At 57.9% G+C, this 114,256-nt stretch carries 104 protein-coding genes and 4 pseudogenes (1 of these 108 cut by a window edge); 59 read left to right on the top strand and 49 right to left on the bottom strand.

The features are described from left to right. Window positions 1-2,447, top strand: partial view of a type I Zorya anti-phage system protein ZorD gene (zorD, locus tag PMI01S_RS02710; protein ID WP_084317913.1) — the 3' portion only. 805 nt of this gene lie to the left of the window's left edge; only the last 2,447 of its 3,252 coding nucleotides appear in the window; the start codon falls outside the window, past its left edge; the stop codon is at window positions 2,445-2,447. A gap of 39 nt (window positions 2,448-2,486) precedes the next feature. Here zorD and PMI01S_RS02705 read toward each other — a convergent pair whose 3' ends face one another. The 4 genes from PMI01S_RS02705 to PMI01S_RS02690 form a co-directional block, all read right to left on the bottom strand. Beyond that, entirely contained in the window at window positions 2,487-4,406 is a 1,920-nt protein-coding gene (locus PMI01S_RS02705; protein ID WP_084317912.1) for a DNA recombination protein RmuC, read from the bottom strand. 302 nt (window positions 4,407-4,708) lie between these two features. Continuing rightward, window positions 4,709-6,952: a DEAD/DEAH box helicase gene (locus PMI01S_RS02700; RefSeq protein WP_084317911.1), complete on the bottom strand. Its 2,244-nt coding sequence runs from the start codon at window positions 6,950-6,952 to the stop codon at window positions 4,709-4,711. Then, complete coding sequence (locus PMI01S_RS02695; protein ID WP_084317910.1) at window positions 6,927-8,222, bottom strand: ATP-binding protein; 1,296 nt, start codon at window positions 8,220-8,222, stop codon at window positions 6,927-6,929. The genes PMI01S_RS02700 and PMI01S_RS02695 overlap by 26 nt, the downstream gene beginning before the upstream one ends. Next, window positions 8,219-10,642 carry a tellurite resistance TerB family protein gene (locus PMI01S_RS02690; protein WP_084317909.1) on the bottom strand — a complete coding sequence of 808 codons (2,424 nt, stop codon included), beginning with the start codon at window positions 10,640-10,642 and terminating at the stop codon, window positions 8,219-8,221. Before PMI01S_RS02690 ends, PMI01S_RS02695 begins: the two co-directional genes overlap by 4 nt. 806 nt (window positions 10,643-11,448) lie before the next feature. On the opposite strand from PMI01S_RS02690, the gene PMI01S_RS02685 reads away from it, so the two are divergent. From PMI01S_RS02685 to PMI01S_RS02675, 3 genes are read left to right on the top strand one after another with little or no spacing between them, the layout of a single operon-like run. Then, complete coding sequence (locus tag PMI01S_RS02685; protein WP_084317908.1) at window positions 11,449-13,638, top strand: sugar kinase; 2,190 nt, start codon at window positions 11,449-11,451, stop codon at window positions 13,636-13,638. Next, complete coding sequence (locus tag PMI01S_RS02680; RefSeq protein WP_235864407.1) at window positions 13,580-15,595, top strand: hypothetical protein; 2,016 nt, start codon at window positions 13,580-13,582, stop codon at window positions 15,593-15,595. The genes PMI01S_RS02685 and PMI01S_RS02680 overlap by 59 nt, the downstream gene beginning before the upstream one ends. A 51-nt stretch (window positions 15,596-15,646) precedes the next feature. Continuing rightward, window positions 15,647-16,501, top strand: coding sequence for a hypothetical protein (locus PMI01S_RS02675; RefSeq protein WP_084317907.1), 855 nt, complete (start codon window positions 15,647-15,649; stop codon window positions 16,499-16,501). Window positions 16,502-16,604: 103 nt separating this feature from the next. On the opposite strand, the gene PMI01S_RS02670 is transcribed toward PMI01S_RS02675, so the two are convergent. After that, window positions 16,605-17,516 carry a helix-turn-helix transcriptional regulator gene (locus PMI01S_RS02670; RefSeq protein WP_084317906.1) on the bottom strand — a complete coding sequence of 304 codons (912 nt, stop codon included), beginning with the start codon at window positions 17,514-17,516 and terminating at the stop codon, window positions 16,605-16,607. A gap of 374 nt (window positions 17,517-17,890) precedes the next feature. Between PMI01S_RS02670 and PMI01S_RS31620 the strand changes: the two genes are divergently transcribed. The 6 genes from PMI01S_RS31620 to PMI01S_RS02645 all read left to right on the top strand — a co-directional run bounded on the left by PMI01S_RS31620 (window position 17,891) and on the right by PMI01S_RS02645 (window position 25,149). Next, window positions 17,891-18,037 (top strand): hypothetical protein, encoded by a 147-nt coding sequence (locus PMI01S_RS31620; RefSeq protein WP_162947744.1) that lies wholly within the window; start codon window positions 17,891-17,893, stop codon window positions 18,035-18,037. Between the two features lie 75 nt (window positions 18,038-18,112). Then, entirely contained in the window at window positions 18,113-18,829 is a 717-nt protein-coding gene (locus tag PMI01S_RS02665) for a toll/interleukin-1 receptor domain-containing protein (protein WP_084317905.1), read from the top strand. A gap of 546 nt (window positions 18,830-19,375) precedes the next feature. Beyond that, entirely contained in the window at window positions 19,376-20,248 is an 873-nt protein-coding gene (locus PMI01S_RS02660) for a hypothetical protein (protein WP_084317904.1), read from the top strand. After that, a complete protein-coding gene (locus PMI01S_RS02655) occupies window positions 20,248-23,199 on the top strand; it encodes a coiled-coil domain-containing protein (RefSeq protein ID WP_084317903.1) in 2,952 nt (983 codons plus the stop codon). The genes PMI01S_RS02660 and PMI01S_RS02655 overlap by 1 nt, the downstream gene beginning before the upstream one ends. Then, on the top strand, window positions 23,196-24,602 hold the full coding sequence (locus PMI01S_RS02650; protein ID WP_084317902.1) for a hypothetical protein: 1,407 nt from the start codon (window positions 23,196-23,198) through the stop codon (window positions 24,600-24,602). Before PMI01S_RS02655 ends, PMI01S_RS02650 begins: the two co-directional genes overlap by 4 nt. Further along, the gene (locus tag PMI01S_RS02645) at window positions 24,586-25,149 is read left to right on the top strand and encodes a condensin complex protein MksE (protein ID WP_024678242.1); all 564 of its coding nucleotides are present in this window, start codon (window positions 24,586-24,588) and stop codon (window positions 25,147-25,149) included. Before PMI01S_RS02650 ends, PMI01S_RS02645 begins: the two co-directional genes overlap by 17 nt. 43 nt (window positions 25,150-25,192) lie before the next feature. Here PMI01S_RS02645 and tnpB read toward each other — a convergent pair whose 3' ends face one another. The 9 genes from tnpB to PMI01S_RS02600 all read right to left on the bottom strand — a co-directional run bounded on the left by tnpB (window position 25,193) and on the right by PMI01S_RS02600 (window position 35,641). After that, window positions 25,193-25,414 (bottom strand): IS66 family insertion sequence element accessory protein TnpB, encoded by a 222-nt coding sequence (gene tnpB, locus PMI01S_RS32310; protein ID WP_139273005.1) that lies wholly within the window; start codon window positions 25,412-25,414, stop codon window positions 25,193-25,195. Between the two features lie 77 nt (window positions 25,415-25,491). Continuing rightward, complete coding sequence (gene tnpA, locus PMI01S_RS02635; protein WP_084317901.1) at window positions 25,492-25,809, bottom strand: IS66-like element accessory protein TnpA; 318 nt, start codon at window positions 25,807-25,809, stop codon at window positions 25,492-25,494. A gap of 220 nt (window positions 25,810-26,029) precedes the next feature. After that, window positions 26,030-28,600: an AAA family ATPase gene (locus PMI01S_RS02630; protein WP_084317900.1), complete on the bottom strand. Its 2,571-nt coding sequence runs from the start codon at window positions 28,598-28,600 to the stop codon at window positions 26,030-26,032. Between the two features lie 365 nt (window positions 28,601-28,965). Then, the gene (locus PMI01S_RS02625; protein WP_084317899.1) at window positions 28,966-30,420 is read right to left on the bottom strand and encodes a tyrosine-type recombinase/integrase; all 1,455 of its coding nucleotides are present in this window, start codon (window positions 30,418-30,420) and stop codon (window positions 28,966-28,968) included. A 402-nt stretch (window positions 30,421-30,822) separates the two neighbouring features. Then, the gene (locus tag PMI01S_RS02620; protein WP_084317898.1) at window positions 30,823-31,524 is read right to left on the bottom strand and encodes a VIT1/CCC1 transporter family protein; all 702 of its coding nucleotides are present in this window, start codon (window positions 31,522-31,524) and stop codon (window positions 30,823-30,825) included. A 69-nt stretch (window positions 31,525-31,593) separates the two neighbouring features. Further along, entirely contained in the window at window positions 31,594-32,565 is a 972-nt protein-coding gene (locus PMI01S_RS02615; protein ID WP_235864408.1) for an FAD:protein FMN transferase, read from the bottom strand. Beyond that, entirely contained in the window at window positions 32,549-34,729 is a 2,181-nt protein-coding gene (locus tag PMI01S_RS02610; RefSeq protein WP_084317897.1) for a PepSY domain-containing protein, read from the bottom strand. Before PMI01S_RS02610 ends, PMI01S_RS02615 begins: the two co-directional genes overlap by 17 nt. Window positions 34,730-34,754: 25 nt before the next feature. After that, window positions 34,755-35,225, bottom strand: a complete 471-nt coding sequence (locus PMI01S_RS02605; protein WP_084317896.1) for a DUF2271 domain-containing protein — start codon at window positions 35,223-35,225, stop codon at window positions 34,755-34,757. A 92-nt stretch (window positions 35,226-35,317) separates the two neighbouring features. Next, window positions 35,318-35,641: a PepSY domain-containing protein gene (locus PMI01S_RS02600; protein WP_084317895.1), complete on the bottom strand. Its 324-nt coding sequence runs from the start codon at window positions 35,639-35,641 to the stop codon at window positions 35,318-35,320. A 132-nt stretch (window positions 35,642-35,773) separates the two neighbouring features. On the opposite strand from PMI01S_RS02600, the gene PMI01S_RS02595 reads away from it, so the two are divergent. Together PMI01S_RS02595 and PMI01S_RS02590 are read left to right on the top strand one after the other, a co-directional pair. Further along, a complete protein-coding gene (locus tag PMI01S_RS02595) occupies window positions 35,774-36,433 on the top strand; it encodes a response regulator transcription factor (RefSeq protein ID WP_084317894.1) in 660 nt (219 codons plus the stop codon). Continuing rightward, window positions 36,430-37,758: a sensor histidine kinase gene (locus tag PMI01S_RS02590; protein ID WP_084317893.1), complete on the top strand. Its 1,329-nt coding sequence runs from the start codon at window positions 36,430-36,432 to the stop codon at window positions 37,756-37,758. The genes PMI01S_RS02595 and PMI01S_RS02590 overlap by 4 nt, the downstream gene beginning before the upstream one ends. Before the next feature lie 125 nt (window positions 37,759-37,883). Here PMI01S_RS02590 and PMI01S_RS02585 read toward each other — a convergent pair whose 3' ends face one another. Continuing rightward, entirely contained in the window at window positions 37,884-38,963 is a 1,080-nt protein-coding gene (locus tag PMI01S_RS02585) for an ArsO family NAD(P)H-dependent flavin-containing monooxygenase (RefSeq protein WP_084317892.1), read from the bottom strand. 338 nt (window positions 38,964-39,301) lie between these two features. On the opposite strand from PMI01S_RS02585, the gene PMI01S_RS02580 reads away from it, so the two are divergent. The 11 genes and pseudogenes from PMI01S_RS02580 to arsJ all read left to right on the top strand — a co-directional run bounded on the left by PMI01S_RS02580 (window position 39,302) and on the right by arsJ (window position 46,907). Then, window positions 39,302-39,799: a MarR family winged helix-turn-helix transcriptional regulator gene (locus tag PMI01S_RS02580; protein ID WP_084317891.1), complete on the top strand. Its 498-nt coding sequence runs from the start codon at window positions 39,302-39,304 to the stop codon at window positions 39,797-39,799. Window positions 39,800-39,864: 65 nt separating this feature from the next. Next, window positions 39,865-40,368: an arsinothricin resistance N-acetyltransferase ArsN1 family A gene (locus tag PMI01S_RS02575; RefSeq protein WP_084317890.1), complete on the top strand. Its 504-nt coding sequence runs from the start codon at window positions 39,865-39,867 to the stop codon at window positions 40,366-40,368. A gap of 14 nt (window positions 40,369-40,382) precedes the next feature. Beyond that, on the top strand, window positions 40,383-41,738 hold the full coding sequence (locus PMI01S_RS02570) for an FAD-dependent oxidoreductase (protein WP_084317889.1): 1,356 nt from the start codon (window positions 40,383-40,385) through the stop codon (window positions 41,736-41,738). Window positions 41,739-42,066: 328 nt separating this feature from the next. Beyond that, window positions 42,067-42,480 (top strand): arsenate reductase ArsC, encoded by a 414-nt coding sequence (locus PMI01S_RS02565; protein WP_084317888.1) that lies wholly within the window; start codon window positions 42,067-42,069, stop codon window positions 42,478-42,480. 8 nt (window positions 42,481-42,488) lie between these two features. Next, window positions 42,489-42,845, top strand: a complete 357-nt coding sequence (locus PMI01S_RS02560) for a metalloregulator ArsR/SmtB family transcription factor (protein WP_084317887.1) — start codon at window positions 42,489-42,491, stop codon at window positions 42,843-42,845. A 42-nt stretch (window positions 42,846-42,887) separates the two neighbouring features. Then, a complete protein-coding gene (locus PMI01S_RS02555) occupies window positions 42,888-43,358 on the top strand; it encodes an arsenate reductase ArsC (protein WP_084317886.1) in 471 nt (156 codons plus the stop codon). Window positions 43,359-43,532: 174 nt separating this feature from the next. Then, a pseudogene (locus PMI01S_RS02550) lies at window positions 43,533-43,706 on the top strand (arsenical-resistance protein); the annotation flags it as partial. Next, window positions 43,699-44,415 (top strand): arsenical resistance protein ArsH, encoded by a 717-nt coding sequence (gene arsH / locus PMI01S_RS02545; protein ID WP_084317885.1) that lies wholly within the window; start codon window positions 43,699-43,701, stop codon window positions 44,413-44,415. The pseudogene PMI01S_RS02550 and the gene arsH, both read left to right, overlap by 8 nt. Window positions 44,416-44,439: 24 nt before the next feature. After that, window positions 44,440-44,649: pseudogene (locus PMI01S_RS02540) on the top strand (protein-tyrosine phosphatase family protein); the annotation flags it as partial. Between the two features lie 23 nt (window positions 44,650-44,672). Further along, window positions 44,673-45,677, top strand: coding sequence for an ArsJ-associated glyceraldehyde-3-phosphate dehydrogenase (locus tag PMI01S_RS02535; RefSeq protein ID WP_084317883.1), 1,005 nt, complete (start codon window positions 44,673-44,675; stop codon window positions 45,675-45,677). A 9-nt stretch (window positions 45,678-45,686) separates the two neighbouring features. Then, complete coding sequence (gene arsJ, locus PMI01S_RS02530; RefSeq protein ID WP_084317882.1) at window positions 45,687-46,907, top strand: organoarsenical effux MFS transporter ArsJ; 1,221 nt, start codon at window positions 45,687-45,689, stop codon at window positions 46,905-46,907. Between the two features lie 132 nt (window positions 46,908-47,039). Here the strand turns inward: arsJ and PMI01S_RS02525 are convergent, their stop codons facing one another. Continuing rightward, window positions 47,040-47,936: a helix-turn-helix transcriptional regulator gene (locus PMI01S_RS02525; RefSeq protein WP_084317881.1), complete on the bottom strand. Its 897-nt coding sequence runs from the start codon at window positions 47,934-47,936 to the stop codon at window positions 47,040-47,042. Window positions 47,937-48,089: 153 nt separating this feature from the next. Between PMI01S_RS02525 and PMI01S_RS02520 the strand changes: the two genes are divergently transcribed. From PMI01S_RS02520 to PMI01S_RS32300, 4 genes are all read left to right on the top strand, one after another. Next, complete coding sequence (locus PMI01S_RS02520) at window positions 48,090-48,809, top strand: cysteine hydrolase family protein (RefSeq protein WP_084317880.1); 720 nt, start codon at window positions 48,090-48,092, stop codon at window positions 48,807-48,809. A gap of 670 nt (window positions 48,810-49,479) precedes the next feature. Continuing rightward, the gene (locus PMI01S_RS31935; protein ID WP_139273007.1) at window positions 49,480-49,611 is read left to right on the top strand and encodes a transposase; all 132 of its coding nucleotides are present in this window, start codon (window positions 49,480-49,482) and stop codon (window positions 49,609-49,611) included. Window positions 49,612-49,873: 262 nt separating this feature from the next. After that, on the top strand, window positions 49,874-50,332 hold the full coding sequence (locus PMI01S_RS02505) for a hemerythrin domain-containing protein (RefSeq protein WP_084317878.1): 459 nt from the start codon (window positions 49,874-49,876) through the stop codon (window positions 50,330-50,332). 132 nt (window positions 50,333-50,464) lie between these two features. After that, a complete protein-coding gene (locus tag PMI01S_RS32300; protein ID WP_159439526.1) occupies window positions 50,465-50,557 on the top strand; it encodes a hypothetical protein in 93 nt (30 codons plus the stop codon). Here PMI01S_RS32300 and PMI01S_RS31930 read toward each other — a convergent pair. From PMI01S_RS31930 to PMI01S_RS02470, 7 genes and pseudogenes are all read right to left on the bottom strand, one after another. After that, window positions 50,558-50,659: pseudogene (locus PMI01S_RS31930) on the bottom strand (MBL fold metallo-hydrolase); the annotation flags it as partial. 86 nt (window positions 50,660-50,745) lie between these two features. After that, window positions 50,746-51,165, bottom strand: a complete 420-nt coding sequence (locus PMI01S_RS02490) for a DUF6691 family protein (RefSeq protein ID WP_084317876.1) — start codon at window positions 51,163-51,165, stop codon at window positions 50,746-50,748. Window positions 51,166-51,167: 2 nt separating this feature from the next. Next, entirely contained in the window at window positions 51,168-51,602 is a 435-nt protein-coding gene (locus PMI01S_RS02485; RefSeq protein WP_084317875.1) for a YeeE/YedE family protein, read from the bottom strand. Then, window positions 51,599-51,913, bottom strand: a complete 315-nt coding sequence (locus tag PMI01S_RS02480) for an ArsR/SmtB family transcription factor (protein WP_084317874.1) — start codon at window positions 51,911-51,913, stop codon at window positions 51,599-51,601. The genes PMI01S_RS02485 and PMI01S_RS02480 overlap by 4 nt, the downstream gene beginning before the upstream one ends. A gap of 215 nt (window positions 51,914-52,128) precedes the next feature. Continuing rightward, window positions 52,129-52,230, bottom strand: a pseudogene (locus tag PMI01S_RS30845) (OprD family outer membrane porin); the annotation flags it as partial. 31 nt (window positions 52,231-52,261) lie between these two features. Further along, window positions 52,262-52,738, bottom strand: coding sequence for a MarR family winged helix-turn-helix transcriptional regulator (locus tag PMI01S_RS02475; RefSeq protein WP_084317873.1), 477 nt, complete (start codon window positions 52,736-52,738; stop codon window positions 52,262-52,264). 110 nt (window positions 52,739-52,848) lie between these two features. Beyond that, window positions 52,849-54,192 (bottom strand): spinster family MFS transporter, encoded by a 1,344-nt coding sequence (locus PMI01S_RS02470; RefSeq protein ID WP_084317872.1) that lies wholly within the window; start codon window positions 54,190-54,192, stop codon window positions 52,849-52,851. A gap of 325 nt (window positions 54,193-54,517) precedes the next feature. Between PMI01S_RS02470 and PMI01S_RS02465 the strand changes: the two genes are divergently transcribed. Next, window positions 54,518-55,498 (top strand): AraC-like ligand-binding domain-containing protein, encoded by a 981-nt coding sequence (locus PMI01S_RS02465; RefSeq protein ID WP_084317871.1) that lies wholly within the window; start codon window positions 54,518-54,520, stop codon window positions 55,496-55,498. Window positions 55,499-55,516: 18 nt separating this feature from the next. Here PMI01S_RS02465 and PMI01S_RS02460 read toward each other — a convergent pair whose 3' ends face one another. The 7 genes from PMI01S_RS02460 to PMI01S_RS02430 form a co-directional block, all read right to left on the bottom strand. Continuing rightward, window positions 55,517-57,088, bottom strand: coding sequence for a methyl-accepting chemotaxis protein (locus PMI01S_RS02460; RefSeq protein WP_235864409.1), 1,572 nt, complete (start codon window positions 57,086-57,088; stop codon window positions 55,517-55,519). A 15-nt stretch (window positions 57,089-57,103) separates the two neighbouring features. Further along, on the bottom strand, window positions 57,104-57,868 hold the full coding sequence (locus tag PMI01S_RS02455) for a class II aldolase/adducin family protein (RefSeq protein ID WP_084317870.1): 765 nt from the start codon (window positions 57,866-57,868) through the stop codon (window positions 57,104-57,106). 23 nt (window positions 57,869-57,891) lie between these two features. Next, window positions 57,892-58,878, bottom strand: coding sequence for a ketopantoate reductase family protein (locus PMI01S_RS02450; RefSeq protein ID WP_084317869.1), 987 nt, complete (start codon window positions 58,876-58,878; stop codon window positions 57,892-57,894). A gap of 178 nt (window positions 58,879-59,056) precedes the next feature. Next, window positions 59,057-59,851 carry an ABC transporter ATP-binding protein gene (locus tag PMI01S_RS02445; RefSeq protein WP_174602646.1) on the bottom strand — a complete coding sequence of 265 codons (795 nt, stop codon included), beginning with the start codon at window positions 59,849-59,851 and terminating at the stop codon, window positions 59,057-59,059. After that, a complete protein-coding gene (locus PMI01S_RS02440) occupies window positions 59,848-61,650 on the bottom strand; it encodes a branched-chain amino acid ABC transporter ATP-binding protein/permease (RefSeq protein WP_084317867.1) in 1,803 nt (600 codons plus the stop codon). Before PMI01S_RS02440 ends, PMI01S_RS02445 begins: the two co-directional genes overlap by 4 nt. Then, on the bottom strand, window positions 61,647-62,684 hold the full coding sequence (locus PMI01S_RS02435; RefSeq protein WP_084317866.1) for a branched-chain amino acid ABC transporter permease: 1,038 nt from the start codon (window positions 62,682-62,684) through the stop codon (window positions 61,647-61,649). Before PMI01S_RS02435 ends, PMI01S_RS02440 begins: the two co-directional genes overlap by 4 nt. Window positions 62,685-62,791: 107 nt before the next feature. Beyond that, entirely contained in the window at window positions 62,792-63,943 is a 1,152-nt protein-coding gene (locus PMI01S_RS02430) for an ABC transporter substrate-binding protein (RefSeq protein ID WP_084317865.1), read from the bottom strand. Window positions 63,944-64,731: 788 nt separating this feature from the next. Between PMI01S_RS02430 and PMI01S_RS02425 the strand changes: the two genes are divergently transcribed. From PMI01S_RS02425 to PMI01S_RS02360, 14 genes are all read left to right on the top strand, one after another. Further along, window positions 64,732-65,844, top strand: coding sequence for an amidase (locus PMI01S_RS02425; protein WP_084317864.1), 1,113 nt, complete (start codon window positions 64,732-64,734; stop codon window positions 65,842-65,844). Between the two features lie 26 nt (window positions 65,845-65,870). Then, a complete protein-coding gene (locus PMI01S_RS02420; protein WP_084317863.1) occupies window positions 65,871-67,043 on the top strand; it encodes an acyl-CoA dehydrogenase family protein in 1,173 nt (390 codons plus the stop codon). A 26-nt stretch (window positions 67,044-67,069) separates the two neighbouring features. Then, window positions 67,070-67,429, top strand: coding sequence for an IacB protein (locus tag PMI01S_RS02415; RefSeq protein WP_084317862.1), 360 nt, complete (start codon window positions 67,070-67,072; stop codon window positions 67,427-67,429). A 16-nt stretch (window positions 67,430-67,445) separates the two neighbouring features. Then, window positions 67,446-67,979 (top strand): nuclear transport factor 2 family protein, encoded by a 534-nt coding sequence (locus PMI01S_RS02410; protein WP_084317861.1) that lies wholly within the window; start codon window positions 67,446-67,448, stop codon window positions 67,977-67,979. Between the two features lie 53 nt (window positions 67,980-68,032). After that, window positions 68,033-69,307, top strand: coding sequence for an aromatic ring-hydroxylating oxygenase subunit alpha (locus PMI01S_RS02405; RefSeq protein ID WP_084317860.1), 1,275 nt, complete (start codon window positions 68,033-68,035; stop codon window positions 69,305-69,307). Between the two features lie 15 nt (window positions 69,308-69,322). Continuing rightward, window positions 69,323-69,802 (top strand): aromatic-ring-hydroxylating dioxygenase subunit beta, encoded by a 480-nt coding sequence (locus tag PMI01S_RS02400; RefSeq protein ID WP_084317859.1) that lies wholly within the window; start codon window positions 69,323-69,325, stop codon window positions 69,800-69,802. A 10-nt stretch (window positions 69,803-69,812) separates the two neighbouring features. Further along, on the top strand, window positions 69,813-70,553 hold the full coding sequence (locus tag PMI01S_RS02395) for an SDR family NAD(P)-dependent oxidoreductase (RefSeq protein ID WP_084317858.1): 741 nt from the start codon (window positions 69,813-69,815) through the stop codon (window positions 70,551-70,553). A gap of 79 nt (window positions 70,554-70,632) precedes the next feature. Beyond that, window positions 70,633-71,592: a PDR/VanB family oxidoreductase gene (locus PMI01S_RS02390; RefSeq protein WP_084317857.1), complete on the top strand. Its 960-nt coding sequence runs from the start codon at window positions 70,633-70,635 to the stop codon at window positions 71,590-71,592. A 19-nt stretch (window positions 71,593-71,611) separates the two neighbouring features. Next, complete coding sequence (locus PMI01S_RS02385) at window positions 71,612-72,112, top strand: flavin reductase (protein ID WP_084317856.1); 501 nt, start codon at window positions 71,612-71,614, stop codon at window positions 72,110-72,112. A 227-nt stretch (window positions 72,113-72,339) separates the two neighbouring features. Beyond that, window positions 72,340-73,617 (top strand): OprD family porin, encoded by a 1,278-nt coding sequence (locus tag PMI01S_RS02380; protein ID WP_084317855.1) that lies wholly within the window; start codon window positions 72,340-72,342, stop codon window positions 73,615-73,617. Window positions 73,618-73,757: 140 nt separating this feature from the next. After that, a complete protein-coding gene (locus PMI01S_RS02375) occupies window positions 73,758-74,939 on the top strand; it encodes an alpha-hydroxy acid oxidase (RefSeq protein WP_084317854.1) in 1,182 nt (393 codons plus the stop codon). Window positions 74,940-75,061: 122 nt separating this feature from the next. Further along, a complete protein-coding gene (locus tag PMI01S_RS02370) occupies window positions 75,062-76,168 on the top strand; it encodes an NAD/NADP-dependent octopine/nopaline dehydrogenase family protein (protein WP_084317853.1) in 1,107 nt (368 codons plus the stop codon). Further along, the gene (locus PMI01S_RS02365; RefSeq protein WP_084317852.1) at window positions 76,165-77,163 is read left to right on the top strand and encodes a 3-hydroxybutyryl-CoA dehydrogenase; all 999 of its coding nucleotides are present in this window, start codon (window positions 76,165-76,167) and stop codon (window positions 77,161-77,163) included. Before PMI01S_RS02370 ends, PMI01S_RS02365 begins: the two co-directional genes overlap by 4 nt. 135 nt (window positions 77,164-77,298) lie before the next feature. Then, window positions 77,299-77,922: an NIPSNAP family protein gene (locus PMI01S_RS02360; RefSeq protein WP_084317851.1), complete on the top strand. Its 624-nt coding sequence runs from the start codon at window positions 77,299-77,301 to the stop codon at window positions 77,920-77,922. A 162-nt stretch (window positions 77,923-78,084) separates the two neighbouring features. Here PMI01S_RS02360 and PMI01S_RS02355 read toward each other — a convergent pair whose 3' ends face one another. From PMI01S_RS02355 to antA, 8 genes are all read right to left on the bottom strand, one after another. Next, on the bottom strand, window positions 78,085-78,771 hold the full coding sequence (locus PMI01S_RS02355; protein ID WP_084317850.1) for an ABC transporter ATP-binding protein: 687 nt from the start codon (window positions 78,769-78,771) through the stop codon (window positions 78,085-78,087). Beyond that, window positions 78,764-79,513: an ABC transporter ATP-binding protein gene (locus PMI01S_RS02350; RefSeq protein WP_084317849.1), complete on the bottom strand. Its 750-nt coding sequence runs from the start codon at window positions 79,511-79,513 to the stop codon at window positions 78,764-78,766. Before PMI01S_RS02350 ends, PMI01S_RS02355 begins: the two co-directional genes overlap by 8 nt. Continuing rightward, the gene (locus PMI01S_RS02345) at window positions 79,510-80,535 is read right to left on the bottom strand and encodes a branched-chain amino acid ABC transporter permease (protein ID WP_084317848.1); all 1,026 of its coding nucleotides are present in this window, start codon (window positions 80,533-80,535) and stop codon (window positions 79,510-79,512) included. The genes PMI01S_RS02350 and PMI01S_RS02345 overlap by 4 nt, the downstream gene beginning before the upstream one ends. A 10-nt stretch (window positions 80,536-80,545) precedes the next feature. Further along, window positions 80,546-81,457, bottom strand: coding sequence for a branched-chain amino acid ABC transporter permease (locus tag PMI01S_RS02340; protein WP_084317847.1), 912 nt, complete (start codon window positions 81,455-81,457; stop codon window positions 80,546-80,548). Window positions 81,458-81,521: 64 nt separating this feature from the next. Beyond that, complete coding sequence (locus PMI01S_RS02335; protein ID WP_084317846.1) at window positions 81,522-82,682, bottom strand: ABC transporter substrate-binding protein; 1,161 nt, start codon at window positions 82,680-82,682, stop codon at window positions 81,522-81,524. Window positions 82,683-82,789: 107 nt separating this feature from the next. Beyond that, window positions 82,790-83,815 (bottom strand): anthranilate 1,2-dioxygenase electron transfer component AntC, encoded by a 1,026-nt coding sequence (gene antC, locus PMI01S_RS02330; RefSeq protein ID WP_084317845.1) that lies wholly within the window; start codon window positions 83,813-83,815, stop codon window positions 82,790-82,792. A gap of 18 nt (window positions 83,816-83,833) precedes the next feature. Next, a complete protein-coding gene (antB, locus tag PMI01S_RS02325; RefSeq protein ID WP_084317844.1) occupies window positions 83,834-84,325 on the bottom strand; it encodes an anthranilate 1,2-dioxygenase small subunit in 492 nt (163 codons plus the stop codon). A 2-nt stretch (window positions 84,326-84,327) separates the two neighbouring features. After that, window positions 84,328-85,731 carry an anthranilate 1,2-dioxygenase large subunit gene (gene antA / locus PMI01S_RS02320; protein WP_084317843.1) on the bottom strand — a complete coding sequence of 468 codons (1,404 nt, stop codon included), beginning with the start codon at window positions 85,729-85,731 and terminating at the stop codon, window positions 84,328-84,330. A 412-nt stretch (window positions 85,732-86,143) separates the two neighbouring features. Between antA and PMI01S_RS02315 the strand changes: the two genes are divergently transcribed. From PMI01S_RS02315 to PMI01S_RS02305, 3 genes are all read left to right on the top strand, one after another. Continuing rightward, on the top strand, window positions 86,144-87,400 hold the full coding sequence (locus PMI01S_RS02315) for an OprD family porin (protein WP_084317842.1): 1,257 nt from the start codon (window positions 86,144-86,146) through the stop codon (window positions 87,398-87,400). A gap of 363 nt (window positions 87,401-87,763) precedes the next feature. Next, window positions 87,764-88,777, top strand: coding sequence for an AraC family transcriptional regulator (locus PMI01S_RS02310; RefSeq protein ID WP_174602645.1), 1,014 nt, complete (start codon window positions 87,764-87,766; stop codon window positions 88,775-88,777). Window positions 88,778-88,804: 27 nt separating this feature from the next. Next, complete coding sequence (locus tag PMI01S_RS02305; protein ID WP_084317840.1) at window positions 88,805-89,839, top strand: AraC family transcriptional regulator; 1,035 nt, start codon at window positions 88,805-88,807, stop codon at window positions 89,837-89,839. A 77-nt stretch (window positions 89,840-89,916) separates the two neighbouring features. On the opposite strand, the gene PMI01S_RS02300 is transcribed toward PMI01S_RS02305, so the two are convergent. The 7 genes from PMI01S_RS02300 to PMI01S_RS02265 form a co-directional block, all read right to left on the bottom strand. Then, window positions 89,917-91,152, bottom strand: a complete 1,236-nt coding sequence (locus PMI01S_RS02300; protein WP_084317839.1) for a dienelactone hydrolase family protein — start codon at window positions 91,150-91,152, stop codon at window positions 89,917-89,919. A gap of 63 nt (window positions 91,153-91,215) precedes the next feature. Next, complete coding sequence (locus PMI01S_RS02295) at window positions 91,216-92,028, bottom strand: SDR family oxidoreductase (RefSeq protein ID WP_084317838.1); 813 nt, start codon at window positions 92,026-92,028, stop codon at window positions 91,216-91,218. Next, window positions 92,025-92,618: a cysteine hydrolase family protein gene (locus tag PMI01S_RS02290; protein ID WP_084317837.1), complete on the bottom strand. Its 594-nt coding sequence runs from the start codon at window positions 92,616-92,618 to the stop codon at window positions 92,025-92,027. The genes PMI01S_RS02295 and PMI01S_RS02290 overlap by 4 nt, the downstream gene beginning before the upstream one ends. Beyond that, window positions 92,618-93,151: an aromatic-ring-hydroxylating dioxygenase subunit beta gene (locus tag PMI01S_RS02285; RefSeq protein WP_084317836.1), complete on the bottom strand. Its 534-nt coding sequence runs from the start codon at window positions 93,149-93,151 to the stop codon at window positions 92,618-92,620. The genes PMI01S_RS02290 and PMI01S_RS02285 overlap by 1 nt, the downstream gene beginning before the upstream one ends. Next, the gene (locus tag PMI01S_RS02280; RefSeq protein WP_084317835.1) at window positions 93,141-94,472 is read right to left on the bottom strand and encodes an aromatic ring-hydroxylating dioxygenase subunit alpha; all 1,332 of its coding nucleotides are present in this window, start codon (window positions 94,470-94,472) and stop codon (window positions 93,141-93,143) included. The genes PMI01S_RS02285 and PMI01S_RS02280 overlap by 11 nt, the downstream gene beginning before the upstream one ends. 50 nt (window positions 94,473-94,522) lie before the next feature. Beyond that, window positions 94,523-95,467, bottom strand: a complete 945-nt coding sequence (locus PMI01S_RS02275; RefSeq protein ID WP_084317834.1) for a PDR/VanB family oxidoreductase — start codon at window positions 95,465-95,467, stop codon at window positions 94,523-94,525. A gap of 474 nt (window positions 95,468-95,941) precedes the next feature. Continuing rightward, window positions 95,942-96,793, bottom strand: a complete 852-nt coding sequence (locus tag PMI01S_RS02265; RefSeq protein WP_084317833.1) for a helix-turn-helix domain-containing protein — start codon at window positions 96,791-96,793, stop codon at window positions 95,942-95,944. A gap of 122 nt (window positions 96,794-96,915) precedes the next feature. On the opposite strand from PMI01S_RS02265, the gene PMI01S_RS02260 reads away from it, so the two are divergent. Beyond that, a complete protein-coding gene (locus PMI01S_RS02260) occupies window positions 96,916-98,337 on the top strand; it encodes an NAD(P)/FAD-dependent oxidoreductase (protein ID WP_307640061.1) in 1,422 nt (473 codons plus the stop codon). An 18-nt stretch (window positions 98,338-98,355) separates the two neighbouring features. Then, window positions 98,356-98,715: a cupin domain-containing protein gene (locus PMI01S_RS02255; RefSeq protein WP_235864411.1), complete on the top strand. Its 360-nt coding sequence runs from the start codon at window positions 98,356-98,358 to the stop codon at window positions 98,713-98,715. Between the two features lie 89 nt (window positions 98,716-98,804). Here PMI01S_RS02255 and PMI01S_RS02250 read toward each other — a convergent pair whose 3' ends face one another. Both PMI01S_RS02250 and PMI01S_RS02245 read right to left on the bottom strand, forming a co-directional pair. Next, complete coding sequence (locus PMI01S_RS02250; protein ID WP_084317830.1) at window positions 98,805-100,106, bottom strand: nucleotide disphospho-sugar-binding domain-containing protein; 1,302 nt, start codon at window positions 100,104-100,106, stop codon at window positions 98,805-98,807. Window positions 100,107-100,202: 96 nt separating this feature from the next. Then, window positions 100,203-101,135, bottom strand: a complete 933-nt coding sequence (locus tag PMI01S_RS02245) for a GntR family transcriptional regulator (protein WP_084317829.1) — start codon at window positions 101,133-101,135, stop codon at window positions 100,203-100,205. 194 nt (window positions 101,136-101,329) lie between these two features. On the opposite strand from PMI01S_RS02245, the gene PMI01S_RS02240 reads away from it, so the two are divergent. From PMI01S_RS02240 to PMI01S_RS02190, 11 genes are all read left to right on the top strand, one after another. Next, the gene (locus PMI01S_RS02240) at window positions 101,330-102,385 is read left to right on the top strand and encodes a polyamine ABC transporter substrate-binding protein (RefSeq protein ID WP_084317828.1); all 1,056 of its coding nucleotides are present in this window, start codon (window positions 101,330-101,332) and stop codon (window positions 102,383-102,385) included. A 97-nt stretch (window positions 102,386-102,482) separates the two neighbouring features. Beyond that, entirely contained in the window at window positions 102,483-103,343 is an 861-nt protein-coding gene (locus PMI01S_RS02235) for an ABC transporter permease (protein ID WP_084317827.1), read from the top strand. Next, window positions 103,340-104,146, top strand: coding sequence for an ABC transporter permease (locus PMI01S_RS02230; protein ID WP_084317826.1), 807 nt, complete (start codon window positions 103,340-103,342; stop codon window positions 104,144-104,146). The genes PMI01S_RS02235 and PMI01S_RS02230 overlap by 4 nt, the downstream gene beginning before the upstream one ends. Further along, window positions 104,139-105,218, top strand: coding sequence for an ABC transporter ATP-binding protein (locus PMI01S_RS02225; protein WP_084317825.1), 1,080 nt, complete (start codon window positions 104,139-104,141; stop codon window positions 105,216-105,218). Before PMI01S_RS02230 ends, PMI01S_RS02225 begins: the two co-directional genes overlap by 8 nt. A 34-nt stretch (window positions 105,219-105,252) precedes the next feature. Then, a complete protein-coding gene (locus PMI01S_RS02220; RefSeq protein ID WP_084317824.1) occupies window positions 105,253-106,536 on the top strand; it encodes a nucleotide disphospho-sugar-binding domain-containing protein in 1,284 nt (427 codons plus the stop codon). Next, window positions 106,529-106,897 carry a cupin domain-containing protein gene (locus tag PMI01S_RS02215; RefSeq protein ID WP_084317823.1) on the top strand — a complete coding sequence of 123 codons (369 nt, stop codon included), beginning with the start codon at window positions 106,529-106,531 and terminating at the stop codon, window positions 106,895-106,897. The genes PMI01S_RS02220 and PMI01S_RS02215 overlap by 8 nt, the downstream gene beginning before the upstream one ends. Window positions 106,898-107,124: 227 nt before the next feature. Continuing rightward, window positions 107,125-107,469, top strand: a complete 345-nt coding sequence (locus tag PMI01S_RS02210; protein ID WP_084317822.1) for a cupin domain-containing protein — start codon at window positions 107,125-107,127, stop codon at window positions 107,467-107,469. Between the two features lie 5 nt (window positions 107,470-107,474). Continuing rightward, window positions 107,475-108,548, top strand: coding sequence for an aminoglycoside phosphotransferase family protein (locus PMI01S_RS02205; protein ID WP_084318048.1), 1,074 nt, complete (start codon window positions 107,475-107,477; stop codon window positions 108,546-108,548). Next, on the top strand, window positions 108,529-110,037 hold the full coding sequence (locus tag PMI01S_RS02200) for an aldehyde dehydrogenase family protein (protein WP_084317821.1): 1,509 nt from the start codon (window positions 108,529-108,531) through the stop codon (window positions 110,035-110,037). The genes PMI01S_RS02205 and PMI01S_RS02200 overlap by 20 nt, the downstream gene beginning before the upstream one ends. Window positions 110,038-110,055: 18 nt before the next feature. Continuing rightward, window positions 110,056-111,003, top strand: a complete 948-nt coding sequence (locus tag PMI01S_RS02195) for an NTP transferase domain-containing protein (protein WP_084317820.1) — start codon at window positions 110,056-110,058, stop codon at window positions 111,001-111,003. A gap of 11 nt (window positions 111,004-111,014) precedes the next feature. Then, window positions 111,015-112,493, top strand: coding sequence for an aldehyde dehydrogenase family protein (locus PMI01S_RS02190; protein WP_084318047.1), 1,479 nt, complete (start codon window positions 111,015-111,017; stop codon window positions 112,491-112,493). Window positions 112,494-112,558: 65 nt separating this feature from the next. On the opposite strand, the gene PMI01S_RS02185 is transcribed toward PMI01S_RS02190, so the two are convergent. Together PMI01S_RS02185 and PMI01S_RS02180 are read right to left on the bottom strand one after the other, a co-directional pair. Further along, complete coding sequence (locus PMI01S_RS02185) at window positions 112,559-113,326, bottom strand: metallophosphoesterase (protein ID WP_084317819.1); 768 nt, start codon at window positions 113,324-113,326, stop codon at window positions 112,559-112,561. A gap of 250 nt (window positions 113,327-113,576) precedes the next feature. Beyond that, window positions 113,577-113,783: a hypothetical protein gene (locus PMI01S_RS02180; RefSeq protein WP_084317818.1), complete on the bottom strand. Its 207-nt coding sequence runs from the start codon at window positions 113,781-113,783 to the stop codon at window positions 113,577-113,579. 235 nt (window positions 113,784-114,018) lie between these two features. On the opposite strand from PMI01S_RS02180, the gene PMI01S_RS02175 reads away from it, so the two are divergent. Next, window positions 114,019-114,213: a hypothetical protein gene (locus tag PMI01S_RS02175; RefSeq protein WP_084317817.1), complete on the top strand. Its 195-nt coding sequence runs from the start codon at window positions 114,019-114,021 to the stop codon at window positions 114,211-114,213. Window positions 114,214-114,256 lie beyond the last annotated feature (43 nt).

Here is a 114,256-nt window from a genome sequence, read left to right as displayed (position 1 = left end):
TGCTCGATTATGTGCGTTCACTGCACGGACGCCGGGTGGCGGGCGACCATGCGCTTTCATTTATCCGGAACCCCTATAGTGCCTTGGGTGATAGTGCCAGTCAGGTGCTAGACGCTGATACCTATGAAAGCGACCTGGCGAACGCTGGTATCTTCTTTCACCGTTTTCATCTTGAACCCGAGCTCAACGACGATACCGGTCTGCGCATTCAGCGCATTAACCTGACCCTTGAGCCCATTTCACCAACGCCGCAAGCATCGATAGAGCTGCCGTTCAACGAAGCCCATGAGTTTGCTCCCTTCGTGCATGAGCTTCAGTTGAAGCTGGCTGCAGGCATGCCGGCGGGCTTCTGGCAGGGTTACGAGCTTGAATTAAGCGACTTCGATTTACGCCAATTGGCAGGCATCAGTGAGTTGCTTAGACGCTGGCAGAACGAAGCGGCTGGCGCGGAGTTCGACGCAGTGTTGGATTTGTCGCTGTATGGCGATCGTGTCACTGGCATCGGCGAAGCAGAGCGCATCACGTCACCTTTTCTGGTCAAGGAGGCGACAGAAAACTGGTTGCCTAAAGACCTCGCGGATTTAGGCATCGACGCCGAAATCCTCGGGCGCTGGGATCCGTCGGATCGGGCTCAGTTTGATGAGTTCGAGCAACGGCTGGACGAGGCTCGCGCGGCAGGTGATGAGACGGTGCTGATGCCACTCTCCGACACGCCGCTTTCCATCTCGGCGGCAGAGCAGCTATTTGATGCCTGGTCCAAAAAGATATCCATACCCGAGACCCGGATTTCGAGTCTTGACGAAAAAGTAGGCCGTGCGGTACTCCAAATAGGTCATAACATCGACGAGCCAACGTACGTTCAAGTACGTCAGCAAGCCCTACGAGCAGCACTCGATGCTCGGCCTGAGCTGCCGAGCCTGCTAAGACCCGACGTCATCTTGAGAGAACATCAGTTACAGGGCGTTGCATGGCTTCAACATCTCTTCCGGCTTTCGCCAACAGACGTCTCAGGTTGCTTGCTCGCCGATGACATGGGCCTGGGCAAAACCATACAACTGCTGACGTTTCTGGTCTGGTATCTGGAGCAATATCCTCAAGACAAGCCGACCTTGATCGTTGCGCCGGTTTCATTGCTCGATAACTGGGAGCGAGAGCTGCACCGGTTCTTCTTTGCTGACGCACTCCCAGTCCTGAAGCTCTACGGCTCGACTTTGAGCGCGGTGAAGTTCAAGAAAGACGAGATTCCCGCCGACTTGAAGGCGAAGGGTATCAAGAACCTGCTTCGCCCGGGCTGGGTTGGCGGTGCACGTATCGTACTGACCACCTATGAAACGCTTCGTGACCAAGAGTTTTCCCTAGCTCGCCAGCAATGGTCGATCGTCGTGTGCGACGAAGCTCAGAAACTGAAGAACCCTGCCGCTCTGGTGACTCAGGCAATCAAGGCTGTTCCGGCTCGATTCCGGGTCGCTTGCACCGGGACGCCAGTGGAAAACTCCCTGATTGATCTTTGGTGCCTGTTCGACTTCATCCAGCCAGGCTTCCTTGGCGGGTTGAACCAGTTTGGTCGGGAGTACCAGCGACCCATCGAAGCTGCACTTGAGCGAGACACCGTTGCCTTGGAACGCTTGCGTGAGCTGATTGAGCCGCAAACCCTGCGCCGCACCAAACAAGACATCGCCAAAGACCTGCCCGCGAAAATCGAAGACAAGGGTTGCCGTTCACTGTCGATGCACACCCTACAGCGAAATCTTTACCTCTCGGAAATTTCTGCCTATAGCCAGAAGCAACAGATCGAAGAACAGCTTGATCAGAAAACCTCCGGAATGCTCGGCCTGCTGCACAAGCTCAAACTCATCTGTGCTCACCCCTATAGTGTTCAGCCGGACAAACGCCTGCGTGACAACTCGCCGAAACTGCGCTGGCTGATCGATACCCTGGAGTCCATCAAAAAGGCCGGGAAGGGTGACAAAGTCATTCTCTTTACCGAACTGCGTGATATCCAGCGTGAACTTCAACACGCTATTCAGGAGCATTTCGGATTCCGCGCCACCGTGATCAACGGCGACACAAGCACCAGCAGCCAGAGCGCGAACAGCCGACAAAAACTGATCGACCAGTTCCAGGCTCAGGCGGGGTTCTCTGTGATCATCCTCTCGACTATTGCCGTTGGCTTTGGTGTCAACGTTCAGGCTGCCAACCACGTCATCCACTTCACCCGATGCTGGAACCCGGCCAAAGAAGATCAAGCCACCGACCGTGCGTATCGGATCGGGCAGGAGAAGGATGTTTACGTGTATTACCCAACAGTGCGCGATGCAGCGATGCCGACGTTTGAAGCGACGCTGGATGAGCTGTTGAGCAAGAGACGGGCGTTGGCGAGGGATATGTTGAGCGGCTCCGGGGATATTCAAGCCAGTGACTTTGAACGAGTGCTCGGGGTCAGTTGAGGCAAAATGAGCGGCAAGGGCCGCCGCTCACTGTTCAGATCAGGTATTGGCCGCACTTTCCACTGGCAGTGTAGCCAACTCGCTTTCCATCTCTTCATCATCTCCCACCGCTGAAGCGGGTAGACGCTTGGACACTGTAACGCCTAAGGCGACGAACTTGTCCACGGTTTTGGTCAGGCTTCCGTGATCTCCTTTCAGTGTATTGACGCTTTCTGTGAAGCTTTTCTGCACCGTTGCGATCTGATTGCCGAGCTTGTCCATTTTTTCCACAAAGATTCGCAACTTGTCGTAGACCTTGCTCGCCATCGTGGCAAGTTGCAGCGTGCTGCTGTTTTGACGTTGGATACTCCACAGATTCGATACGACCCTTAATACCGGGAGCAAGGTGGTGGCGGTAATTATCGCAATACGTTTTTCATAGGCTGCCTGGAATACCCCCGGACTGTGCTCAGCCGCTACTAGGTACGCGGGCTCAACCGGCATGAATAAAAACACAAAGTCGGGAGAGTTGATTCCGTTAAGGTCGGTGTATTTCTTATCGGACAACCCGTTGATGTGGTTCTTCAACGCCAAAACGTGAGCGGACAGGGCTTTGGTGCGATCTTCGTCGGTTTCGGCGGCGACGTACTCCGTATAGGCCACCAGCGACATTTTGCTGTCAATGATGATGTGTTTGCCTTCAGGTAAATTGACCACGAAGTCTGGTCGATTGTTTCCTGCATCGTCGTCCTTGAAGTTCGCCTCGCGGTGGTACTCGAACCCTTTGCGCAGTCCTGCTTGCTCGAGCAGCATTTCTACCTTTTGCTCGCCCCAGGTGCCTTGAAGTTTTTTGTCGCCTTTGAGCGCCTTGGTAAGGTTTGACGCCTCGGTTGTGATTTGGACGTTCAACTCCATCAGCTTGACCAGCTCGCTTTTCATCGAGCTTTGGCCTTGGACGGTATCGGAGTGAACCTGATCCACCCGCTGACGGAATGATTCGAGCTGGTCCTTGAACGGTTTTAGCAGAGTGTCCAGCCCTTGGCGGCTTTGTTCCGAGAAGCTCTGCTGTTTGCTGTCGAAAATCTGATTTGCAAGGTTCTGAAACTCCTGCTTGAGTTGGACCTTGTTATCTTCCAACAGCTGCAGTTTCTCTGCAGCTGAGTGCTGGTCGCGCTGGTGGCGCATATTTATTTCGGCAAGACTCTGCTTCGCAAGGCTGAGTTCATCTCGCGTATCGGCTAGTTCTTTGTCTCGTTGGGCCAATGTGTTGCGCAGCGTGTCCAATTGGTCCTTTTGTTCTGCTGCCTGCCCCAATTGTTCGCGCTGCTTTTTGAATTCTTCCTGGGCATTGTCGAGACGACTTTGGAGGTCCTTATTGGCGGTTTTTACTTCCATTAGCTGATGCGCTTGTTCCGCGCTTTGACCTAGATGCTCACCTTGTTTTTGCAGTTGTAGTTGAGCTGCGTCAAAACGCGCTTGCTGCTGCGTCAGCGCCTGCTTCAACTCATCCAACTGCCGAGTCTGCTCCTGGCCTTGGCCAAGCTCTTGTTTTAATTCGCCGAGCTGTAGCCGGAGTAGGTTCGTTTCCACACTGTGTTTTTCAATGAGAGCGGCGGCCTCTGCGAGTTGCTGCGCTTTATCGAGCGTGCGTTGCTTCTCGGCCTCCAGCGAAGTCTTGAACTCGCTGAGCTGAATGCTGAGCTGCTTCTCGATTTCTCGATGGTTCACCAATGCTTCACTGGCCAGTTTCAGCTCATTTTGATGTTCCGATTGCTCATGGAGCATTTGCTGCTCACGTTGCCGAGAAAGCGCAACATCGTTCAGCAATTGCTGGTGTTCAGCTTGATGACTGGATTGTATTTCGGAGAATTGTTGAGCCAGCTTGCCTGCCGCGATACGGCTATTGATCCAGAAACCGATCCCCAGAAACAGCAAGCTGAAGAGTCCGATCAGGGCCGGAATGAGATATTGTTGTGCCATCGGTACGTCCTTTTATCGCTGGGGTGGATTGCAAAATGATGGCACGGAGCTGGTCGACTGAGAACTGTTAAATATCGACCTAGTTTTCATCGAAGGTAAGCTTCTCGGAGATTTCGATGTTTAAGTGTTAGCCGGTGGGCCACGATACTCGATTAAAAACAAATCATTCCGTGCCGGCCGGTAAATAGGCCCAGGTTAAGCAAAGCGGAGCCGGCGGTGATTACTCATCATCAGCCCAGCGGGGAAGCATCGCAGTGTTTTCTGCGTCTAGTATCGGATCAATGCAGCGCAGTTTCTTCCGCTTATTTTTCCACGGAATGACTCTGTGCAAAAAGAATTGCGGTCGAGATATCGAGCGATATGGAAGCAAACGACTTCATCAGCAAGGAATGCGGCAGTGCCCAATCCCACTTTTCGCGCAGCATGTTTTCCACTTCCGAAAGTATCGAATCTAGATCAGCAGCATCCAGGCTTCCGACTTCCTTCAGTGCCATTTGGGTTCGACCGATGTCGGCGTCAACCTCAATGGCAAGGCCTGCGTTATCACAAGAAAGGCCGACATGATTGAGTAACAAGCGCAGTGCATCGTTGGCATGATCACCTAGCCAGCTCATCAGATAACACTTACCGCCCGACTCAACTATGTAGCGCTTACCAAGTCCCAGCGAAACAAATGTCTTTCGAGCCTCGTCGAGAAGCTCTTGAGCCCCTTGATCAATAAAGGGGCAGGGGAGTGTGTCTGCCAAGACGGCTCGCATTTCTTGGCGTACGTTGTCATGCACCATCGCACCCAGGCCATCGAACTGAGGAGGGGCGCCACCGCGTGCTGCTGAAACGATGATGACTTTGGCCTGGAGATCAACATCACGAACCTGCCACCTCCGACCTCCGAAAATAATGCGCTGATCCTTGGTCAGTGGACGGCTTACCGGCACAGATCCCAGTGCCCTACCATCGCATACAAGGCGAAATTCTTCGTCGCTGGTGAATGCGCTGTAGAACTCATAGTGGTTGATCAATCGCTCTCCAACCGTCCCAGGGAGAAGCAATCCTGAGCTGTCCTGAACAATGAGCTCGTGCTCGCCGAGCGCCTTGAGCAACTTCACAAAGTCTGGTTTCTCAACTTTTGGAAATGCTCCCTCAGCAATCAAGCTTTTCCAGAGATCTGCAGCAGATGCACCGCCGCACTGGGCAATCACTGAAAGACATTGTTGAACGAGGGTGGACGCGTGAATGCCTTGAGCCCTGGGAGGTTCAAACCACCCCTTGGCCAGCAGTCGAATCATGGCAATGGTTTGAACCAAGCCTTGGCGCAGTTGATCCGAGAGGCTCGATCCATCTTTGAGTGGCGATTCCTTGCAGTAAACGCGCAGCGTTGCTTTTTCTCCTGGGCGCCTTCCCGATCGCCCTAGACGTTGTCGCAGACTCGCCACCGATGGTGGGGCACCAATCTGCACGACTGTTTTGATGCTGCCGATGTCTATGCCGAGCTCAAGCGTCGTGGTGCAAATCGCGGATGCTGCTTGAGTCCCTGCCTTGAGAGCATGCTCTGCTTGCTCACGTAAGTCCTTCGAAAGGCTACCGTGATGAGGCCAGAATTCGTTAGGCACGCCGTCTTTCTCGCAGCGCCGTCGCAGTTGATCTGCGTACCATTCAACCTGAGACCGGCTGTTTGGGAAAATCAGGTTGTTACTGCCGCGTAACACCTTGTAAAGATGATCAGCGATCGCGAAGTCTGGGCTTGCCTCGTTCTCTGTCTCGTCTTCATTTTCCGCCTGGTCAGAGAGCTTTACGGGCTTCTTCTTGAGCTCGCTCATGGGTGGCTGAATGTAACCACGAACTTGCACCTGGAGAGTCTGGTTGGAGCTTTTTGATTCAATGACGGTAACGCCATCGGCATTTCCCGGACGCAAAAACTCCGACGCCATCTTCATATCGCCGAGGGTGGCTGAGAGCCCGACTCTAGGGAGACGGTGGCAGGCAACAAGTTCTACCCGATGCATTAGCGACTGAAGTTGCTTGCCTCGTTCGCTACCGATGAACGCATGCAGCTCATCCACGACGATATAACGCAGGTGCTGGAACACCCCGCCAAGACTTGAACCGCGGTTGACGAACAGGGCTTCAAGGGATTCAGGAGTGATCAGAAGCACCCCCTCAGGGGACTTCAAAAAGCGATGCTTTTTGCTTGAGGAGATGTCCCCGTGCCAAGCCACTACGGGAATCTCAAGCTGCTCACAAAGACGGCTTAACCTGTCCCACTGGTCGTTGATCAGGGCCTTGAGCGGGCTGATATACAGCACCGAACCGGGTGGATCATCACGATTCAGCAAATTGGTGAGTATGGGAAGAAAAGCAGCCTCGGTTTTGCCTGCCGCTGTTGCTGCGGCGATGATGACATCCTGATCGGCGTCCACCAGAACAGGTACCGCCCATTCCTGGGCGTCGCGCAAGGAAGTCCAGCCTTCCGCCCAAACCCATCGCTGGATTCGGTACTCAAGTTGATCGAAACCCGATGACTCAGAGTGTGAAGGTGGCAAGTTCATCGTCCGCATCGACTTTGGTATCGTCTTCGCCGCCTGAGTCCCTGGCGACCTCGACGGCTCCAAGCAGCATTCGCCAATCGGCGCCCGGGTTTTGCTCCAAGATGGCGAGCAGGTTGATGAACGCTGTGATCGTGGTACGTGGCGTGCGGAAGTAAGCTTCTCCCAGGCGCTGATTACAATGCGCCATGAACAAGGGGAGCGCTTCGTCAGGTAGTAAGTATTTTTCGACATCCCCGCCAGCGTATACGTGACGAAGCTTCTGAAGCAGCACGTAGAAGTCTTCCGGGGTCAGGCTGGTCAGGCGAATGACCGGCCCCGACAGATCCACCAATCCTGATTTTGCAAACGAGTTCTCGGCCAATCGAGATTGCAGGGCAGGGTAGCTGAATAGCCCCCGACGAGTGTCCATCAAAAACTCAGGAGTGCCACCTAAAACGAAACCAAGCCCTTCGGACGATCCCTGCAGAGAGTCGTTGAGAATACGGAGGATCTGTTCGTAATTGGCATTACGAGCTTGGGTATTGGCCAGTTTGTAGAGGTTGACCAGTTCGTCGAGGCAGATCATCAGACCGCCAAAACCTGCAAGTCTGACGAATCTCGACAGGAGCTTGAGCTGATCGTAGACGGAGGCATCATCAATGATGGTTCGTACACCCAAGGCTGCTCGGGCATCAGTCTTAGTGGTGAACTCTCCACGCAACCAACGGATGGCGTCGGCCTTGAGCTGCTCGTTGCCTTCTTCGAAACCTCGGCAATAGGCGGCAATCACCTCCGCAAAATCATACCCGTTGACCATCTCGGTCAGCTCGGCCAAGTGAGCACGAATAACAGTCTCGCTGTCCGTACCCGCCGCCTTGGCTTCGGTTTTGGCCTGAGAGATGAACTTCTCAACAATGCCTTGCATAGCCCCTCCGTCGGGCTTCGTACGAGTCGACATGTTTTTAGCCAACTCGGAGTAAAGCGAACGTGCTTGTCCACCCGTGGCATGTAATCTGCGATCTGGGTTCAAGTCGGCATGCATGGTGACAAGCTTGCGCTCCATGGCAATGGCTCGTACCAGGTTCAGAAAGAACGTCTTGCCCGCACCGTACTCGCCAATGACGACTCGAAATACAGATCCACTTTCAACCAGGCGATTGACGTCCTTAATCAGTGCATCTAGTTCGCCTACCCGGCCAACCTGAATCAGGTGTTGGCCCACGCGAGGAACGACGCCTGCGCGTAGCGACTGGATGACCGCATCGCGATCCTTGGCTCTGATAGTGCTCATAGGGCTAACTCTTCCAGAATGTCTGTATTGATCTCGACAGGGTCATCACCCTCAGTGACGGGCATGTCGAAACGTTCAAAAGCCATGTCGTTAATTTGTTCCAGGGCACCATCGAGCATCAGCTCCATGTCGCTGGCGGCAGCTTCAAGTTCGGAGCGGCTCCACTCAGGGCGTGAGATCAGCAACCGAAGGAATGCAGAGTGTTCCAAATCGAGACCATCAATGTCTGCACTCGATTCTTGTATTGATTCTGCCACATCGATCAACTGTTCCGGTTCGTCAACCTGGTCATCAGTGAAGACTTTGGCAAGGAGGGCGGAGACCTCTGCGGTTTCTCGTTGCAGTTCTGCAATGCGCTCGTGATCAAGCACGAACCCTTGATTCGCAGTGGCGGTGATCGGGGTACCAGGCTCGGAACGAGGAATGCCGGCTTTTGGTTTTACGGAGGCAATACTTGCTCCAGATGCAGCACCGTGGAGATCGCTGTACAGCATCTGACTGTCCAGCTGCAGGGCTTTGTAAACGCGCTCAAGAAGTTTCACTTCCAATGGGCTGACGATGCCATCAGCTTGCGCCAGATGGGCCAGAAAGCTGGCAATCGTGCGTTTGGCTTCGATCGTTAGTGGGTCGAGTTTTTTCTTCAGGCTGGCCAGCGTTGGTGGTTGCTGGATCTGGATTCGCAGGTGTGCTTTAAGGCGTTTGCGATGGGCCACACTCAGGTGATTCCAGGAGTCGATGTGTTGAGCAAGAAGCGTAACTTCCTCAGTGGAGGTATCACCATCGGCAGAAGCCACAGCACTAGCAAGGTCGAGCGTCACCGAAGCAGCATTGTAGGCTGCAGAAGCTCGCAGTGACCCGTCTTCTGGTTGAGTCACGAACAGCGCGATTTGATCTTCTGCTTTCGGTGTCTTACTGCCAGCCAGTACGTCGGGTTCAATACCGATGTGAAGCGATTCCAGCGCGCGGGCAAGTGCAAGTACTTTGTCGCGGGACAGGGCGCCGGCGCTCTTGAACCGGCCTGCGAGTTCGCCAAAGCTCATGACAATCAGGTCGTCGCCAATTCTGAATTGAAGCTCGTCCAATTCTGTACGGGCTGCCGTCGGCCAGAGAGCGACGGGAAGTTGCAAAAGACCTTCGAGAGCTTCTGCGCTATCAGGGTTGCGGCCCAAATATCGGCTGTAGGGTTCAAGCTCGGTAGTGCATAGCTCAACCAGCAACTGCAGGTTTTTTCGTGTACCTGACGTGGCCAGGACATCAGGAAGGTCACCCAAGCTAAGCGTGGGGGCCATTAAGACCGCGGAGGCCGGCCGATAGCTGGTTTTAAGTTTTGTCTTGTTCTGCGCCAGGACAAGACCCTTAGGATGGGCGCTTGTGTACTTAAGCTTGAACAGTCTCGAAAAGACATCCTTGCAGCGAGTCACGGGCGTGCGTTTGCTGATGTTGGGGTCAGCTAGCGCCCAGGCTAATGCCCAATCGGCATCAAGGGGGCGCTTGTTGGAAGCGAATTGCCCCAGGCCTACGCGCAGTGGCAGTGGCATCTCGTAGCTATACGCGACAACGTTGGGAGGTGGGCCAAGGTAAAGGTCTGGATCGATCTTGGTGTTGCTCAGGTAATCCAGAAAACCTTCCGCATATCCCCTGAACGACCTATTTTCCCCGTAGATACTCAATAGGCGCTGGACTTCTTCTACGATCAAAGGAAGCTCAGCCTTAACGCCCGGGTCACTCACTGCGTCAACGAGTGCTCGACGCTCTAGACCATAGAAATACAAAAATACGTAGCCGGTGTCTGCCAGTGGGTAACGACGGCCGCCCTCCAGCCATTGAAGGTATCCACGGCGAGCCTCTGACGTGATGGAGTGAAAACTAGGCCAATAGGACATCAGCCGTTCTTCTAGATCGACGTGTGTCTTTGCGATACGGAGTTTGGGGTTTATCAGTGAAGGTTCTTCGGCATCGTGCCGGCCACCTAGCACGCTGCCCATATAGAACATGCCACCCGGAATTAAAAAACCGGAAACGGTGACAGATTCACTCGCGGGCACCCAGCGAACATCAGGTTTTTGCGTGCTCGCATTTGGAATTTTGAAGGACTTTGAAGATGCTGAGCCGAGTTGGACAGTGTAAAAATCAGAGGTTTCCTCTGTGCCCATATGGCTCCCTGAAACCTCTCGTATAGAGAAAGTGAGGCCTGACCGTTGATGCTCTCGCAGACGTTCCGTCTCCGAAACGGCCACTGAAAATTTCTCGGCCTGTCGCCTTGAGCGACGAACCAGCAGCCAAAAAACCGCGGCAATGCAAGCAATAACACCAATGGCGATCCAAGCATTTTTCGGGATCGATGCGACTGCGCCGAAGGCCAGAGCGAAAATGATCAGGATGCCATTACCTGTGGAGTTTTTTACCTTCTTCCTTGCCATGAGTCGTTTCAACCTTGAAAAATGGGTGCTGGCGCAATGGCAGTATCCGATAATTGCCCTACGAGAACCATGGGGTGAGGAACGCTATTGATCGGAAAATTTCGCTTGCGCACGAATAGCTACAATCATCAGAAGTAGCTTTTCAGCAGTAAGCGCGCACGCTCCATTGGCCGATTGAGAGCGATGCGCATTTGAATGACTTTTTCAATGGATATCCCGGCAATTTGGCGCATTCGCTATACCTCAGTAGCGGAACCACTGGCCGAACGAGTCCATATTTGAGTTCAGCCAAATTGCGTACCTCTGCGAAAGTGGCTGAACAAGCAATAGCTTGATGACGTCCTCGCACTGGTCGCCGGAGCTGGCATACGGCGCCCTCGAAAAAGTCGTAGATTGTGTTGTAGCTTGCGCTGGCAAGTAGCCTGAGGGCCATCAAGCTGTGTTTTGGATCGGGTGCCTGAAACTGAGTCTTAAAAGTAAGAGCAGTCGCTGAATGCCCCTGAGGTTTAAGTATTCAAGCGGCCAGCCGATAGGTTCCTAAAGGGAAGTTGACTAACAGCGGTCACGTAGCCGCGCTAGGTGAACCCAGAGCAAAAGGGATTCGTGTGATGCAAGTCTGCAGTTTTTCGCCAGCGGTGACCTGGCCACCCTCGTGTACCCCCCCAGCATCCGTTCCCATACTCAGCACTCTACTGGTCATCTGTATTCAGAGTTCTCTTGGCCCTACCTGAGTCTCCAGTAAAAAGTGGCTTGCTTTCAGGGCCGCCAAGCGGCGGCAACATCGACGATCGAAAAAGGAAACGATAGTGACCCTGCAGTCCCCCGAAGTCCTGCTTGAAAGCCTGAACAATGCACTGCGCCACCTCCGCGGTGCCTGCACTGATCTGGGCAATGAAGAAATCGACGATAAGCTACTGGAAGTCATGCGCCGGCTTTTGCTTGCTCAGGTGCTAGGCGACACTTGGGTAGTTGCAGTTGGCGGCTCTCAAGGGGCGGGCAAGACGACGTTGATGGCATGTTTGTATGGCTTGCTCGAAGCCGAAGATAAATGGCTTGAGGGCAACGAGGGCCGGGGTGAGAAAATGCCTGTGTTGGTTCTGGAGCAGGAAGGCTTGCAACAGGTACAGGGTTTTGTGCGCCGTTTGTTGAAAGACGAGGGAGCTAGCAGTTTCACGCTTCAGGATGTTCCGGTCGAGGTCGCCGAATTTCATAGAGTAATCAGTGATCCCGCCACCGGTGATTTACTGCCCGTGGTACGTGTGCCGCGTCGGTATTTCAAGCGCGACAACCAAGCTTGGTTGCTACTGCCCGGTTATGAGAAACAGGACCGTGATAACCGTGCCTGGCAGGAACTGATGCGTCAGGCCATGGTGGCGGCAGGTGGCTGTATTGTGGTAACCGATAAAACTCGAATGGCTAATCAACAACAAGTCGAGATCGTCAAAGACATGCTTGACGGCGAACTGTCGGGTGTTCGGCCCTATGTGGCGATTACCAAAACTGAAGACAGCCGCGATGACTTAGCCGAGCGCCAGCAGCTACGCAACAGTGCGCAAACAATGTTTCAGGTATCGGCCGAGGCCGCTGAGCGTCACATCATCCTGACTGGTACCGACGACCCCGCATATATCGAGCACTGGATGCCTCACATGGAGCGCGCGATCAACGACCTAAACTTCACCGGTCAGGCCAACCGTCATTTGCAAATGAGCGATCTCTCCAATCTGGTCGGTAAGGACCTGACACGGGTGTTAAGCCTGATCCGTAGTAAGTCGCAATTGTATTTTAGCGCCGACGAAAGCACAGAAGGTGCGCAGGTGTTGCAAGCAGTACTGGAAGAGTTCGATGACGCAGCGCAGGACCTGCGGGATACTCATCTGAAACTGGTAAGTGAGTTGGTAAGCCAGGCGCTTTCAAAGGCCAGTGATGCGCTAGATAAGGTGTTGAAGGAAGAACACGAAGGTTTCGGCAACTGGATCTCCAACGTTTTCGATACCACCAGTGAAACCAAGATGAAAATGAGGGCCGTAGTAAAGCAGGCGTGGGAACACGGCGCCTCGCAACTTTTCACTCGATACTCGGAAGAGCTGGCGAAGCTGACAGGTAGTAAGTTGGGACGAGAAGATAAGGCTCCAGACGCCAACGGACCTCAACTGTTGCTGACACAGGAGCAGTCGCGCTCGCTGAAACAGGTTGGCTATATGCATCCTTCTGGACAGATGGTCACTTTTAAAGCGCTGACCCCTGACATCGCCAGCGATGTACGCCTGCTACTTGGTCACCGTTCACACGAGAACGTCAGCACTCTTCAGGCATCCAGTAAGTCGCTGAGCAAAAGCGTTAAAATAGTGCCTGCGATTGCACTCGAGTACACGCGTCTGGTCTACGCCTTGCCGGAGGTTATCCAGATCCACGATGTCGCGGTAACGACAGAGGCAGCGCAGGGAAGTAACCTCGTGGAGGACGGCGTCAAGAGCCTCAGCGCGGGTGTAGATCTCGGCAAAACGGCTATTAAATCGCTGGCGACGGTAATGGCGGTTGATGTCCTCAGTGATGGCAAAGCAGATATCCTGGCGACGATTATTGGTGATACTTCGTCGGAAGAAGCGAACCTACCTGCAGTGCCAATGACGCTTCACCCAGCCGCCGTCGCAGTCGCTGCAGCAGTTGCGGCAGGCTACTTGACTGCTGTGGCGGTGACACGGCTACGTACGTTTGAAAAGGCCGCTAGCGCGCAAGCACACTCCATGCTCCATAGCGTACATGACGCCCACGTCGGCCACTTGCGCAAACAGTTCGATGACACCATGGCTGTGGCGCGGGGCAGGATCGTTGAGGCACTGCGAACACGCTATAAAATGGATGAAGGTCTGATGCGCAAAGACCGTCTGGCCCGTGCTATGGCCGATGTGAAGTCGCTGACCAGTGACCTCCGTCATGATCTCGACGCTTCTGCCGCCGGCCTTCACGTGTTTGCTGATGGACGCGGGGTCTGAAATGACATCGAACCAGGCGGTAGAGTACTGGCACGCCTTACAGGTGCGACAGCCACAATGGGCTCTGCGTGCTTACGCGCGTCTGGTTCAGACATTGAGTCGGGACGTACAGCAGCGTCTGCAACTCAGAGAGACGGTGACTGAACCGTACGTGGTGGTTTTCGGTAAAACGCAAGTAGGTAAAACCACGCTGCTGCTGGACCTAATGGGGGTTGTACCGGCCCAAATGGGCAGAATCTCAAAGGTACTGCGCGGTGGGCGCGAGGCTGGTCAGTCGGCCACCGCAACAACCATGGAGTATTGCCGCTCGACTAGCGAACGCTGGGGATTGACCCGTAAGGGCGAGACTCGTTGGCTGGTTGAGGACAGAGATATGACCCTGGCCTTGGGTGCGCTGCGTACGGAGATGGAACGGGGCCAATTAAAAGCTGAAGTATCTCCCTGTGTCGTTCACCTTCCTGAGAGCTGCTTCTTGGGCGGTGCCCAAGGCTCTAGCGTGCGGATACTCGACCTGCCCGGTGATAACCCTGCCAATGAAGAGGAACAGCGACACGTTAACCTGATGGCCAAAACCTACTTGCCCTTTGCAGACCTGATCCTGTTGGTAGGCAAAGGCGATGACCTTGGTTTCTTGTGCCCCGGGGCGATCACGCTCCCGGGCATTGAAGACTGGCAATCCATGCCTTATCGATTTCGGGTTGTCACCACTTACTCGTACTTCTCGAGGTCAGTGAAAGACATACTGCGTAAAGAGCATGAAATCGATGCGGCTCAGGTGCGCCAGCGACTGATTGAGCAGGTTGAGCGGTTTGGTAAACTCAGCGAGCCTGCCCGTGAACCGCGGTTGTTCTTCCCGCTCGAGTTCGGTAACAGCTGGCATCAAGCGGAAAAGGATGACCCGCTGCTGCATTCGCGTATGGCGCCCATTATCACCGCCTTACGCAACGAATTGCTTGAGCAGATTACTAGCAGCACCACGCCCATGGGGCGCCTGAGAAGTACGCTCGATACCCATATCAGCGTGCGCTACATCCTGCATAAGAAAACTTGCGCTGTTGAAGAGACACTCCAGGCGCTTAAGTTGCGCAGAGTAGCCTTGACCACTGAGGTTCAGAATTGGGCGGTAATAGTTGAGGGATCGCACCGGCGCTTCAAAGACGTCTCCGAACTGTTGTCCAAAAAGCCTTATGAGCAGGCCGAGGCCGCTATAGCTCAGGCCACTCAGGCTTTGCTGGCTGATCCTAATGAGCGGTACAGGCCAAAGGAGGGGGGCGTAAAGGACGACCGGGAGACCCTTTACACGCTGATCAGGGAATACGCTCGTACATTAGGCGCTATTCGTCTTGACGTTCAGCCCGGCAATTGCCCGCTCCCATACTGGCGACAGGTTCGTAGACTTTTCGAGGAGCCCGAGCAGAAAAGTGTGGATGATATTCTGAGCGCCGAGTTCTGGTCGATACGCTGCGCACTCAGCGACTATTGGATAGACACCTACTGGTCATCTAGTAACTACCAAGAAGACCGCGCTCGCGTGCGCCGGGCCGGCACCGCAGCATTAACGAATCTGGCGGGCCTGTGGCGAGACCAATGGCTGAAGGCCCTTACGGGCACCCAGCGAGCAACGAGTCAAGAGCTCCAGCAGGTTAAGAACCAGGTGGCGCTGCATGAGGAAGAGACGCGGCTTGCCCAAGCCCGCCTTGGTGTGATTGAACAAAGTATCGTTGAGCAGGACGCAGAGCGCACTCGTATCACACTGGACTCCAAAGAGGACCTTGAACGCTGCGAACGCTTCATCTGCCTGCTTGAGCAAGAATATAGTGCCGCGCTGGATCAACAATACGCCGCTGCGCTTGCACAGAGTGACCCCAGCGACGCCTTGCTTGGGCTGTTTTCCTGCGTTGCTCTGAGTCAGCAGTACTACGAATTTCTAGCGTTCAACCAGCAGGCAGCGGGCTAAACAAAGCCTGCGAGGTATACGCGCTTAATCCAATGTTCTAGAGAATCCATTGTGAGTGATCAAATCCAGGAAAAAGAGAAAAGCCTAGCTGAATTGATGGTGAGAATTCTCAAGGAGCCGCTTAAGCCGCTGGGTGAGTCGGTTAAAGGTTTGGAGGGCGATCTTACCGACATCAAGGCAGAGATCGAACTGGTCGGTGTCCCCCTAGCTGATTGCCTAACGCAGAGTACCCTTGCAGCTAAACGTAGCAAGGACGCTGTTGAACTGCTGGGCACTTTACGCGATGAGCAGGCTGCATGGAGCCCTCAACTTCAGGCTCAACTCGCCGAGCACGCTCAGGCTGGGGCGCATTCCCTAGACGCAAGTCTGAGAGAAAGCCTCACGGCGCTCGCGCAAAGCGAGCACCGTGTGCTCAAGGCCTTAGCCGACGTGGGTGAGGCACAACGGAGCGCTACAGATCTAATCGCGGCGCTGCCCATGCAGCTCAGTGAGAGCCGGACAACGTTGGATAATGCCCTCGTACAATGGGCGTCAGGGTTGAATGCTATCAATTCCACTATGGCCTCTGGTTTGAAAGCAGCTGTAGCAGAGATTAGCCAGCGCTTGGAGCACCAACACCAGGCCACTCTTGCTGTGCATCAAGTCCTGTTCAATAGCATGAAAGACGCCTCACTACAGTCACAAGCGCAGTCAGACCAAAAACTGCAGGCCAGTAAGGTGCTGGTTGACACACTGTCCGACGGGCAGGCCAGAATCATCGGGGCGTTGAATCAGCATACTGGCGCCCTGACCGCCCGCCTTGATCAGAGCCAAGCCAAGCTACGTCAGCTGACGATCACTTTGGCCGTGTTTTTCGGATCGATGATGGCCTACGTGGGGTATGAGCTGCTGAGTCGGTTTAGCTGATGCCTTGAGGGGGAGCCATAAAATCTATGGTCGCCCCAGCACAATGAGCCCCAAGAACCCCTCTGTTACTGAGATCTGGTCAAGCATTCAAAGCGCAGCTCGTTCAACTGGCTCCAACTTTATCGCTCCCGCCCAAGTCTCCATTTGGGCTTCTGTATCCCGGCGCGAACATTGAGCTTTCTACCCCATAGAGAGCCAAGGGATCACTGAGCCATAGGCGGTATGCATTGTCTTCAATGCTGTGGTCGGGTGAGCAGTCCACGTGGTATTGCTGTAGGACGTACCCAGCCATCGCTGCGCGCACTCGAAGTCTGAGCACACCGCCAGGCATCTCGTAGTCGAGCATCACAATCTGCGCATAATTCTTATCAGGGTGCGGCACGAGCGGGAGATCCAGCATTCTATTCCACTGATCATCGTGCTTTTGGTTTTCGTCGTTCTTGGGTTTAGCCCCCCACTGAGTCTGAGCCGTACCGATTCGAGCCAAAACGAAGTCCACAAATTTCTGGCGTTTCCGATCGTACGCTCGGACGTGCCAGCGCAAGCCATCGCAGCTGACCGCGAACGGCACGATTTCCCGCTCAGACTCGCCCGACCCCGAGGTATAGCTGATTTTTACCACCTGGTTGAGGCTGATCGCGCGCGAGATCGGCGCCAAAACCTCTACCTTTGGCTTGCTGAGCAGCGAAATGGATTCGTTCAGAATGAGTGGCTTCTCTCCATCTAGACCGTATCCGTACCCTTGGGAAAGCGCCGTGAGCACGCGCTCAGGCGAGTGCACGATTAGAGGCGAGAACGTCTCGCGTATCGCATAATGCTTGGTCACAGTGTCCAGCTCAGTGTTCTCAGGAGCAATCTCCCGATACTGCGCGAAGTCGCGGGTGGCAGCCGCCGCGCCCACCCCGAAACGATCCATGAGATCAGTTCGTGAAACGGCCCCCGTGAAGTACAGGCGAAAATCTATGTACACCAGGCGCTCCCGTTGCGCTTGGCTGTATTCGCTCAAATCAATCATTTGCTCTCCGTCTTGCCTTCTTACCTGTCCTGCTGAATATCCAATATCTGATCGGGCGCATCTAGCAACAATGATAACACACGAGTGCTTGACGTCATCAAAATGATGATGATATGGTTTGTTTATGGTTGTGATACATATCTATCCATAGCACCTTAGGCGATTCAAAAAGGACGCTTGGATGGGATGTCAGAACGCCAGAAACAGAAAGGCCGGTCAAGGTACGAACTTGACCGGCCTTTGGGAAAAGACGTCTGAATTGGTTCCAGATGTCTCTCGCGCTTTGTGGAAAAAGCTTGTGGATGGTAGCCCCTATGGGCTCCCTCCGCAAGGGAGCGAGTTCTGTGTTCGAGCCACCTCATAGGAGACATTTTATGTCCCAGCTTGAGATGTTCGAAAAGCCCGAGGCGGAAGGCGAGGTCATTTATCGCATGACGATCACCACCAAATCGGGGAAGGTGATTCGACGTGCTAACGGCCAACCGTTCCGCATTGTCATTCGACCAAAAACGAGCAGTTGATTTAGTCGCTTAACAGAGCTCAGGGCACGTTTTGTGCCCTGGGGCTAGTCGCTCCCCATATAAAAGGATTACGACATGTCTAGATGTACAGCACCAGTACGTGGACATAACTCAGCGGCCGCTGCCGCTGCCTGTCCTGCATGCCGCTATCGCACCAGTTCCCGCAGTAGTTCTCGCTATGACGGTTATGGCTCGTCCTACTCCTCCTCGGTCGGCAATGGAGGTAGCCATGCTAACAGTGGCGGCGGTGGTGGTGGCGGGTCCAGCAGCAGTTCAAAGCCGCGCTGGTCGAGACCAGGTTCATCCGTATCGTACTCACCGGCCCAGGTGCAGTCCCTCACTCCAATTCGCGAAACCGTTGAGACGCGAGCAGCGGAGCAACCTGACCTTCGTGACGTCTTCCTGTGCCACGCATGGGACGATCGGCACGGACCTGCCAAAGAGCTGCACGAGTTGCTCGTGGCGGCTGGTGTCAAAGTTTGGTTTAGCGAGAGGGACCTAGGTCTCGGTGTTCCAATGATGCGCACAATCGACAAGGGCTTAGCGAATTCGCGAATTGGGCTTGTGCTGGTCACTCCCGCGTTGCTGACGCGCCTTCCCAAAGAGAGTGTTGCTGACAAAGAACTTTCGGCACTCCTGGCGGGTAACCAGCTCGTTCCCATTGTGCACAACACGACGTATGAAGCTCTCCGCAATGTAAGTCCCTTGCTCGCCTCCCGAAGCGGCTTGGACACTGCAGAAGATTCAATGGCGGTGGTTGCGGCAAAAATCGCCGAGCTGGTAGCGCTCTAGCTCTTTTGCTCACACAGTTTCGGCATTCAGATGCGGATGCTCGTACATTTTATCCTCTACGGTTTAACAGACCTGCCTTCGGCAGGGCTGTTAGCTCCGACTAAGAGACCGATTCGGGCCTATTGCTGCCTGTTGTCAAAAGCTGAAGGCAGTCTGAGGATGCCGTCAACGGTCGAGTTGCAGCAGCAATTTTTAGGCAGTCACCCAACGGTATTGTTTGGATACTTTTACCCGCGAAGGCGTTACACGAGACGGCTATCCATGGTGGAAAAGTAGTGCAGGCGATTCTCCATGGAGGGGGAGTGATTTCAATATGCCTTTATGGTGATGGTCCGAATGGAATTTCTAAGGAGGTGTGGGTTGATGGTAAAGGAATACGCTGAGTATGAAGTCCAACGGGCATTGCATCAGGTGTGTTCTGCGAATAACCCAAAGGATGCGTTGGAATGCTTTCAGAGAAATAGAGCTGCTCGGTGACTGGCGCATCATGTATGCGGCAGCTCAATCGGGTGGGCCGTTTAGCTCGGTAGCCGCGACGAGCGGTATATGCTTCAGCCAAGAAACCTTATGGTTTCACTTGTTTCGCAGAGCGCAAGGGATGCAATGTCGAGGATCTACACCTATCTGAACTCAATCAGCTCTGGTCAGCCGATCAACTTTGAGGCTTTTGCTAAGGAATTGAAGAAGCATGGCAAAGGTGCTGGCTATCTGTTCGATACGTTTTCAACGTCGAAAATTGGAAAGAGCAGCTATCAGGTGGCTGTCTTGCGTGAGGATCGCTTTGCGGAGCTGATTCGTGAACACGCTCCATCAGAAGTTGCGGGTCGTATTGGTGCTGCTTTGGACGGAAGTAGCCACGCAGCAGCAGTAAGCGGCTCGCTTTTGATAACACGAAGCATGGTCCATCCTCATCCAAGCGTAGTTCTTCTGAGCAAGCATGGATGGGAAGCACCTAACACTCTCCGGCCAGCGGCGTTGCTGGTGGAAAATCTCGAGAATTTCCTAGCTCTCAAACAGACCGTCGACATCCTGGCCGACTGTGGCGTAGCTGAGCAAAGTGAAAGTTTCGATGTCATTTTCAGCGCCGGTAATCAGATCACCAACAGACTGAATATGCCATTTCTCAGCCAATACCAGAGGCTGTACTGCCTTTTTGATGTCGACTTAGGTGGACTGACAATGTATCGAACCCTTCTCAAAGGGCTGCCAGACGGGCACCGGGTCGTGTTTGTGTACCCTGATGATATCGCACACCGGTTAAGCGCTTCCAAATACTCACTAAATCAGCAAACGAGACAAGATCTCCTTGAGTTCGTTGGTCTATCCAAGGAAACCAATGAGCTGATCGGACTTATGCGAGACAGCCAAAAAGCGCTAGAGCAGGAAACCTATTTGATGTCGACAACGACAAGGGACTGATGATGTTGAGCGATTCCTCTGCGTTCCAGGATGTATACAAATTCCACAGGCTGATTTTTGTTAACAGTGCTGCCTATGCCTACACCGTAATCCGCGTGGACAAGCACACCGCTTTGTGTGGCCAGAACAACCTCGGAAAGACCTCGATGCTGAATGCATTGAAGCTTTTTTTGCTGCCACACGAGAACTTCAAGAGCTGCGCTAAGAAATTCGCCTTCAAGGGGCCGGCCGGGACGTACTACTCGACTGATGCTAGCTACAGCTACTATTTCCCGGAAAACCACTCCTTCATCATCCTCGAAGCAGAGAACATGCACGGCCCGTTCTGTTTGGTCCTGCACCGAGGGAATCGACCATTCTCATACGGCCGTATGGCAGTACCTTGCATGTATGCCGATATCCAGCACATGTTTTGGGACCTTGAGTCGCCCATCAATGGAGGCATGGGGGCTCCGATAGAAGGCATCTCACTTTCTGGTGTGCTTTCGGATCTCCGAGCTCGGGGCGGGGAGGCAATGAACGACGGTGCTGTCATTCGCCAGCGGCTCTTCGGTCAACAGGCTCTTAATCGTGAGGAGGGCCGATTCTGCTTGCTGCCTCTTAGGAATGGCGGTACAGCACGCGAGATCGAAGCGTGGAAGATGCTAATCCACCTGGCCTTCGACATTGGGGCGAAGGACAGCCGCACTCTGCCGGATACTATTGCTACGATCATCGAGGGGGATAAGGACCGTAAGAATGCAGAGCTGAGTGTCAGCCTGAGCGAGATCCTCGATGACTATGAGAACCTGAAAAAAGAAGGCGATCGCCTGGCGGACATAGAAAGCGCGCGGAGGTCTTGGGAGAGCTTTGATAACCAGTTCCAACTGTTTGAGACGAAATCCGAACTGATCGTTCAGAGTATCGTCGATGTTGAGCATGCCTTGGCTGAAAGGCAGTCCAGCATTCTTGATGATGTTAAGGCAGCATCCGAGAGATATCAGGCTCTTGATGTGGCTCACTCAGCTAAGAGACAGCACCACGGTCTGGTCAAGGCTGAGTATCTGAAGCTGGCTGGAGCACTGAGTCTCCGGCATAAGGATCTGGACGGTGTCCAAAAGCAGCTATTCAAGGTCAGCGAGATTCTTCGGCGTTACCCTGGCACAACAGAGCATGAGGTCCGCGAGCTTTTATCCGATCTCTCCGCAGAGTTGACCGCAGAGATCGAGACCCTGACAAACAAGGTTCAGAGCGCTGAACAACTAGCCCAGGCGATCAGGAATAAGAACAGTCTTTTCCATCAGCGCGACCAACTCCGAAAAATTCTTGATGAACATGTGGAAACTGTTCTCGAGCAGGTCGATCGTCACAGTGCGTCGGTTCTGAGTAGCTTGAACTCTACGCTGTTCACCAAGTTGACTCCTCGACTCAACTCTGACCAGAAGCAAGCCATCAAAGAGTTTGGCTGCCTATTCCAGGAGCGAGGTTCTTTCATCAGCTTCCTGAGCCAGGAGACCTCATTTGGTTTCATGTCTTTCGACCCGACCAGAGCAAGGAAGCAGCACGAGCAAGACCTGATCAAACTGGATGACGATATCAAGGACTGTGATGACCTCATTCAGCGCCTAAACGATGACAGTAAGTTGACTGCTGAGCAGGCCAAGGAGAAAGCTAAGAAGCTGACCCGCGAGCGGATTGAAATTGATGAAGAGGTTCAACTACTCAGTCGGCATGGCTACATGCGCGAGCAGCAGAAAGCATTGGAACTTGAGGTGGGGGAACAGACGGTAGAGTTGGCCAAGCTACATGAGAGTGTGGCGGATGCCGCCGGCGAGCTGGAGGACCTAGCGGTACAGGTTGAGCGCGCAAAAGAAGTGCTCGCCAGGGTCAGGAAGGAAAACGAAGATCTGCGCAATTACCTTGAGCAGATCCGGAACGTAGCTGAGATCACTTTAGGATTCCTTTCGATCCGCGAAATGAAGCTGAAAGCTCGCGATACTTTCTTTCACCCTAGCCAGATCAAGGAGATTTCCCAGTTCGCTTCTGAGGTAGCCAAGAGCAGAGAAGCTCTGCAAGTGGCCTTGGATGAACTGCTGAAACGTAACTTGCTGGGCGAAGAGGGCAGAGACTTTGGCTACCATGCTTTCCATGACTTGAGTCGGATGCGTAGCTGTCGGAGAGCTTTCGCGGCGATGTTTGGCACCTTGGAAGGTGAGCAGCAGACCTACCAGGCCAAGGTCACCGCGCATAACTCGAATACCTCTATTCAAATCGACGAAATCAAACACGCCAGAAGGATGATCAAGGAGTTCGAGAAAGAGGTAGATGACCAGCTCTCGGAGTTCAGTGTGTCTGACCTCGAGGCGATCGAGATTTACTGCGTATTGAATCCCCATTTCGAAGAGCTGTTGGTCGATATTGACTCCATAAACCTCATGACAACCGGGCTCCACGAGAAGCGCTTGTATGAACGATTACGAGCTTTCTGTACCGAGTTCTTTGTTAACGGTGGCCGTCGGGGGACCACCCTGGATATGAGCCTACTGATTGATCGGGTTGGATATCGGTACCGCAAGCGTGGGCATGACAAGTACACCGAAGAGGATCAATCCAACGGTACTACGGCAATGATTAACTGCCGCCTGCTATCGATTCTTCTGCGTAGGCTGCTGGTTGCGAATACACAGATCTGTTTGCCATTGGTAATGGATGAGCTGTCGAATCTGAGCCACTTGAATCTGAAGGCTGCGCGTGGCATCGCTGAGTCAGAAGGGTTCGTGCTGTTCGGGGCAACGCCGGAGCCGACGTCTACTATCGCGAAAGTAATCGAAAACTACATCGACCTTTCGCATTTTCTCGCCACCGACAGGGCATACAGCCACTTACGTCGAGTGATCTACACAGGTGAAAGCGAGTCGCTGAGAACAAAGAAAGATCCCGCCGATGCTGTTGCGGAGATCACTGCCGGATGATCGTTGCAGCAGACAAAACGGTCATGCTCATGATCGAGCATAAGCACATTTTTCTTGATCTTATCGACATCATGGATGAAGGCTCGGCTGGCGAAGAAGTGTCAACTCGCCTGTACGAGTCCCAAGTGATGAAGCTGCTTGATTCGCTGGGAGACAGTAAGTCCGATCGGCAAAAAATTGAAGCGGCCTTCGACGTGCGTAACCTCGTCCGAGCAAGCCTGATATTGCACCATGACACCAAGCGAGGAGTCATTGCCTTCGCCCCGTTTTTGATCGAGTTATTTCGCCACTTTGATAGATCGCGTCTTCGACAGCTGAGTAGCGCCGATCTTGAGGCGCTGTGCGACAGCTTCAATGATAGTCTTGAAAAGCTTCGCGATTTGACAGTGATTGAGCAGGGGAACGACACGTTCGAGGATGAGCTTAAGCTACTCCGGGAACGCATCCGCTACGCTCAAGGGAAGATCAAGGAGAACGTGGACAGTCTTCAGGGGCAGACTCTTCGCCTGGCGGAGATCGTCGAAGTGATGAGCCTTGAGAACCTCGACGAGGTGAAGCAGGCTCGCGGTGCTTTGCAGGCGATCACCCGAATCTACGGTAGGCATGTTCTCCCCACATTGCAGTTCCTCAACGAGAGGGAACCTCTGAAGAAAGGCCTGCCGGCACTCACTGCCTTGCTGCGGATATCCGAGATGTTCCGCGATGCCAAGTTGCCAAAATTGGGTCAGCAGGTTCTCTATGCAGTGGCATCCATTCGCTCCTATCGCTACGACGTGGAGGTCATCAGCAAGTCTCTGCAGCGCTACGTGCATCAGAATGAACGTCAGCGTCGTGAGTACGACCAGGTTGAGAGTGTTTTCAACGATCTACTGGCTGCCTGTCGGGAGCTCCATGACGGGAAACTAAGGGGCAACCTCATCCCTAAAGATCATGAGGTACTGGAGCGTTTCTCTACCTTCAAAGGCATGAAGAGGCAGAGAGCCGATAGCAAGATTGAATGGCACAACGTAGACCATTGGCTTCACATTCAGGAGCATCTGCGGAGTAGCCTGGATTCACTTAAAAATACCCAAGTAACAACAACGTCTGTTGAGCCAGTGGGAGAGGACGTGCTCAAAGCCAGGCGTGCTTTAGACGTGCGCAGAAAACTAATTGGAAGGCTGATAGATGAGTGGCATGTTCAGGTTGGGCCTGACGCCCATGCGTCGCTTCACGCACATCTGGCCCAGCAGATCAGCGACTACGAAATTGCTGACCTAGTGGAAGGCGTGTCTTGGCTAAAGCACCGAGAGGACATTGTGCTAACCCCTCGATTCCAGTTAGGGGTGATTGAGGATGACAGGCAGAAGTTGACCTATTACAAATTGAGGATCGAGGAGCAGGGCAGTGAGACAACAGCTTAGCCAAGCCATCTACAAAGAGTTGATGTCGGGGAAGGTGATCAACAAAGACACCTACGAGAATGGTGAAATAAAACCCAACCCGCTCTTCGAAGAGATGCTCAATAACTACGATCAGAGCTACAAGCCCTTGTACTTGAACATCGGGTTTGAGTTGGTGATGCGGAATGGCTTTATCTACATCCGTTCAGTCGAGCGCGATGAGGAGTACAGCGAGGTGGTCAGGAAAATACAGGTTCTGCTGTTGATCCTTGCTCGCGGACTGCATGAACAGGGCTACCAGCTTGATATTCTGCGCGACGGGGAAGCTGGTGTGTCTGATGGGATCATGGAGGAGATCGGGAAGGGAGAAGACAAACAAGATGTCATGTCTGCCAGCAACATGAAAGGGGAGGCTCTTGCATCTGCAGTTAGGAAAAATCTCGAGCAGCGTGGGATCGCCTACAGGAATGCAAAAGGCAATCTGGTATTGACTCATGCTGGATTAGCGTTCTTTGACGACGTATTTAAGTACAGTAATGCTGAACCAGGTGCAGTTATGGTGGCTTGAGTTTCCGGCTTTATCAATTGGTAGATGGTTTCTTTACCCTCCATCACATCCTCGACATAGATACCACCAATGCCTGGAGCTGCTCAGAATTCAGCTCCATTAGGTCGCCATGCCGATTACTCGGCCAGGAAAACCTCCTCTGATGCAGACACCGTGCCGCCAACCAAACGCCTAGTCCGTCGTGCACCAACACCTTCATGCGATTGCCTCGGCGGTTGGCAAAGAGATAAGCACAGTGCGGCTGCGCCGCACCGAAGACAGCCACGACCCGGGCGAGCGCTTACTCGGTGCCGGAGCGAATATCCATCGGTTCGGTGGCCAGCCAAATTGCGTCGATGCGGATCACGAAGCAAGTCCACGGACAAAACTGACACATCCTTCGGGATCGGAAGATGGCCATTTCACCGTGATGGTGTGCTCGCCAAATGGCAGCTCGATGATCACCGATGACTCGGCCTGCCTTTTCGGGGCGACCTTTACCGGAACAAACGCCGACAGGGTTGCGGGTAGTTGATCTCGGAAAAGTGGTAGCCAGTTACGGATCACGTTGGCATTGATGCCATGACTGATGGCCACGCTGGAAATGGAGGCGCCGGGCTGCAGGCATTCCTGGACAACCTGGGCTTTGAACGACTTGGAGTAAGAGCTTCGTTGGCGCATTTAAGGGCTATCGCGTCCGCTTAAAAATAAGCGGACACCATCGCCCTTAATTTGGGAGATCGGTAGGCGTGTTCACCGTTCGCTTACACCTCAGCGCAAGGTGGGATGCCCGGATGGTTACCCCAAGTCGTCGTCAGCGAACGGTCAATCCGTTAATCGTGTTGATTGCGCCGCTCGCCAAGCGGCGCAATCAGATGATTGTTCTGCGTGGTTTCTGAGTTTAAGCTGCCTTTTTCCTTCGGCCTTCCAAGTCATCTCGCCACTGCTTGAGCGATTCAATGTCGGCTTTCAGTTCGGGCTCTTCTGGAGCTTGTACCGGCATCTCATCAGACTGGCTGTGCTCAAAGCAGCTGTATTTGGTCATCAACTCGTCAATTTTTTGAAGATCCTCACGGGTGATCCCGAGAAGGGCAGGCAGACGACCATCTGTGGAAATGCCGCGCCTATGGCGTACGACGATTTTAAACAGAAGGTCATCTTCAACCGACCTTTCGATTAATTTCCTGAAATCGCTACAGATACCTTGAGCTAAGGCATAGTAAGCAGTTGCACCTGAATCTTCGCCCGCTTTCTTGGCGTCCCTGACGCGAGTCAGCAGGATGTTGTTTGCGGTCTTCGTCGAGCTATTCCACACTGCTTGATCAGCAGGGTGTCCTGATGCTCCACCAAAGGACTCGATGCACATTTGCTGGAAGTTATCCTTCTTCCAAGAATCACCAACTTTCTTGGCAACGTCATCCATCGCTCCGTAAAGCGAAAGCCTGTGCGTAAAAATAAGGACCTGCCGTTCTTTAGCCAATTCAGCTAATCGGCATGCGACTTTCCATTCGAAATCATGATCTAGCGACGAGATTGGGTCATCGAAAATGAAAGGGGCGACACCTGGTTTGTCGGTAACGTCCGCAAGGAAAGCTGCAAGGGATATGATCCTACGCTCACCTTCGCTCAACACTTTGTCAGGCGAGTGATCACCATTTTTGAGAGCTTTGAGTTTGAGTTGATGAAGCACTCTACCCCGAGTGGTTCTGGTCTTTATCAACTCAACCTGAATTCGGGTGGCACCTAGAGCACGCAGCTCATCATTGAAGCGCTTGACGTATAACTCGGTAACCACGCTTTCGGAGATTTCGGTTGCCTTGTTAGAGATACGACGAGAGCTTGCACTAGTCTTCAGCTTGTCGAGCAGCTTGTGGTCCTTGAGCCTCTGTTGTTCCTTCCTGACTGCTTCACTTTGCTGCGAAACCCATTGGCTAGCCTCCAATGAGGTTTTATCAGCGACAGCTTTCGGCCTGTCGAACTGAAGCGCATCTTGATCGAATTGGTCTGCTTCCAAAGTCAGCTGCTGCGCGAATTGTTCAAGTACAAGGAGATTCGCGGCTACATCGGGGACCGTACCCGCCAAGCCTGACTGCTCGTGATCCAGCAGGGCTTTCCTCGATTCTCCGACACCTCTCCAAAAGCCCCACACTGCTGCCATCCACTCAGGCGTGGTCAAAGCTGCCGCAGTGCACTGCGTCTGTACCTCGGCCTCCGTCGGGCTGTTAGGAAGCATACGGAGAGTTTCGCTGTAAGTTTGCTCGGCAGACTTTGCATCTGTTTCCAGGCGGCTTTGTACAAACAGCTCGAAATCGTTGAGTCGATCTTGGGCTTTAGCCGATAGTTCTTGATGGCAGAGCACGCAGCGCCCGTCCACGGTAACTGGATAATGCTGGTCCGGATACGGCGTTTGGGAATATGCGCGAGCCGCCTCCCACATTGCTTTCCATGTCGGCGTACCGACGCCTTCTAAAATCGCTGATTTGGCCTGCGCGCCTTCGATCGCAATACGTCGTTTGTCACGGGCGTTTGATCGCTGAGTGCGGATAGTTTGGATCTGCTCAGCGCCGAACGCCGCCACGGCTATCTTGATGCCTTTGACGATATTGGTTACTTGGACGCAGGTGTCGCGTTTCTGTTTCGCAAGCGATGAGGGATCACTGGTCTTCAGTCGTTCATTGAGCGCTTCTAAACTACCTGCGTTCTCTGGAGTCCAGCGTAAAAGATTATCGACAGCTGATGGTGCCAGCGCGCTAAGGCCTTGATAGCTCTTGCCGGCGCTCGTGTCTTTGAGGGTAGCGGGGATAGCCGGGAGCTGGCTCACAAGCTGATCTTGTTCAGCCTGCAAGGTGTCCCTAACCGAATCAGTCGCATTGGCCAGCTTCTCGAACAAACCCATGATGGGCGGGCTGTACGTGGCCGCGCTTTCGCTTTTCAGGTAATGGAGCGCCTCTTCACTATCGAAGATGTCTATCTCCCGCAATTGTTCAATCGCGGGGTGGGTGATATGCCATTCAACGCTTTCCGATGACTGATCCAGTTCAAAGCTGAGGGTGCATTTGCTGGAAGCTGGAGCCGCTTGGAAAACGTTTGGTTTGAGATCACTGGCGCGAGCTTTGCCTGTCGCTTTTTTCAGAATCCTCGTGTAACAGGACTTGCCGGACCCATTATGCCCGTAGATAACCGTTAAATTGCCGGTACCAAAGTCTAAAGGCGCCCTGGGACCAAGGCTCTCAATTCCTGTGACGTCTGCAATACTTCGCAATCGGAGCACAGAGCCAGCTGGAGCGTGTGTTAGCTCATCGAATGTTCGATGTTTCGAGACGGCCTGCCCTGACGGCGTTTTTAACAGTGCGGCAATCTGGGAAATGTCATCCTGGGTGAGATCACCGTTTTTAAGCAGCCGATCAGCAGCCTCCTGAAGCCAGTCCGGCTGCTCAAGTAGCCAGATGCGTACCTGTCCCTGCGCGTCCATACGATTCCCTTCTGATTATAAGTCAGGAGACGCTAGCAGAGTGCCATTAGCTTAGCAATTTAGCGCGCACTTTTAAAATTGCAGTCTTCGCGCTGCGTCCATGATGTGCGGCTGGCTTACACTGTTGCTGCCGCACAAGTGGGAGTTCGTTTAACTACGCAAGGTGAATCGTCCCCGGTTTAGTAGACGCGTTGAGTGCCTGCTTTTGGCTCGTTGCCAGCGGCTGAATCGCCGCTACTTTTTTAGACGTGCGACTGGCAACTGCTGGCCGACTTTTGCCGGTCATGATGGGCAGAAATCGAGCCAAATAGCGCGCTCGGCGATGTCATACGAAACTATGATTACTCAGTACTGAAGATGCCGACTTATGAAGTCGGTAGCAATCCATTCTCGGTATAGGCTGGGAAAGAAATCATCGACTCGGCCGGAGGGTGCTCGTAGGCGGAGGACAACACAGCACTGAGTCGATCGCCCAGCAGATTCCAGGCACGTTTCTTCTCTTCGGCATAGTCGTGATGCAGGTAGTGGCGTCTCACCCTAGAACCGGCCAGCACATGGTTTTGGCAGCGATCGATGACGTCCAGGCTGACCCCCAAAGCCTGCATCATGGTTGCGCCCGTACGGCGCAGGTCGTGCGGCGTCCAGTCGCCGTTCTGGCCGTCGGCCAGGACCAGGGTATTGTCATGACGCCGTCTAGAGAGGGCCTTGCGGTTTTTGAAGCGAGCCTGGCGGTCACCGACCTGCTTGCTCACCACTTTCACGTCCACATGCCCTTCATCCTGCTTGTTGGGAAAACACCACTGTGAATCTCCCGTCAGGGTTTTGAGTTCCTGAAAGAAATGCAGGGCAAAGGGGGAGAGGAAGACATGGTGGTCCTGCTTCTTGCCCCGGGTGCCCTTGACGTTTTCACTGGGGAGGAACCAGGTCTGCTGGTCCAGATCGATATTTTTCCATTCGGCCTGCAGCAATTCACCAATCCGGCACAGCGTGCCCAGGCTAATCCAGAGCGCGAGCTGCGTTTCCTTCTTTAGCGGCCGAATGCCGTCGTATTTTTGTCCCGCGGGGAGGACGTCGTAATCGGCGGTCATTTGCTGGAAACGATTGTGCAGTTCCAACAGCTCCGCCGGGGAAAGGATGCGGCTTCTTTCTGCCTCGTAGTGAGCTGGGATCAGAGGGGAGATGTCGACCAGCTCAGTTGGATCACCCTCGATCAATAAGACCCGCCAAGGTTGGCGCTTTCTAGCCCAGCTAAACATCTGGGAAAGGTCGGCGAAGAAACTGATGGCTTGCCGGTGAGCGCCGCGGTTGACCACGGTGCGGATCAGCGCCCGAACATCGTGTTCGGAGACGCTGCTCACTGCGGTCTTGCCGAGTGCTGGCAAAAGGTCCTTGTTAAAGCGTCGTTGCAACTCGGCATTGCCATCTTTACGCGCGACGCCATCCAACAGCCAGGCCTTGGCCAGATCCTGGACGGTCAGCGTTTGCACCTTCGTCGTTTTTACTTGTTCGGCCTCTACGTTAGCCGCGGCGTATGCCTGTGCCTTGGCAGTTTTCTTGTGCTCGTTGGGATTGATTTGCTCATCAATGAGTGCCCGTGCCTGGTTGCGGGCCTTGCGAATGTCCGTCAGGGATTTGCGTGGCCAGGACCCGCAGGCGTATTCTTTGTTCTGGTCGCCCCACCGATAGCGATAGAAAAAGCTGACCGACACGCCGTCCTTACGCAGGGAAATTCGACCCGCGAGATTGCCATCTTCCCGGAGGATTCGGCCTGCATCGTTGGCGGTCAGCGACTCGAGTTCTTTGATGGTGATTTTTGCCATAAAATGGGTTCCCCCTACTTTTACCCCCACAAAAACGTCGGCTCTTGATGGACGTTACTGGACTCTTGTAGAGCAGAACACCGCTGGAGCTCAAGTAAATACTAGCTTGGAAAAATCCAGAGTAAAATTCTGGAAGCTTTCAAGAAGTATGAAAAAGGAGATGGGGTGCTAGGGGTAGAGTGTTCGAATCACTCCGTCCCGACCATATAATTCAAGGGGTTGCGAGATTTTATCTCGCGACCCCTTTTTATTTTAAAGCGTTTTTACCCCTACAAAACGGCTGGTTCTGGGTGGAATCTTAGGTCGCGCGTTGTTTCTGGAAAGGCTGTACAAGGGGGGCGCTGATTGGCAAGAACCAACAACCTCCGCCTCCCCCTTTGCGTTTCGAGAGGGTACGCCTTACTAAACCACCGCTCCGAAAAGCGATCCCACCATTGCCGTAATGCCCATAGCCAGCGCACCCCAGAATGTCACCCGCCAGGCCCCGGTGATGACCTTGGCTCCGCCGGCCTTGGCGGCGATGGCGCCTAGTGTCCCGAGAAACACCAAGGACATGCCTGATATCCAGGGCACCACGCTGTGCTCCGGCGCGACAAACGTCACCGCCAGCGGTAACGCGGCACCCACCACGAAACTGGCGGCGGAGGCGAGGGCAGCTTGCAAGGGTTTGGCGGTGAGGGTGGCGCTGATGCCCAGCTCGTCCCGGGCGTGAGAGCCCAGTGCGTCATGGGCCATCAATTGATCGGCCACTTGATGGGCCAGTTCGGGTGATACGCCGCGATGCATGTAGATGTTGGCGAGCTCGATGTGCTCGGCTTTCGGGTCGCTCGACAGTTCTGCCCGTTCGCGGGACAGATCGGCCCGCTCGGTATCGGCCTGGGAATGTACGGAGATGTACTCGCCAGCGGCCATGGACATGGCTCCGGCCATCAGGCCCGCCATTCCGGTGACCAGCAATGTGGCGTGGCTGGCATTGGCGGCCGCGACGCCCATCAACAGGCTGGCGGTAGAGACAATCCCGTCGTTGGCGCCCAGGACGGCGGCGCGCAGCCAGCCGATACGATCGCTTCGGTGTGCCTCGGTGTGCCTGTGCATGAATTTCATTGTTTAACAGGACTCCCTGTCATTCGGCGGTTCACGTCGGACGGGTTCCGAGCGGGCCGGCAATCGGTGTCAGCGAGTTTCAATTTGCGCCTGCAACTGGCCGCCGACAATGGATATTTCTTTGAATTGTTCACCCTCGCGCAGCACGAACAACGCGTCCATGCCGCGTTCCTGAGCCAGACGTGGGCCCTTGGTTTCGCCCAGGACCATCAACGCCGTGGCCCAGGCATCGGCGAGCATGCACGAGGCCGCCACCACGGTGACGGCGGCGAGCGGGTTGCACAGCGGCGCGCCGGTGGCCGGGTTCATGGTATGAGCATAGGACTGACCGGCCACGTCCACCCAATGTCGATAGTCCCCGGAGGTCGCGATAGCGGCATCGCCAAGTTCCATCACGCCCATGACTTCACGCACGCCCCGGTGGGGCTTTTCCAGGGCCACGACCCAGCATTGGCCGTCAGGTTTGACGCCCCTGGCGCGCATTTCGCCATCGATGCCGACCAGGTAGCGGGTGATGCCCAAACCCTCCAGGCAACGGGCCAGTTCATCCACGCCGAAACCTTTGGCGATGCCACTCAAGTCAAGGTTCAGCGGCACGCGCTTGCGCGCCTGATTGCGTTGCGGGTCAACCACCAATGCGGCGCTGGCCAACAGCCGTGCGCGCAGCGGCATCGTGCCGATCGCCTGCTCTGTGATTGTCTGTTCCCCGGGGCCGAACCCCCAGGCGTTCACCAGGTCTCCGACAGCGATGTCGAAGGCGCCGCCCGATTGATGACTGACGCGCAGTGCAGCAGACAGCACCGTGGCCAGTTCCTTGGGCACGGACACCCATTCCTGCTCAGGGGCGGCGTTGAGGCGGTTGATGTCCGAGTCGGGTTTCCAGGTGGACATTTGCTGGTCCACTCGGGCCACGGCGCGCGCCAGGCGATGGCCAACGTCGTCGGCATCGATCCCGGCCCCGGCATAAAACAGGGCGGTGTAGCGAGTGCCCATGGTTTCGCCGTTCAGGCTATAGCGCTGCAACTCAGTAGACGTCTTCACGGTAGCGTCCTTGTGCCTTGAGGGTCAGCACACTCAGGTTGAGAGGCGCCAACACTTCATCGAAGGCCTGCATCACGCCTTTGGCCATTTCGCGGCTGCCACACACCAGCACCTGGGCACCTTTTTCAATCAGTCGGCGCAAAGCCAAGGCATCGCCGATCAGCCGGTCCTGAACGTAGCAGCGGTCCTGAGCTTGAGAGAAGGCCGCGCGCAGTGCCGTGAGGCGACGGTCTGACAAGTATTGGTTGAGCTCCGGTTCATAGAGAAAGTCCGAGGTCGGGTTGCGCCCGCCCCAATACAAGTGCATCGGGTGCCTGGCCTTATTGTTGCGGATAAAACCGGCCAGAGGACCGATGCCGGTACCGGCGCCGATCAGGATCACCGGGTGTGCGCCTGACGCCGGACGAAATTGCGGGTTGGGCTGGATAAAAGCTTCGATCTGCGCGCCGATGTTCAGGCCATGAAGGAATTCCGAGCACATGCCACCGTTGTGTTTACGCACACAGATCTCCAGCACGCCGTCCTGGGAGCCGCTGGCCAGCGAGTAGAAACGCGGGATCGGGCTGCCGGGGGGCACAATCCCGACCAGGTCACCGGCCAGAAAACCCGGCAGCTCGCCGCAGGCTTTGAAGCGCAGGATGTGGGTCGGTGCATTCACCTGTTCGCCATAGGCAATCCGATCTGTCAGCTGCAATTGATGGGTACGCGGTTGCTGCGGGGTGTGAACCAGCACCAGATCCTGCCCCAATACTTCGCCCAACGCATGACCCCAGCGGGCAAACTCCTGAGAGGACTGGCGGTTGACGGTTTCCAACCCCAGCAATGGCGAGCCACCGGCCTGCAACATCGCGTCCTGCACCTGATGGGCGTACTGACAGAACTGCGCAAACTGACGGTCGCCCAGGCCCAGCACCGCAAAAGGCAGACCGGGCTTGAGGCCGGTTTTGGCCAGCCGCGCCAGGAACTGCGAAGCCGAGGCCGGCGCATCGCCGTCACCGTGGGTCGCGGTGAGGATGAACACCCGTTGGGCTTTGCGGTAATCACCCACCCAATCATTCATCGCCGCGCTGTGCACCTGATGACCACTCTGGTGCAAGGCGTCGTGCAAGGTTTTGGCAAAGCCCCAGGTGCTGTTATTTTCACTGCCCACCAGAATCACGCTGTCGGCGGAGTGGGCAGGGCTGTTGTGGCGGATATTCGGGCCAGCCTTGCGGCGGCGCCACCACAACAGAATGCCGGTCACGCTCATCAACGGCACGCAGAGGGCGCAGAGTCCAAGCGGCAGGCCCAGCCACCAGAGGCCTTCGCCGGTGTGCAACTGATAGATCCATTCGTAGAGGTTGTGCATCGAGTCGTGGGCTTGATAGGACAACAAGGCGCCGCTGGCCTGATCCACGTAGCCGTCGCCCTGGGCCGTGCGCAGGGAAAACACATCGTTCGGGTTGCCAGGGCTCGGGTAAACCAGCTCGCGCAGATCGTTGAGGTCGGTGGCCTGCAAGGCTTGCAGCGTCGCCACCGGCAAGGCCGGGCCGGCGCTGACGTGGGCGGGGAAGGCGGGCTCACTTTGACTGCCGTCGGTGATAAAGCCGAAAGTGGTGGCTGACATGTAGAGCCCGCTCAATGCCGACAGCAGCAGCCCGAGCAGTGTCAGTCGCCCGACTTCCGCATGCCAGCGCTGGCTGAAGGTGCCCCGCAACGGCCGCAGCAGGTTACGCCAGCCGCCCAGGCGCCGGGCCAGCAATAGCGTACCGGACACCGACAGCATCAGCATGAACAGCGCGCCGACACCCGCCACCCCATGGCCCGGCGTGCCAAGAAACAGCGAGCGATGCAGGTCTTTCACCCAGCGTGTGAACGAGGAGGGTTCGTGAGGTGCGAGGCCTTTGCCGGTCAGTGGGTCGACCTGTTCCGCCCCGGCCTGGCCGTTCTGGTTGTAGTAAACGATCACCGAACCGGACGCTGTGCGCTGGATCTGCTCCACGCCCGAAAAGTGGCTGGCAACGCGCCCGGCCAGTTGACCGACGTTCAGTTGTCCGGCAGGAGTGGACGTGCTGTGCAGGCGTTCCAGGGCCGGGTCGACAGACAGGATCGCGCCGCTGATGGCCAACAACATGACCAGCAGGGCGGCGATCAGGCCAGGTAGGGAATGGAACTGACGAAGCATGTTCAGCCTCCAGAAATGGCGGGTGCTACAGATCGTAAGTAAAGGACTCGACGTAGGTACTGCCGGTCGCCGGCTTGCCGGCGCCGTTGGATGTCAACGGCACGCTGACATCGGCACGAGCGTCGCGTTTGTCCTCGACGGCGCTGTCGATGCGGATCTGATACCCGGCATCAATCAGGGTGTCTGCCAGTTCGACGCTGACTTTGAGCGTGCGCCCACTGCCGACACTGGCGCCGCTGACCCCGTCAAACTCGCTCGGGTTCATTCCGCTGCCACGGGCCCAGTCGCCCAGGTGCTTGTAGTACTTGGCTTTCTTGCCGGCCACCCAAAGGGTTTTCTGGTATTGGCCGTTGGCGTCGGTGACATAGATCGCCAGATAGGCATCATTGCCGTTGTAGTCCTTGAGCTGTGTGGTCAAGGTCACTTCACGAGCCTGGGCCAGACCCGGCAGGGCAATGGCGCCGGCTAGGCAGGTGGCTGCGATGATCTTTTTCATGAGGGTGTCCTTTTGATCGTTAGGTCGAGAGCCTGGACCTGCTTGCTGACAGCAACCTGAAGCGCAGGGAAAACTCATCGACAGGTGAGGCGTCATTCGGTGAGCGGGCTGCCGAGGTAATCCCTGGCATCGCCGTCGTCGCGGAAATGGATCTCGAGTGTGCGCAAACGCAGCGAGGCCGGTGAGTAGCTGGCTTCGATGGCGTTGCCTTTTCGATCCAGCCCCTTGAGCTCGTAACAACCGTCGTCGACCTTGATGCGTTGTACGCTCCAGCCGTATTGCCGTTCGACCTGCTGACGCAAGGTTTCCCGCGGTTGCCAGTCGCTCACCGGGTCGCTGCAATCGTCATCGGCCAGGGCGTAACCACTGAGCAGCAGGCTCAACAGCGTGGCATTGGCAATAAAACCTGTTTTCATGATCTGTCTCCTGCCGAGGTCGGCGTCTGTGGCATACCCTAAGGTGCATTCCTGACAACCAGCTGAATCTTCAGATTCACGTCAGGTAAGGCAATTAAGGTGCTGCACGACAACCATCACAGGAGCTGCCAGATGCGGGTTTTATTGGTCGAGGACGCACCCGGGTTGGGGGAGGCGGTGCGCGAGCAGATCGCCGATGACGGCCACGCCGTCGATTGGGTGCAGCGCCTGGACCATGCGCGCAACAGCGTGCGCACCACGCCTTACGACCTGATCCTGCTGGACCTGATGCTCCCGGACGGTCGGGGGCTGGATTTTCTGCGTCAGCAACGTTCGGCAGGGGACGTGACCCCGGTGATTATCCTGACCGCTCAGGATCAGATTTCCGATCGTATCGCTGGCCTCAACGCGGGCGCCGACGACTACCTGGTCAAACCGTTCGACCTGTTCGAACTCTCGGCCCGTGTGGCGGCGGTGGCCCGGCGCTACAGCGGCAACCCCAATCCACAGATCAGACTCGGCGACTTGCAGGTCGACATGAGTGCCCGCACGGTGTTGCGGGCCGGTGCGACGGTGGACCTGACCGCGCGGGAGTGGGCGCTGTTCGAAGCGTTTGTGCAGCGCCCAAGCGCGCTGCTGTCCAAGTCGCAACTAGAAGAGCGGTTGTATGCCTTCGGTGCCGAAATCGAGAGCAACACCATCGAGGTCTACATCAGTCGGCTGCGTAAAAAACTCGGGCGCGACCTGATTGAAACCGTGCGGGGCATGGGCTACCGGTTGATGTCCGCATGAAGCCGTCGTCAAGCCTTCAAAAACGCCTCGGCCTGGGGCTGACGTTGGGCACGACCTTACTGTGGCTGGCGGCCACCGTTGGCGCCTGGCTGGTGGTGCAACATGAATTGAACGAGGCGTTCGACAGCGCGCTGGAAGAGACCGCGCAGCGCATCCTGCCCCTGGCCGTGCTGGAAATCAGCAACCGGGAAAACCCCAGTGAGGCACAACATGTCGCCACCCTGAAAATGCACAAGGAATACCTGACGTATCTGGTGCGCGATGCCAAGGGCGAGATCCTGATGCAGTCCCACGACGCCAACCCGAAGATCTTCAACCAACAACCGGCCGAAGGCTTTTCAACCACAAAAAAATACCGTTTGTACGGCGCCAGTGCGCTACGTGAAACAGTGTTTATCGAGATTGCCGAACCTCTGGAACACCGCCGTGAAGCGGCACGTGAAGCGTTGCTTGCCTTGTTGTTGCCATTATTGGCGCTGATTCCCATCAGTCTGTTAGGCACGTGGTTGTTTGTGCGCATCAGCTTGCGCAGTGTATTGGCCTATCGTCGTGCCGTGGAGACTCGTGGGGTGGGTGATCTGTCGCCGATCAGCGGGGCGCGATTGCCGGCGGAAATCGCACCACTGGCGGAGGCGGTCAATCATCTGCTGGAGCGCTTGCGCAAGGCTTTGGAGAGCGAACGCAGCTTTACTGCCAACAGTGCCCATGAACTGCGTACGCCACTGGCGGCGACCCTGGCGCAAATCCAGCGACTCCACCAAGAGGCGCCCGAGGGCCCGTTGCGAGTACGTGCGGCGAAAATCGAAAACGCGTTACGCGAGCTGGCGCGGCTCTCGGAAAAACTCATGCAACTGGCCAAGGCCGAAGGCGGTGGCCTGTTGTCCGAAACGCCTCAGGACCTCATTCCGTTGCTTGCCCATGTGGTTGATGAGTGGAACAACCGTAGTGGGCACCGGATCAAGTTGCAGCTGCCAAACCAGACCTGCGTGTACTCGACCATTGATCCGGACGCCTTTGGCATCCTGTTGCGCAACCTGATCGAAAATGCGCTGAAGTACGGGGCAGCGGATCAACCGATCGATGTCAGTCTCACCGAACAGGCACAGCTACGGGTGGTCAATAGCGGCCCGGCGGTGCCGCAGTCGGTATTGCAGCACCTGACAGAGCGCTTTGTGCGCGGTCACAGTGAAATCAGTGGTTCAGGGCTGGGGTTGGCGATTACCAAAACCATCGTGCAGGGGGTCAACGCGAGAATGAAATTGTTTTCCCCTGCAACAGGTCGAAAGGAGGGGTTCGAAGTGTGCGTCTGGTTACCGCTTGCCTAGTTCCAATCAAGTCGTCAGGCGCCACTTGGCTTTTTCTCAGCGTCGAGAATAACGAGCGAAAGTTGAGTTCGGCGCTTCCACAGGCTCATTTCATTCGTGTCCTCTACTCCTGGGGGGTAGGCGCACTAGTGCACGGACGGATCGCCAAGATAGGCGGCGATCTCATTGACTGTGCTGCGTGCTGTGCGTGTTACACCGATCAGCGTGGCGGAAGCCGAACCTGTCCACTCGCCATAGCCCACCAGCCATAGTCTTGGTTCCTGGATCGAGTGAGTGCCGTCGACCTTAACGCGACCTTCAGTGTCGATCACCCCCAACGTATCCAGATGCTGAAGTGCGGGCCTGAACCCGGTACACCAAATGACCGCGTCCACTGCAGATTCAGATCCATCGGCCCACATCACGCCATCGCGAGTGAAACGTTCAAATGGGCGTACAGACTTGAGAGCATCACGCTCACGGGCTTCTACAACGGGTGGCACCATGACGATGTCTCCCAACCCGCCGACCGGCTGGTCAATGACACGCCCCTCTTGCTGGGCCTTCAAGCGCTGAGTGGCGCGCTCGAACAGCACCCGTCCATCCACATCGTCAGGCAAAAAGACCGGTTCAGTGGCGGTTACCCAAGTGGTCTCGGCGACCTTGGATACTTCTGCCAGAATCTGCGCTCCTGAATTGCCACCACCCACCACCAAAACCTTCTTGCCAGCAAACGCTTGTGCATCGACATAGTTCGCGGAATGCAATTGCCGACCGGCGAATAACTCGACATCAGGGTAGTGAGGGATATACGGATTGCTCCAAGTGCCGGTAGCGCTGATTACAACCTTGGCATCCCAATACTTGCCGTCAGAACGTACTCGTAAGCCAGACTCTAAGCGTTCCACGGAAACGACCCGAACCGGGCGCTCCACCGGAAATTGGTAGCGCTGCTCATATTGGTTGAGATAGTCGATTACATGATTTCGTGTGGGATAGCCTTCTTGCGCGGGCGGCATCATCCAGCCGGGTATTGAACTCCAGGTGGCCGGAGAGAATAAGCGCAGCGAGTTCCAGCCATGCCGCCAGGCACCACCGGGCTCTTCCTCTGCGTCGAGGATGACGAACGAAAGTCGAGTTCGGCGCAGGAAATACGCTACCGCCAAGGCTGACTGACCTCCACCGATAATGACTACATCTCGTTGGTCGCTGGGTGAAGGAGTCATGGTGGAAACCTAAAGTCGATGCTGGGCGGTAGCCAGTATAGCGACCCAACTTTGAATCCAACTGATCTAGCTCATAGGTTGAGGAGGCTGATCGACATTGATTAAATGCTTCGAATGACTGCCGGCGAGGACGCTCCCGCTACCAGCAGTCCCCAGGACAGGCCGCCCACCACACGGGTGATGGGCCATCCTGTCTCTTTGGCTATCGGAGACGCAAGTACTGTTGTCACCTACAACAATCTGGAGCTTTCGTTTGACTGACGTCAACCGGAGGTCGGTGTTGACGATTCTTGGATGTCGGGATTATTGTTGCAGCTAACAACTAAATTGTGACGGTTATGGCAAAGGGTAAAAACGAGCAGTTAACTCAGGATTCTGAAGACTTGTACGAGGCGTTGAACCAGCTCGTTCGCGTCCATCAGTTCCGTGATCGAGATCGGATCTGCTGTTACGACGTATCGGTAACCCAGTGCTATGCGGTCGAAACACTGGTCAAAAGGGGAGCATTACGCCTTCAGCTCTTGGCGGAAGAAATGTTCTTGGACAAGAGCACGGCGAGTCGCGTGATCGATACCCTGGAACGCAAAGGGTATGTGTCCCGCGTTGAGGATGATGAGGATCGGCGAGCGGTGCGAATTCAGGCAACGGATGCTGGACGTGAGCTATACGCGAAAATCAGGGCTGATCTGATTGCCGAGGAGCGAGCGATGATCGAGAACCTCTCGGCCGAGGCCAGGCAGGGAGCGTTGAGTTTGCTCAGGCAGATTACGCGGGCCACAGAGATTCGCTGCGGGCTTGTGAGCGAGTGCTGCCCAGCCGTGAAGAACAAGGATTGAAAAGGGAAGAAGTTCCCTTTTTTTGCCAATAATGTTGTTACTACCAACGTAGTGGAGCTCCAATAATGCGAGTTCGTTTAGCTGGGCCCAGGGATGCCGTTTCAATAGCGGCCATCTACAACCAAGGGATCGAGGAACGTAGCTCTACGTTTGAAACGCACCCTCGAACTTCGGCAGATATGCTTGATCGCATCCGCTCAATGGAGCGTTATCCAGTGTTGGTCTTGGTCGATGAGGCGGATCAGGTTGTTGGATGGGCAGGACTCAGTAGTTATCGCGCTCGTGCCTGTTACGACGGTATTGCGGATTTTTCCATTTACCTGGACCGCAGTGTTCGCGGCCAGGGGCTCGGCAAGCTGTTGCTTCAATCGCTGCTGGAGGAAGCCGAAGCTCGCGGATTCTGGAAAGTCCTTTCACGCATTTTTACCTTCAATCACGCCAGCATTGCATTGTGCAAAGCCTGCGGTTTCCGCCAAGTGGGTGTGTATGAAAAACACGCCTGCCTGGAAGGACGCTGGCTCGACTGCGCGATTGTCGAGCATCTGTTTCCGAACAATCAGCCAGCCTGAAAAAGGAGTCGATCATGGAAAGCACTCGCCTACCAGTTGCCATCATTGGAGCGGGTCCGGTGGGCCTCGCCAGCGCTGCCCACCTGCTGGCCCGAGGGCTCACTCCGCTGATTCTGGAAGCGGGTCCGGAAGCTGGGGCGAGCATTGAAGAATGGGCGCATGTGAAGATGTTCTCTCCGTGGCAGTTCAATGTGGACAAGGAGGCGGCCAAACTTCTGCTGGCCGATGGTTGGACTCCACCACCGGAGAACGAGTACCCAACGGGTCGTGAACTGCTGGACCGGTTTGTTCGACCTCTCGCGGACCTCGAACAGATCAAGCGTCACTTGCAGCTTGATTCCCGTGTTCTGGCAGTCACCCGCGTCGGACAGGATGTGATGAAGACCCAAGGCAGATCGACAGCTCCTTTTTTGCTGCGTGTCGCAGGGCCATCGGGTGAACGGGATGTGTTGGCCAGCGCTGTCATTGATGCCTCGGGCACCTACCGGACACCAAACTGGATGGGTGCCCATGGCATCCCGGCCTTGGGCGAGATCGAACATGCAGCGCACATTGCGTACGGCATTCCGCAGGTGCTGGGTCGTGCCCGGAATCGTTATGCCAACAAAAGAGTGTTGGTGGTAGGTGGTGGTCACTCCGCGTTCAATACTCTCCAGGACCTGGTGCGCCTGACCCGAGAGGCGCCGCAAACCAAAGTGTTCTGGGTGATCCGAGGTAATTCCCTTGAGCGCATTCTGGGTGGTGGTGCAAATGATCAGTTGGAAGAGCGCGGAAAGCTCGGTCTGAAGATTCGCCAGTTGCTGAATGACGGCGTGATCGAGTTGTTCAAAAACGTCGCTATCGATCAGGTTGTTGGCGATGGCGAAGGACTGGCCGTGAAGGCGGGAGAGCAGTTACTTCCACCGGTGGACGAAATCATTGTGGCGACTGGATTTCGCCCTGACATGAGCCTTCTCGCCGAGCTGCGTATCGCACTTGATCCAGCGACCCAAAGCGCAGTGCAGCTGGCTCCAATGATTGACCCCAACGAGCACAGTTGCGGTACGGTCAGACCCCACGGCGCGATAGAGTTGGCCCATCCCGAGCAAGGCTTGTTCGTTGTGGGGATGAAGAGCTATGGCCGGGCGCCTACGTTCTTGTTGATGACGGGGTATGAGCAGGTTCGGTCTGTGGTTGCGGCATTGGCGGGCGATTGGGATGCCGCCAAAAGGGTGGATCTGGTCCTCCCGGAGACCGGCGTATGCAACTCGGATTTCGATGAAGCCGATGATCGCTCGAAGGCTTCTGCCAGTCAGGCGTCCTGTTGCGGCGCGGGAGGAGCAATCCCTGAGGTCGTACCTCGTAGCTCGCCGGGTTGTTGCAAACCCTAGTGCCCAACCACCGAACTCGTTCTAGACGACAGGGACGGGTTCGGAGGGGGCTTCCTGTTTCTTCTGCATGTCCAGGTCGTCCTTGAACCCAGGAGCGACCTATTTCTGCGTAAGTGACAGATTCATTACAAAAACCATATATGCACCGCCGGGGTTATCCGAAAAGACCCGGCAAGCGATTGACGTGGCTGGCGCCTAAATACAGAGCTTTCATTGAAGGTGGTCGGCGGAATCCAATCGTTTTGACGGATTAATCCGTCGTTGACTCTTTACCTCGTATACGGAAAAACATATATTCGCTAAGCCATATATCAGCCAAGGCTTCACAATGACCAGCAAAGCCCGTGTCCTGTTCGTCTGCACCGCCAACGCTGCTCGCTCCCAGTTGGCCCAAGCGTTGTTGAGACATACCGACTCAGAGCATTTTGAGGCATTCAGTGCCGGCACAACTCCGACTCAGGTAGATCCGCGTACCTTTGAGGCGCTCTCACACATCGGTGTGAGCGGCGAAGGGTTACGCAGCAAGTCGATAGACGAATTCCGTGGTGAGCGTTTCGATTACGTCATTGCCTTGTGTGATAAATCCGCAGCCGAATGCCTGTCTTTACCTGGATCAGGTGAAGCATTGGCCTGGAGTTTTGAGGACCCGGTGACCAGCACCAAACCCGATGCCTTCCGCCACACCCTCCACGAGATTCATGAGCGCATCAAAATGTTCGTCTTGGTCAAAAACAAACATTGAGAACCGATATGGCTGACCATCTGACACCGACCACTGTTTTCAAATGCCTGGCTGACGACACTCGGGTGCGCACGATGTTGCTCATCACCCGCGAAGGAGAGCTGTGTGTTTGCGAGCTGACCTGCGCATTGAACGAGAGTCAGCCCAAAATCTCCAGGCACCTCGCACAACTGCGAACTTGTGGCCTGTTGTCAGACCGTCGGCAAGGCCAATGGGTTTATTACCGGCTGCACCCGAATCTTCCTGACTGGGTTCATCAAGTGCTGACCACCGTGCTTCAAAGCAACAAGCACTGGTTGAGTCCCGATGCCAAACGGCTTGATGAAATGGGTGACCGTCCTGAACGTGCAGCCGTGTGCTGTTAACGCTGGATCGTCTGATTCCGCCTTCGACTACGAGATCGTTCGATGAAAATCTTGTTCCTCTGCACTGCCAACAGCTGTCGCAGCATCCTTTGTGAGGCAGCCTTCAATCACTTGGCACCGCAAGGCATGAAAGCCTGCAGCGCTGGCAGTCAGCCTAAAGGCGAGGTGCATCCACTGAGTCTCAAGACGTTGGAGAAAGCTGGTATTTCTACGGCCGGGCTGTTCAGTAAGTCCAGTGATGTCCATGTGAATCTGGCTCCCGATTTCGTCATCACGGTGTGCGACAAGGCGGCCGGTGAAGCTTGCCCGGTATTTTTTGGACCTGCCACCAAAGCCCACTGGGGGCTGGCTGATCCTTCGGAATACCGCGGGACTCAAGCCGCGATCGAGGCGGCTTTCGAAGCCACTTTGGAGCAGATCAAAACCCGTATTGAAGCCTTCCTTGCCTTACCGCTTTCCCAACTGGGCGCCGAACAGCTCAAGGCAGAGCTGGCCCTGATTGGTACGTTGTAATCACAGGAGCAATGATCATGAGTCAAAGCCGCTGACCCTGTGGATTTTTCTCGCCATGACCTTGGGCATTGGATTAGGGAGCCTGTTCGAAGGCTGGCCGCGGTGGCTCAACAGTCTTTCTGTGGGTACAGCCAACATCCCGATTGCTATCGGCTTGATCGTGATGATGTATCCGCCGTGGCTATTGCCACCTTCGGCCTGGCATCCCCGGTCGCCTTTGCCACGGTGATTGGTCCGCTGGTGGAAGTACCGGTACTGATTTCTCTGGTTGGTGTGACCCTTTGGTTGAAACGCCGCTGGTTTGATGAATCCAAGAGCGCCGTTGCGCAGGACAAAGACTATGTTTGATGATCATCTTCCCCAACTCGAAACCGAACTGGTTGATCTCCCATCGACTGACAAGCTCGGTATCGAAAAGACCTCGACCCATAAGCCGCGCATTTTGCTGTTGTACGGATCGACCCGGGAGCGCTCCTTCAGCCGTCTGCTGGTAGAGGAAGCCGCTCGACTGCTGGAACACTTCGGTGCCGAGACGCGGATTTTTAATCCGTCCGGTTTGCCGCTGCCAGATGATGCACCCGACGATCATCCACGCGTGAAGGCGCTGCGCGACTTGGTATTGTGGTCCGAGGGACAGGTCTGGTGCTCTCCAGAGCGTCACGGAAATATGAGTGCAGTGTTCAAGGCGCAGATCGATTGGGTGCCATTGGCGATGGGCGCGGTACGCCCGACCCAGGGCAAAACCCTCGCGGTCATGCAGGTGTGCGGCGGTTCCCAGTCATTCAACGTGGTCAATCAGCTGCGAGTGCTGGGACGTTGGATGCGCATGTTCACCATCCCCAATCAATCCTCCGTGCCGAAGGCCTATATGGAATTCGATGATAACGGCCGGATGAAACCTTCTCCTTTCTACGACCGCGTCGTTGATGTGATGGAAGAGTTGGTGAAATTCACGCTGCTGCTTCGCGACCGTCAGGACTATCTGGTGGATCGTTATTCCGAACGCAAGGAGTCGGCGGAAGAACTCATGAAACGTGTCAATCAGCGCTCCATCTGAGGATTTTTCACCGTGCAACAACATCAGCTGCCGATCGAAGGGAAAGCCATTGCCATCCATTGCAAGGGCGGCTCAGGGCGTACTGGTTTGGTCGCCGCTCAACTGTTGATCGAGAGCGGTGTGCCATTCAGCGATGCCCTCCGCGATGTTCAGTCGTTGCGACCACGCGCCATTCAACATCCCGCACATATCGAATACATCGGCCAGTTCGACACCCCGTCGAACTCCCACTGACAACAGACACAGAGCACAACAACATGACTATCAAAGTTGGCATCAATGGTTTCGGTCGGATCGGTCGCCTCGCTCTGCGAGCATCCTGGAACTGGCCAGAGTTTGAATTCGTGCAGATCAATGATCCAGCAGGTGATGCAGTAACCCATGCGCACCTGATCAACTTCGACTCTGTGCATGGTCGTTGGCACAACGAAGCCAGCGCAGAAGGCAATCAAGTGGTGATTGGCGGCAAGCGCATCAAGGTGACCGCGAACAAAGCGATTGCCGACACCGACTGGTCGGGTTGCGATCTGGTGATCGAGGCCAGCGGCAAGATGAAAACCGTGGCGGTGTTGCAGGCTTACCTGGATCAGGGCGTTAAGCGTGTAGTGGTCTGCGCCCCCGTGAAGGAAAAAGGCGCGTTGAACGTCGTCATGGGCGTCAACCATCAGTTGTTCAAACCGGCTGAACATCGCATCGTCACCGCGGCTTCTTGCACCACCAACTGTCTGGCGCCAGTGGTGAAAGTCATCCACGAAAAGCTGGGCATTCGTCACGGTTCGATCACCACCATCCACGACCTGACCAACACCCAAAGCATCCTCGATCAGCCGCACAAGGATCTGCGCCGTGCGCGTGCTTGCGGGATGAGTTTGATTCCGACCAGCACAGGCTCAGCCACTGCTATTGCTGAAATCTTCCCGGAACTGCGTGGACGCCTGAATGGTCACGCGGTACGCGTGCCGCTGGCCAACGCTTCGCTGACCGATTGTGTCTTCGAGGTCGAGCGGGCCACCACTGTTGAAGAAGTGAATCAGTTCCTCAAGGAAGCCTCAGAGAACGAGCTGAAAGACATCCTGGGTTTCGAGGAACGTCCACTGGTGTCCATCGACTACCGTACCGACCCGCGCTCATCGATTATCGACGCGCTGTCGACCATGGTCATTAATGGCACCCAGGTCAAACTCTATGCTTGGTACGACAATGAGTGGGGCTATGCCAACCGCACCGTCGAACTGGCCAAAATGGTCGGTCTGGCAGACTAGGGAGCGGTCATGAAAGCGTTGTCAGCCCTTGCGCCGGAAGTGCGGCAGTACCTGCTCGTCACGGGCAATTACTGGGCCTTCACCCTCACCGACGGCGCCTTGCGCATGTTGGTGGTGTTGCACTTTCACGCGTTGGGCTACAGCCCACTGCAAATCGCGGCATTATTTCTGTTCTACGAACTCTTTGGCGTGATCACTAACCTGGTGGGGGGCTACCTCGGCGCTCGGCTGGGTCTGAACCGAACCATGAACATCGGGTTGGGCCTCCAGGTCGCGGCACTGCTGATGCTGACGGTTCCGGTAGCCTGGCTAACCATCCCGTGGGTGATGGGCGCCCAGGCGCTGTCGGGGATTGCCAAAGACCTGAACAAGATGAGTGCCAAAAGCTCCATCAAGCTTCTGGTGCCAGGTGGGCAGCAAGGCAAGCTCTACCAGTGGGTGGCTATCCTCACCGGCTCGAAGAATGCACTCAAGGGTGTCGGCTTCTTTCTTGGCGGGGCCTTGTTGGCACTGATCGGATTCAAAGGCGCCTTGCTGGCCATGGCGGGAGTCCTGGCGCTGATCTGGATCAGCAGCTTGATCCTGTTGAAGAGGGACCTGGGCAAGGCCAAAGCCAAGCCAAAATTTCGCGACATCCTCTCCAAGAGTCGGGCGATCAATATCCTCTCAGCGGCCCGAATGTTCCTGTTCGGCGCCCGAGATGTCTGGTTTGTGGTGGCCTTGCCGGTGTACCTGAGCAGCGTGTTCGGCTGGGACTTCTGGGAGGTTGGCGGCTTCCTTGCAGCCTGGGTGATTGGCTACGGCATCGTGCAGTCCTTCGCGCCTAACATCACCGGAAAGAAACGTGGGCACGTACCGGATGGTCGTGCGGCATTTCTGTGGGCACTTGCACTGGCAGGGCTGCCTGCGGCCATTGCTCTTGGACTGAACACCGGGCTGTCACAACAGGTGGTATTGCTCGGAGGATTAATGGTCTTTGGCGCGTTGTTCGCAGTGAATTCGTCGCTGCACAGTTACTTGATCGTGTCCTATGCCAAGGAAGACGGCGTGTCGCTGGACGTAGGGTTCTATTACATGTCGAATGCCATGGGGCGGCTGATCGGCACGGTGCTTTCCGGTTGGGTTTATCAGGTGTTTGGGCTGGGCGCGTGCTTGTGGATATCGAGTGCATTCGTTCTGCTGGCAGCTTTGATTTCAATCGCATTGCCTCGTCATGCGTCTTGTGAATGACCGCTTCAGCCGATTGCTGCCTCTCACTCGGGGCGACAAACGACCTCACAGCAGGCATTGGCTGGCAGCGGTCAACGGATGAGATTTTCCCAAAACCAGCGCAAAAGCCCACACTCATTCGATATCGGTCGACTAAATATCGTAGGCCGTAGATTCTGCGTGGTTTTGTGCCGCTTGCACGTGTGCCGTCACTGATGGCTGTACTGCATTGGCGTCGCGTTTCAGCCACTCAGCAGGAGGGTAACCAATCACGTTCAGAAAGCTCTTTGAAAAAGACGCCTGGGAACTGTAGCCGACTGACTCAGCAATCACCTTGATCTGAACTCCCTCACGAAGCATGTCCTGCGCCACCTTCATCCTCCATGCGGTGACGTACCCCATTGGCGATATCCCCATAATCTGGGTGAAACAGGCAGAAAACTTCGACCTGGACATGTTCGCCAGGCCGGCCAGTTTCTCGACGCTCCAAAGCGCATCCGGTCGTAAATGGATTTGGTTGAACACCGCGCCGAGGCGCCCGTCCTGAAGGGCAAAGAGCAATCCACTGGATATCAGCCCGTCTGCAACGGCACGCCTCACGATCAGGACAAATATGTATTCCAGCAGCAGGTTCAGCGCTTTGGCTCTTCCTGCACTGCAGTCCTGGAATTCTGCGAGTAGCGCGCCAATCACCGGGCTTAGATTCACTAGCTCCCTGATTGGAAAAATGAGTGTTTCTTTGAGCCCGAGAGGGAAGGGTTGCAGTGTGTTTCGTCCAAATTGAAACGAGGCGCAAATTAACTCAGATCCCTCAACCGTATTGGAGCGCAGTTGATAGCGACAACTGCTCGGACAGAACAGCACGCTGGGCTCGGCAATGGAAATCTTTGGCAACCCAGGCTGAACCATGTCGATACCGCCCTGACTGATGACATGGATAAACGCCATACCCGGCGGCTTATCGAGGACAAGGGTGCCATCGACCCGACCAGAGAAGAAAAGCCTGCCCTGAAGGTTCGTGCGTTCGAAGAATTCGGACAGGATATCCATGATAGCGACGACCAGATAAAGACTGTGTACGTGCTGACAAAACCGGATCAGAACGTGGAGATAGGATGAAGTTCTCGCCGATGGTAAACAACGGCCCGATGGGGCGCCATGGCATAGAGCGACTTTTCTTACCTACGATCGGAGTCAATTGTCATGAGCAACGACACACCACGCCTCGCACATTACGCAGATCCAGCCAACCCTGCGCTGCCAAATCCAGGTATGAAAATTGACCTTTCCCGGACTGCTCTGGTGGTCATCGACCCACAAATCGATTTCCTGAGTCCCGAAGGTGTGAGCTGGGGGGTATTCGGCAAGAGCATCGTCGAGCACGACGTGGTCAATCACCTCGGCCAGTTGTTCGCCGCGGCTAAAGATGCGGGCATTACCGTGGCTGTTTCGCCGCATTACTACTACCCGTGCGACCACAAATGGCAATTTGGCGGGCCGCTGGAAAAGGTCATGCACAGCATCTGCATGTTCGATCGCAAGGGGCCGCTGACCCTCGACGGTTTTGAAAACTCCGGTGCCGATTTCATGCCGGAGTTCAAGCCGTACATCCTCGACGGCAAAACCATCATTGCCTCACCGCACAAGGTCTACGGACCGGAAACCAACGACCTGGCACTGCAACTGCGCAAGCACGGTGTGTCGCAGATCATTTTGGCAGGCATGGCGGCCAACCTTTGCATCGAGTCCCACCTGCGGGAATTGCTAGAGCAGGGTTTCGAAGTGGCTGTGGTCCGTGATGCTACCGCTGGCCCGACCACCCCGGAAGGGGACGGTTATCTGGCCGCTCTGATCAACTTCCGCTACATAGCCAACGCTCTGTTGACGACGGCGGAAACTGTCGAGTTGCTTCAAGCCAAGTAAGGTCCATACGAGCCGGCTGCTCGCTACTTGCGACGCAGCCGTCTGGGAGTATCGGAAATGCCCAAGCTCCATCGGCGATTTCGCCAGCGAACTTCTGCGGTCATTCAATCCGCAATTACATGCGCTATTGCTACCGCCATAGCCAGTCCATCAAACCTTTCGGCCAGCCAGTTATTTTCGTATGGATTCAAAGCCTGGTTGATTGCCTGGATAACGATCGTACCATTCGTGTTACTTGCGACACCGCTGATAGGGCGGCTGACGTCGATTGTGGTGCGAGAGGATTCTTAAGATCCACCGGCTGAATTGGGAGACGCTGTTTCGACGTATTTTACAGCGGGTCAGATTGAATTGAGACTAATAGGTGAGTGTCAGAAAATAACTGCCAGACCTAGCTAACGATATGAAAAATCAGACTTGGGTGCTTCTCTCGATCGACATTTCGATTCGTTCATAAAATTCCTTTAACGCGGAATGCCCACTTCTGGCCAATTTTTGCCTGTTTTGAGGGGCTGCAAATGGCCGAGGCTGTGTAAAAAAGTTTGGAGCATTCCCAGGCGCCTTCGTCGAGCATCTGCGTTGAAATCCCGCACCCGCGTGGCACCGTCAAAGTGAACGGCTCGACCGAAAGCGCTGCCGCCCGCGCCACCTTTCTGCGAGGCCTGTTGCGATGATTCGCATCGACGCCATTGGGCTCGCCAACGAGCCGATGGACATGCGCGCCGGTATCGAGACGGCATTAGCCCGTGTCATTGCTGTATTCGGTGCGGCTACCGCCGCAGCGACCTGTTTAATTACCTAAGGATGTTCAACGAAAGTTTACCGACATCCCGTAGATCAAATGATGGTGTGAATGCTCGCTTGATATTTCAATTTTTTCCAAAAGCGGCTCATTTTTTTGGGATGAACGCTTAGTGCTCGCCCTATACTGAAAAAGTAAAGTAATGCTGGTGAACGCATTGGTAAAACATTGAAAACTAAGGAAGTTTAACGGTATCGATATCCTTGGACGCTGCTGGTAATAATATCTTCTGTTTTGTTTGGTGTCGTGAAGAGGGTTTTTTATGAACGTCTTATTAAACGAACTTCACGCCTATCATCATGACGTGTCAAAAAAAATCAGTCAGATCAAAGAGTTGCTGAGGAAAATGAGGCATGAATCCGATGGCGCTGACGACAGTAAGCGGATGTTCGAGATGCTTGAATCCTTGCATGGTGATGCAGAGCGGCACCACCATGAAAATGAAGAACTGATCCGGCGAGCGTTGCTAGCCACTGAGGCACCGATCCACCAACGGGTCAAAGATATAGAGCGAGATCATCAGGCATTTGGGCGTATTGCTGGACAGCTGAAAATGTTGGCGGGTACAACAAAGGACACAAGCGTAATTGCTGACACCATCGATGATTTCATCCAAAAATATTACGATCATATGGAATCTGAAGAAAATATCTTCTTTCCGGCGGCAGATAAGTGGTTATCAGATAACCAATGGCAGGACATAAAGCGTCAATGGCAGTAATTGAAATTCACTGGGCGTTCCGTCTATCGACGTCGGCCCCAAGCGCGATATCGTCGCCTACAGCACGCTATGCACGCACATGGGCTGTCCGGTTGCCTATGACCCAGGGCAAAAGGTGTTCAAATCTGCATCGTGGGTTGTGGATATCACGTGTACAAATGGCCGGTAAATCAGGAGGGTGGATGTCCACCCGAGGAGAATGCACTCGGGCGGCGCGTGAACTGAAAAACCAGCGTCCCCGATTAGATAGGTCTTGCAGGCCGGTGTAGGTCCCGGTGTGTGGATGGCGTGCGCTTCGATTCCTCCGACCAAAAAGCGCTCACCGTCTGCAAGAGGTGTGGCCTGATGCGCGATCGTAGTCGAGCACCGATCACACCGGACGGACTGAGTTCGTTTTCATGGCGATCTCCCGATCAATGGCTGCGCCGGCTCTCCAGCACAGTAAACAACAACATCCCGGCCAGCATGGCCAACATGAACACGATTATTTGCCAGTGCCCTGTCAGCAGAATTGCCACTGCGGGGCCAGGACAGATGCCCGCTATTCCCCAGCCGATGCCGAACAACAGGCTCCCGCCAATCAAGCGCGGGTCCAACTCGCGTTTGACCGGTAGCTGCATTGGCCTTCCCAGCAGCGAACTGGATTGTTGTCGCGCCCAGGTTAGCGGGCCAACGGCTATGCCAATTGCCCCGACCATGACCAACGCCAAGGAAGGGTCCCAGGCGCCGGCTAAATCCAGGAAAGCGAGTACTTTGCCGGGGTTGGCCATGCCTGCCAGAAGCAGGCCCAGGCCGAACAGCAGGCCAGCAATGAATGCGGTCAGTTTGGTCATGTTCAACCCCCCAGCAGATGACGCAAGACAAACACCGTGGCAAAACCACTGAACATAAAACACGCGGTGGCGACCATCGATCGTGGCGAAAGGCGCGATATGCCGCATACCCCATGGCCACTGGTGCAACCTGATCCGTATCGGGTGCCGATGCCCACCAAGACACCGGCGACGATCAGTCCGAACCAGCCACTTTTGAACTCGATCTGTGGCAGCGTGGTGAACAAGCCCCACAGAAGCGGCGCGATGAGCAGACCCAGGAGAAAAAGCGCTTTCTCACTCACCCCCTCGCTCCCACGCTGTAAAAGACTGCCGATCAGGCCGCTGATGCCTGCGATACGCCCGTTGGCGACGACGAATAGACTGGCCGCCAGGCCAATCAATGCGCCACCGGCAAGGGATGACCAGGGAGTGAAGTTGAGCCAGTCGATACTCATGAAATTTCTCCGGCGCAAAAATGTTGATACAGGGTTTGGATGACTGCCAATGCTGCGGGACTGCTGATGCGATAGAACACTTGCTTTCCGTCACGGCGGGTCTCCACCAGTCCTTCGCGACGAAGCACTGCCAGCTGTTGAGAGAGCGTCGGTTGCTGTATCCCCAGCAGTGACTCGAGATCGCTGACATTGCGCTCGCCTTGGGATAGCTGGCACAGGAGGATCAAGCGATCCGGATTGGCCAGGGCTTTAAGGAATTGGCTGGCAGCATCGGCATTGGCGTGTAGCTGCTGGAGATCTGATTCGGGCATACGATTGATCGCTAATTCGTCAGTTTGCTAAATTATAGTATATAAAAAAGCTAAGTGTTTAGCGGCGCTGATTGGCGCTGATCACTGGCATGAGAGATCGGGAGGCAAGTCACAGGCTATAGGCGAGGCCCGGGTGTTGGCGCCGACATCGCATTGACCTGATTCCTCGCACCGATGCCTGTTCTGGATCAGTGCCGATTTTGAGATGGGTTAGTCAGGCCGGGAATCCTGATCTTCGCAAAGTCATAGCCATGGCGATCCTGCCATGTGGTTTCCCCGGCGCGCTGGAACGTGCCGATCATCGATTCAGTCATGAATAGGCGATCCCGCAGCGTTGGTCGTTGCGGGTCAGTCTTCCGGCAGGTTGTTGAATATTTTTTCCAGTGTTCCGTTCAGTTTGGTGATCTGGGCCTCGGTCAGGCCTTTGAAACTTGTGCGGAAGATATCGCTGGTGCCGTGCTGGATTTCTTCGATGGTATGGCGGCCGACATCGGTGAGTGAAACCTGAGTCACGCGCCCGTCGCTGGCGCTGGTGTTGGTCTCTACCAGGCCGTCAGCTTTCATGCGATAGACAATTTTGGTGATGGTCGAGAGCTTCGCGATGGCATGGATGGAGATTTCCGAAATGCTCGACTCGCCATTTTCCTTGAGGATGAACAGAATCCGCCAGCGCGGTATGTCCATATCGATTTTTTTCAGCGCTTTCTCCATGGCCATGGAGTAGCGGCCGTGCAGGCGAGCCAGCCAGTAGAAGGGGAACTCTTCCTTCTTGAAGTCTTCGCTGGCGGGGTTATATCGGCTCAGACGCTTTTTCGGGGTGGTCATAAAGGTTGGCGTAGTCTTTCAAGTGAGCGGGTTTGATCGCGGGCGTCATTGTCGCGCCGCCCGCGGTAAAAAACCAGCAGACACGCCGTAGCGTGCCTCAGGTAAGGACGTCAGGCCAGGCCTTCGTGTTTGAGGCTCTCGCGGAAGTGTCGGCAACCCTTGATCAGCAAGAGCAGGGTGAGTGCGACTGCGAAGGCATTGAGCAGGGAAATAGACGAGCCGACCATGGCCGGACTCTGGAATAGCCGGTCGGTGAGCAGCGCGACCAGTGTGGTACCAAGACCCAGGCCGATCAGGTTGGAAATCAGCAGGAACAGCGCGCTGATCTGCGCTCGCATCTGATTGGGCGGCAGGATCTGCATGGCGGCGGTCGAGGCTGGCATGGGGAACGAAGCGAAGAACATCGCCGGTGCCAGCAACGCCACGGACATCCACAGTTCGCTGACCTGGGTGAACGCGATGGCGGGCACGGCCATGCCGATTGCCCCGATGACCCCCGCGCGGATCGGCGCATCGCTGTACCCTTTTTTTGCCAGCCAGTCGATCAGCCAACCACCACAAAACACGCCACTGGTATTGGCCAGCAATACGACGATCCCGAGCATGTAACCAGCATCGCTGGGGGCCAGGGCGAATTTGCGTATGTAAAAGGCCGGGGTCCAGCTAAGCAGGCAGAACAGCGTCATCGCGTAGAACGAAAATCCCAGGTAGTGGCAGAAAAAGGTCTTGCGGTGCACTGCCAGGAACGTGAACGCCTGTTTCATGCCGGGCGCATGGACCTTGCCTTCGGCGTCCAGTTTCAAACCCTTGCGAGCCGGGTCGCGAATGGTCAGGGCAATCAACAGGGCAACGAGTATGCCCGGCAGTCCCACCAGGAAAAACGTCACCTGCCATGGCCGCATTTCGCCCAGTAGCGGTACGGCGACACTGTCGAGGTTCTTCAGCAAGTCGATGACGTAGCCGCCAATCAGAAAGGCCACGCCGCCGCCGATGAACGAGCCGATCGAGTAGATCGCCACGGCGCGCCCGAGTTTTTCCCGGGGGAACATATCGCTGAGCATCGAGTAAGTGGCCGGCGACAGCGCCGCTTCACCAATCCCGACACCGATGCGCGCCATAAACATCTGCAGGAAGTTTTTGCTCACTCCGCAGAGGGCCGTCGCCAGGCTCCAGAACGCGATGCCGATGGCGATGATTTTCGGTCGGGAAAATTTGTCCGCCAGCAGCGCGATGGGCATGCCCATGAAGGCATAAAACAGGGAGAAAGCCAGGCCGTGCAGCAGGCTGAACTGGGTGTCGGATAACTGCATGTCGTGTTTGATCGGTTCAATCATCAACGCCAGGATCTGACGATCGATGAACGAAAAAATATAGGCCAGCATGCAAACGGCAACGACATACCATTCGTAGGCATAGCTTTTACGGGTGACCTCGGTCGGTGTTTTGCTGGTCATGCTGTTTGGCCCCTTCAGGGTTGGCAATCAGTCAGTCGGCGGCAGCGGTTCGCAGTTGGGTGTATGGGTGACGCCGTCGTTACCCGAGCGCCTTGCCCTGGTGCGATTATTGGTTTTGTTGTGCGGCTCCAGGTTGCCAATGGCTTGGCATATGTGTGCTGCAGGACCTTTTTAAGCCCTTGTTTGCCTTGACTCTATGCCTCAGGCGCAGAGGCTGTTCCGGGCGCGCAGAAAGCATTTGCATGGTGTGAAAATTGCTTTCCATTTCCACTAAGTTATCGATGTGCCTGCGGGCAACGGTGTCATTTTCTGGAGGTGCTTCAGCATGTTCGATCAACACTCTACGCTCCGTCATCATTGCCTTTTGAGTTCCGGCGGGTTTGGCGAGGTCAAGGATCGGGTCAGTCATTACCTGTGGCCTCACCAGATGAAAATGCAGCAGGGTGGCGCCCTTCAATCGCAGCTGTACGGCGTGTTTTTCGGCAGCTCGGCATTGTTCGATCTGCACTACGGTGCACCGGTGGAAATCGACGCCGGCGATATCAGTGACTACTACCTGATTCGGGTCACCCTGGAAGGCAGCGGCATGGTCAGCCTGGGCAAGCAGAGCGCGATTTTGCGCAAGGGCGGGCTGACGATTTCGTCGCCTTCCGAGCGCAGTTTTATCCGTATCGACAAGGATTGCCGCAACCTGATTTTGCGCGTCGATCGCCAAGCCCTCGAGCGTCAGCTGCAAGTTTTGCTCAACCGGCGTTTGCGTCAGCCATTGGTGTTCGACATTCAGGTCGACGCCGAGCATCAGGGCATGGCGCCGGTAAGGACCACCCTGGATTACATCTGCCAGCTCTATGGCGACGCCAGCCAGACGCTGATGACCTCAACCATGGGCGGGAGCCTGTCGGACTATTTGCTGTCGGTGCTGCTGACTCAGTTGCCGCACAATTATTCGGTCGATCTGCTGCAAGACCAGCGCCAACCGATGCCTCACCACGTCAAGAAGGCCCGTGACTACATCGAACAGCACCTGGCCGAACCGATTGCGCTGGCGAGCCTGGCGCAGTTCTGTGACGTGTCGATCCGCACCTTGCAAAATGGCTTCACACGCTTTCTTCAGCAAACCCCCAGCGACTATGTCCGTACTCGTCGACTGGCCTTGGTTCACGTAGCCCTGCAGCAGGCCGGGCCGACCGACAGCGTGACGGATATCCTGTTGCGTCACGGGGTCGCCAGCTTCGGTCATTTCGCCATGCAGTACCGCAAGCAGTACGGCTGCCTGCCTTCCGAGACCCTGCGACGTCAGGCCTGATGCATGAGGATGAATTGCTCAGCCCTTTAGAAAACGCTGGGCCAGGTCGAGTTGGGAGTTGGCCAGTTGATGCAACTCCTCGCCGATCTGGGTACTGCGACGGGACTGATCGCTGCTGATTTGCGCCAGGTTCACGATCTGGGAAATCTGCCCATTGATCTCTTGCGCAACTTGACCTTGCTGTTCGATGGCCGAGGCCATTTGCAAACTCATGCCGGAGATCTGCCCGACTTCCTCGCAGATACGCCGCAATGCGGTTTGGACCTGCGATACGTCTTCGCGTGATTCCCGCGCAGCCGATTCGCCGCGTTGCGCGGTGGCGAGGGCCAGGGCGCTGCCGTCACGCAGTTGCTCGATCGAGCGTTGGATTTGTTCAGTGGATTCGCGGGTGCGGGTCGCGAGGCTGCGTACCTCGTCGGCGACCACTGCGAAACCGCGTCCGGTCTCGCCAGCGCGGGCCGCTTCGATGGCCGCGTTCAGCGCCAGCAAATTGGTCTGCTCGGCAATGCTGCGAATCACATGCGCGACGCCGCTGATTGATTCGATCGATTCCGCCAAGCGGCTGACGGCCTGGCCAATTTCCTCGACCGAAGTGCACAGGCCGGTCATCGAACGCTGGCTTTGACCGGACATCCGGTCACCCTCGCGAGCCAGTCGGTCGACGGCTTGTGTGGCCTCGGCCCCCTGTTGCAGGTTGCGCGACAGTTCCTGGATCGTGGTGCTCATTTGATGGACCGCCGCGGCGGACTGCTCGGCTTCTTCAAGTTGCCGTTGCAGGTGCCCGGACTGGGTCTGTACCAGTGTCGACGATTCTTGCGCACGTTGACGCACGGTCTCGCCGTTGATCCGGATACGCGCCATGACCGTGCGCATCCGTGTGTTCTGGCTATTGAGGGCCATGTCAAAACGGCTGGCGAGGCTGGCGCTGCCGTCCTGAAGCGGTGCCAGCAAGGCGTCGCTGTAGACCTGAGCATGGCGCACCATGATCCGGGAGACATCCGCGCGCTGTCTGGCGCGCCATTGCCAGATCGAAGCGAACACGCCGCCAAGCACCAGCAACCCCGGCGCCAGGTCGATCTGTCCGCCGACAATCGCGCCAGCCACCCCAAGTCCCAGCAACCAGGCGATACCCTGGCTGCTGGCATGTTCCTGCACGCGGCGGGCAAAAGTCAGCGGGCCGTGGCCGTCATTCAAGCGACGATAGAGTTTTTCCGCTCGCAGGCATTGGGAGGCGTCCATCGGGTGATACGCCGTGCCCAGCGCATTCAGTTGACCGCCCTCCAGCAGTGGCACCACATAGAGATTGCACCAGAACGTCGTGCCCTGTTTATCGCGACCCATCATGGGCGCCGTCCAGGGCACACCGCTGCGCAAGGTCTCCCACATACGTTCAATGACTCGCTTGGGCATCAGCGGATGATTGATCAGCTCATGCGGCTGGTTCAGCAGCTCCTCCCGGGCGTAACCGCTGAGCGCCACATAAGCATCGTTGCAGGCGATCAGATGGCCGTGAACATCCAGGCGCGAGATCGGTATTTCTGGCTGCGCCGCAACGATGACCGGCGGCGTGTATTCCTTTGACTTAGCCACTGAACGCTCCCGCTATTACCAGCACTGGCCGCGTTCGGCGCGCATTTTGCGAACCATGGCGTCGAAAAATTTCACAGCGAAGCCGCTGTCCCGAATGAGCATGGCCGTGAGTTCGGCACACTTCTGGCTGATCGCTTCCGGCAGCGGGTTGTCCTCACCGCCCAGAGCGCCGGCCTGGCACTGGATTTCGGCGGCGCGCTGCACTGTCCACAGCAGGAAGAAGGCCTTGGCAATGCTGCTTTCGCCAACGGCAATGCCGTGATTGCGCAGCACCAGGATGTGCTTGTCGCCAAGGCTGTCGATCATCCGTGCTTTTTCGTCATCGAACAGCGTGATGCCTTCGAAGGTGTGGTAGCCGATCCGTCCGTAGAGTTGTGCGCCGTAAAAGTCATTGTGGGCAAAACCGGCCTTTTTCATGACGATGGCCGAAATCGGCGTGGTGTGCGTGTGGATCAGGCACTGAATGTCCGAACGGGCACCGTGCACCGCGCTGTGCAGGGCGAAACCGGCGGGGTTGCCGTCGTAGGGCGAGTCCTCGAGCTTCTTGCCGTGCAGGTCGACCTTGAGCAGGTTCTCTGGTGTCACTTCGGTGTAATTGAGGCCGAACGGGTTGACCAGATAATGGTGCGCCGGGCCGGGAAGGCGTGCGGAAATATGGTTGAAGATCGTCTCGGTCCAGCCGAAGAAATCCACCAGGTGGTAACAGTGCGCAAGTTGCACGCGCAGGGCCCATTCTTCGTCGCTGTACGCGTGCGGTTTTGCCAATTGAGTGTGGTCCATGTCGGAGTCCTTGTCGTAGTGATTCAGTGACGGGCCTGTTCGCCGCGAAAGCGTGCCAGGGCAATGAGGTGTCGAGTAACGGGCATCGGGATCGCCATGCCGTCGGCCAACTCCAGCACCGCGTCGCCGATGGCGGCCAGCTCCAGTGGGCGGCCTTTCTCATAGTCCTGCAGCATTGAAGTGCGCACGGCGCCCATGCCGGCGCCGAGTTCGAGAAAGGTCCGTGGATCGATGCTCACGCGCGCGCCGTACGCGGCGGCCGTCAGCAAGGCTTCGTGCAGGCAACTGCTGACCAGGTCGCGTAACTCCGGCAGGCTGTAAAGCTGATCGAGCGTCGCGCCGGTAATCACCGAGAGGGGGTTGGAGGTGAGGTTGGCGATGATCTTGGTCCACAGATTGTCGCGGATGCGGTCGGTGGCTCGTGCTTCGATGCCGACACTTTCGATCAGTGCGCGCACACGCTCCAGGCGGGGGCTGAGGCGGTTGTCAGGCTCACCAAAAATCATCAGGTGCGGGGTGTTCGATTCAGCCACGGCATTGGCCGGGCAGTGCGCGGTGATGAACACCACGCAGCCGATCACGTGGCGCAGGTCCAGGGCCTGGTGGAGCGTCGACTGCGGATCAACCGCGTTCACCCGTTGCCCGTCGTAGCGTCCGCCTTCACCGTGGAAGTACCACCACGGCACACCGTTGATCACCGGGATCACTACCGTTTCGGCGCCGATCATCGGTTGCAGTTGCGGCAGCAGACTGGCCAGGGCTTGTGCCTTGGTACAGAGGAATATCAGGTCTTGCTCGCCAAGGCTGGCAGCGTCGTCGCTGGCCTCGACTCGCACATGATGATGACCGTCCAGATCGGACAGGTGGATGCCGTCACGGCGGATGGTCGTCAGGGTTTCACCTCGGGCCAGTACGTTGACCGTATGGCCGTTACCCGCAAGGCGGGCCGCCAGGGTGCAGCCGATGGCACCGGCACCGGCGATGCCGATGCGCAAGGAGGAAGCGTTCATCGTGACTCCGGATTATTCACAAGGGACGATGGGTTGTTGAACACAGCACCAGTCCCCTGTAGGAGCCGGCTTGCTGGCGATAGCTTCCGATCGGTCGATAAACCCGTCGATTGACCCATCGCAATCGCCAGCAAGCCGGCTCCTACGGGGAGGGGGGGGCGGTGTCGCGCCCACGTTGTCAGTTGGCGAGCATTTCCTGATGCTTGCTGGCCAAGCCGAGATAGGCTTCGATCACGCGTGGGTCATCAGCCAGTTGCTGCGCCGGACCCTGCATGGCGATCTGACCGGTTTCCAGCACATAGGCGTAATCGGCTACCCGCAGGGCGGCACGCGCGTTCTGCTCGACCAGCAGAATCGAAACCCCTTGCTCGCGCAGCGCGGTGATGATGCGGAAGATCTCCCGGGTAATCAGCGGCGCCAGTCCCAGGCTTGGCTCGTCGAGCATCAGCAGCTTGGGCTTGGCCATCAGCGCCCGGCCCACGGCGAGCATCTGCCGTTCACCGCCAGACAATGTCGCCGCCAATTGCTCGCGGCGTTCCCACAGGCGCGGGAACAGTTCGTAGATTTCGCCAAGCGTTTCGCTGTAGCGACGGTCGCCCCGGCGATGGCGTTGAAAAGCGCCGAGCAGCAAGTTGTCCGCCACGCTCATGCTGGTGAACAACTCGCGCCTTTCCGGCACCAGGCCCAGGCCTCGCGAGACCATCACTTCCACTTCCGGCAAGGTTTCCAGGCTGCCGTCGAAATGCACCTGACCCCGGGAGCCCAGCACACCCATGATGGCCGAAAGCAGGGTGGTCTTGCCGGCGCCGTTGGGGCCGATCACTGTCACGATCTGGCCCTTGCCGACGGTCAGGCTGGCGTCGCTCAGCGCTTCGACCTTGCCGTAGGCCACGCTCAAGCCCTTGATCTCCAGCACGGCGTCGTCAACCTGGTTGCGCGGTGCGAGGTGCGGGTCCACTTGCATGTTCATCATTCAACTCCTCCCAGATAGGCTTCCAGCACGGCCGGATCCTTCTGTACGTCTTCGGGCAGGCCTTGGGCGATCCGCTGGCCGAACTCCATGACCACCACGCGATCGACCAGGCCCATGACGAAGTCCATGTCGTGCTCGACCAGCAGAATCGCCATGCCTTCGCTGCGCAGGCGGCTGAGCAGGATGCCAAGGGCTTCCTTTTCTTTCAGGCGCAGGCCGGCTGCGGGTTCGTCGAGCAGCAGCAGGCACGGATCGGCGCACAAGGCGCGGGCGATTTCCAGAATCCGCTGTTGGCCGAGTGCCAGGCTCCCGGCCTCTTCATACAAGTAATCGCCCAGGCCTACGCGCTCCAGCTGACGTCTGGCTTCGCCGAGCAGTTCGGCTTCCTCGCGACGATCCAGGTGCAGCGCCGCCGACAGCACGCCTTGCTGGCCACGCAAATGCGCGCCGATGGCGACGTTCTCCAACACGCTCATGTTGCCCAGCAGTTTCACGTGCTGAAACGTGCGGCTCATGCCCATGCTCGCCACTTGCCGCGAGTTCAGGCCGTTGATCTTTTGACCCATGAACAGCACATCGCCGCTGCTCGGTGTATCGACGCCGGAGAGCTGGTTGAACATGGTGCTTTTGCCGGCACCGTTGGGGCCGATCAGTGCGAGGATTTCACCCGAACGGATTTCCAGGCTCATGTCGTTGTTGGCCACCAGTCCGCCGAAGCGCTTGGTCACATTCCGCGCTTCAAGGATCAGTTCGCCATGTTTGGGCAGTTGCCGGCGGGGCAGGGGTGCAGCCTTGGCGTCGACATTCCGGACCTTGGCGCGGACCCTGAACCGGGCCGGTATCAGACGTGTCAGCAAGGGCCACAGGCCACCCGGTGCACGCTGCATAAGCACCACGATCAAGATGCCGAATACGATGATTTCGTAGTTGCCGGTGTTACCCAGCAGATGCGGCAACCAGTCCTGCAACCATTGCTTTAGCAGAGTCAGGATGCCCGCGCCGAGCAGGGCGCCCCACACGCTGCCGACCCCACCGATCAGGGCCATGAACAGGTAATCGATGCCCATGTTCAGGCCGAACGGTGTCGGGTTGACGAAGCGTTGGGTGTGCGCATAGAGCCAGCCGGAAATGGCTGCGAACACCGCAGAGATGACGAAGATCACCATCTTCGAGCGGAAGGTGTTGACCCCCATCGACTCGGCCATGACCTGGCCGCCCTTGAGTGCGCGAATGGCGCGGCCTTCGCGAGAGTTCAGGAGGTTCTGCGTGATGACGATCGCTAATAACAGCAGGGCCCAGATCAGGTAGAAAATGTTTTCGCCCTTATCCAGTTTCAGGCCGAACAAGGAAATCGATGGCAGGCCGCCGACGCCGGTATGGCCGCCCAGGGATTCCAGCGTGCCGAACAGGTAGTACAGCGAAAGGCCCCAGGCAATCGTTCCCAGCGGCAGGTAATGTCCCGACAGCTTGAGCGTCAAGGCGCCGAGAATCAGTGCCACTGAGGCGGTGAGCACCACGCCCACCAGCAGCGTCAGCCACGGAGACGTTCCGGCCCACGCCAGCCAGGCCGGCAATTGCTCGGTCGTGGTCAGGTAGGCAGAGGTGTAGGCGCCCAGCCCGACGAACGCGGCCTGACCGAAACTGGTCATGCCGCCGACACCTGTAAGCAGCACCAGCCCCAATACGACCATGGCGTACATGCCGATGTAATTGAGCAGGGTGACGTAGTACGGCGGCAACAGCAGCGGCACAACGCCCACCACCAGCAACAGGGCAAGTAACAGATAGCGCGAATTCATTCTTCTTCCTCCACATGACGACTGGTGAGCGAACGCCACAGCAGGAACGGAATAATCAGCGTGAACACGATGATCTCTTTGTAGGTACTGGCCCAGAACATCGAGAATGCTTCGATCAGGCCCACCGCCAGGGCGCCGAGCGCGGCGACCGGATAGCTCACCAGCCCGCCGATGATCGCGCCGACAAAGCCTTTGAGGCTGATGACAAAACCAGAATCGAAATACAGCGTGGTGATCGGGGCGATCAGGATCCCCGACAGCGTGCCAATCAGCGCCGCGAGCAGGAAGGTCGACTTGCCCGCGAGGGTCGGCGAGATCCCCATCAGCCTGGCACCCATGCGGTTGACCGCGGTGGCACGCAGGGCTTTGCCATAGAGCGTGCGCTCGAAGAACAGATACAGACCGACGATCAATCCCAGGGAGACGGCCAGCACCCAGAGCGTCTGGCTGTTGAACGTGACCGGACCCAGTTCAAGGCCGGCTTCGGAGAACGGTTGCGTGCGGGCGCCTTCGGGGCCGAAGAGCAACAGGGCGATACCGACCATGCTCACGTGCACGGCGATCGACACAATCAGCAAGACCAGTGAGCTGGCCGAGGCGATCGGCTGGAACACCAGTCGGTAGATCTGCGGCCCCAGCGGAACCACCAGCGCCAGCGTCAGCAATGCCTGGACGGCCATCGGCAACTCGGCCAGCGGCAAGGTGTTGATCAGCACCGCCAACAGGCCTGCATAGCCGAGCTTGAAGAGAATGCGCACGGGAAACCGAAAAGCCTGACTGGAGCGTGCCGCGCCCCAAACATCGAGTGCACAGTCGATCAGCGTCAGGCCGAGCAGCAGCCAGACCAGTGCGGTCGGGTGACCACTTTGCAAAGTGGCCATGGTCAAGGCGCCGTAGGTCACGAATTCACCCTGGGGGATCAACAGGATCCGGGTCACGGTGAACACCAGGAGGATCGACAAGGCCAGCAGCGCATAGATTGCGCCGTTGGTCATGCCGTCCTGGCCCAGCAGCATGGCTATCTGGAAATTCATAATGAGAGCTCTTTTCTACAGATTGAATATCAGGCTCGCGTGCCGGCGCAGGTTGGTTCGCCGGCAATCGGGCAGGGCGCACAGTGGGCTGTGCGCCCGGGTTCCGATCAGTTGTCGTGCAACAACATCCAGTTGCCATTCTTCACCACGATCAGTTCGCGACCGCGCTCGTCGAAGCCGCTGTGGTCCTGCGGCGTCATGTTGTAAACGCCTTGGGTGCCGGCCAGTTCGTGGCTTTGCTCAAGCGCATCACGCAGGGCTGCACGAAATTCGGGAGTCCCTGGTGCTGCTTTCTTGGCTGCTATCGGGATCGCCTGCTGTAACAGCAGGCCGGCATCGAAGGTGTTCCCGCCGAAGGTCGCCGGCTTGCTGCCGTTGAGCTTTTCGTAAGCCGCGGTGTAGTCGCTGGCAATTTTCTTCGAAGGATGGCTGTCCGGGATTTCATCGAGTACCAGCATCAGGCTGGCCGCCAGAATGGTGCCCTCGACCTTCTTGCCGCCCAACTTGAGGAAGTCTTGCAATGCCGCGCCGTGGGTCTGGTAGACCTGGCCGCGATAGCCCTGATCGAACAGGGTGGTCTGCGGCATCACCGCCGAGCTGCCCGGCGCTGCGACCAGCACTGCATCGGGGCGAGTGGCGAGAATTTTCAGGCTTTGCCCGGTGACCGAAGTGTCCTGGCGCTGGAAGCGCTCGTTGGCCACGACCTTTATGTTCTGCTGCGCTGCCAGGCCGGTCATGACCTTGGCCCAGTTTTCGCCATAAGGGTCGCCGGTGCCGATGAAGCCGAGGGTCTTCACGCCTTTTTTGGCCATGTGCTCGAACAGCGCCTTGGCGATCAGGTCATCGTTCTGCGTGGTTTTGAATACCCATTTCTTCTGCTCGGTCATCGGCAGCACTACCGCCGCGGTACCGACCGGTGCCAGCAATGGCACGCCTGCCTCGGCGACGAACTGGATCACGCCCATGGCGTTGGGCGAACCGCTCGGGCCGATGATGGCATCGACCTTTTCTTCGTCGATCAGCTTCTTCAGCGCCTTCACCGTAGCGGTCGGGTCGCTCGCATCATCCAGAGAAATGTACTTCACCACTTGGTCGCCGGCCTGGGTCGGCAGCAACGGTATGGTGTTTTTCTGGGGTATCCCGACCAGTGCGATCGGTCCGGTGGAGGAGGTGATGACACCGACTTTCACATCCGCCTGCGCAGCGGCGGCGCAGGCGGCACTCAACAACAACGTGGACACGGCTTTTCTGAAAAGCATGACTTTCTCCGAAGAGTTGCAACGCTGCAAAAGGCTAATGGCCAGCCGCCTCGACCACGACGTGGTGCGAGTTCGGCCCAAGGTACGGCCCTGTTTTAGTTATCGAACTGCGGCGACACCCATGCTCGGTTACCGAGTCATCAGGGTGCCGCTCGACCATGAGCGATCGGTCGAAGGCGAAGAGGGCAAAAGCAGATTGCATGCCAGAAATTTTTTGGTGCATGGCAGAAAGCCGTTACTGCGATGCCTGATGCACGCGCTTCGAGGCGGGCCGACCAAGGTGCTCCCAAGGACCGGCAGAAGGGCGTGTGAAGGACGGGAAAAACCTGCAGCACGCCATATCAAACAAGGCTTTGATCTGGATCAAGGATGCCCTCGAATGACTAAAAACAGTTGACAAAAAAACTCAAAAAACAGTGATTTTTTGCCCTGTTTTTGCCAGCCATTTTTGGGCCGATTTATTTTTCGTGTTTGTCTTTTCAGAGAGGCAATCGCTCAACATTTTTCTAAATGTTTCGTTGTTTTCTGCTGGGTATTTGTAAATAAAACGTTGATTTGTATGAAGAAAATATCAATTTTTCAGAATTTGACGTTTTTTCAGCAGTGTTACCAAACTGCACGTCGTTGGTGCGAAAAAGGAAAATCTGCACCGAAAATACACACTCTTTTATTTGGTAAAATTCAATTGACATTTCACGTAAATATTACGATTTTAGATTTAAGCGTTTTCCCCGGCCCTCATGCCGAGGTCATTCGTTCTGGTGACACATAACGAGCAGGTAAAGAGCATGTCGATCGTTGTTGAGGATTTAGCCTTGGGAGGAAATGGCCTTTCGGTCATGGTGAAAGACACCATCGATATCGCCGGCTATCCGACCCGCGCTTCAAGCCGCGCGCTGGCCGATGCGCCGGCAGCCGCTGAACATGCACAGGTGGTTCAGTCCGTTTTGGAGGCGGGCTGCCGGATCACCGGTAAAACCAGCCTGCATGAATTGGCATTCGGCACCACCGGCCTCAACGCATGGACCGGCACGGCATCCAACCCGCGCTACCCCGGCTATATACCGGGAGGCTCTTCCAGTGGTTCGGCGGCAGCGGTTGCGGCGGGCCTTTGCGACTTTGCGTTGGGCACCGATACCGGCGGTTCGGTACGGATTCCCGCGGCGTGCTGTGGTGTATTCGGTCTCAAGCCAACCTTCGGTCGCGTCAGTCGTCAGGGCGTCATGCCAGCGCGCAGCACTCTCGATTGCGTGGGGCCCCTGGCGCTGGACATGAATCGCTTGATCGCAGCGATGCGCGTGATCGATCCCACATTCACTTCCCTCCCTGCAACTGAGCATCTGTCTATCGGCGTCGTCGCGGTAGAGGCTAATGAACAGGTGCACGCGGTGGTGAACCAGGCGCTGGCCCGTTCGCGTTTCAGATTGCTTGAACAGACACTGCCCGGCATGGCCGCCGCGTATGGCGCCGGCATGGTGGTCATCAACGCCGAAACCTGGGCCGCGTGTGGCCATCTTCTGCAAACCGGTCGGGTGGGCAGCGATGTCGCCGACCGCCTGCGCGCAGCCAGTCTGACCTCGGTCGAAGCCCTTGAAGGGGCCGAAGCCATCCGGCGCGCGTTTATCGCAGAAGTGGATGCAGCCCTGGCCATCACTCCGATTCTGGCCATGCCGACCATGCCCGACTTTCCATTGCTGGTCGCGGATGCGGCCGACACTCGCGCCGCCCTGGGCATGACCTCCTTGGTGCGCGCTTTCAACCTTTCCGGTCATCCGGCTCTGAGCATTCCTCTGGAAAGCGCTTCGGGACTCCCGGTAGGCCTTCAACTCATTGCCGCCCATGGCGCGGACGAACTGCTGTGTGCAGTCGCCCGCGAACTGGTCCGGCGCCTGGAAGAGTAATCGTCATGCTTACTATGGAGAAACCCATGACTGCGCCAAGCGAGCTGAATCACCAGCGCCGCGTGCCGATCACGGCGAATGAAGCGTTTCAGAAACTGCTGGTCGAGATTCGTGCGCGTGCTCGAAACGAAGAATTCGACCAACAAAAATTCATCTCGCAGGACGTTATCGAGCAGTTCCGCAAGCTCGGTGTCTATCGGGCTCTGGTGCCAAAACGCTTCGGCGGCGACGAGCGTTCGCCGGGCGAGTTTTGCCAGATGGTGGAAGATATCTCGATCGCCGATGGCTCCGCCGGTTGGGTCGCCAGCTTTGGCATGAGCCCGGTTTACCTGGCGGCGCTGCCGCTGGAAACCATTAAAAAAATCTATGCAGACTCGCCTGACGTGGTCTTCGCCGGTGGGATCTTCCCGCCGCAGCCTGCGTCCTTTGTTGAAGGTGGCCTGGAGGTCAACGGGCGCTGGAAATTTTCCAGCGGTTGCATGGGCGCGTCGCTCATCGGCGTGGGCATCAGCCCGAAAAACGGTGAGATGCTCGGCCTGCCACGACTGGCGGTGATGCCCCGGGAAAAGGTCAGAATCGAGGAAACCTGGAACGTCGTCGGCCTGGTCGGCACCGGCAGCCATGATGTGGTCGTCGAAGGCGTGGTGGTGCCGGAGGAATGGACCTTCGTACGCGGCGGCCCATCGAATCTAGACGAGCCATTCTTCCGCTATCCGTCGCTGTCGTTCGCCACGCAGGTGTTGTCGGTGGTCGGTCTGGGCGTTGCTCGTGCGGCACTCGATGAGTTGAGCGGAATGGCCAGCGGCCGGATCTCCGTGACCGGTGCGCCGTCGTTGTCCGACCGGCCCCTGGCCCAAGTCGAGATGGCCAAGGCCGAAGCGTCGCTGCGCGCTGCACGTTCGTGGTTCTACCAATCCATCGACGATGCCTGGGCCAGCGTGTTGGCCGGCGACCCGGTGAGCGTCGAGCAGACCAACATGCTGCGCTTGTCCTCGACCCACGCCACCCGCGTCGCGGCCGATGTCGCGCGCACAGCGCAAATGCTCTCGGGCATGAGCGGGGTGTACCGCACCAGTCCTCTGTCGCGTTTCGTCAACGACACCCAAGTCATTACCCAGCACGCCTTCATGGGCGACATGACCTACCAGAACGCCGGCGCGATCTTCTTCGGCAATAAGCCGCTGCCTGGCTACCTGTAATTTTTCCCTACTGATTGGTGAACCCCATGACCGATAAAAAAGCCCTGCGTGTTCTGTTCTGCATCGGCATCAACCAAAACTTTTTCGATGCTCCGCGTCCTGAAGCGCTGGAAGTCTGGGCCGCGTTCGGCGCCATGTGGAACGGCATCGCCGACCTGCCAGGCGTCACCGTGCTGGGCAACATGGACGACGATCAGAGCATGGTCGGCCCGTCTGCAGGCTGGCCCTGGACGACTTACTTGCTGGCCGATGTACCCGACATCGAAACCGTCCACGCCGCCTGCAATCTGTTTCGCACCACGGATGTCGGCAACGGCCCTTACAAGCTCTGGAAGTATTGCAAGGTCGAGGCCCGTACCGGTCGCGAACTGATCATCCAGCGCTGAGTCGAGAGAAGTCGCCATGTCATCACAAGAGCATTTGCGCGCACTGGAACAGCGGCTCGAGCAGTTGGAAAGCGAGAACGCGATCCGCGGCTGCATGAATCGCTACATGTTTCTGTGCGACGAGCTGGGCGTGGGGTCTCCGCTCGAGGAACTGGCCGGGTTGTTCACCGAGCAGGCGATCTGGGAAGGCAAGGGTGCCAAGTACCAGAGCAGCTTCGGCGGTTACCACGGGCGTGAGGCGATCAAAGCGATGTTCGCAACCTACATGGTCGAGCCGGCGCACTTTTCGCTGAACGTGCACTTCCTGACCTCGGAACTGATCCGGGTCAGCGGTGAGACCGCAGATGCCAGCTGGGTGATGTTGCAGACGTCGACCTTTGCCTCGGGGGCCTCGCACCTCAATAGCGCCCGCCTGACTGTGCGGTTCGCCCAGGAACAAGGGCAGTGGCGCATGGCGCATTTTCAGACCGAGAACCTGTTCAGCCGACCGGTCGACACCTGGAACAGCGCCGCGCACCTGCCCGTACCCGGCAAGTCCGGCCAGTCCTGAAAGTAACACCCAGAATTCTTAGAGTCGGCGAACAATGCCGACGAGGAGTGATCGTGAGTAACCTGATAAATACCGTAACGCTCGACGCCAGTCCTTCCGACCTGGTCTTGCATGATCGCGTTCACACGTCGCTGTACACCGACGGCAAGATCTTCGATCAGGAGCTGGACAAGATTTTCTACAGCACCTGGATCTGGGTCGCTCACGCCAGCGAAATCCCGGAGTCCGGCAGCTACAAGAGCACCTATATCGGCAAGCAGCCGGTGATCGTCGTGCGCGACCGCAAGAAAGACGTGCATGTGTTGCTCAACCGCTGCCGCCATCGTGGCGCAACGGTGTGTGAACACAAGAAGGGCAAGACCAACAGTTTTGTCTGTCCTTATCACGGCTGGAGCTACGCCCTGGATGGCAGCCTGCGCGGTGTGCCTCACCCGGAAAGCTACGCCGATTGCCTGGACAAGGGCGAACTGCCTTTGGTCAGCCTGCGTGTCGAACAATACAACGGCATGATCTTCGCCACCTTCAAGGATGACATCGAACCCCTCGCCGATTTCCTCGGTCCGGCCAAAAAGTGGATCGACCTGTTCATGAAGCAGGGCGCCGGCTACCCGGTCAAAGTGGGAGGCGAGCATCGCTTCCGCTTCCCCGGCAACTGGAAGATCCAGCTGGAAAACACCACCGACGCCTATCACTTCCCGCTGGTGCACAAGTCGTTCCTGTCGTCCGTGGATGAACAGACCCTGGAGCTGTTCGACTTCGTCGAAGGGCCGGGCTATGTCGAAGACCTCGGCAACGGCCACAGCGTGATGGTGATGATCCCGGACCTGGTCGACCTGGAAGCCAACCTTGAATTGCCGATTCCCGAGCGTTTCGAGGACCTGGCCGCGCAGTTGCGCGCTGAAGGCCAGGACGAAGCGTCGGTCCGTCGCATCGTGCGTGCGGTCGGCGGTTCGGGCTTCAACCTCAACCTGTTCCCGAACATCGCCTGTTCCATGGCGTTCTTCCGGGTGCTGCAACCGATCGCGGTGAACGAAACCGAAATCCATCACGCCGTCATCACCATGGACGGTGGCCCGGCCGTGGCCAACCGTTATCGTCTGCGGCTGCATGAGCACTTCCAGGGGCCGATGGGTTTTGGTACTCCGGACGATTCCGAAGCCTGGGAGCGCGTACAGCGCGGCGCCAGTGCCGGCACCGATCTGTGGATCATGCTCAACCGCGGCTTGCCGGGTGAAAAGCAATCCGAAGACGGGCTGGTGAGCGATGTGAGTGCCGAGACCGGCATGCGCGCTGGTTACCAGCAGTGGAAAAAGATGATGTCGGCCTGAGTGACGGAGAACCCCATGAACAACCTGCAATTGCTCAACCAAGTCAGCGCTTTCATCTGGCAGGAAGCGGACATGCTCGACCATGGCGATTTCGTCGAATGGCTCGATCTGTGGACCGAGAAAGCGACCTACATCATCCCGATCGATCCACTGGAAACCGACTTCGAGAACACCCTGAACTACGCCTACGACGACCACCACATGCGTCAGTTGCGTGTCACCCGTCTGACCAGCGGCGAGTCGATCTCGACCACTCCGCGGGCGCGCACCGTGCGCAGTCAGTCGCGCTTTCGCGTGCTGTCGGATGAAGACGGAGTTGTCACTGTGCGCTGTGCGCAGAACCTGCGCGAGTTCCGCAAGGATGTACTCAAGCAGTACACCGCCGATGTCACGTTTGAACTGGTGCGCAGCGGTGACAGTTTCAAGATTCAGCGCAAGCTGATCCAGCTGATCAATTCCACCGATACCCTCGCCGGTATCGGCTACATCCTCTGAGGACGCTGCCATGACACAGGTTGCATTGGTCACCGGCGCGGCCCAGGGGCTGGGTAAAAGCATTGCCGAGCAACTGCTGAACGCCGGTTATCGGGTCGTGATCAGCGACCGTTCACTGGAGTCGGCACAGGTCACCGCCACTGAACTCGATGCCACGGGCGAGCGGGTCCTGGCGCTCAAGCTCGATGTATCGAGCAAGGCCGATTTCGAAGACGCCCTGGCGGCCGTCGTGGCGCATTGGGGTGAATTGCAGGTGGTGGTGAACAACGCCGCGATGACCATGACCACACCGGTGATGCAGATCAGCCCGGAAGAGTTCGACCGTGTCGTGAGCGTCAATCAGCGCGGTACTTTTGTCGGCTGCCAGGTGTTCGGCAGCTATCTGGCGGCCCGGGGTTACGGGCGGATCATCAACATGGCCTCCCTGGCCGGGCAGAACGGCGGCACCGCGACCGGCGCGCATTACGCTGCGTCCAAGGGCGCCATCATTACCTTGACCAAGATCTTCGCCAAGGAGCTGGCGGCGTCAGGGGTCACGGTCAACGCTATCGCCCCGGGCCCTATCGAGTCGCCGGCGGTGCGCGCCGCCGTGCCGCCCGAGCGCCTGGAAAAACTGATAGAGGCGATCCCGGTCAAGCAATTGGGCAACGCCGCGTTCATTGGCAAGCTGATCGTGCAACTGGCCAGCGAAGACGCCTACTTCACCACCGGGGCGACCTGGGATGTGAACGGCGGGATCTTCATGCGCTGAGTCCACGGTTACAGGGTTTGAAAAAGCAGTCGGGGGCGCTCAGATGCGCCCCCTTACAACGAAATCGGGATGGTCCTGTATGAGCGATCAATTATTGAAAGTCGTCGTGCGCAAGCGCGAAGAACAGGGCGAAGGTGTTGTCGTACTGGATCTGAGTGATCCGACGGGACAGCCTTTGCCCGCCTTCGAGGCGGGCGCGCATGTCGATATCCACCTCAAGGCCGGTCTGGTTCGCCAGTATTCGCTGTGCGGTGATCCGGCCAACGCTGGCGCCTATCGCTTGGGCGTACTCAAGGACCCCGCCTCGCGTGGCGGTTCGGTGGCGGTGCATGAACTGCTGCAGGAAGGTCGTGAAATCGAGATCAGCCTGCCGCGCAATCACTTTCCGCTGGCCAGCGATGCCAGGCGTTCGATCCTGATCGGTGGCGGTATCGGTATCACCCCCATGGTGGCCATGGCCTACGCGCTGAATGCTCGCGACAGTGATTTCGAACTGCATTATTGCGGTCGTTCGCGCAACCGCAGCGCCTTTCTCGAGGAGCTGGGTAACGCGGCGTTTGCGTCGCGGTTGAACACCCATTTTGACGACGAGGCCGCCGAACAGAAACTCGACCTGCCAAAAGTGCTGGGCACTCCACAAGCCGGCGTACACGTGTATGTCTGCGGACCGGCCGGTTTCATGGACTGGGTCATTGCTCAGGCCCTGAAGGCGGGGTACGCCGACGATCATGTGCACCGCGAATACTTCCAGGTCGAAGTCGACGCTTCGGGCGCCGGTTTTGAAGTGGTCGCTCAGCGCAGCGGCAAGACCGTACAGGTTGCCGAGGGCCAGAGCATCGTCGATGCGCTGACCGCCGTGGGCATCAAGATTGAAGTGTCGTGTGAACAGGGCGTTTGCGGTACGTGTTTGTGCGACGTCATCGAAGGCGAACCGGATCATCGCGACGTCTATCTCACGGATGACGAAAAATCTGCCAATGACCAGATTCTGGTGTGCTGTTCCCGGGCCAAGTCCAAGAAACTGGTGCTGGATATCTGATAGACCGGAGGGTAAGACCATGGTCGATACAACTGGATTTCGTAACTCAATGGCAATGCTCGGTGGCGCGGTTTCGGTCATCACCACCGATGGTCCTGCGGGTCGTTTCGGGTTTACCGCTTCGGCGGTATGCAGCGTGACCGACCAGCCACCGACGCTATTGGTGTGCATGAATCGCTCGTCGTTTTCCAACGTGCATTTCAAGAGCAACGGTGTGCTGAGCGTCAACGTACTGACCCCTGGGCATCAGGAAGTGTCGGGGGCGTTCTCCAACCGCAATCTGGATACCGAGCAGCGCTTTTCCTGCGCATCGTGGAGCACGCTGGAAAGCGGTGCGCCGCTGCTGGACGAGGCGCTGGTCAGTTTCGATTGCCGTATCGCTCAGGCCCATGAAGTGGGGTCGCATACGATTTTCTATTGCGAGGTGTTGGGTATCCGCAATAGCGACAGCCAGGAAGGCCTGGTGTATTTCAACCGCGCCTACCACCGTTTGGGAGATGCGTCCAAAGCAACTTCCTGACAGGCTTTTATTCCAGGAACAGCGATAAGACTTTCCACGATCGTCAAGTTTTTAAAATAACTATAAAGCGGTTTTCGCTGTTCTGGCGAACGGCTGCGTTACGACTTTTTTGCAGTAAGTGGTTATAAAAACAATACTGCGGATTGACTGCCAAAGTTGCACTTTTGCTGAATTGATCTGCTTCCACTCGTCGTGCCTTCGTGCATGTAAAAAAGAAGGAAAGTTTGATGTTCGAGAAGAGCTGGGTAAGCCGTGGCGTCACCACTGCGGCCGTAATGGGGATCTTCACGCCTGTGGTTGCTCAGGCTGACTTCGTAGACGACAGTCAAGTCAGTCTGGGGATGCGCAACTTCTATATCGACCGCGATTTCAAACAGCATGATGCGCCGCAATCGCGGATCGGCAGTTGGACTCAAGGCTTCGATTTTCGCGCGATTTCGGGTTACACCGAAGGCACGCTGCAGTTTGGCCTGGACCTCTCGGCGCAATACGCCTATCGCCTGGACGGCGGCGGTGGCCGTGGTCCGGACAGCATTATTCCGTACGACACGAGCAAGGGCGAACAAGTGCGCGACTACGGCCGTGCGGCGCTGACCGGCAAGGTTCGTTACAACAAAACCGAACTCAAGATAGGTGAACTTCGCCCGACGTTGCCAGTGGCGTACATCGACGACTCGCGGCAATTGATCACCACCTATCACGGTGTGCAGCTCGAATCGAAAGAAGTGGACAACCTGACACTGACGGGTGGTCGTTTTACCGAAATCAGTTCCCGGGAGTCTTCCAATACCGAGAAGATGTACTTGTTCAATGGGCCCAACGTTAAACGTCGCAGTGACGGTTTGAACTTTGGGGGCGCCACGTATGCGTTTACGCCGAACTTGTCCGGTACTTACTTCTTTGGCCAGTTGGAAGATATCTACAAACAACACTATCTCGGTTTGACTTATAACCATGATCTGGGGGCCGGTTACGGCTTGAAGACCGACCTCCGTTACTTCAATAACAGCGAAGACGGCAAGGCTTTGTACGGCGACATCGACAACAAGTCCTACGGGATCATGACGACCCTGAAGAAGGGCGCCCATGCATTCGGTGTCGGCTATCAGCGCATGCTTGGCGAGTCGACATTCCCGACGCTCAACGGCTATGCACCGCAGCCTTACCTGGTGAACTGGTCGACGGTGGCGTTCGTCAAGCCGAACGAAAGCTCCTGGCAATTGCGTTATGACTACAACTTCGCGGGCATGGGTTTGCCGGGTCTGAAATTGATGACGCGTTACATGCGCGGTACGGGTATCGACCGGGGCAACAATGCCCTCGACCAAAACGTCGAAAGCGAACGCAACATCGTGCTTGGCTATGTGGTGCAAAGCGGTCCGCTCAAAGATGTGGGTTTCGAATGGCGCCGCATTGACGTCAAGACGCGTTATGGCAATGGCAGGGCATCGGGTGCGGACTATCAGGAGAACCGTCTGATCACCACCTACACCTGGAAGTTCTGAAATCCCTCGGGAGCCGTTCGCGGCTTCCGGGTTTGCCCGCGCATCGGGCAAAGGTTTTCAACACAGGTTTTCCTTCGCCCGGATCGCTCCTTCCGGGCTTTTTTTTCGCAGCGGTTTTATCCGCCCTACGAGGATGACCTATGCGTCGCTTCTATACCGGTTCCGACTTGAGTCGTGTGCACAGCATTGCCGAACTGGCCGACATGGCCCGGCGACGCGTGCCTTACTTCGTCTGGGAATACCTCAGCGGTGGCGCTGAAGCCGAGCTGACGCTCAAGGATAATCTCGACGCGTTCAGTGCCTATGGCCTGCACGCCAGAGCCTTGGTGCCCTGCCATGCGCCCGACACGTCCCGCGCGTTGTTCGGCAAGGTGCTGTCAATGCCCATGCTGATCGGGCCGACGGGCTACAACGGTCTGTTGCACCGCGATGCCGACATTCACTTGGCCCGGGCTGCAACGGCACGTGGTTTGCCGTTCAGCCTGAGCACCGCGTCCAACACTTCTCTTGAAGACCTTGTTGCGGCGGCGCCTGGCGTCGACCTGTGGTTCCAGCTGTACGCCATGCGCGATCCGGCGGTGCAAAAAAGCCTGTTGCAGCGCGCCGCCGCTGTCGGTTGCCGGACTCTGGTGTTGACCTGTGATGCGATGGTGCTGGGCAATCGCGAGTGGGACCGACGCAGCTTCGCCAGGCCGCGACAGCTGACATGGCGCAACAAGTTTGACGTTGTCCGTCACCCGCGTTGGCTCAAGCAAGTGATGTGGCCATCGGGGCTGCCTGGCATGGGCAATCTTGAACCTTACTTGCCGCCGAGCGAGCGCAACCCCTTGGGCTCGATGGCGTTCATTGGCAAGCAGATGGACACCTTGCTCGACTGGGACATGCTCGCACGTCTGCGTGAGCGATGGGGCGAGCGGTTGTTGCTCAAGGGTGTGTTGCATCCGGCCGATGTGGAGCGAGCGATCGCCCTCGGGCTAGACGGTGTGGTGGTGTCCAATCACGGCGGCCGCCAACTGGACGGAGCCCTCGGTAGCCTCGATGCACTGGCGGCCATCGCGCCCCAGGCGAAAGGCAAACTCAGCCTGCTGCTGGATGGCGGGATCCGGCGTGGCAGCGACATCGTCAAAGCGCTCGCGCTTGGGGCCGATGCCGTGTTGCTGGGACGGTCCACCCTTTACGGCGTGGCGGTGGCAGGTGAGGACGGTGCTGGCCGGGCGCTGGACGTATTGACGCAAGAACTGGCGCGGACCATGAACCTGATGGGCTGCACCCACCTCAACCACCTTGACGGCGACAGCGTGTTCGAGCGTCGCCGCGCTTGAGCATTTGTGGTCGCACTCGACCCGTTTATTGCGTTGCAGAATCGGAATGACGCTTGCGCGTTTCGGGCAGTGAGTCGCCGGGGCCGTTGCTAGGATCGAGGCTCTTCTACAGGAGTGCATTCATGAATATCAGTGTTATCGGCGGTGGTCACGGTTGCTACGCGGCAGCGATAGAGTTGGCGGAAAAAGGCCATTCGGTGCGCTTGTGGCGCCGAGACAGTGCCGCGCTGGAAAAACTGCAAGGCCTCGGTCATCTACTCGTGCGCGACTTCCGTGGCGAACGCCGGTTGAGCTTGGGGCAGGTCGGGGATGCCCTGACCTTGACGGCCGATCTGGCACAGGCCGTGGCCGATGCAGAGCTGTTGGTCATTGCCTTGCCGTCGACCTCTCACTCAGCCCTTGCCAGCGAACTGGCTCCCTTGTTGCGCGACGGGCAAGTGGTATTCCTGCCGCCGGGGACGTTCGGCAGCATGGTGTTCGCCGAGGCAATGGCGAAGGTGGGGAATCACAGCGATGTGGCGTTTGCCGAGACCGGCACATTGCCCTACCTGGCGCGCAAGCATGGCGATAACCAGGTGGTGATCAGCGGCTACGCGACCCGTTTGCCGACCGGGGTTTTTCCGAGTCGGTTGAGCGAGTCGGCGTTCGCCGTATTGCGCGAGGCGTACCCCAGCGTCGAACCGATCGAGGATGCACTCAGCGGCGCGCTGATGAATGCCGGGCCGATCATTCATCCGCCGTTGATCCTGATGAACGCGGGTCCACTTGAGCATTTCGAAACCTGGGACATTCACAACGAAGGGACCGTGCCTTCGATTCGTCGCGTGACCAATGCCCTCGACGCCGAGCGTATCGCCGTTCGTGAAGCACTGGGCTATGGCGCGCCGCATTTCCCGCTGGCCGATCATTACGCCACCGACGGCGATGAGTGGATGTACGGGCGCGGCGCTCACGGCAAACTGACCGACAGCGGTGACTGGCGTGAAGACATCGACCTGCAAAAGCACCGCTACATGCTCGAAGACACACGGCTGGGCTTGTCGTTTCTGGTGTCGGTCGGGCGGTGGGCCGGCGTGTCGACGCCGGTCGCCCAAGGCCTGTTGAGCCTGGCCACGGTGGTCAGTGGCATCGACCTGTATGCCGAGGGTCGAACCCTGGAAAACCTCGGGCTGGATCAACTGAGTCGCAGCGAAATGGCGCAGTGCCTGAGCCAGGGATTGCAGGCATGAGCGCCGATCCGCAACGCATCTGTATCGTCGGCGCGGGGCGCATGGGCGAGGGCATTGCCTTGGCGTTCATGTTCGCCGGACTGCCGGTGACCCTGATCGATATCAAGCAACGCGAGCCCGTGGAGCAGGACCGCTACTTCCGCCAGATCGAGGGCCACTTGCGCGGCGAACTGGCAACGCTTGCACGTCTGGGATCACTCGATCCGGCGCAAGTCGAACAGGCGATGAGCCATTTACGCTTGAGCGATCGCGAGGGCAGTGACGGCGATTTGCACAGTGCTGCTGTCGTGTTCGAAGCCGTGCCTGAAGTGCTTGAGCTCAAGGCCCTGACGTTCGCTTGGCTGAGTGCCGCGTGTGGCGATGAAACGGTCATTGCATCAACGACGTCGACTTTTCTGGTGACGCAGTTGGCGGCACTGGTCACGCACCCGCAACGCTTCGTCAATGCCCATTGGCTGAACCCGGCATTTCTGATGCCGCTGGTCGAAGTCAGCCGCAGCGAAGACACCTGCCCGCAGGTGGTGCAACGCCTGATGGCATTGCTCAAACGCATCGGCAAAGTGCCCGTGCAATGCTCCCCGGCAGCCGGTTACATCGTGCCGAGGATCCAGGCATTGGCGATGAATGAAGCGGCACGAATGGTCGAGGAGGGGGTGGCCAGCGCCGAAGACATCGACACCGCGATTCGCGTCGGTTTCGGTCTGCGTTTCTCCGTGCTGGGGATGCTTGAGTTTATCGACTGGGGCGGCGGCGACATTCTGTTCTATGCCTCGCATTACCTGGCTGAAGCCATCGATCCGCGTTTCCTGCCACCCAAAGTCATTGCCGAGAACATGGCGCAAGGGCGCAACGGGTTGCGCGAAGGTCAGGGTTTTTATGATTACCAGGACGTTGATCTGGAGGCCTACAAACTGCAGAGGCTGGGTGAGTTCACCCGCAAGCTCGAGTTGATGGGGCTGTCGCCGGTGTTCAACGGTGGTGTGGCAACGTCCTGAGCGTGGCGCTGACGTGTGATCGCGACAGCTTCACGACCGGGTTGCGCAACCGGCGCGCCGTTATGGCTGCGTCGGCTTTTTTCGTGATGGATGCAGGTCATCCACGCATTTGTCTGGTCCTGAATCGAGGTTGTCATGAAGCTGTACGAATTGATTACGTTCACCGTGCGAGTGCGCACCGTCGCCACTGCCATGGCTTGTCTGGAGCAGCGCCTGGCCGTCGATGACGCCGCAGTCAAACTGGTCGGCTGCTGGGCGTCGGAAATCGGCCCGCTGAATCAGATCGCGGTGTTGCGTGGTTTTGTCGACGAAGCGTCTCGCCAGGCTGAGCGCGAACGGTATCTGTCGAGTGCCGATGCGTTTGGCATCGAGGCGTATCTGACAGACATGCGCGTGGAAAACTATACGTTGTTCCCCTTTATCGAACCGTTGCCTGCCGGGCGACATGGGCCGTTCTACGAACTTCGCGTCTATGACCTCGTGCCATCGGGGTTGGCACCCACGCTCAAAGGCTGGGAAAAAGCCGTGGGGCCGCGAACTGGCGCGCAATACTCGACGGTGTATGCCGCCTTCTATGCCACCGACGGTCAGTTGCCGCGCTACTTGCACATCTGGCCCTATGCCTCGCTCGAACAACGTCTGGACGTGCGTACCCGTGCTGTGCAGGACGGCGTCTGGCCGCCGGAAAACTCAGGTCCGCAACTGCGCGACATGCATTCGACGATCTACCTGCCGGCGAGCTTTTCACCGCTGCAATGAGCCCCGTTAACGGACACTCACGCGATCCCCCGTAGGAGCGGGCTTGCCGGCGATGGCGTCCGGTCAGGCGATAAACCTATCGACTGACCGGACGCCATCGCCAGCAAGCCTGCTCCTGCAGGTCGATGTGGTGATCAGATATCGGGCTTGCTGACGTTGTGTTCAAACACCCAGGTAACGCTGGGACAATTCCGGTGTGTCGGCCAGTTGCAGCGGCGTACCGTGCCAAACCTGTCGGCCCTTTTCGATGATGTGATGGCAGTCGACCACCCGCGCCATTTCCTTGAGGTTCTTGTCGATGACCAGAATCGTCTCGCCTTCGGCTTTCAAGCTCGCCAGGCAACTCCAGATGGTTTCGCGAATGATCGGTGCCAGGCCTTCGGTCGCCTCGTCGAGAATCAACAACTGCGGGTTGGTCAGCAGGGCGCGGGCGACCACCATCATCTGCTGTTCGCCACCGGAGAGGGTTTTCGACAACTGATCCTGGCGCTCCTGCAACCGTGGAAACAACTGGTAGATCCGCGCCAGGTCCCACTTGCCCCGGGTCGCGGTGGCCAGCAGGTTTTCCCGCACGCTCAGGCTGCCAAATCCGCGCCGGCCTTCGGGCACCAGTCCCAGGCCGGCCTGGGCGATGCGGTAGGGTGGAGCGCCGCGCATTTCCCGACCGTGAATCAAGACACTGCCAGCGGTGGGCTTGAGCAGACCCATGATCGACTTGACCGTGGTGGTCTTGCCCATGCCATTACGCCCGATCAACGACACGACCTGGCCCTGTTCGATCTTCAAGTGCATGTCGAACAGCACTTGGCTCAGGCCATAGCCGGCCTGTAATCCAGACACTTCAAGCATGTTCTTCTCCCAGGTAGGCGGCACGGACTTGCGGGTCGTTGCGAATCTGCTCGACGCTGCCGGTCAGGATGGTCTGGCCGTAGACCAATACGGTAATGCGGTCCGCCAGGGCGAACACGGCGTCCATGTCGTGCTCCACCAGCAGGATCGCGTAGCGGCCCTTGAGTTCGAGCAACAATTGCGTCATGCGTGCCGATTCCTCGGCGCCCATGCCTGCCATCGGTTCGTCGAGCAACAGCACTGAGGCTTCCTGAGCCAGGGCCAGGGCAATTTCCAGTTGCCGTCGTTCGCCGTGGGACAACTCGCTGACCAGCGCCTGGCCCCGTGCCGCGAGGCCGACACGATGCAGATAGTCCGCCGCCGGTCCCAGCAGGCGACTGTCACTACCCAAGGGTTTCCACATGCCGAAGGTCTGGCCTTCCCGGGCAGCGATGGCGATGGCAACGTTTTCCAGCAGGGTGAACTCCGGATACAACTGACTGACCTGGAAAGCGCGCGCCAGGCCGAGGCGAGGGCGTTGATGGGCGGGCACGTCGGTAATGTCCTGGCCGTTGAGGAAGATCCGCCCCTTGTCCGGGCGGATCTCCCCGGCGATCTGCGAAATCAGTGTCGACTTGCCGGCGCCGTTGGGGCCGATGATGGCGTGCAGTTCCCCCGGGGCAATATTGAAGCTTGCGCCGTTGGTGGCCTTGACCGCGCCAAAGGTCTTTTCCAGATCCTGGATCGACAGTTGCGGGATCATGAGCGCACCTCGCTGTTGGCAATGGCGGGTGGAGCGTTCGGCACCGGGGGCTTGCGCCAGCGGGGCCACGGGCTGAGTAGCAAGCCGTACAAACCTTTTTTGCCGAACAGCACCACCACCAGCAGCAGCGGGCCGAAGATCAGCAGCCAGTGCTCGGTCCACAGGCTCAACACCTGCTCCAGTCCCAGGTACACCGCAGCGCCGAGTACCGGTCCGATCAGGGTGCCGACGCCGCCAAGAATGACCATCGCCATCAACTCACCGGACTTGTGCCAAGCGCCCATGTCCGGGCTGACGAACATTGCGTAATTCGCCCACAAGATACCGGCCAGGCCACCGCCAACCCCGGCGATGACGAAGGCGCTCAGCCGGTAGCGCAGCGGGTGCAAGCCCAGGCTGATGCTGCGCCGTTCGCTTTGCTTCAGGCCCCGCAGGACATAACCGAAGCGCGAGTTGACCAGTCGCCGGCAGAACAGCAGCCACGCCACCAACAACCCCAGGCACAGGTAGTAAAACTGCACCGGATTTTCCAGATCGAGGCCCGGCAGCGTGTTGCGTTCGTTGAGCAGGATGCCGTCGTCGCCGCCATACAGTGACAGCGAGCTGAGGACGAAATACAGCATCTGGCCGAACGCCAGGGTAATCATGATGAACTGCACGCCGCTGGTGCGCAGTGACAGATAGCCGACCACCAGTGCAAACAGCGCGCAGACCAGCAGCGACAGCGGCCAGACGATCAGCGCGCTGCTTGAGCCTTCCCAGCCCCACAACGGCATGGCCTGGGAGGTGTGAAAACCGATGACGCCGACTACGTAGCCACCCAGGCCAAAGAACGCTGCATGACCAAAACTGATCATCGCGCCATAGCCGATCAACAGGTCCAGGCTGGCGGCGGCCATGCCGTAGATCGCCAGACGCGTGAACAGGCTGACCAGAAAGGGTTCGTGCAACCACGACGCAAGCAGCGGCAGGAGGGCGAATGTCGCCAGGCAGAGCAGATCGATAAGGACTCGACGAGACATGTAGTTTTCCTCAGGCGCGGGCGGGCAACAGGCCGCGTGGACGGACCAGCAGGACGACGGCCATGACGATGTAGGCACTGGCGGAAATCAACCCGCCACTCAAGGTGCCGCTGACTTCGGCGGGCAACAGTTGGTCGAGTAATTGCGGGATGTACGCTCGCCCGAGGCCGTCGACCATGCCGATCAGCAAGGCACCGGCGAGCGCGCCGCGCACCGAGCCGACACCGCCGACGACGATCACGACAAACGTGGTGATCAGGACTTTTTCGCCCATGCCGATTTCCACCGACAGCAGCGGCGCGGCCATGAAACCGGCGAGCCCGCAGAGCACACAGCCGAAGACGAACACGAGGGTGTAGAGGCGGGCGATGTTCACACCCAATGCCCCGACCATCTCGTGATCGTCGGCCCCGGCGCGAATCAGCATCCCCAGACGGGTATGGTTGATCAGCAGCCACATGGCAATCGCCACCAATGCTCCGGCGGCGATGAACAGCAGGCGGCTGACCGGGTACATCAACCCCGGCAGGACCTCGACGAAGGTGCCGTACCACTCGGGTGTCGGCATGGCCGGCGGGCTGCGGCCGAACAGCACGGTGATCAACTCGTTGGTGAAAAACACCACGGCCAGGGTGGCCAGCACCTGGTCGAGGTGATCGCGGGCGTAGAGGCGGCGCATGATGCTGGTTTCAATCAGCAGCCCGTACAGTGCAGAGCCAATCACCGCCGCCAGCCCGGCGAGCCAGAACGAGCCGCTGAGCGAAGCGGTGTAGGCGGCGCAGAATGCCCCGACCATGTAGAAGGCGCCATGGGCCAGATTGATGACGCCCATGATGCCGAAGATCAGCGTCAGGCCGGAGGCGAGCAAAAACAGCAAGGCGCTGTATTGCAAGCCATTCAGAATTTGTTCAAGTAACAGCATGCTGGGGAATCCTACGAAAAGTGCCGGCAGTCGAAGCCGCCGGGCACGAGACCGAAAGGTCGGATCACAGGGCGCATTCGGCGGCGAAGCTGTCCACTTGCGACTTGGCGATGGTCTGCACCGGCACCTGGACCAGCTTGCCGTTGGCGTCGGCTTCTACGCGCAGCAAGTACCAGTCGATGACCGCATGCTGGTTTTTGCCGAAGGCGAAATCGCCGCGGATCGAGTCGAACTTGACGTCGCGCAGCGCCTGGCGAAAAGCCGCGGGGTCTTTGGTGTTGCCGCCCACGCTCTTCAGGGCAGCGCCGATCAGTCGCGCCGTGTCATAGGTCTGAGCGGCATACACCGTTGGTACGCGGTTGTATTTTTCGCTGAACGCTTTGACGAACGCCTGGTTGGCCGGGTTTTCAGATCCAGGGTTCCACAAGGTCACGATGTTCATGCCTTTGGCCACATCGCCGGTGGCGGCGAGCATGCGTTCGTCCATGGAGAACACGGGCACTACCATCGGGATGGTTTTGCTCAGGCCCGAGCTGCCGTATTGCTTGGCGAAGTTGATGCCGGCACCGCCGGGGTGAAACTCGAAAATCGCATCCGGCGCCAGCGAACGCACCCGAGCCAGTTCAACCGAGAAATCCAGCTGGTTGAGCTTGGTGTAGATCTCGGTGACCTCACCTTTGTACGTGCGCTTGAAGCCTTCCAGCGCATCGCGTCCGCCCTGGTAGTTGGGGGCCAGGATGACCATCTTTTTGTAGCCCAGCTCATTGGCCGCGACACCGGCCATTTCATGGATCGTGTCGTTCTGGTACGAGGCCACGAAGTAGTGGGGCTTGCACTGTTTGCCGGCCAGGCTCGAAGGGCCGGTGTTGTTGCTGATGTAGAAGCCGTCCTTGGTTGCCGTGTTGACCACTGCCGCCAGCACATTGGAAAAAATCACGCCGGTGTACAGCGAAATGCCGTCCAGGCTCATGCGGTCGATGATTTGTTTGGCGCGCGCCGGTTGCAGCCCGTCGTCCTCGACCAGGAGGCTCACTGGCACACCGCCGAGCTTGCCGTTTTCCTGATCGATGGCCAGCTGGAATCCATCGCGGGAGTCTTCGCCCAGGTAACCGGCGGGGGTCGAGAGGGTGGTGATAAAACCGATACGCACCGGGTCTTGCGCCTGTGCCAGCAGACTGGTCACGCAGCTGGCCGCCAGCAGTGTACCCACGAGTAGTTTTTTCATAGTGCCGCCTTTAATGAAGTCCGCATCGCGCGTGACATAGTTGTTAGTTGAGGGCAGTAAAAAATGTCCGGGTGCCTGGAAATTTGTTTTGGCTGTGGGTTCCAGTGTCAGGTGTTGCTTTCGGTGAATTTCTCGTAGTACAGGCGGGTCTGATCCAGGGCCTGGACGGCCAGCCATTGCTTGATCGACTCGACCATCGGCGGCGGGCCGCAGAGGTACATGTCCAGGTCCTGATCACGGAACTCGGCAAGGTCGAAATGCTCGGTGATGTAACCGCGTCTGCCGCTCCAGTCCGGGGTCGGATCGCTGATGACCGGGGTGAAGCGAAAACCGGGAATCCGCTCTGCGTAGGCCGCGATGCGCGCGGTTTCGCAAAGGTCGGCGGCATTGCGCACGCCGTAGTACAGATGCACCGGATGCCCGCACCCACCACGCTCCGCGAGTTGATCGAGCATGCCCAGGAACGCCGAAAGCCCGGTGCCGCCGGCGACAAACACTAACGGCTTGTCGACGTGGCGCAGGTAAAAGGCGCCGAGGGGGGCTTCGAGCATGATCTCGTCGCCGATCAGGCTGCGCTCGCGGATGTAATTGCTCATCAGCCCGTCGGGCAGCAGCCGGATCAGGAACTGCAACTGGTTGCTGCCATTGGGGCGGTTGGCGAATGAGTAGGAGCGCTGGCCGTCTGTGCCAGGCACTTGCAGTCGCGCGTACTGGCCGGGCAAAAAGTCCAGTTGCTGGCCATCGGCACCGGCGTCCAGATGGAGGATCGCGGTGTTCGGCGATACCTGCTCGACGGCCCGCACGATGCCCTTGAGCCGCTCCGGGCCTGGCGCATTGCACAGGCTGGAGGCGAAGTCGAAGTAGAACGCAGCATCGGATTGGACGCGTGTCTGGCAGGTCAGCATTTTGCGCTGGCGCAGGTCGTCGGCCGACAACGCTTCATCGTCGACATAGTCCTGACTGTACTGGCCCGACTCGCAGCGCCCCTGACATGTCCCGCACACACCTTCCCGGCAATCGAGCGGGATATTGATGCCGTTGCGCAGCGCCGCATCGAGCAGGATTTCATTGTTCTGTACCGGGAAGAACAAGGTTTTGCCATCGGCAAAACTGAACGCGACCTTGTGACTCATGATCCAGATTTCCGCCAGTCAGAGGTGATAAAAATCGAGCACCGAATTGATCGTGTCGTTGAGTAGCACCACGTGCTTGCGGCTGATTTTCCAGCTCTCGCCATCAGGCCGCAGGCGGTAGGTGGCGCGACCGAAGAACTGCTCGGCGGTTTGCAGGCGGTAGTAGAGGGTGTGCCAGTTGACCCGCACCTCCAGCTCATCGTTGTCCAGTGGCGCAATCCGCACATTGCTGATCAGGTGCAGGGTGCGCGGCATCGGGATGGTCGAAGCCGCCTTGCCGGTGCGAATACGGAACACCCGGTCTTCGAGGCCGCCACGATTGGGGTAGTAAATCAGCGACATGCCTTTTTTCGGGTCGGTGGTGTAGATATGTTCCGAGTCCCATTGCGGCAGATGGAACTCGCTGTCGTCGCTGAACATCGACAGGTAGGTATCCCAGTCCTGGCCGTCGCAGGCTTCAGCGTTGCGGTAGAAGAATTGTTCGACGCGGTATTGCAGTTGCGAATTCATGTTCACACCTCACGCAGTTTCAACGGTTGCTCTTCGGCGGCTTTGCGCGCCAGACCTTCGAGCATGAAGCGCTGCCAGTTGCCATGTTGATTGACGTAGAGGCCTTCATGGGTGAACTCGGTGCCGGTCAGCGCCGGTGAGATGCCGATGGTTTCGCTATTGGGCGTCGCCCCCTCGACCCACTTGCCCACGCCGCGGGAAATGTCGCTCCAGCGTTCCAGGCGTGCCTGGAAACCGCGCTGGGCTTCGCGGAATTCCACCAGGTCGTCGGGGGTGCCCATGCCGGACACGTTGAAGAAGTCTTCGAACTGACGAATGCGGTTTTCCCGATCGGCATCCGACTCGCCGACCACACCCAGGCAGAAGCTGTTGATCTCGGTCTTGTTCCAGGCGATCGGACGAATAATGCGCAGCTGCGAGCTGATCTGGTCGAGGAAGAACATGCTCGGGTAGATGTTCAGGTTGCGCAGCCGGTGCATCATCCATTCGGCTTTGCCCTGGCCGTACTCTTCGAGCAGGCGCGGCATGATCGTGCTGTATCCGGGACGTACTGCCGGGTTGGGCATATCGCTGAACAGCACGCTGTGGCCGTTGTGGAAGGCAAACCAGCCATCGTCGGTTTCCTTGTCGCCAGCGCCGAGCTTGCTGTAGTCCAGGGTATCGGCCCCGACCAGGCCTTTCTCGGTATTGACCTGCTGGCGATGCTGCACGGTGGCCACGTAGTTGTAGTGCACGGTGCTGACGTGATAACCGTCCAGACCGTTTTCATTCTGCAGTTTCCAGTTGCCGTCGTAGGTGTAGACGGACTTGCCCGGCAGCACTTCCAGCTCACCGGTGGGCGACTGGGCGACCATCATGTCGAAGAACACCTTGGCGTCACCGAGGAAATCTTGCAGCGAGTCAGTGCCCTCGACATTGAGGCTGACAAACACAAACCCTTTGTAGCTTTCGATGCGGGCTTTTTTCAGGCCGCGGGTGGCTTTGTCGAAACCTTCCGGGTATTCACCGGGGGCCTTGACCTTGACCAGGCGACCATCGCTTTTGTAGCACCATGCGTGGAACGGGCAGGTGAAGGTCGACTGGTTGCCCTTGCCGACGCGGGTCAGGGTCGTGCCCCGGTGCTGGCAGGCGTTGATCAGTGCGTTGAGTTGGCCGTCACCATCGCGGGTGATGATCATTGGCTGGCGCCCGGCGCGCAGGGTCATGAAATCATGCTTGTTGGCGATTTCGCTTTCGTGGCAGGCGTAGATCCAGTTTTTCTCGAAGATCAGTTCCATTTCCAGATCAAACAAATCCGGCTCGGTAAACATATCCCGGGCAATTCGGAAGATGCCTTCCGCTGGCCGGAAGTCCAGGCAGCCCTCAATAAAGCTTTTCCACTGTTCGACGCTTTTTGCACTGCTCATTAATCGATACCTCTTTGCATCGGGCTAATTCGTGCATTCAATAAGTTGTTTGTGTCCGCATTAAATAAGTTGCCCGCACCTGGGTCTATCCGCTTTGTCGGCAAACACAGTCCATAAAATTGGCCAATCTGCGTTGGCCTAGATATAGCTGGCTGGAAGCGGCACGGCGAACGAGGGGGAATTGATAATTCGAAGTAAACGGATATGAGTCTCGAATTAACAGGATAGAGACTCTGGCGCCAATGCTGCCTAATCCTTCTCGATGCGTATCGGCTGTCTCGCCGGAGCGACATCAACCATAACGACTCATGCTGAATATTTTAATAAAGAAACAACTGCCAACGATTGGAGTGATCACTTTGGTCACGCCGCTACTTGATGTGTTCGCACATTGAATAAGAGGGGATAAGTTATGTTTCAAGCGAGTTGGTTTACCCGTTGCGTGCAGACGGCCAGCCTGGCCGGAATGATTACACCGATGATGGCCCAGGCGGACTTCGTTGAAGACAGCCACCTGGGGCTGGGCTTGCGCAACTTTTACATCGATCGCGATTTCAAGGGCGAAAACCCGAAGAACTCCCGCGTTGGCAGCTGGACCCAAGGCTTCGACCTGCGCTTCATCTCGGGCTATACCGAGGGGCCGCTGCAGTTTGGCCTGGATGCTTCGATGCAGTACGCCTACCGGCTCGACGGCGGTGGTGGCCGGGGGCCTGACAGCATCATTCCCTATAGCGTCAGCAAGCAAGAACAAGCGACCGATTACGGCCGTGGCGGCTACACCGCGAAGGTGCGTTACTCCAAGACCGAGTTGAAATACGGTGAGCATCGGCCAACGCTGCCGGTGGCCTACACCGACGATTCGCGGCAACTGGTCACCACGTATCACGGCACCCTGATCGAGTCCAAAGAGGTGGATAAGCTGACGCTGACAGGCGGGCGCTTTACCGAAATCAGCGGTCGCGAATCCTCCAACAGCGAAAAAATGTACTTGTTCAACGGGCCTGACGTGCAGCGCCGCAGCGACGGTTTGAACTTTGGCGGCGCCAGTTACGCGTTCACGCCGGCGCTGACCGGGACCTATTTCTACGGGCAACTGGAAGACATCTACCGTCAGCATTACCTGGGTGCCACCTACCTGGCAGACCTGGGTGGCGGCTACGCTCTGAAAACCGATTTGCGCTATTTCAACAACAAGGAAGATGGCGACGCCCTGTACGGCCGCATTGATAACCGCTCCTATGGCGCCATGACTACCCTGCGCAAAGGTGCCCACTCCTTTGGCCTGGGTTATCAACGGATGCTCGGCGACAGCACGTTCCCGACCCTTAACGGCTACGCGCCGCAGCCCTACCTCGTGAACTGGTCCGCCATCGCCTTCGTCAAACCCAACGAAAAATCCTGGCAGGCGCGGTATGACTTCGATTTCGCTGGCGTGGGTATGCCTGGCTTGAAACTGATGACGCGTTACATGCGCGGCACCGACATCGATCGCGGCGCCCTCAGCGACAACAGCGAGTCGGAGCGCAATATCTATCTGTCCTATGTGGTTCAAGAAGGTCCGCTGAAGAACCTTGGCGTCGAACTGCGCAACATCAACGTCAAATTCCGCCATGGTAATGACTTCGACGAAAACCGTCTTATCACCACCTACACCTGGAAATTCTGGTAAGCGACCCGCACCCTCCGAACGAGATTTCGGTCTCCTGCGCGTCAACAATTCCAGGGGGTAACACCTGCCTGCTCATCTGGGCAGGTAATACCCAATCACGCCTGGTGTTCAATGCATGCCTATTGTGCCGACCGGTGGGTGCCTGCTCTTTTTTGCAGCGCCCTACTTGTGTTTACGGCGTGAGAAAGACGTTCACGGGGATTGACGGCTCTGGCGATGCACTGTCCTTATCCGATTAATCGGTGAATGTTATCCGCATATTTCGGCCGGCCCCCGGAGGGAGGCACGCGGCATGAAGATTGCTCTTTCTATCAGAGGCGTGCCGTCAGAGCGCGTTCATAAAACAGCCGTGGGTGCCCCGTGATGAGTACAAGTCCTGATGTACATGTTCGTGACATTCGTATCGAGCGTTATGACCTCAATGGTGCCCGGCAGTGGATGGCCGGAATCTGTGGGCCGCATCTGCTCAAGACCAGCTACCCCAACCGCATTCAGTTCCATCACAGTGGCAATGTGCTCAAATCCATGTCCACGACACTGGGGGTGATCGGGTACGGCACCGACGTCACGGTCGGCATCGAAGACGCCGAACACCTGAACAGCTACAGCCTCAGTCTGCCCCTCGTCGGCGAACAACACTTAAGCAAGCAGGGCTGTCAGGTGACGTCCGATCGCGACAGCGCAGTCATCGTGTCGCCCCACGAAAACCAGGAGCTGTCGATCAACGGCGATTGCCGCAAGATCCAGGTCGTCATCACCCGTGCGGCCATGCGCAAGTCCCTTGAAGACATGCTGCAGCGGCCATTGGAAACCCCCTTGCGTTTCGAGCCGGTGATGGACGCCGTCAACGGGTCCTCCGCGTCGTGGTGGCGCATGGCTCGCTACTTTATCGGCGAGCTGGAGCGCAGCCGCGAGTTGTATGACCAGACGTTTTTCACTCGCGACATCGAGAGCTCGCTGATCAAGGGCTTGATCCTCGCCCAGCCGAACAACTACTCCGATGAGTTGCGCAATGTGCTCGGCGTCAAACTGCCGCACTACCTGATTCGAGCCAAGCAGTACATCCACGAAAATGCCCGCGAAGCGCTGCACCTGGAAGACATTGAGGCGATTTCCGGTGTGTCGCGGTTCAAGCTGTTCGAAGGTTTCAAGAAATACTTTGGCATGTCGCCGATGGCGTATCTGAAGAAGCACCGGCTGGGTGCCGTGCGCCAGGAAATCCTCGAGGACAATTCGGCGCGCAATATCTCGGTGATTGCCATGGGGTGGGGGTTTACCCACCTGGGCCGGTTCTCCAGCGAGTATCGCAAGCTGTTCGATGAAACACCGAGTACCACCCTGCAACGTAACGAAGCTCGCCGAAACCGGTCGCTTTGAGCCATGGCTGCGCTATCGGTTCACCCTATGCCTGGCGCTGGTGCGGGGCTTGATCTGTCGAGGCTGTGCCAGACGCCGGTCTTCACCAGCCGCTCGCGGCAGGAAAGTCATCGGCTGCTCGCGCGTGAGTTGGTCGAACACGACTTGAGCTGGCGCACTGGCAATGTCGACACCGCGTTTTTCCGCGCTGAAGTGGGACGTTGCCAATTGTTTGTCCTGCGTTACGGTGCCGAGGTTGAGGTGCGGCCACGGCCTTTTACCGATTTCGTATTGATGCAGATGCCATTGCGCGGGCGGGCCAGCATCGAGTGCGACGGGCTGGCGCTGGAGTTGGAGGAGGGGCAAGTGGCGGTGCTCGCGCCCAATCGCCAGGCCCGACTGGTCTGGCACCGTGGCTGCGAACAATTGCTGCTCAAGGTGCCGCGCTCCTTGTTGAGGCTGATGCAGGAACGGCTGGTGGACGAAGGAGGGCTGGCCGCCGATTTCAGCTTGCCACCCGCCTACCGGCTCGACACCGGTCAGGCGCGTGGCTGGTTGCGCCTGGTCGATGATTTGCTTGAGCAGCTGGGGGCCAGCGAGGGCGAGCCGGTGCATGCTCACTGGTTGCGACATCTGGAAGAAAGCCTGCCGCTATTCCTGCTGACCCACCCACCGAAAGTCGACGGGGCACCGATAGCGGTCGTTGAGACGCCAGCACAGCGTCAGGCCTTGCGACAGTTGCACAAGATCGAAGACTTGATGCGCAGTCGCCTGGGGGACGCACTTTCCCTGGGCGAACTGGCCGCTGCGGCGGGCATGAGCGAGCGCAGCCTCAACACCCTGTGCCAGCGCTGTTACGGACAAACACCCATGGAACGGTTGCGCAACCTGCGGCTTGAAGCGGTGCGCGATCGTTTGCTCGGTCGTTGCGACGTGAGCATTACTGAAGTCGCCCTGGAACATGGCTTTGGTCATCTCGGGCGTTTCGCCCGTTATTACCGTGAACGCTTTGGCGAACTGCCGCATCAGACGGCTGCGAATGCTGACCCTTGCAGGAGCGAGCTTGCTCGCGATGGACGTTAACGTTAACGCGTGTTGTCGGGTTAAACGCGTCGCCCTCAAGTCCATCGCGAGCTCGCTCTACAGGGTGCAGTGTTCGATTACTGTTCGGCGCTGTCCGCCCATTTGCCCATCAGCGTATTGGACGGCCGTTGTTCGTCGAGCAGTTTCTTCGCCGTTTCAATACCGGCCACGGGCAACCCGGTGGGGTCGAGCAGGCCGATCTGCACCAGAACGCTGGCCTGGTCCCAGTAAATATGTTCGTGACACAGCTTGTCGCCCCGGAACTTGATGACCCCGAGCATCGGTATTTCGACGTATTGACCGGTCGGCGCGACGTTGGGCAGCATCCAGTCGATTTCACTGGTGTGGGTGAAACACATCACGAACTCGTCGACGATCTGCGAGGCCCCGACAGTGCGCGAGATGGGCACCAGCTTCATGTCCGGCGGATTGGCGTGGACGAAATGGTTCTGGTAGAAGCGGCTCAGTTCGCGGTAGCCCACGCCACCGGTCATGGTCGGAATGTGGTTGACGTACGGTTCGGCAACCATGGTCGCCATGGTCGCCGGGACATCGCGGACGGCAAACTCGAATTCGATGTGCTTTTCCCACAGTTCGGACAGGTTGTAGTTCGGGCCGATGGCTTGTTTGAGTGCGGCGATGCTGCGTTGATGGGCCATCAACGCAGCCGGCTTGTTGTAGTGCATGCCACCGTTGCGGGCGAAGGCATGGTCGACGTCGGGGTAGGTGTAAATCTCGACGTTGCTGCGGCCGCCCAGGCGCTGACTGATCAGCGTTCGGGCATTGGCATCGCAGTAGCCATCCTGTTCGGCGAAGTGCAGCACCAGGCGGCCTTTGATGTTGTCGGCTTCGTCGAGCAACTGTTCAATGCCCATGCCGTAATAGCCCACCGAGCAGGCGGCGTCGGTTCTCGTCGCCGTCAGGTAGGCCAGCTTGCCGCCCATGCAGAAACCCACATAGCCGAAACCGACGTCCTCGACTTCGGGCAAATCGCTGAGTGCCCTGAAACTGGCGTCGATGTCATCGACAGCCTTGTCCACGTCCATGCGCTGGAACAGCTCGATGGCACGGGCGAAGTCGGCCTCGGTGTACCCCAGGTCTACGCCCGGTTCCAGGCGCCAGAACAGGTCCGGCACCAAGGCGACATACCCTTCCTCGGCGTAAAAATCGGCCACTTCGCGCATGTTGGCGTTGATGCCGAAGATTTCCTGGCCTATTACCACGCCGGGACCTTTGCCGCTGGCGGGCAGCGCCAGGTAACCGGCGAAACTGCCGCTGCCGTCGCTGGCTTTTACGGTGATTATCTTGCCCATGGTATTACCTCGTTATCGACTCTTCATCAGGTTTTGTTGGCGGTGCTCAATAGGCGAAGCGATTCAGACCGGGTCACGCAAGCGCTCGAACCACACCCGGGGCGAGAGCCCCTGATCGGGGCCGAGGATCGAAAAACCGCCGTCCACCGGAATGTCTACCCCGGTAATCCAGGACGCCCCATGGCTGCACAGGAAGGCGACCACATGGCCGATCTCCTCGCCGCGCCCGACGCGCCCAAGCGGGTGAAAGGTGGCCCCCACGCGGTCGGCCACGGCAAGGTCGCCGCCGCTCAGGTTCGCCACCGACGGCGACCAGGTCCAGGCCGGCGAGACGCTGATGACCCGGATCGAAGCCGGTGCCAGGCTCACCGCAAGGTTTCGGGTCAGTTGCAGCAAACCGGCCTTGGACGCCGGGTACAGGGCTCGCCCGGCTGCGCCAAACTTGCCGCCGGTGCTGCCGATGTTGATCACGGTGCCGCCTTCACTCATGTGCGGCGTGGCTTTCTGTACGAAAATGGCCGCCGACACCAGGTTGATGTTGAGGGTGTTCAACCATTGCGCGCGGTCTGACTGTAGCCCCTGATCGTCGTAGACACAGGCGTTGTTGACCAGAATGTCGAGACGGCCGAAGGCGGCCAGCGTGGTGTCGATACAGTCATCGATATCCTCGTCCAGCTCTACATTGCAGGCGACAAAGCGACAGCGTTCACCCAACTCGCTGGCCAGTGCCGCCCCCATGTCGCGGTTGCGGCCGACCAGCATGACGCAGGCACCGGCGTTTAGCAGTTGACGAGCAATGTCAGTCCCCAGGCCCTGGGTGCTGCCCGTGACGATCGCCACCTGACCTTGCAGGTTGGCAGTGGGAATGGACTTCATGGCATTGACTCCAGGGTGCTTGCAACATCCGTGACGGTGGCGATCAACCGCATGCTGTCCAGCGCCGCCAGATGAGTCGCGGGGCGGGCGGCGGCGCAGGCGTCGGCCAGCACCGTCACCTCGAAGCCGCAATCGACGGCATGCCGTACCGTGCTTTCCACCACCGAGTGGGTGGCGACGCCGGCGATCAGCAACTGTCGTGTTTCAAGCTGGCGCAACAGGGTGCCCAGCGGTGTGCCGTAAAATGCGTTGATGCGGGTATGAGTGATGACGAATTCGTCCGGGCCTTCCAGCGGTTGCAACGCGTCATGGAACTGCGCGCCCCAGGTGCCTTCCTGGACGGCACCGCTGGCCGCGACGGCGCGCAGGATCGGCGCGTTCTGTACCAGGTCGGCATAGTCCGGGCGATACGCCACGCGCACATGAATGATCGGCCAGCCCCGTGCGCGGGCGCCTTGCTGCAGCCTGATGGCGGCGTCCAGCACGGCGTCACGTGCCGGATCATCGGCTGCGAGCCCGACCCGGATGCGGCCGTCAGGATGCAACACGTCATTCTGATAATGCAGGGCCAATACGGTCGGGCGCCCCATCAGACAAAGACCTCAAGGTTGGCGAACACATCGTTGCAATTGATCAGGTCAACCCGCTTGAGCTGGATTTTCCAGCCGCCGCTGTCCTGACTGGCCAGCTTGTAGGTGTAGCGCCCGGCCAACTGGCGTTGTTCAAGACGCCATTCGCTGACCTGGAACGTCGCGCTCACCACCAGCAGCCCTTGGCTGTCGAGTCCTTCGACCATCACATTGCCCACCAGGTGAGCCGTGCGGGTCGGTGGTTGTTGCGACCAGTTACGCACGTTCTCTACCCGGCGGATGCGCACTTCGCGCAACATGCGGTTTTCCCAGAACAGCGAAATGTGTTCGAAAGGGTCGACCTGCCCATGCTGGTGCGGCACCCAATACATGCCCGCATCGGTAAACAGTTGGTCCCACTCCCAGAAGCGGCGCTCATCCAGCAGGCGTGCTTCGCGATAGAGAAACTGCTCGATCTCGCGCAAGGTTTCGCTGGGTACCTGGGCCGGGATCAGGGCGTGAGTCGAGACGTCGAAAGTGCGATCAAGCAGCATGGGTGCTCTCCTTGGCGATCAGGGTGGCGGTCATGTAGTGCTTCCAGGCGGCGAACTGGTTGCGCATCGGCAGCTCGCTCGTGCCATTGGTCGAGACCGCGCCATCGGGCAGCAACCGGTCGGTGCCGACATAACGATGCATGCTGATCCATTCACCACCGCGGGTCATGTTGCCCTCCTGGCAGCGGGCATAGACTTCGACGTCGTCGGGCATGACGTTGGAGGAGGGTGAGTTGATGACGTTGGCGTACGTCAGCGCCCGATCAAATACGGCATCCGGAGCGCCTTTGCAGCGGAACGTCTGGATTTCCACCAGGGTGCGGTCGACGGCCATCGGCCGGATCACCCGGAACTGCATGAACACGGTGTGGGGCGAGCCGCTGCCGTAGATCACAGTGTTGTGACGATTCATTCCCATGATGGCTCGGGCGCGTTCTTCGCCATAGGCATCGCTCAGGCATTCGAAGTGGGCCTTGGACACATCGTCGCGCTCGGCGGCTGCCGGATCGAAGATCGCTTCCATGTAGCCATGTCCATTGTTGTAGGCACGCAGTTCGAGCTTTTCCCAGAAATCGTAGGGCTCGCCGTTGCCGTCCATGATCAGCAGTTCGAAAGGCATTTCTCCCAAGGACTCGGCTTCGCTGCGGGCCGCGTCCACCGAGGACTCATGCGTGACGCGAGCGTGCATGGTGTCGTGGAGATTTTCGTAGAAGACTTTCCAGTTGGAGCGCTGCATGACTCGAAAAATGCCGCCGGCCACTTCGACTTCACCCACCGGCGAGCGATCGCAGAGATTGTCGATGGAGGTGATCACGCCGCCGAGAAAGCTTTTCAGGTCTGGACCATGATCGATCTGGCTGGCGAACACGAAGCCTCGATAGCTGTCGACCCGCGCCAGGCTCACCATTGAAAAGTCCGGGTGCCGGGGGTTGAAACAGGTGCCTTCGAAGCCGTTCTTCAACGGTGCCGAAAGGTGCTGGCCGTCAAGTTTGAAGGTCCAGGCGTGGTAAGGGCAGCGGAAGAACTTGCCGACATTGCCGTCGCCTTCGGCCACCAGCTTGGCGCCTTTGTGCGGGCAACGGTTGTAGAGCACATTGACGTTTTTATCGGCACCGCGAACCAGAATCACGTCCTGATCGCCGATACGTGTGGTGTGGTAGTCACCGACGTTTTTGACCTGGCTTTCATGGCCGACGTAGATCCATGCCTGACCATAGATTCGCTGCATTTCCAGATCAAACAGTTGAGGGTCGGTGTAAACGCTTTTGTGCACGCTGTCGTCGCGGATCAGGGCCGCGATCTGTTCGTTCGAGGGAATCATGATGTCTCCTTTTAACCAGCCATAAAGAGGTGCGTGGTACGACAACGCACTTACAAATCGAGCACCAGGCGAGCGCTGGAGGCGCGGGATACACAGGTGCAGAAGCTGCCGTCAGCCCGTTCGCGCTCCGACAGACAAATATCGCGGTGGTCAGCGGTGCCTTCGAGCACTTGGGCCACGCACACCCCACAGTCACCCCGACGGCAATCGAACATCGGGTCCAGCTCAGCTTCTATCATTGCGTCCAGTACGCTTTTGCCCGCGGGCACCTGGAGCGTTACGCCACTGGCGCGCAGTTCCACTTCAAAACCGGCTTCGGTCTCGGCGTCGAGGCTGCCGATGAACAATTCGCTGTGCAGTTGGCTGTCGTCCCAGCCCAGTGCGCGAGCCGTTTGCAGCACGTTGCTGATCAATGACTTGGGGCCGCACACATAAAGCTGGCGTCCGTTGATAGGCGAATCCAGCAGGCTGTTCAGGGGCAGGCGTCGCGCCGGGTCGCCGCCGCTGATCCAGCATCGGGCGGTGCCGAGCGCCTGGACCTCTTCCAGATACGCCATGCGGCCTGCGTCGCGACCGGCATAGTGCAAAGTGAACGGCTGCTGACTGGCCGCGAGCGAGCGGGCCATGCCAAGCATTGGGGTGATGCCTATTCCTCCCGCGATCAGCAGGTAGTCACTGGCATTAGCCACCAAAGGAAAATGGTTGTTGGGCGCGCGGACCACCAGTTGCTGACCGACTTGCACCTCGTGCATCCAGCGCGAACCACCGCTGCTCTGGTCTTCCAGTTGCACCGCGATCTCGTAGTGAGGGTGTTCAGGCAGGCTGACCAGCGAGTAAGCACGCCACTTGGGTTTGCTGCCTGGTATCTGCACTTCGATATGAGCACCCGGGGTGAAACCGGGCAGGGTGTGGCCGGCGTCATCGACCAGGATCATGCGACGAATGTGAGGCGTGAGCAGGTCGATCCTTTCGATACGCAAAGACAGGCTGGGCATGCACGGTTCCTGAACGGGGCGAGCACTGCTCGCCGTTGAAGTCGTACACACTGTAGGGAGGGGGGCTAGGGTGAAAAAGCCGATACCGGCAAGTCGATAGCCACATTTTGCGTAAATACGCGGGACCGGGCATCACAGTCCATTTAAAAGACAAGCGCTTACGTTGCCGCTGTTTGGAGCGACAAATGAGTATCGAGCGACATCTTTGGTGTTGCTCTATGCGTCATCCATTCTGGTTCGGTATCGTCCACGCCATGGCAGATACAGGAAGGGGAGCTTGATCATTTCAGGTCACTGATCGAGACGTTCCTTTCGGCGGTTGAACGCATTCTTCCGGGGCAGTTTCTGTGGGCGTACGCTGGACCAGGTTTGCTGGTCCGCCAGAATGCGTAGGTAAGCGTTTTAAGATTTACACCTGGTTGCGGTGGTCTTTTGAGTGACAAGTCACTGATACCAAATCCTTTGGTGGAATGTTTAGTCCTTTGCGGCGAAATCTGCCCCGATCTTGCCAAGTCGCTGCACAAAAACCTTCGGCGAACACCCGGTCCGCTGCTTGAAGCACCGATAAAAAGTCGACAGCGAATTAAACCCCGCAGCCCCCGCAATCTCATCAACTCGTGACGCATGCCGTTGCGCATTCAAACGTTCAAGCGCCTCATCAAGCCGCAACTGATTGAGAAACGCATAAAACGTCTGCCCCCGAACCTGATTGAGAAAAAACGAAATCTGGTTACGCGTATACCCCGTCGATGCCGCTACGTGAGACAAGTCCAGCCGAGGATCCAGATAAGGCTTGGACTGCTCAAAGTACTGCTGCAAATCATTGGAAAGCGCACCGACCTGACGGGCAGACAATCCCAGTCGACTGACGGCATCGGCACTGTATGCCGGACGAATCACAGTGGGCGCCTGGCTGACCAACACCGCATGTTCATTGACTTTGACAATCAATCCATCCTTCACCGACAGCGCCTCGACAGTGCGAAATGAAACCAGGCCGTCGCTGCCATTGAGTGTCACCCGGTATTGCAGGAACGCGGTGTCGCCGTCGATGCGCAAGCGATCGGTGTAGGTCTGCAACTCTTCTGATCCTATCGGCATGCTCGCCGCGAGGTAGTCGCGCAACTGCGAGTATTCGATGGTCCGGTTCTGGAAAAAATCGTTGTACTCGATAGCCGGGTGATAGAGCGCCATCACGCCGTCCAGGTCGCGTCGTTTCCAGGCCTGGTGGTAACGCACGGCGACTTCATGAGTCTGCACACTCGAAGGGTCCGCCAGGAAGGTGGGGGTGGTGTGTAAATCGGGTGCTTCCACGACGAGCTCCATGGCGCAGATCAGGGCGAAGCCAAGAGTATTCCAGAAGCCGTGGTTTTCCGCCCGTGTCCGCTGCGAGGTTTGCCGCACCGTTGTGTCTGTGAAAGCACCGGCGATTGCTTTAGCGTCAGCCCATGATTTTTTCGGAGCATGCGTGCATGACGCTTCACACCGCGAACCGATCCCTGGCAGATGCCCGGCCTTATCCTGTCTGGCAGGAGGCGCGATTTTCTGCGCCTGCCGCACCGAGGCTCACCAGCGAAGTGCTGTGTGATGTTGCGATAGTGGGCGGCGGGTTTGTCGGGTTGTGGACGGCGCTGATGGCGCGTCAGCGTTGGCCTGACGCAACGATCGTTGTGCTTGAAGCCGGGCAATGCGGCGGTGAAGCCAGTGGGCGCAATGGCGGGTTCTGCGCGCCGAGCATCTCTCACGGTGTTTCCAACGCGCTGAAGCGATGGCCCGGGGAAGCGGAGCAACTGGTTCGTTTGGGCAGGGAAAACCTGGTGGCATTTGAAGAGGACCTTCAGCGCTATGGCATGGACGTAGCATACGAGCGCTCCGGAAAATTGAATGTCGCGAGCCAGCCCTGGCAGGTTGAAGGGCTGAAGTCGATGCAGCGCAACTACGAGCGCTTTGGGATCGATTGCGACTATCTGGAAGGAGAGGCGCTCAAGTCCCGCCTCGATTCACCGGCCTATGTCGCCGGTGTTTTCGAGCCCAACTATGCGTTGCTGAACCCGGTCAAGATGGTCGCGCAGTTGCGCCGCGTGTGCCTTGCGCAAGGTGTGCAGCTGTTCGAGCATTCTCCGGTAACCGGCCTGCGCCAGGATGGAATTCATCAGGTGCTGGAGACCGGACTGGGCATCGTCAAAGCGGCGAAAGTCGCCCTCGGCACCAACATTGCGCCGCCGTTGCTGGCGACACTGAAGTCCAAGGTCATTCCCATTTATGACTATGCCCTGGCGACCCGGCCGCTCGACGATGCGCAACTGCGGGCCATCGGGTGGGTCGGTCGCTACGGTATCGCCGACAGTGGCAACCAGTTTCATTACCTGCGCAAGACCGAGGACAACCGCATTCTCTGGGGCGGCTACGACGCCATCTATCACTTTGGCAGCCGACGCGACGAGGCGTTGACCCAGCGTCCCGACAGCTTCGTGACACTGGCCCGGCAATTTCAATCAACCTTCCCGGCATTGGCGGACGTCACCTTCAGTCATGCCTGGGGCGGCATCATCGATACCTCTGCACGCACCACCATGTTCTGCGGCACTTCGTCTGACGGGCGCGTGGCCTATGCCCAAGGGTTTACGGGGCAGGGCGTGTCTGCCAGTCGCTTCGCAGCGTTGACCCTGCTCGATTTGCTCGAAGGTCAATCGACCGAACGCACGAAGTTGGCGATGACCTCGACGGCACCTTTCCCGTTTCCACCCGAGCCCTTGCGTTACGCGGGCGTCTCGCTGGCGCAGCGTTCGCTGGCCCGCGAAGACCTTACCGGGCACCGCGACTGGCTGCTCAAGGGGTTTGATGCGTTGGGCATTGGCTTTGATTCTTGAACTGACGTGAGCATGAACATGAACAACCCCGATCACATCATCGATTTTGCCAACCCGGAGTTGCCCGTCGTCGAACTGGAAACCAGCGATCCGGCGTTGGTCGACTCCCCGTATCGCAGTCGCAGTTGGCGGCACTTTGTGGCACCGCAGAAAAATGCTGTCGGAGGAATCTGGGAAGCCCCCGAGCACCTTGAGCGCTGTGAATGTGATTACGACGAGCTTTGCCATTTGCTCGAAGGGCACGTTCGGTTGACCGACAGCAAGGGCGTCAGCCAGGAGTTCAAGGCGGGCGCCACGTTTGTGGTCGCCGCCGGATTCAAAGGGACCTGGGAGAACCTGACACCGGTGCGCAAGGTGTTCATGATCCTCAAGAGCTGATGCCTGTAGGAGCGAAGCTTGCTCGCGAAAGCGGTGATCAGTGAATAAATCGGCGACTGACCTACCGCTTTCGCGAGCAAGCTTTGCTCCTACGGGGTGGCGTTTGCTTCAGTGTTGGGTAGTGCCATGATCGCCTTTGCGGCAATGTCAGTGCCACGGGTAGCCTGCATGTTCTCGCTTAACGATTCGAGACGTTGCTTCATTGCCTGATCCGCCAGCAGCTGTTCGAGCGCCGCAGGTAACGCGGACAGCGGATCGGCAAACCGCGGCAAGTACCGACCAACGCCGACTTCCTCGGCGCGTGCGGCGTTGTCGTGACCGTCCCAGCAGTACGGAATGATCAAGGACGGCAAGCCGAAGTACAGCGCTTCGCAGAAGCTGTTGTTGCCGCCGTGGTGGATGAACAGCTGACATTCCTTGAGCACGGCCGGCTGTGGAAACCAGCTGTCCAGGTACACGTTGTCCGGGACGGTGGTGTACATGTCCCGATAAGCGCCAACGTTGATGAGGAAGCGGTAGGGTAGATGTTCGATGGTGCCGATCAGGCGCTTCATCATGTCGGTGTCGGCGGCCCCGAGGCTGCCGAAACTGATGTAAATCAGCGGCGCGTCGTTGTGCCTTGGGAAGTCGGGAACGATGTAAGGCGCTTCGCGGCGTACGCAGCCGTCGAGGTACACATAGCGTTTTGGGTCCAGCGGTGGCTGGCGTTCATAACGCACCGGTGTGGGCGACAGCAGCAGGTTGAGCCACGGTGAATCGACGAGGAACTGGCCGGGCGGGCAGGGCGCGGTGCCGTTGTTCGCGAGAAACTGCGAAAAGCGTTCATGGGCCGGGGCGACGGCTTTGCGGTAGTGCTCGGCAAAACGCTCACGGGCCTCTGTGTCGCCGGCCAGGCAGCCTGACAAGTACGGCGGAACGGCGGCATCCGGCAATTCGGTTTCGGCGCAGGAAACCATCCGCACCCACGGGCATCCGGCGTTGGCGATGGCGGGGAACATGACCACGTTGTCGAGGACGATGACGTCCGGTTTAAGGCGGCCGAGCAACTGTTGCAGCGGCTTTTCCGCTTCGATCGCTGTGTCGATGATCGCTTCCCAGGCCGGCGCCACATAACTGTCGATCTGTGCCAGCGGGGTCTGGTCGAAGTAAGGAATATTGCGCTCGATAAAGCGCTCCCAGTAATGCTGGTGTTCCGCTGCGGACAGTGGGCTGGCTTGCGGAATCGGATACTCGTCGAAGCCGTATTCGGCGAAGAGTCCCTGGAAATGTTCGTGGCAGATAAAGACCGGTTTTGCTCCCAGCTCACGCAGTGACTGGGCGATACCAATGCAGTTCAAGGCCGCGCCGAAACTGGCTTCCGGAAACAAGGCGATCAGTTTGTGTGGGTGCATGGCGAAGAAAGTCCATGGCGGGTAAAGCCCGCCGTGCCTGAGATGACTGGATGCTGTCTTATTTTATAAAAAAAATCATCCTGTTTTTTGAAGTGTTCAGCGACGCCCGAACAAATGGCCCTGCGGAATCCCGCGATTGGCGGTTTGCGGGCGCTGGGCGGCGCTCAGGCGCAGGTGCAGGCGCAGCAGGTCGGCAGCGATCTCCAGTTGTCCGCGCTCGATGTGCGCAATGATTTGCAGGTGCTCGCGCAGAGCCTCCTGCAGACGATGCACGCTGACGGTCGGCAACAGATTCGGCAGGCGCCGCAGGCTCTGATGCTGCAGCAGGGCGTCGCCGATAAAGCGGTTGCCGCAGCTCTGGCCGATCAGTTCATGGAAGCTGATGTCCAGTTCGCGAAATTGCTGGGTGTCGAAGTGTTCGACCGGGCTTGAGAGCAGGGTTTGCATGGCGCTGCGCAGCAGTGCCAGGCGGTGTGGGTCGGCGTTGAAGTGCGGGCTGAGCAGCGCTTCCGGCTCCAGGATCAGGCGGAATTTGAGGCTTTCTTCGAGGGCGGCGAGGCTGTTCAGCGAGGGGCGAAACAGCCAGGACTGGCCGGGGCCGCGCTCTATCGCCTGGCTTTCGCTGAGTTGCTGCAGGGCTTTCTGCGCCGCGGGCCGGCCGATGTCGTAACGACGCATCAGCTCGCTGATGCTGATGCTGTCCCCGAGGCGCCCGGCCATGCGGTCGCGCAATACCGAGGTCGCCAGTTCTTCTTCCTCGGCTTGTGGCAAGGTCGCGTTGAAGGCCTGGCCACTCGGCGCGGCAAGCAGTCGATAGCCTTTGCCGGCTTCATGGCTCAGCAGGTTTTCTTCCAGCAGCACTTTCAGTGCGCCACGAATCAGGGTGCGAGACACCTGGAAGGTGCGCGACAGCGCTTGCTCGGCAACCGGGTCGCCGGCCACCAGCCCGGTTTCCTGGGTGTGTTCCAGAATACGCCGGGCGAGTTCCAGATGATTGGTGCGAGGTTTTTTCTCGGGTGTTGTGCTCAAGCGTCTTATCTCTTTTGGTCGCTTTGGACTCAGGTGCTCATCTTATGCCATGCGCCGCTGAGTCGTCAGGCACGAAAAAAGCGTTGACAACTTTTATTGCTGGTCCTAATTTCTAAAAAAAAACACGTGCAACCGTTTCTCTTTTCGCCGTACTGCCTTCGAACACAACAATAATCAATCGTCGGGTGAGTATTATGAGAAAGCTGAAAGGCCTTATGTGTCTGGGATTGAGCGTTTCCCTGGCGATCGCTTCACAGGCCGCAAGTGCAAAAGACATGGTGATTTCCATCTGGGACGGCTACATGGCCCCGGATGCGCTGGACAAGTTCAAAGCGGCCAGCGGCGTTGACGTCGACAAGGCGTTGCACGCGACCAATGAAGAAATCATGGGCAAGCTCATGGCGTCTGGCGGTGAAGGCTATGACGTTGTGTTTGTCTCCTCTCCCTTTGCCGAAGTCCTGCACAAGCAAGGTCTGCTGGCCGACATCGATCCCGTCAAAGTCCCCAACCTGAAAAACCTCTACCCTGAAGCCACTCAGCTGGAATATGACCCGGGCAACCATTTTTCGGTGCCATACACCTGGGGCACCACCGGGATCTGCTACCGCTCCGACAAGGTCACGCCGGCGCCGGTGAGCTGGAATGAATTGCTCAACCCGAGCGATGCGCTCAAAGGCAAAGTGACGATGCTCGCCACCGACCGCTGGATGCTCGGCGCCGGGTTCCTGGCCAAGGGCTGGTCGGTCAACGACAACGATCCCAAGCAGATCGCCGCAGTGCGCGATCAGTTGATCGCTACCAAGAAACGCATCCTCGCGTTCGACGACACCACCTTCTACTCCAAGCTCGCGTCCGGCGAATCGATGATGGCGCACGCGTGGGATGGCTGGTGCAACTACGGCACCCAAGCCAATGCGGCGATTAAATTTGTCGTGCCCAAGGAAGGTTCCGATCTATGGGTGGACACCATGGTCGTGCTGAAAAGCTCGAAGCATCAGGAGGAGGCGTTCAAGTTCGTCAACTTCATGCTCGCCAGGGAAAACCATGCCTGGGTGGCGGAAAACATCCTCTACAAAGTCCCGAACCAGGCCGCAATGGCCGGTTTGTCCGCTGACCTGCTCAAGCAATACCCCAACCTGACGATCGCCCCGAGCGAACTGTTGAAGATGGAGCAATTGCGCGATCTGGGCGGCACCACGCAAAAGGCCTACACCCGGGCTGTCACCGAAATCATGGCGGCACAGAACTAAGTCCCGCCAAACGTAAGCCGCATCGATCCGGGGCATGCCCGTCATGCCTCGCCACGCTCGCAAGCCGCCTTCGTTCCGGGGCGGGAGGATATGGGTAATGAGTGCTTTGCATGCTGACAGGCGTCTGTCGGCCTGGCTTCTTGCGCCCGGCTTTGGCTGGCTGCTGATATTTCTGGTGGTGCCGTGCGTTCTGGTATTGGTCTACAGCTTCGTCGAGCGCGGTGCTTACGGCGGCATCGACTGGCTGTTTACCTGGGAAAACTACCAGCGCGCATTCGATCCGCTGTACCTCGGCATCCTGCTCAAATCGGCAAAAATCGCCGGGCTGGCGACGCTGTTTGCGGTGCTGATCGGCTACCCGGCGGCCTACGCGATTGCCCGTGCACCACGGCGCCACCAAGCGGTGTTCCTGTTTTTGGTGATGCTGCCGTTCTGGAGCAACTACCTGATCCGTACTTATGCCTGGATCGTCCTGCTCAATCGCGAAGGCCTGATCAACCGGATGCTGCAGATGTTCGGCTACAGCGGCGAACCGATCAGCCTGCTGTACACCGAGGCGTCGGTAGTGCTTGGGCTGGTCTACAACTACATCCCGTTTGTGATCCTGGCGATTTTCTCTTCGCTGTCACGCATCAACAACGAACTCTGGGACGCCTCGAAAGACCTCGGCGCTTCGGGCTGGATGACCTTTCGCCGGATCATCCTGCCGCTGAGCGTGCCCGGTGTCGCCGCCGGTGCCGTGTTTGTCTTCGTCCTGAGCATCGGCAACTTCATCACGGCCGACCTGTTGGGCGGCAAACAAGTGCAGATGGTCGGCAACCTGATCTACTCGCAATTCCTCACGGCGCGGGACTGGCCGTTCGGTGCCGCACTGAGTTTCTTCCTGATCGCCATCATGCTGATCCTGTTGTTCGTCCAGGCTTTGGTGGCCCGTCGTGCAGAAGGGGGCCGCGCATGAGCCAGTCTCGTTCGCTGGGCGGCACCGCACTCAATACGCACCTGTGGCTGGTGTATGCCTTCCTTTATGTGCCGATCCTGGTGTTGATCCTGCTGTCGTTCAACAAGTCCGGATTGCCGACGGCCTGGGGCGGCGTATCGCTGAAATGGTACGTGTCGCTGGCGCATAACTCGGCGATTTTGTCGGCGGCGCTCAACACCCTGATCGTCGCGCTGTCGGCGACCTTCATTGCCTGCGTGCTCGGGACATTCCTCGCGCTGGGCATCGAATTGCGTCGCAAGGACAACGACAAGGGGCAGGTGGTCGACACCTTGTTGATGGCGCCGATGATCATTCCCGACATCGTCCTGGCGATTGCGCTGCTGAGCTTTTTCAACCTGCTCAAGGTCGGGCTCGGCTTGCACTCGATCATCATCAGCCATGCCGTGTTCAACATCGCCTTCGTCTGCGCGGTGGTGCGCACGCGGCTCAAACACTTCGACTATTCGATTCTCGAAGCCTCGATCGACCTCGGTGCGAGTTGGTTCACCACGTTTCGCCGGGTGCTGTTGCCGGCGATTTTTCCCGGCGTGCTGGCGGGTGGTTTGCTCTCGTTCACGCTGTCGGTGGACGAATTCATCATCGCGTTTTTCAACTCCGGTTCCGGCCGGGCTTCCACGACGTTGCCGATGCAGATCTACGCCATGATCCGTTTTGGCGTCACCCCGGAAATCAATGCCCTGGCGACGCTGGTGATGCTGGTCAGCATCACCGCGCTGCTGGCTTCGCAGCGTCTCAACAAGGCTCCTCGCACCCATGAATAATTCATCTGCGGTACTGATCCTGGACAAGGTCAGCAAGTCTTATGGCAACGGTCTGGCGGTCGACGAGGTGTCGCTGAACATCCGCGAGAACGAGTTCTTTGCGCTGCTGGGGCCGTCCGGCTGCGGCAAGACCACGCTGTTGCGCATGCTCGCCGGTTTCGAAACCCCCAGCGCCGGCTGCATTTATCTGGATGGCAAAGACATCTCGCCGCTGCCGGCCAACAAGCGTCCGTTGAACCTGATGTTCCAGTCTTATGCGCTGTTTCCCAACATGACCGTGCGCAAGAACATTGCTTACGGGTTGGAAATGGAGCGCTTGCCCGAGGCAGAAATCCGTCGCCGGGTCGATGAAGTGCTGAGCACCGCACAGCTCGGTGAACTGGCCGAGCGCAAGCCGGATCAGCTCTCCGGTGGTCAGCGCCAACGTGTTGCGCTGGCGCGGGCGCTGGTCAAGCGTCCGCGGGTGTTGCTGCTCGATGAGCCGTTGGGGGCACTCGACAAAAAGCTCCGGGAAAAGATGCAGCTCGAACTCAAGCGCCTGCAACTGGAGAGCGGCATCACCTTCATCATCGTCACCCACGACCAGGAAGAAGCGTTGGTGATGTCGGACCGCATGGCGGTGCTCGACGGCGGCAAGGTCTGTCAGTGCGGCAGCCCCACCGAACTTTACGAAAACCCCAACAGCCGCTTTGTCGCCAACTTCATCGGCGTCAGCAATCTGTTTGAAGGCGTGCGTTCGGGTCAGCACACAGTGCGCGTCAACGGTCAGGAGCTGGCTGTCGAGACCGACGCGCCGCTGGTGCCGGGTCAAAAGGTCGCCGTCGTCGTGCGCCCGGAACGTCTACAGGTGCTCACGGAGGAGCACGAGACGTGTGCCAATCAGGTTACCGGAAACATCGTCGAAATCGCCTATCACGGTCTCGACACCAACCTGCATGTACAGACGGCGCTCAGCGACAAGGCGTTGATCGTCCGGGTGCCGTCCTCGCAATTCGAATTTGCGCATTTTGCTATCGGTATGAGCGTCCGTCTCGGCTGGCAGGCTCGCCACGCCCGTGTATTGACGCGTTGAACAATAAAAAGAGACCAGGCAGGAGTACCGCTCGATGAAACAGAAAGTGATCGCCTTCTTTCCGGAAGCCGCTTATGGCCCGGCACTGAACTCAGTCGGCATCGCCCAGGCGTGCGAAGCCCTCGGCCACAAGGCGGTTTTCCTCACCGACCCCGGCATGAGCGGCGTGTATGCCGGCTACGGTTTTGAAGAACACATGGTCAACATGTCGGCGCCGATGCCCGCTGAGGAAATGGCCCGCTACTGGGTCGATTTCATCAACGGCCACATTCCCAACTTTCGCAAAACCCCGCTGGATCAAATCGACAACTACGTGAAGGAATGCTGGGCCGCCATCGTCGACACGGCCAAGTGGGCGCAGAAGGATTTGCCGGCGGTGCTGGACAAGGTCAAACCCGACCTGATCTGCGTCGACAACGTGATCCTGTTTCCTGCGATCAAGCAATACGGCAAGCCTTGGGTGCGGATCATTTCCTGCTCGGAAAACGAGATCGAAGACCCGGATATCCCGCCGCACCTGTCGGGGATGAGCGTTCACGACAAGGCCGGTCACGCGCAATTTCGCCAACGTTTTGAAGAAGTGGTCGGGCCGATTCATGAAGACTTCAACCAGTTCCTGCAAGCCCATGGCGAGCAACCGTATCCGCTCGGCACCTTCTTCGAAGCCTCACCGTACATGAACCTGCTGCTGTACCCGGACGCGGTCAAGTTCGAGCGCCGCCACCCGTTGCCGGCCGAGCGCTTTCACTACCTGCAAGGTTGCGTTCGCCACGATACGGCCTACGACATTCCCGAGTTTCGCGCCAACAACGACAAACCGTTGCTCTACGTCAGTTTCGGTAGCCTCGGTTCGGGCGACGTCGATCTGCTCCAGCGTCTGATCACCGCCGTTGGCAAGTTGCCTTACCGCGCATTGTTCAATGTCGGCGAGCACCTCGATGAATACCCGGACCTGCCCGACAACGTGCTGATCTCCAACTGGTTCCCGCAGCCGTCGGTGATTGCCCAGGTCGATGCGGTGATCCATCACGGCGGCAACAACAGCTTCACCGAGTGCCTGTTTTTCGGTAAGCCGGCGATCGTCATGTCCTACGTCTGGGACGGTCACGACAACGCCATGCGCGCCGAAGAAAGCGGTCACGGGTTCAAGCTCGATCGCTACGAGTGGAGCGAAGCACAGCTCGCGGAAAAGCTCGCGGCGTGCCTCAACGACGAGGCGATGCGCCAACGTCTGCAACGCACCAGCGCGCAGATGCAATCACGCAAAGGTCCGGCGGACGCGGCCGCCATTCTCGACAAGGTGCTGAACAATGCCTGAGCAAAACACCACGGCGGGTATCACGCCGTACCTCGAAGCCGTCAGCAGTCGCACCGATCTGGTGGACTGGGGCGTGCAGAGCGACGCCGTCGAAGGCGCCTCGCATTCCAGCGGCCGGTTGCTGTTCAAAGGTCCGAATAACAGTCCGGAAACCGGGCTCTGGGTCTGCACGCCTGGGCGCTGGCGACTGTCGATTCCCCGTGACGAGCTGTGTCACTTCATTGCCGGCATCGCCACTTACCGCAATGACAACGGCGAGGTGATCGAGATTCGTCCGAACACCCTGGTGCTGTTCCCGGCCGGCTGGACCGGCGAATGCCACGTCCGGGAAACCCTGCGCAACGTTTACATGCTGGCCTGAACCCGATGCCGATCAACTGAAAAAACGACAATTACTGTAGGAGCCGGCTTGCTGGCGATAGCGGTGTAACAGTCGACACAAGTGTCACCTGAACCACTACCTGTAGGAGCGAGCTTGCTCGCGAAAAACGTCAATACAACGCGGTCATCCAGACAGTACGCGTCATCGTTGACGTCCATCGCGAGCAAGCTCGCTCCTACAGAATCTCAATTTTTTGGAGAGCAACAATGACTACCCCGTTTCTGTACGACCCGCTGAGCATCACTGACGTCAAGGATTGGGGCGTGATCCCGACCATGCTGGAAGGTGAATCCCGTGTTTCCGGCGTGGTGCTGCACAAAGGCCCCGAAGGCCAGTCCGAGTGTGGTGTATGGATCTGCACGCCGGGCAAATGGTTCTGCCACGTCACCAGCGACGAGTTCTGCCATTTCCTCGAAGGCCGCTGCACCTACGTCCACGAATCCGGCGAAGTGATCGAGATCAAGCCCGACACCGCAGCCTTTTTTCGCAAGGACTGGAAAGGCGTGTGCACCGTCCATGAGACGGTGAAAAAGGTCTACATGATCCGGTGAATGCCATGACTGAGACACGTGCGTCAACGCCAACCCGCGAGGACCAGCGCGCAGCCTTTCTGGCGCGTGCCGGCTTCGCCGAGGCACAACTGATCGCGCTGCCGGCGGATGCCTCGACCCGGCGCTATTTCCGCTTGGACGGTGAAGGCCTGTTGCTGATGGATTCGCCCCCGCACAGCGAGCCGATCGGTCCGTTTGTCCACGTTGCCCGGCACTTGCACGGACTGGGGCTTTCCGCGCCGGCCTTACTGCAGGTCGACGAGGCGGCGGGGCTGGCGTTGATCGAGGATTTCGGTCACGACACCTACACCCGACTACTCGCAGCCGGGTATCCGGAAGCGGCGCTGTATCGCTTGGCGATCGACGCGCTGGTGGCGTTGCACCGTGCGCCATCGACGACGGAAATGGCGCCTTACGACGCCCGGCAACTGAGTGACGAGTGTGCGCTGTTTATCGATTGGTACGTGCCGTTGCTGATTGGCAAGGAGGCGGCGCTGGAGCTGCGTGAGTCCTACCTGGCGCTGTTCGCCGAGGCTTGCCGCGATGTCGCGCAACGTCGCGAAGCGCTGGTGTTGCGTGACTTCCACGTCGACAACCTGATGCTGCTCGAAGGCCGCGAAGGCGTTGCGGCCTGCGGCCTGCTGGATTTTCAGGACGCACTGATCGGTGCGGCGGCGTACGACTTGATGTCGTTGCTCGAAGACGCACGCCGTGACGTGTCCGAAGCGTTGCGCGTGGCGCTGCTGACGCACTACCTGATGCAGCGCCCGGAGCTTGATGCACCGCGTTTTCTCGAGGATTACCGGCGGCTGGCCGCTCAGCGTCACGCCAAGGTGCTGGGGATTTTTGTGCGCCTGGCGGGCCGCGATGGCAAGCACGGTTACCTGGCGCATTTGCCGCGCACCCTGGGTTTGTTTGTCCGGGCGCTGGAGGCCGAGGCCTTTGCACCGCTGCGCGCCTGGCTCAACGGGCATGTGCCGGGCTGGCGCGATGAGCTGCCGCCCGCGACTCTCGCAGCTTTGCGCGAGACCCCTTATCGATTGGTTCAAGGATCACCCCATGGCCACGTTCAACACTGACACTGCACTGCGTTTTATCAACTCTGAATACCTGCCGCTGACGAATGCCCGCGCGCGCGAAGTGCTCGACCCTGCAACGCTGCAACCTGTCGGGCAGGTCGGCCTGTGCGGCGAAGCGGACGTGCAGGCCGCCGTCGATGCCGCCACTGCCGCGCAGAAACAGTGGCGGCTGATCGACGCGAAAAGCCGCGCCGCACTTTTGCACGCGCTGGCCAACGCCATTGAACAAGACGTCGCCTGCAACCGTGAAGTAGCACGGTTGATGACCCTGGAAATGGGCAAGCCGTTTCCCGAAGCCATGGGCGAACTGGCCAACTGCGCGCCGATCTTTCGCTACTACGCGGAAATGGCCCGTGACGATGCCGGCAAGGTTGCCGGCACCACGCAGATCGGCTCGTTCCAGCATGTGCGCTATGAGCCGTATGGCGTCAGCGTGCACATCATGCCGTTCAACTTTCCGATCCTGTTGATGTGCTGGACGGTCGCTGCCTCGTTGGCCGCGGGCAATGCCTGCATCGTCAAACCGGCGGAAGCCACGACCCTGTGCACGCTCAAATTCATGGAGCATTTCACCTCGTTGCTGCCGGGGCTGGTGTCTTGTGTGCCGGGCGATGCGGTGACGGCGCAGTTGCTGGTGAAGTCGACCGGCACTCACGCGGTCGCCTTTACCGGCAGCGTGGCGGCCGGCAAAGCGGTGGCAGTGGCGTGTGCCGAACAGATGAAACCGTGCGTGATCGAGGCCGGTGGCAGTGACCCGCTGATCATCTCCAGACATGCGCCGCTGGACGTCGCGGCGGCAGGGGCGGTGACCGCCGCATTTCACCTGAGCGGGCAGATTTGCACCTCGGCTGAGCGCTTCTACGTGGTCGATGAGATCCACGATGAGTTCGTCGCTAAGTTCGCCGAACGCACCCGTGCCTTGCGCATCGGTCATGGTCTGGAGCGTACGGAAATCGGGCCGATGGTCAGCGAAGCCGCGCGCAATAAAGTCATGCGCCTGGTCGACGACGCCCTGGCCAAAGGCGCGACGCTGGTCTGCGGTGGGCGGATTCCGCCACAGCACAGCGTGGGCTGGTTCTATGAGCCGACCATCCTCACCGGTGTGACCGCTGACATGGCGATTCTCCAGGAAGAGTGTTTCGGCCCCGTCGCGGCGATCTGCCGTGTCAGTGATTTCGACGAAGCGGTGCGGCTGGCCAATGATTCACCGTTCGGTCTGGGCGCCTCACTGTTTTCCACCGACCTTGCCGAAGCCATGGAGGCTGCCGAGCGTCTCGAAGCCGGAATGGTCTGGGTCAACAACCCACTGATCGACAACGATGCGTTGCCGTTTGGCGGCTGGAAGATGTCCGGCCTGGGACGCGAACTCGGACGTCAGGGCCTTGAAGCGTTCCGGCGCTCGAAAATGGTCATCATCGATCACCAGCCGAAAATTCAGGACTGGTGGTATCCGTATGCCGACGACGTGTTCTATCGCGATCAGGCTTGACTCATTGGGAGGGTCGCAATGAGCGACAACATTTCCTGGCCGACCCTGGCGGTGATTCTCGCTGCCGGGCAGGGCACCCGCATGCGTTCGCAGCTGCCGAAAGTCATGCACCCGGTGGGTAATCGGCCGCTGCTCGGCCATGTACTGGCGGCGGTCGAGGCGGCGGCTATCGATCAATGTGCGGTGGTGTTGGGCGCAGGCAGTCGGGTGGTTGCCGATTACTTGAAACAGGCAGCGCCGGCTGCGCGGACGTTTACCCAGCAAGCGCAGTTGGGCACGGCCCATGCGCTGCTTGCCGCCCGGCCCGCGTTGCAGGCCCATGAACAGGGTTGCGTGCTGGTGCTGTTTGGCGATTCACCCTTGATCAGCGCGCAGACCTTGTTACGACTGCGTCAGGCACTGATCGACGGTGCCGCCGTGGCGGTCGCGGGATTTCACACCGCACAGCCGGGGCCTTACGGACGATTGCTGGTGGAGGAGGGCCGCTTGCTGGCCATTCGCGAAGCCAGGGACGCCAGCCCGCAAGAGCTTGAGGTCAACTTCTGCAATGGTGGCGTCATGGGTTTGCGTGCCGACACTTGTCTGTGGCTGCTGGACCGGATCGGCAACCAGAATGCGCAAGGCGAGTTTTACCTCACCGATGCCGTGGCAGTGGCCAACAGCGCCAGCCTGCCGGTCACGGCGGTGGAAGTGGATGAAGACGACGTGCTCGGGGTCAATGATCGCGAGCAATTGCATGAGGCCGAGCAGCGTTTCCAGCAGCGTCGACGCCGTTCAGTCATGCAGTCCGGTGTCAGCCTGGTGGCGGCGGACACGGTGTTTTTCAGTGCCGATACGCAACTGGCCACGGACGTGCACATTGAGCCTTGCGTGGTGTTCGGGCCGGGGGGTGAGCGTGGGCAGCGGGGTGCGGGTGGATGCGTTCAGTCGCCTGGAAAATGTTCGGCTGGAGCAGCCGGTGAATGAAGGAGTTTGTCATGCGTGACTATCAACGGCTGTACATCGGCGGCGAGTGGATCGCGCCAGTGCAGCGTGGTGTTTTCCAGACGTTTGACCCGAGCGATGAATCGGTGCTGGCACAGGTCGCTGCCGCCACGGTGGAGGACATCGACCTGGCCGTCGCCGCCGCGCGCAAGGCGTTCGACGAAGGTGACTGGCCGCGCTGGACGGGGGCGCAGCGAGCGCAGGTCCTGCGGCGAATCGCTGACGGCATTCGTGCGCGTCAGGACGAACTGGCCGCCATCGAAGTGCGCGACAACGGCAAGCCCCTGCCGGAAGCGCAGTGGGACATCGCCGACACCGCGGGTTGTTTCGATTTCTATGCCGGGCTCGCCGAAGGCGCGGACCAGCACAGCGAGCGGTCGATCAGCGTGCCCGATGAGCGCTTCCATTCTTCGGTGATCAAGGAACCGGTCGGCGTGGTCGCCGCGATCATCCCCTGGAATTTCCCGATGCTGATGGCGTCGTGGAAAGTCGCTCCGGCGCTGGCGGCGGGCTGCACGGTGGTGCTCAAACCGTCGGAACTGACGCCGCTGACTGCTCTTGAATTGGCAACGATTGCCGATCAGGCCGGCTTGCCCGCCGGGGTGTTGAACGTGGTCAGCGGACTGGGGCGTGAGGCCGGTGCGCCGCTGGCCGAGCACCCGGACGTCGACAAGATCGCCTTCACCGGCAGCGTGCCGACCGGGCGCAAGATCATGCAAGCGGCGGCGGCCGAGATCAAAAACATCAGCCTGGAACTGGGCGGTAAATCGCCGTTCGTGATCTTCGCCGACAGTGACCTCGACGCGGCGGTGGAGTGGATTCTGTTCGGGATTTTCTGGAACCAGGGCCAGGTCTGTTCAGCCACGTCTCGAGTATTGGTGGAGCGTGCCTTGTATCCGGCACTGTTGGAGCGTCTGATCGAAGCCACCGAGCAAATCCATATTGGCCAAGGCTTTACCGAGGGTGTGAAACTCGGGCCACTGGTCAGTCAGGGGCAATTGGACAAGGTGCTCGACGCCATTGCGACCGGTCAGCAAGAGGGCGCGCGGCTGGTGTCCGGCGGAACACGTCCGGCCCATCTGCAGAAGGGTTATTACCTGACCCCGGCGATATTCGCCGATGTGCCGGAGCACAGTACGGTGTGGCGCGAGGAGATCTTCGGCCCGGTGGTCTGCCTGCGTGCCTTCGACAGCGAAGCCGAAGCGATTCGCCTGGCCAACGATTCGCCCTTTGGTCTGGCGGCCGCGGTCATGTCCCGCGATATCCCGCGTTGTGAACGCGTGGCCCGACGCTTTCGCGCCGGGATCGTCTGGGTCAACTGCTCGCAACCGACTTTTGTCGAGGCCCCTTGGGGCGGCTACAAGCAGAGTGGTATCGGGCGTGAACTGGGCGAGTGGGGCTACAACAATTACCTCGAGACCAAGCAAATCACCCGATACAACGGCGGACCCTGGGGGTGGTATTTGAACTGAAGCTTCGCAATGTCCTGCACAAAAGGCTGACGCCAACACTGTTCGATACGCTGGAGTCTGTTGCCTCAGACTGGCAGATCAATCACGTAGGCGTCAGCAAAGTCCGGGTTCTCATTGAGGCCATTTTTCGCATACCCCCGAGCGTTGCAAATGACGCGAGTGTTGCCCACCCGATAGTCAAAGCTCCCGTGGGTATGGCCATGCAGCCAAAGTGCCGGCTGCCAGATTTTGATCCGGTCTTCGAGGTCTGACACAAAGCTCGAGTTGATCGCAGAATGCGTGAAAAGCGGACTTATGCTCAGCCGTGTCGGTGCGAAATGGGAAACCACCACCGTGGGAGTGGTGTTGTCGCGGGCGAAGCAGTCGTCCAGCCAGGCGACTGTCTGTAAAAAAACAAGTTGGGAAATGGCAGGAGTGAACAGGTCTGGAAAATCCGGCGAGACTTTTATGTGGGTGAAGTCCCGGATGCTCTTCGTCGCCAGATCGATACCCAGTGCCCGATCCTCTGCGCATTCGAACAGGCGATAATCAGACCACAGGGTGCAACCGAGGAACCGCACGCCGTTGTGGACATACGCTGAACGTTCCAAAACGTGGATCTGTGTGCCTTGCGACAACCTGTTCAGGTTTTCGTAGGTGGAGATCAGGTCGCTGCCATAAAACTCGTGATTGCCTGCCACATACACGACCGGAGCAGGGCAGGATCTGGCCCACTCAATGGCCTGTGCCGGTCGGGAGATGTCCCCGGCGAGCACTACAACGTCGGCATTCACATCGGGAAAAGGCAGTACGTTGACGGACAAATGGATGTCGGACAGCAAGGCGATGCGCATTAATCAACTCCTGTCTGATTGGAATGGCGCCCATTCAACTTACCTGTTGATGGCCTCCTGCGACAAGCCTGGGGAAACCTCCCGACATCACGATAACGCCGGAAGGGAGCCGGCGCGTTTGCGAAGAAAACGCGCTTTCAATGACCAGGCGTTGTTGCTCAAGATGCATCGTATTATTGCCAGGTGCCGTGGATGCACCCCAGTGGTGGTCCTGCGTAACCACCGCGGCGGTTGGCCTTGGCCCTTTCAGTCAGAGCGTGTAGCCACCAGCGTGGACGAGGTGGTTGTCCTGTCCGGCAACGATGAGATGCATGGGCACCTTGGGTTGCTCATCCACGGAAGTGACCTCAAACCCACCCACCACCAGCGGCTGTCGCTCACACACTTCGGTCGACTCTCCCGCCAGTTTTTTCGCCATTTTCGCGTGGTTCGCTGCGATTTCATTGAGAGTTGACACGGTTACATCTCCGGTGACGGACCCAGCGTATCGCTGGCGTCCATAAGTATTGATTGATTGGCCGTCACGTCAGAATTCCGTCGTTCCGGGGCGGCTACGGCCAGCGTTTGCAAAGCTTGAGCCAGAGGTTGTTACAATTTCTTGACGGACGTTTTCAGGCGACGAATGGTGGTCGGTTGCTGGTTATGAATCGGGCGTAAACTGGCAGGGCTACTTCATCAAAAGGAGCCGCACCATGATTGCCGACCGAACGACCGCACAGACGTCTGCGGACAAAGCTGTCTGGGATCAATATTTCTGCGCTGCGCTGATTGCGGAAAGCCATCTGACGGCGCCCGTAGTAGGAGGGGCCACTCATGAGGACAGGCAGAATCTGTTGATTGAAAGAGCCAAGGCGCTCGCTGACAAAATGATGGATACCCGCCAATAAATGAAAAAGCCCGGCCTTTTGAGGTTGGGCTTTTTCATGCCTG

It is taken from the genome of Pseudomonas migulae NBRC 103157 (assembly GCF_002091715.1).
In the GTDB taxonomy this organism is placed as follows: Bacteria; Pseudomonadota; Gammaproteobacteria; order Pseudomonadales; family Pseudomonadaceae; genus Aquipseudomonas; species Aquipseudomonas migulae_A.
Note: the sequence above shows the minus strand (reverse complement) of the source record. Positions and strands in the feature narration are given on the sequence as shown.

What these genes read in the sequence shown, in the direction of transcription:
- PMI01S_RS02605 (WP_084317896.1), bottom strand. Translation starts at nt 35,225, where the DNA reads ATGAAAAAGATCATCGCAGCCACCTGCCTAGCCGGCGCCATTGCCCTG.
- arsJ (WP_084317882.1), top strand. Translation starts at nt 45,687, where the DNA reads ATGAAAGCGTTGTCAGCCCTTGCGCCGGAAGTGCGGCAGTACCTGCTC.
- PMI01S_RS02355 (WP_084317850.1), bottom strand. Translation starts at nt 78,771, where the DNA reads ATGCTTGAAGTGTCTGGATTACAGGCCGGCTATGGCCTGAGCCAAGTG.
- PMI01S_RS02570 (WP_084317889.1), top strand. Translation starts at nt 40,383, where the DNA reads ATGGAAAGCACTCGCCTACCAGTTGCCATCATTGGAGCGGGTCCGGTG.
- PMI01S_RS02240 (WP_084317828.1), top strand. Translation starts at nt 101,330, where the DNA reads ATGAGAAAGCTGAAAGGCCTTATGTGTCTGGGATTGAGCGTTTCCCTG.
- PMI01S_RS02535 (WP_084317883.1), top strand. Translation starts at nt 44,673, where the DNA reads ATGACTATCAAAGTTGGCATCAATGGTTTCGGTCGGATCGGTCGCCTC.
- PMI01S_RS02670 (WP_084317906.1), bottom strand. Translation starts at nt 17,516, where the DNA reads ATGATTGATTTGAGCGAATACAGCCAAGCGCAACGGGAGCGCCTGGTG.
- PMI01S_RS02300 (WP_084317839.1), bottom strand. Translation starts at nt 91,152, where the DNA reads ATGGGCAAGATAATCACCGTAAAAGCCAGCGACGGCAGCGGCAGTTTC.
- PMI01S_RS02660 (WP_084317904.1), top strand. Translation starts at nt 19,376, where the DNA reads ATGCTTCAGCCAAGAAACCTTATGGTTTCACTTGTTTCGCAGAGCGCA.
- PMI01S_RS31935 (WP_139273007.1), top strand. Translation starts at nt 49,480, where the DNA reads ATGATTCGCATCGACGCCATTGGGCTCGCCAACGAGCCGATGGACATG.
- antA (WP_084317843.1), bottom strand. Translation starts at nt 85,731, where the DNA reads ATGAGCAGTGCAAAAAGCGTCGAACAGTGGAAAAGCTTTATTGAGGGC.
- PMI01S_RS02435 (WP_084317866.1), bottom strand. Translation starts at nt 62,684, where the DNA reads ATGAATTTCCAGATAGCCATGCTGCTGGGCCAGGACGGCATGACCAAC.
- antB (WP_084317844.1), bottom strand. Translation starts at nt 84,325, where the DNA reads ATGAATTCGCAACTGCAATACCGCGTCGAACAATTCTTCTACCGCAAC.
- PMI01S_RS02580 (WP_084317891.1), top strand. Translation starts at nt 39,302, where the DNA reads ATGGCAAAGGGTAAAAACGAGCAGTTAACTCAGGATTCTGAAGACTTG.
- PMI01S_RS02185 (WP_084317819.1), bottom strand. Translation starts at nt 113,326, where the DNA reads ATGCGCATCGCCTTGCTGTCCGACATCCATTTGTCCGTCAACGTACTG.
- PMI01S_RS02465 (WP_084317871.1), top strand. Translation starts at nt 54,518, where the DNA reads ATGTTCGATCAACACTCTACGCTCCGTCATCATTGCCTTTTGAGTTCC.
- PMI01S_RS02480 (WP_084317874.1), bottom strand. Translation starts at nt 51,913, where the DNA reads ATGCCCGAATCAGATCTCCAGCAGCTACACGCCAATGCCGATGCTGCC.
- PMI01S_RS02360 (WP_084317851.1), top strand. Translation starts at nt 77,299, where the DNA reads ATGAAGCTGTACGAATTGATTACGTTCACCGTGCGAGTGCGCACCGTC.
- PMI01S_RS02630 (WP_084317900.1), bottom strand. Translation starts at nt 28,600, where the DNA reads ATGGACGCGCAGGGACAGGTACGCATCTGGCTACTTGAGCAGCCGGAC.
- PMI01S_RS02470 (WP_084317872.1), bottom strand. Translation starts at nt 54,192, where the DNA reads ATGACCAGCAAAACACCGACCGAGGTCACCCGTAAAAGCTATGCCTAC.
- PMI01S_RS02315 (WP_084317842.1), top strand. Translation starts at nt 86,144, where the DNA reads ATGTTTCAAGCGAGTTGGTTTACCCGTTGCGTGCAGACGGCCAGCCTG.
- PMI01S_RS02265 (WP_084317833.1), bottom strand. Translation starts at nt 96,793, where the DNA reads ATGGAGCTCGTCGTGGAAGCACCCGATTTACACACCACCCCCACCTTC.
- PMI01S_RS02250 (WP_084317830.1), bottom strand. Translation starts at nt 100,106, where the DNA reads ATGCACCCACACAAACTGATCGCCTTGTTTCCGGAAGCCAGTTTCGGC.
- PMI01S_RS02310 (WP_174602645.1), top strand. Translation starts at nt 87,764, where the DNA reads ATGAGTACAAGTCCTGATGTACATGTTCGTGACATTCGTATCGAGCGT.
- PMI01S_RS02600 (WP_084317895.1), bottom strand. Translation starts at nt 35,641, where the DNA reads ATGAAAACAGGTTTTATTGCCAATGCCACGCTGTTGAGCCTGCTGCTC.
- PMI01S_RS02610 (WP_084317897.1), bottom strand. Translation starts at nt 34,729, where the DNA reads ATGCTTCGTCAGTTCCATTCCCTACCTGGCCTGATCGCCGCCCTGCTG.
- PMI01S_RS02260 (WP_307640061.1), top strand. Translation starts at nt 96,916, where the DNA reads ATGATTTTTTCGGAGCATGCGTGCATGACGCTTCACACCGCGAACCGA.
- arsH (WP_084317885.1), top strand. Translation starts at nt 43,699, where the DNA reads ATGTTTGATGATCATCTTCCCCAACTCGAAACCGAACTGGTTGATCTC.
- PMI01S_RS02415 (WP_084317862.1), top strand. Translation starts at nt 67,070, where the DNA reads ATGACCGATAAAAAAGCCCTGCGTGTTCTGTTCTGCATCGGCATCAAC.
- PMI01S_RS02235 (WP_084317827.1), top strand. Translation starts at nt 102,483, where the DNA reads ATGAGTGCTTTGCATGCTGACAGGCGTCTGTCGGCCTGGCTTCTTGCG.
- PMI01S_RS02395 (WP_084317858.1), top strand. Translation starts at nt 69,813, where the DNA reads ATGACACAGGTTGCATTGGTCACCGGCGCGGCCCAGGGGCTGGGTAAA.
- PMI01S_RS02620 (WP_084317898.1), bottom strand. Translation starts at nt 31,524, where the DNA reads ATGAAATTCATGCACAGGCACACCGAGGCACACCGAAGCGATCGTATC.
- PMI01S_RS02305 (WP_084317840.1), top strand. Translation starts at nt 88,805, where the DNA reads ATGCCTGGCGCTGGTGCGGGGCTTGATCTGTCGAGGCTGTGCCAGACG.
- PMI01S_RS02390 (WP_084317857.1), top strand. Translation starts at nt 70,633, where the DNA reads ATGAGCGATCAATTATTGAAAGTCGTCGTGCGCAAGCGCGAAGAACAG.
- PMI01S_RS02385 (WP_084317856.1), top strand. Translation starts at nt 71,612, where the DNA reads ATGGTCGATACAACTGGATTTCGTAACTCAATGGCAATGCTCGGTGGC.
- tnpA (WP_084317901.1), bottom strand. Translation starts at nt 25,809, where the DNA reads ATGCGCCAACGAAGCTCTTACTCCAAGTCGTTCAAAGCCCAGGTTGTC.
- PMI01S_RS02690 (WP_084317909.1), bottom strand. Translation starts at nt 10,642, where the DNA reads ATGGCAAGGAAGAAGGTAAAAAACTCCACAGGTAATGGCATCCTGATC.
- antC (WP_084317845.1), bottom strand. Translation starts at nt 83,815, where the DNA reads ATGAGTCACAAGGTCGCGTTCAGTTTTGCCGATGGCAAAACCTTGTTC.
- PMI01S_RS02705 (WP_084317912.1), bottom strand. Translation starts at nt 4,406, where the DNA reads ATGGCACAACAATATCTCATTCCGGCCCTGATCGGACTCTTCAGCTTG.
- PMI01S_RS02655 (WP_084317903.1), top strand. Translation starts at nt 20,248, where the DNA reads ATGATGTTGAGCGATTCCTCTGCGTTCCAGGATGTATACAAATTCCAC.
- PMI01S_RS02290 (WP_084317837.1), bottom strand. Translation starts at nt 92,618, where the DNA reads ATGGGGCGCCCGACCGTATTGGCCCTGCATTATCAGAATGACGTGTTG.
- PMI01S_RS31620 (WP_162947744.1), top strand. Translation starts at nt 17,891, where the DNA reads ATGTCCCAGCTTGAGATGTTCGAAAAGCCCGAGGCGGAAGGCGAGGTC.
- PMI01S_RS02555 (WP_084317886.1), top strand. Translation starts at nt 42,888, where the DNA reads ATGAAAATCTTGTTCCTCTGCACTGCCAACAGCTGTCGCAGCATCCTT.
- PMI01S_RS02680 (WP_235864407.1), top strand. Translation starts at nt 13,580, where the DNA reads ATGATCTCGACGCTTCTGCCGCCGGCCTTCACGTGTTTGCTGATGGAC.
- PMI01S_RS02375 (WP_084317854.1), top strand. Translation starts at nt 73,758, where the DNA reads ATGCGTCGCTTCTATACCGGTTCCGACTTGAGTCGTGTGCACAGCATT.
- PMI01S_RS02280 (WP_084317835.1), bottom strand. Translation starts at nt 94,472, where the DNA reads ATGATTCCCTCGAACGAACAGATCGCGGCCCTGATCCGCGACGACAGC.
- PMI01S_RS02345 (WP_084317848.1), bottom strand. Translation starts at nt 80,535, where the DNA reads ATGTCTCGTCGAGTCCTTATCGATCTGCTCTGCCTGGCGACATTCGCC.
- PMI01S_RS02575 (WP_084317890.1), top strand. Translation starts at nt 39,865, where the DNA reads ATGCGAGTTCGTTTAGCTGGGCCCAGGGATGCCGTTTCAATAGCGGCC.
- PMI01S_RS02335 (WP_084317846.1), bottom strand. Translation starts at nt 82,682, where the DNA reads ATGAAAAAACTACTCGTGGGTACACTGCTGGCGGCCAGCTGCGTGACC.
- PMI01S_RS02230 (WP_084317826.1), top strand. Translation starts at nt 103,340, where the DNA reads ATGAGCCAGTCTCGTTCGCTGGGCGGCACCGCACTCAATACGCACCTG.
- PMI01S_RS02380 (WP_084317855.1), top strand. Translation starts at nt 72,340, where the DNA reads ATGTTCGAGAAGAGCTGGGTAAGCCGTGGCGTCACCACTGCGGCCGTA.
- PMI01S_RS02505 (WP_084317878.1), top strand. Translation starts at nt 49,874, where the DNA reads ATGAACGTCTTATTAAACGAACTTCACGCCTATCATCATGACGTGTCA.
- PMI01S_RS02175 (WP_084317817.1), top strand. Translation starts at nt 114,019, where the DNA reads ATGATTGCCGACCGAACGACCGCACAGACGTCTGCGGACAAAGCTGTC.
- PMI01S_RS02695 (WP_084317910.1), bottom strand. Translation starts at nt 8,222, where the DNA reads ATGAGCACTATCAGAGCCAAGGATCGCGATGCGGTCATCCAGTCGCTA.
- PMI01S_RS02195 (WP_084317820.1), top strand. Translation starts at nt 110,056, where the DNA reads ATGAGCGACAACATTTCCTGGCCGACCCTGGCGGTGATTCTCGCTGCC.
- PMI01S_RS02425 (WP_084317864.1), top strand. Translation starts at nt 64,732, where the DNA reads ATGTCGATCGTTGTTGAGGATTTAGCCTTGGGAGGAAATGGCCTTTCG.
- PMI01S_RS02490 (WP_084317876.1), bottom strand. Translation starts at nt 51,165, where the DNA reads ATGACCAAACTGACCGCATTCATTGCTGGCCTGCTGTTCGGCCTGGGC.
- PMI01S_RS02410 (WP_084317861.1), top strand. Translation starts at nt 67,446, where the DNA reads ATGTCATCACAAGAGCATTTGCGCGCACTGGAACAGCGGCTCGAGCAG.
- PMI01S_RS02225 (WP_084317825.1), top strand. Translation starts at nt 104,139, where the DNA reads ATGAATAATTCATCTGCGGTACTGATCCTGGACAAGGTCAGCAAGTCT.
- PMI01S_RS02440 (WP_084317867.1), bottom strand. Translation starts at nt 61,650, where the DNA reads ATGAATTCGCGCTATCTGTTACTTGCCCTGTTGCTGGTGGTGGGCGTT.
- PMI01S_RS02700 (WP_084317911.1), bottom strand. Translation starts at nt 6,952, where the DNA reads ATGAACTTGCCACCTTCACACTCTGAGTCATCGGGTTTCGATCAACTT.
- PMI01S_RS02665 (WP_084317905.1), top strand. Translation starts at nt 18,113, where the DNA reads ATGTCTAGATGTACAGCACCAGTACGTGGACATAACTCAGCGGCCGCT.
- PMI01S_RS02190 (WP_084318047.1), top strand. Translation starts at nt 111,015, where the DNA reads ATGCGTGACTATCAACGGCTGTACATCGGCGGCGAGTGGATCGCGCCA.
- PMI01S_RS02210 (WP_084317822.1), top strand. Translation starts at nt 107,125, where the DNA reads ATGACTACCCCGTTTCTGTACGACCCGCTGAGCATCACTGACGTCAAG.
- PMI01S_RS02560 (WP_084317887.1), top strand. Translation starts at nt 42,489, where the DNA reads ATGGCTGACCATCTGACACCGACCACTGTTTTCAAATGCCTGGCTGAC.
- PMI01S_RS02525 (WP_084317881.1), bottom strand. Translation starts at nt 47,936, where the DNA reads ATGGATATCCTGTCCGAATTCTTCGAACGCACGAACCTTCAGGGCAGG.
- PMI01S_RS02350 (WP_084317849.1), bottom strand. Translation starts at nt 79,513, where the DNA reads ATGATCCCGCAACTGTCGATCCAGGATCTGGAAAAGACCTTTGGCGCG.
- PMI01S_RS02205 (WP_084318048.1), top strand. Translation starts at nt 107,475, where the DNA reads ATGACTGAGACACGTGCGTCAACGCCAACCCGCGAGGACCAGCGCGCA.
- PMI01S_RS02590 (WP_084317893.1), top strand. Translation starts at nt 36,430, where the DNA reads ATGAAGCCGTCGTCAAGCCTTCAAAAACGCCTCGGCCTGGGGCTGACG.
- PMI01S_RS02650 (WP_084317902.1), top strand. Translation starts at nt 23,196, where the DNA reads ATGATCGTTGCAGCAGACAAAACGGTCATGCTCATGATCGAGCATAAG.
- PMI01S_RS02275 (WP_084317834.1), bottom strand. Translation starts at nt 95,467, where the DNA reads ATGCCCAGCCTGTCTTTGCGTATCGAAAGGATCGACCTGCTCACGCCT.
- PMI01S_RS02585 (WP_084317892.1), bottom strand. Translation starts at nt 38,963, where the DNA reads ATGACTCCTTCACCCAGCGACCAACGAGATGTAGTCATTATCGGTGGA.
- PMI01S_RS02340 (WP_084317847.1), bottom strand. Translation starts at nt 81,457, where the DNA reads ATGCTGTTACTTGAACAAATTCTGAATGGCTTGCAATACAGCGCCTTG.
- PMI01S_RS02430 (WP_084317865.1), bottom strand. Translation starts at nt 63,943, where the DNA reads ATGCTTTTCAGAAAAGCCGTGTCCACGTTGTTGTTGAGTGCCGCCTGC.
- PMI01S_RS02520 (WP_084317880.1), top strand. Translation starts at nt 48,090, where the DNA reads ATGAGCAACGACACACCACGCCTCGCACATTACGCAGATCCAGCCAAC.
- PMI01S_RS02220 (WP_084317824.1), top strand. Translation starts at nt 105,253, where the DNA reads ATGAAACAGAAAGTGATCGCCTTCTTTCCGGAAGCCGCTTATGGCCCG.
- PMI01S_RS02445 (WP_174602646.1), bottom strand. Translation starts at nt 59,851, where the DNA reads ATGATGAACATGCAAGTGGACCCGCACCTCGCACCGCGCAACCAGGTT.
- PMI01S_RS02475 (WP_084317873.1), bottom strand. Translation starts at nt 52,738, where the DNA reads ATGACCACCCCGAAAAAGCGTCTGAGCCGATATAACCCCGCCAGCGAA.
- PMI01S_RS02455 (WP_084317870.1), bottom strand. Translation starts at nt 57,868, where the DNA reads ATGGACCACACTCAATTGGCAAAACCGCACGCGTACAGCGACGAAGAA.
- PMI01S_RS02485 (WP_084317875.1), bottom strand. Translation starts at nt 51,602, where the DNA reads ATGAGTATCGACTGGCTCAACTTCACTCCCTGGTCATCCCTTGCCGGT.
- PMI01S_RS02625 (WP_084317899.1), bottom strand. Translation starts at nt 30,420, where the DNA reads ATGGCAAAAATCACCATCAAAGAACTCGAGTCGCTGACCGCCAACGAT.
- PMI01S_RS02420 (WP_084317863.1), top strand. Translation starts at nt 65,871, where the DNA reads ATGACTGCGCCAAGCGAGCTGAATCACCAGCGCCGCGTGCCGATCACG.
- PMI01S_RS02370 (WP_084317853.1), top strand. Translation starts at nt 75,062, where the DNA reads ATGAATATCAGTGTTATCGGCGGTGGTCACGGTTGCTACGCGGCAGCG.
- PMI01S_RS02595 (WP_084317894.1), top strand. Translation starts at nt 35,774, where the DNA reads ATGCGGGTTTTATTGGTCGAGGACGCACCCGGGTTGGGGGAGGCGGTG.
- PMI01S_RS02285 (WP_084317836.1), bottom strand. Translation starts at nt 93,151, where the DNA reads ATGCTGCTTGATCGCACTTTCGACGTCTCGACTCACGCCCTGATCCCG.
- PMI01S_RS02200 (WP_084317821.1), top strand. Translation starts at nt 108,529, where the DNA reads ATGGCCACGTTCAACACTGACACTGCACTGCGTTTTATCAACTCTGAA.
- PMI01S_RS02450 (WP_084317869.1), bottom strand. Translation starts at nt 58,878, where the DNA reads ATGAACGCTTCCTCCTTGCGCATCGGCATCGCCGGTGCCGGTGCCATC.
- PMI01S_RS02255 (WP_235864411.1), top strand. Translation starts at nt 98,356, where the DNA reads ATGAACAACCCCGATCACATCATCGATTTTGCCAACCCGGAGTTGCCC.
- PMI01S_RS02565 (WP_084317888.1), top strand. Translation starts at nt 42,067, where the DNA reads ATGACCAGCAAAGCCCGTGTCCTGTTCGTCTGCACCGCCAACGCTGCT.
- PMI01S_RS02215 (WP_084317823.1), top strand. Translation starts at nt 106,529, where the DNA reads ATGCCTGAGCAAAACACCACGGCGGGTATCACGCCGTACCTCGAAGCC.
- PMI01S_RS02365 (WP_084317852.1), top strand. Translation starts at nt 76,165, where the DNA reads ATGAGCGCCGATCCGCAACGCATCTGTATCGTCGGCGCGGGGCGCATG.
- PMI01S_RS02295 (WP_084317838.1), bottom strand. Translation starts at nt 92,028, where the DNA reads ATGAAGTCCATTCCCACTGCCAACCTGCAAGGTCAGGTGGCGATCGTC.
- PMI01S_RS02400 (WP_084317859.1), top strand. Translation starts at nt 69,323, where the DNA reads ATGAACAACCTGCAATTGCTCAACCAAGTCAGCGCTTTCATCTGGCAG.